Raw genomic sequence first — 109,136 nt, forward strand, 5'->3', positions numbered from 1 at the left:
TCCTCCCAGACAGGATGAATCACAAATCAGCTCCAACAGGAATCCCCGCGATTCAGGTTTTCAGTCGGATGCTTTAAGGCGCAGCCTTCCACGCTTTTCAGCGCCCCGTCGCGAAAGCGGCGGGGTGCTTTCGTTTCCGGGAACTGCCAGCGTACAAAAAGCAAAGGCCCCGGCGGATCACTCCGCCGGGGCCCTCATGTCTTTCAGGCCAGCCTTACGAGGACTGCCAGGTGAAGTACTTGAACTTCGGCTGGTCCTCAGGGTCGACTTCGATCCCGACACCGCTCTTCATCCCCCAGTTCAGCACCTGGTGGTGGATCGGGATGTAAAGCACCTCGTCCTGCACAACGTCCCAGATTTCCTGGATCGTCGCGTTGCGTGCGGCGAGGTCAGTGTTCGAGGCCAGGCTCACGATCTTCTCGTCAAGCTCGGGGTTGGAATAGCGGGTGCCGTTCCACGAGCCATACTGATCGCCCTTGGTGTGGACAAGGAAGTTGAAAATGTATTCCGAGTCGTAGGTCGGTACGCCCCAGCCCAGCATGTAGAAGTCGGTTTCGAGGTTGTTGATCAGCGGGAAGTGCTGAGCCTTCGGTTTGGCGTCGAGGTTCACCGTGATGCCGATCTGGGCCAGCATGCCGACAGCCGCCTGGCAGATCGCCTCGTCGTTGATGTAGCGATCGTTCGGGCAGTCGAGCTGGATCGAGAAGCCGTCGCCATAGCCCGCTTCCTGCATCAGGCCCTTCGCGGTCTCCAGGTCGGTTGCGGCCATGCCGTCCATCTCGGCCGTCCAGCCGTTGACGAAAGGCGGTGCGATCATGCCGGCGGGCTGCGATTGACCACGCATCACGACCTGGCGGATCGCGTCGCGATTGATCGCCATGTTCACCGCCCGGCGCACGCGCACATCGGCAAACGGGTTCTTGCCGTCGACATTGTCGTTCGCGATATCGGCGTCGCCCGAATTCATGCCGAAGAAGATCACCCGGTTCTGCGGGGCGGTCTTGACGACAAGGCCATCGGCGTCGGCCACCCGGCCGAGATCCTGCACCGGCACATCCTGGATGAAGTCGACTTCACCCGACAGAAGCGCGGCAACGCGGGTCGCGGCGTTCTGGATCGGGGTGTAAACGATTTCGGTCACTTCGAGCGGGAACTGGCCCTGGCCCCAGTAGCCGTCGAACTGGGCGAGGACGGTCTTGACGTCAGGCTCGCGGCTCACCAGGCGGAACGGGCCGGTGCCGTTGGCATTGGTGGTGGCGAAGGTCGTTTCCCCGCCTTCGAAATCCTGCACCTTCACCGTGTTGTTCGCCTCGGTCCAGCCCTTGTCCATGATGAACAGGTTGGTGAGGTTGTTGGGCAGGATCGGGTTCGGGCCGTCCGTGACGAATTCGATGGTGTAGTCATCGACCGCACGGATCTCGACGATGGAGTTCAGAAGCTCCTTCATATCCGAATCGTCGGTCTTGGCGCGCTCGAACGAGAACACGACGTCTTCCGCCGTCATGTCCGCACCGTCGTGGAACTTCACACCCTGTCGCAGATTGAAGACCCAGACATTCGGATCGTCGGCCTTGGGGGCCCAATCCGTCGCGAGAGCAGCCTCGAAGGCGCCAGACGTGTCGCGAATGATCAGGGGTTCATAGATCTGGTGCGCAACCGTGTGGGTCGGGCCTTCGTTCTGCGCATGAGGGTCAAGCGTCAGAGAGTCGCCTGCACGTGCCCAGCGAATGGTTTCAGCCGATGCGGCTGCAGCGGTCATTGCAAGCACCGAGGCCGCCAGCAAAAGGTGGCGTGGTTTCATGTATAGTCTCCCTTGATACGTTTTTGTTCTGGCGCGCGATTATCGTGAGGCGCGCCGGATTGGCAAGCCACCCGCCTTCACGATTGCGGTGACGTAGGGTCGGGCAGTGGTCAGACCGGCGTCATGCGCCGCCTGGAAAGCCCTCCGGGGATCAGACTGACCCCTGGAATCGCGGGATGCGGCTCATGTGCCGTTCCACGAAACGAAGGAACATGAAGTAAACGCAGACCTCGAAACACCCGAAGGCAATGAATTCGATCAGCATGCGCCCGAATTGCAGCCAGAGATGATCGAGAATTTCCATTGCCTACTCGCCAGATACGGGGTGTCGCGGCCTCGGAATACCGCCGGCCGGTGTCCGCCGCAGGGCACAAGAGAGGCACCCCCGGTCAGAATTCAGGGCGATATCGGGGAATGGCGGCCAATCGGAAACAGGCGTTTCCGGTCCGCGCACATGCAAATCTCGGGATTCAAGCCACCAGACACAGGGCGTTCGCATTGTCGGGGTGATGATCCTGCCCTTTTGCCCCGGGACGACACTTGCCGCCCCGGGCTACATTTCGCAAATGGGCACTCACCACAGTCACTCGTTACACCGGCCATACGCATAGCGCCGGCTTCACTCGTTACACCGGACTCCCAACAAGGGATGACACTCGCCCGGCTGCACACACTTTACTCACTACACGTATAATTAAATAATCTAATTCGTCATTAGTTGGACAGAACTAACCGCAAATGGGGGTGTTTTCGGGTCTCATTGCGCTCAGTGATGGAACAATCGGCAGGAATCGAACGAATTGCCCCGGCAACCCGCGCAATGCGTAGCAAAGCGCCCATCAATCCGGTCGATTTGAGGGTGCGAATCCGTATTCCCGGCACCCAGGATCAGTTCAGCTGAAAGCCCGCCCAGGAAAGAACGCCAGAAGCTGATCGTCCTCGTCGTCTATGGCGTGAACCATAGGCATCGGCATGAACGGCGGGCGGCGCATGTTCATCGCGGTAAACGGCGTCGCGCGCGGGCAATCTGTGGCGATCGCATAGCGCATGCCGTCCGGCGGGTTCGCGCGCACGGTCGGATCGTGGGTCAGCGCCACGAGATGCGCCTTGCGCCCGATGTTCTTCTTTATCGCCGCGGCGTCGCCGGACCAGAGGTGATTCATTGTCCGCCGGCAGACGATAAGATCGGCTTCCGGGAAGTTGTGAAAGCGCGCATCGCCCATCTCGAAAGACCAGTCCTCGCGGTCGGCGAACCGAATGCGGTTCGCCCGCACGATGTTGGGTGAAATGTCGTAACCGCGAAACAGAAGCGACCCGGCCGGTGCATCGCCAAGAACCAGCGGCCACCAGTCCATGTCACCGCAGGAGACATCGATGATCTTGCGTATACCCCTGTCGCGGATGAACGATCTCAGGCCCCGGATCATCGGCGACCGCACGTCGAGCGGTTCGGGCCCATGCCCCTTTTCCGCGAGCCGCAGGTTGCGGACGCGCACCCTGTCCCATGTCGCGGCAAGATCGGAGCGGGGCTCGATCGACCCCGTCGTTCGGCCGATCCGGCGACGGCGCCGCGTCAGGCGAGGGTTCGGGTTACGCTCGATCGCCATGTCATTGCCCCATCGCCGCGGCGCGGATCGCCGCGATGTTCCGGCCATAGGCGCCCGGATCATCGACACTGCCACCGTTGAAGACAGCGGAGCCCGCGACAAGCACGTCCGCACCAGCCTCGGCTACGGAAAAGGCCGTAGCGGGGCTGATCCCGCCATCGACCTCTATGTGGATCGGCCGCTCGCCCACAAGCGCGCGGGCCTGACGCACCTTGTCGGTGATAGCAGGCTGAAACTTCTGGCCCCCGAAGCCCGGGTTGATCGTCATCACGAGGATCAGGTCGACTGTGTCCAGTATGTATTCGAGGACCGAGACCGGTGTGGTCATGTTCAGCGCAACGCCCGCTTTTTTGCCCGCATCGCGCACCGACTGAAGCGAGCGGTGAAGGTGCGACCCGGCTTCGGCATGTATGGTGATCAGATCGGCCCCCGCCCGTGCGAAATCGCCTATATAGGGATCGGCGGGCGAGATCATCAGATGCACATCCATGAACGTCGATACGTGGGGCCGGATCGCGGCGACGACGTTTGGCCCGATCGTCAGGTTCGGCACGAAGTGTCCGTCCATTGGATCGACATGGATCCAGTCCGCCCCTTCTGCCTCCACCGCCCGGATTTCTGCCCCGAGATTGGCGAAGTCCGCCGAGAGAATGGACGGCGCGATCTTGACGTTGCGATCGAAACCCATGTCAGCTCCTTGCCCCTTTCCCTGCCTCTAACGCCAGTGCGCGCGCTTGTCACCTCTCTGAAGACGCCCGGGCGGCTTCCAAGCGGCGGGCCGCACAGGAAATGGGCACCTGGGCAGGACTCGCTGGCGAAGGCGCTCTGCCCAGACGGACAGCGCGACTCACTTGGTCTCCTTGCACGCCACCTGCGCGGCCGTTTTCGGGCTAACCTCCTCACGATACTGAGAGAATCCTGACGAAACGCACACGGCGCCTCGCGGCGCCGTGTGCTCTGTTTCAGGATCCGGCACCTGCACAGCGCACTGTGCGCACACGCACCCATCTCGCGCAAATCTCACGTGTCCGTGCGTTGAAGAGAGGCCGCAACTCCCCCAGCTTTATCCCATCGGAGGCGCAATCCTCCCACCCAAATCCACTCCGGCGGGGCCGCCTCAGGCCCCCGAGACCAGAAAGGAACCAGACCCATGAAGACCCTCGTTCTTGCCACCGCAACCGCCATGGCCCTCTCCGCCCCCGCGTTCGCCGACACCTATGACGGCGCAGGCTCGCTCAACGAATTCGTCGCGCGCCACTTCGCCCAGGATCACGAGCCCGGAGACGGCCCCCGCTTCTTCCGCCAGAAGGTCGGCCAGACGACCGTGACGATGTCGACCTCGAACCGCGATCTCAACCACGTCGTCCGGTCGCATTTCGCCCAGAATCACGAACACGGCGACGGCGCCCGCTACAAGCCGGGATCCGACCAGTCGAGCACAGTTCTGTCGACCAAGAACAACGACCTCGCGCGCTTCGTCTTCAACCACCTGAAAAACGAAGGCGAGCGCGGCGACAACTAAGCTGCCCCGCTGTCCGGTCAAAGTCCCCCCTCGCCGGACAGCACAGCCCAGAAACCGGTGCCACCTGGCCCCTCGGGGCACCGGTTTCACCCCACCCCTCAGGCATCGGCCCGGATCCCGGGGACACGCCATTCTTCCAGAAGAAAGGACACCTGAGATGAAACGCCTATTCGCAATACACCTTCTCGCCTTTGCCCTCACCGGGCCCACCGCCGCCCTCGCAACCTCCGGCAACGCCCCGGATCCATCTCCGGCGGCGCGGGAGGCGGGCACCAACAACCGCATCGTCATTTCCGTCTCCGGCCGCCAAGGCGGCAGTGTGGCAGCCTATGCCCGCTGGCATTTCGCTCAAGACGGTAAAGGCGAAGGCAAACGCCGGTTTGCCAGGGACTGACGCGACGGTTCCCGCAGGACGTTCCGGCCGGTCAGGGCTCTCTGCCATTCGCAGGGGGCCCTGTCTGTTTCGCCTCAGGCAAAAGAAAATTTGACCAAATGGTCAATCTTGTATTTAGCGGCCGCCCATGCGATCCTCCGGCCTTGAGTCCTGCTCACCAAAGGCGCCCCGACTTCCCGTGTCCCAGACAACTCCAGATACCGTGGCGCATGACGCCGCCCTCGCCCCCGGTCCCGGATTGCCGCAGCTTCACGAACCGCGCAACGCCGGCCTTCCGCTCGATCTCGACTGGGTGCGCGCGGTCCAGGCCAACACCTCCGCGATCGAGCGCCGCGCGGCCACGATCGGCACCCGGCGTTCGGTCAAGAAAGACTGGCAGGCGGCATGGCTTCTGCGCGCGATCACCCTGATCGACCTCACCACCCTTGCGGGTGACGACACCGAGGGCCGCGTGCGGCGGCTTTGCGCGAAGGCGGTGCAGCCGGTGCGGCCCGATCTGCTCGAGGCGCTCGGCATGGGGCCGATCACCACGGGCGCAGTCTGCGTTTACCATGACATGGTGCCGACGGCGGTCGACGCGCTGAAAGGAACCGGCGTTCCGGTCGCAGCAGTCTCGACGGGCTTTCCCGCCGGGCTTTCCCCTTTCCCCCTCCGCGTGCAGGAAATCCGCGAAAGCGTTGCCGCAGGCGCGTCCGAGATCGACATCGTGATTTCCCGGCGCCACGTCCTGACCGGGAACTGGCAGGCGCTTTATGACGAGATGGTGGAGTTTCGCGCGGCCTGCGGCCCCGCACACGTGAAGGCGATCCTAGCCACCGGCGAACTTGGCACGCTCCGGAACGTCGCGCGCGCCTCTCTCGTTGCCATGATGGCCGGGGCCGATTTCATCAAGACTTCAACCGGCAAGGAAGGCGTGAACGCCACATTGCCAGTCAGCCTCGTGATGATCCGCGCGATCCGGGACTATGCCGAACGCACCGGGTTCAAGGTGGGCTACAAGCCCGCAGGCGGGATCTCCAAGGCGAAGGATGCGCTCGTCTACATGGCGCTGATGAAGGATGAACTGGGCGACCGCTGGGTCAGACCCGCTCTCTTCCGCTTCGGCGCATCCAGCCTTCTGGGCGACATCGAACGCCAGCTCGAACACCATGTGACCGGGCGGTATTCGGCCAGCTACCGGCATGCGATGGGATGAGCGGGTTTGAAGAAAAATGGCGCAGCGCCGCGCCGGACTATTTCGAAAACTTCGCCGACGGTCGCTATGACGAACGCGCCTATCTCTGGTTCATCTATCCGAAGGCCGAAATCCACGAATTCGACGATGGCGCCGCCCTTGTCTTCGGACGCGCGGGCGGGGATGGCATCGAATTCGCGTTCCGCCACGATCACCCGGGGATCTGGGCCTATTACCCGATCGAAGCGGAATGGCGCGCCGTCGCGCCTGACATCGGAACTTTTGAACAGGAATGGCTTTCGGGCCGGCTGACAGTGTGAGGCTGCACGCATGAACGTCCCAGAGATCTTCGAAACCCTCGACTACGGCCCGGCGCCGGAGGGCGATACCGAAGTGCAGGCCTGGCTCGAAAGCCACGGGCGGCGGTTCGGCCACTACATCGGCGGCGGCTGGACGGCGCCGGGCGACACCTTCGAAAGTCGCAACCCCGCCACCGGCGCGGTTCTGGCCGAGGTCAGCCAGGGCACGGAAGCGGATGTGGATGCGGCGGTGGCCGCCGCCCGCAAGGCCTTCCCCGCCTGGTCGCGCCGCCCGGGGCCCGAGCGGGCGCGCGTTCTCTACGCTCTGGCTCGTCTCGTGCAGAAGCAATCGCGCCTCTTCGCCGTGCTCGAAACCCTCGACAACGGCAAGCCGATCCGCGAATCCCGCGACATCGATATCCCGCTGGTCGCGCGCCACTTCTACTATCACTCGGGCATGGCGCAGCTTCAGGACACGGAACTGCCCGACCGCCGACCGCTTGGCGTCTGCGGCCAGGTGATCCCCTGGAACTTCCCGCTTCTGATGCTCGCCTGGAAAATCGCGCCCGCGATCGCCATGGGCAACACGGTGGTGCTGAAGCCCGCCGAATACACCTCTCTCACTGCCCTCCTTTTCGCTGATCTTTGCCGCGAGGCGGACGTGCCGAAAGGCGTAATCAACATCGTCACCGGCGACGGGCGCACAGGGGCCGCGATCGTCGAGCATCCGGAGATCGACAAGGTCGCCTTCACCGGCTCCACCCCCGTGGGCCGCCGCATCCGCGAGGCGACCGCAGGCACCGGCAAGGCGCTGACGCTCGAGCTTGGCGGCAAATCCCCCTACATCGTCTTCGACGACGCGGACATGGATTCGGCCATCGAGGGCCTCGTGGACGCGATCTGGTTCAACCAGGGGCAGGTTTGCTGTGCAGGCTCGCGCCTTCTCGTTCAGGAAGGGGTGGCGGAGCGGTTCTACACCCGCCTGCGCGCGCGGATGGACAAGCTTCGCATCGGCGATCCGCTCGACAAGGCGATCGATATCGGCGCACTCGTCGATCCGGTGCAGCTTCAGACGATCGCCGACATGGTCACCGGCACGCCCGGCGAGGTCTATCACGCGCAGATCCCGATGCCCGAACAGGGATGCTACTACCCGCCGACGCTCATCACCGGCCTGTCCACCTCCGACAGGCTGATGCAGGAAGAGATCTTCGGCCCTGTCCTCGTCGGCATGACGTTCCGCACGCCGGAAGAGGCGGTGGCACTGGCCAACAACACCCGCTACGGTCTCGCCGCCTCGGTCTGGACGGAAAACGTGAACCTCGCACTCGACATCGCGCCGAAGCTCGCCGCCGGTGTTGTGTGGGTGAATGCCACGAACCTCTTCGATGCGGCTGCCGGCTTCGGTGGCGTGCGCGAAAGCGGCTTCGGGCGCGAAGGTGGCTGGGAGGGGCTTCTGGCCTATACCCGGCCCAAGGGAAAGACGACGGCGCTGAAGCCCCTTGCGGCCAACCCCGCCCCGAAGGAGGCCTCGGTCGACAGCCTGGACCGAACGGCAAAGCTTTACATCGGCGGCAAGCAGGCGCGCCCCGATGGCGGTTACTCCCAGGCGGTGTGGAGCGCGAAGGGCAAGCTTCTGGGCCACGCGGGCCTCGCGAACCGGAAGGATCTCCGCAACGCGGTGGAGGCGGCCCACGGCGCGAAAGGCTGGTCGAAGACGACCGGGCACCTGCGTGCGCAGATCCTCTACTACATTGGCGAGAATCTCGAAGCCCGCGGGGTGGAGTTCGCGGGGCGCCTCCGCGATCTCACCGGCGCCAGTGCGGCGGCGGCGAGGGCCGAGGTCGCGGCCTCGGTCGACCGGCTGTTCACCTGGGCGGCCTGGGCTGACAAGCATGACGGGCGCGCCAAGGGCGTGCCGATCCGGGGCATCGCGCTCGCCATGAACGAACCGGTGGGCGTGATCGGGGCCTTCGCGCCGGACGAAAGCCCGCTTCTCGGGCTCGTTTCCCTCATCGGGCCGGCGATGGCGATGGGCAACAGGCTCGTCGCGGTGGCGTCCGAACCCTATCCCCTCGCCGCGACCGACCTCTATCAGGTGCTCGACACGTCGGATGTTCCCGGGGGCGTCGTGAACATTCTCACCGGCTCGCACACCGAACTCGCGCTGCAAATGGCGGGGCACATGGATATCGACGCGGTCTGGTCGTTCTCGTCTTCGGACCTTTCCGGCGTCGTCGAGCGCGAGGCGGCGGGCAACCTCAAACGCACCTGGGTCAATTACGGCCGCGCACGTGACTGGACGCTGGCATCAAGCGCCGAGTTCCTGGCCCATGCCACCGAGGTGAAGACGATCTGGGTTCCGTATGGCGAATAGGGCCGCGGCCCTTGTGATCGCTCTTGGTCTGCCGGTGGCGGCGCTGGCCGAAGCACCCCAGCCGGGCGAGGACGCCGCACGCCTCGTCGGACAGGTTTCCGAAGCCCTGTTCGATCTGCTCCCGACCGAGGATCACGCGAACGCGCGGGCCTTCTTCACGCCGGAGTTTGCGGAACTGCTGTCCGAAGAAGAGTGGAACGGCCTTCGCAAAAGCCTTCTGGCAGAGGCTGGCGCTATTCCACGCTACCGCGCCCACGCGCTCAGCTTCTATCCCCAGGCCGATCAGCTGATCGCCGCCGTCGATTTCTCGGGGCCGGGGGAGAACGGAACGGCGATCTGCGGCTATCTCGTCTGGTCGATGCCCACGGACGATCGGATCGGCCTGTTGCGGATCGAGGAATCCGTGGCAAACCCCGCCCTCATGCGGCAGATGCAGCCGGAAGAGGCCACCCAGGCACTTCTGTCATGGCGCTGTCCGCCCGACGTAATCGCAAGCGTTTTAGGTCTTCCCAAAGCCGAGTGAGGCCACTATAGACGCGGCTTCCGGGCGGGTCGTACACCCTTGGAGGACGCCGCCCCTACATTGATGGAGTAAGACCAATGGCTGGTGAGATCCCTGATCTCCACGCCCAGGTCCGGACGGGGACAGGCAAGGGGGCCGCCCGTCAGGCTCGCCGCAACGGCGACGTACCTGGGATCGTATATGGTGGCGGCACCGATCCGCTTCCGATCAACATCCCCTTCAACGAACTTCTGAAGAAGCTGAAGCAGGGCCGGTTCCTTGCCACGCTCTACAACATGAAGGTCGAGGGTCACGACGACGTTCGCGTCATCTGCCGGAACGTACAGCGCGATGTCGTGAAGGACCTGCCCACGCATGTCGATTTCATGCGGCTGAAGCGGACGACGAAGATTAACCTCTTCATTCCCGTCGTGATCACCGGCGAAGACAGCGCCCCCGGCCTGCGTCGCGGCGGTGTTCTGAACCTCGTGCGCCCGGAAGTCGAACTTGTGGTGACCGCGGGCGATATCCCCGAAAGCATCGAGCTGGACATCACCGGCCTCGACATCGGCGATTCGGCCACGATCTCCGGCGCCCAGCTGCCGGCCGGCACGAAGCCGACGATCGACCGTGATTTCGTGATCGCGACGATTTCCGCACCCTCGGGCCTGGCCAGCCAGGACGACGAGGACGAGGCGGAGGCGCCCGCCGCCGACGAAGTCCCCACGACGGACGCCGCGGACGAGGACGCGACCGAAGAATAAGCCGCTCTGCGGTCTGTTCTGTGAAGCAGGGGCCCCGGGGCCCCTGTTTTCGTTTCCGCACCCGCGACTCTGGGCCGGGGGGCTTCGCTCTCCCCCGAGGATGCACTAGCTAAGGGTCAAAGGAGTGCCCTCGATGACCAACCCCCTCTTGCGCGACTGGAACGGCCCGTTTGGCCTGCCGCCCTTCCTCGAGATTTCCGACGATGATTTCGCGCCAGCGGTCGACGCGGCCCTGGGCGAGGCCCGCGCCCGGATCTCCGCCATCGCCGATGCCCCCGAACCGCCCACCTTCGCGAACACCATCGAAGCGCTGGAACTGGCTGACGACACGCTCTCCCGCATCCTCGGCGTATTCTACACCCTCGCCGGAACCGACACCAACGAGGCGCGCAACGCCCTTATGCGGGCTTTCTCACCAAAGCTTTCCGCCTACGGCTCGGAAATCACCATGAACCGCGCGCTGTTCGAGCGGATCGAAACGCTTTGGCAATCCCGCGACAGCCTCGGGCTGACACCCGAACAGCACCGCGTCCTGTTTCTCACGCGGCGGAGCTTCATCCGCGCGGGTGCCAAGCTCGAGGGTGAGGATCGCGAACGCCTGACTGTCGTCAAGGAACGCCTCGCCGTGCTAGGCACCGAATTCGCACAGAACCTTCTGACCGACGAAGCCGATTGGTCGATGGAACTGGCGGAGGAAGATCTCGAAGGGCTGCCCGCATTCGTCACCGCTGCCGCACGCGCGGCGGGGGCCGAAAAGGGCGCCGACGGCCCGGTGGTGACACTCTCGCGGTCCCTCGTCGTGCCCTTCCTGCAATTCTCGCCGCGCCGCGACCTGCGCGAACGGGCCTACGAAGCCTGGGTATCGCGCGGTGCCAACGGGGGCGACACCGACAACCGCGACATCGCCGCGGAAATCCTGAAGCTGCGGGAAGAGCGCGCGCGGCTTCTGGGCTACGACAGCTTCGCCGCCTACAAGCTCGAAACCGAGATGGCGGGCACACCGGGCGCGGTGCGCGATCTGCTGATGCAGGTCTGGCAACCCGCCCGCACCCAAGCGCTCCGCGATGCCGACGCGCTTGAAGAGATGATGCATTCCCACGGCGTCAACGGCCGCCTCGAAGCCTGGGACTGGCGGTTTTATTCCGAGAAGCGGCGCAAGGCGCTCCACGATCTCGATGAGGCAGAGTTGAAACCTTACCTGCAGCTCGACAGGATGATCGAGGCCGCTTTCACTTGCGCGACCCGGCTGTTCGAGCTTGAATTCGCGGCGGTCGAAGTGCCCCTTCACCACCCGGATGCCCGCGCTTGGGAGGTGACGCGGAACGGCCGACACCTGGCCATCTTCGTTGGCGATTACTTCGCGCGCAGTTCGAAACGCTCGGGCGCCTGGTGCTCTGCCATGCGATCGCAAAAGAAGCTCGGCGGCGACGTCCGGCCAATTGTCCTCAACGTCTGTAACTTCGCCAAACCCTCCGCCGGTGAACCCGCGCTATTGAGCTACGACGACGCCCGCACCCTCTTCCACGAATTCGGCCACGCGCTGCACCAGATGCTGTCCGACGTAACCTACGAATCGATCTCGGGCACATCGGTCGCCCGCGATTTCGTCGAACTGCCCTCCCAGCTTTACGAACACTGGCTTGAAGTGCCCGAGGTGCTTGCAGAATTCGCCACCCATGCCGAAACCGGCGCGGCCATGCCGGCCGATCTTCTCGACAGGCTTCTGAAAGCCGCGACATACGACATGGGCTTCCAGACCGTCGAGTATGTGGCCTCGGCACTGGTTGATCTGGCGTTTCACGATGGTCCCGCCCCCGCCGATCCGATGGCGAAGCAAGCAGAGGTTCTGGGTGAGATCGGGATGCCGCACGCGATCCGGATGCGCCACGCCACCCCGCATTTCGCCCATGTCTTCGCAGGCGACGGATATTCCTCGGGTTATTACAGCTACATGTGGTCGGAGGTTATGGATGCCGACGCCTTCGCCGCCTTCGAGGAGGCCGGGGATCCTTTCGATCCGGCGATGGCCGAACGGCTTGAGGCGCATATCCTCTCGGTTGGCGGGTCGGAAGAGGCGGACGCGCTCTACACCGCCTTCCGCGGCCGGATGCCCGGACCCGAGGCGCTTCTGCGCGGCCGGGGGCTCATGCCATGAGCCGGTTCGGTTCCAAAGAGGAAGAGGCGCTCATCGAAGCGGTGCGCGCCGTTTCCCGCGCCGAAATCCTGCCCCGCTTCCGCGCTCTGGGCAGGGCCGAGGTCGACAGCAAGAGCGCCCCGGACGATCTGGTGACGATCGCCGACAAGGCGGCAGAACACGCGATCGGGGCCAGAGTCGCCGAGATCCTGCCTTCGGCCAGGATCATCGGGGAAGAGGCCGTGGCGACGGATGCAAGCCTTCTCGACGGGATCGCCCACCCCGGCCTCACCGTGATCATCGACCCGATCGACGGGACATGGAACTACGCCAACGGCCTTTCAACCTTCGGTGTAATCCTCGCGGTGGTCGAGGATGGCGAAACGATCCTCGGGCTTCTTTACGATCCCTCGGGCGACGACTGGATCGTCGCCCGGAAGGGCGATGGGGCGTGGTACGACGGGGCCAACCGGAGGGCCGAGAAGCTAACGGCCTCCGCCGCGCCGCCCAGGCTTGACGAAACGATGGGCTTCGTCGGCCTCTACCTTTACGGGAAGGCCGATCAGGCACGGATCGCGGCCACTCTGCCGGAATTCCGGCGCACCTATTCGCTTCGCTGTTCCTGCCACGAATACCGGATGATGGCCCAGGGACGCGCGGATTTCGTGCTGAACGGGATGCTGAACCCGTGGGATCATGCCGCGGGCGTGCTGGCGCTTGAAGAGGCGGGCGGGGTGGCGCGTCTCTTAGACGGCACGCCGTACCGCCCCACGATGACCGATGGGCTTCTTCTCACTGCCGGGAACGCCGCGCTCTGGGACAGGCTGGCGGATCTCTGGTCCCCGCTCAATCGTAGCTGACAACCTCCACTTCGATGCCGTCGCGATCATTGAAGTAGAATCGCCGCCCCGGCTCGTAATCGGCATGGCTTCTGGGGGCGAAGCCTTCCGCCTCGACCAGCCGCTCCGTCGCATCGAGATCGTCGACCACAATGGCCAGATGATTGAACCCGCCGACATGGGCATAGCTCGACCCGACCGCCGCCTTCGGAGCACCCGGAGAATACAGCGCGACATAGCGATCCGCATCCCCCACATGCACGGTGTAGCCGTCGGAGATCGCCGGGCCTTCCCAGCGGACATGCCAGCCGAACACCCGCTCCATCCACCTCGCGGTGGCGGCAGGATCGCTGACGGTGATGTTCACGTGTTCGAGGGTCGCGTTGGGCATGATGATATCCTTTCTTCAAGATCGGAGAGCAGGATGCGTCCTCAAGTAAACTTGAGGTCAAGGTTTAAGTCGCGATATATTCCAGTGCGTTACGCGCCTCGATACCTGAAGGTGTGCACAGGCGAACGGGTGCTCCGCAGCCTGGCGCAGTTGACCGCGCGCCCCGCCCTGCCACATTGCCTCGGCGTGACCAGACAGGAGCCGCCCCATGGGTCTGATGATCGAAGGACGTTACCTGACCGAGGATCCAGGGCCCGACACCCAGGCCGATGGCGAGTTCAAACGCCAGCGCGCCAACATACGGCACCAGATCACAAAGGACGGTCCCTTCACGCCTCAGATCGGCCGTTATCACCTCTATGCCGCGTGGAACTGCCCATGGGCGCACAGGGTTCTTCTGGTGCGCGCCCTCAAGGGCCTCGATCTCTCGGTGTCCTACGCCCGGCCACGCCGTACCGATCAGGGCTGGGTCTATGACGCAGAGGGGCCCTATTGCGATCCGCTCATGGGCGTCGCCGCCCTCCACGAGGCCTATGCCCGCGCCACTCCGCCCTATACCGGCCGCATCACCGTTCCTCTTCTCTGGGACAGGGAATCCGACAGCGCCGTCTCGAATGAAAGTGCCGAGATCGTCCGCATGCTTGCCCGCGAATTCGACGGCGGCCCCGATCTTTCACCTCCCGGGCTGGAGCCCGAAATCGACCGCTGGAACGCCCTGATCTACGAAACCGTCAACAACGGTGTCTACCGCACGGGGTTCGCCCGGACGCAGGAGGCTTATGACCGCGCGGTGACGGAAGTCTTCGACACGCTCGACCGGATCGAGGCGCATCTCGACACCCACCGCTGGCTTCTGGGGGAACATTTCACCGAGGCGGATCTGCGCCTCTTTCCCACCCTCGCCCGCTTCGACGTGGCCTACCACTACGCATTCAAGTGCAACATCCGGCGGCTCACCGACTACCCGAACCTCTGGGCCTATGCGCGCGAGATCTACCAGATGCCGGGCGTCGCCGGGACTGTGCGCTTCGACATCTACAAGCAGGGCTATTTCTCGCAATCGGAACTGCGCAATCCCCTCGGCATCGTCCCGGCGGGCCCCGAGATCGACTGGACGATCCCCCACGGACGTTGACGCTGAAGCGCGCGGGAGGGCATCCTGCGCGAAAACAAGGGGGACAGCATGACGATTTATGACGGCTTCGCCGAACTCGAACGCACGGGCTGGACCAACCCGGAAATCGCCACGGGCTACATCGACATGTTTTCGTCCGCAAGCGACATGGCGGTGCCCGCGGTGGTCTCGCGGATCCCCGGAACGGCGCGCGTGCTCGATCTGTGCTGTGGCCAGGGCAACACCACGCTGGCGCTTATCGACGCGGGGCACGATGTGGTCGGCGCCGATTTCTCGACCGTCATGCTGGAGGAGGCCCGGAAACGGCGGCCCGATGCCACGTTCATCGAGGCCGATGCACAGGATCTGCCTTTCGCGGCGGAATGCTTCGATGCCGTCACAAGCACCTTCGGCCTGATGCATGTGCCCGATCAGCCGCGCGCCCTGCGGGAGATTGCCCGCGTGCTGCGCCCGGGCGGGCGGCTCGTGATGTCGGCATGGGCCGGGCCAGCGCATTCTGCCGCATTCGGCATCCTCTACCCCGCCGTCATGCAGAATGCGGATCCCTCCGTCACCATGCCGGAACAGCCCGATTTCCACCGGTTCGCGGATGAGGATACCGCCAGCGGCCTTTTCTCCGAGGCCGGGCTTGGCCTGTCGTCGATCGAACTGGTGCCCTGCCACTGGGATATGGACGATCCCGCCCGCTTGTTCGAGATTTTCCTGAGGGGCGCCCCCCGTGGTGGCAGCCTTCTGTCGCGGCAACCCGAAGAGAACCGCAACGCAATTCGCAACGCGATGACCGAAGCGGTGCGAAGCCGCTGCGCCCATGACGGTGGTTACCGGGTGGAAATTCCGGCAGCCGTGATCGTCGCCACGCGAGACGAGGTGCACCCGCCCCTCCCTTGACGTCCGACGCGGGGCGGACCACAAGTTTGGGATGCTCGCCTATGTCATCCGCCGCGTGCTTCAGTCGCTCCTCGTCCTTCTGGTCGTGGGCCTTGTCGCCTTCTCGATGTTCCGTTTCGTCGGCGATCCGATCGACAACATGCTTGGGCAGGAACGCACCCAGGAAGACATCGAACGCCTGCGCGCCCAACTCGGCCTCGATCAGCCGTTCCCGGTGCAATACCTGCGCTTCCTCGAAGGCGCGGTGCAGGGCAATTTCGGCGTAAGTTACCGCCAGGGTCGCCCGGTCGCGGAAATCATCGCCGAACGCGCGCCCGCCACCCTCGAACTCGCCGCCGTCTCTGGGTTTCTCGCAATTTCCATCGGCATCGCGCTGGGCGTCTTCACCGCCATCCGACGCGATGGGATCGCGTCGAACGTTATCATGACCGTGTCACTCATAGGGGTCAGTCTGCCCACGTTCCTCATAGGCATATTACTGATCTACATATTCTCTGTTGAGCTCGACCTGCTGCCATCGTTCGGGCGCGGAGATACGGTCGATCTGGGATGGTGGACGACGGGGTTCCTGACCGAAAGCGGGCTCAGGGCACTGATACTGCCCGCGATCACGCTGGGCCTCTACCAGATGACGCTGATCATGCGCCTCGTCCGATCCGAGATGCTGGAGGTGCTTCGGCAGGATTACATCCGCTTCGCCCGCGCCCGTGGCCTGAAGGAACGCGCAGTCAATTTCCGCCACGCCCTCAAGAACACGCTGGTTCCGGTGATCACGGTCACCGGCCTGCAACTCGGCTCGATCATCGCCTTCGCGATCATCACCGAAACCGTGTTTCAGTGGCCCGGTGTCGGCCTTCTCTTCATCAACGCGATCCAGTTTGTCGATATCCCCGTCATGGCGGCCTACCTGATGCTGATTTCGGTGATGTTCGTGGCGATCAACCTGATCGTCGATCTTCTCTATTTCGCGATCGACCCGCGGCTTCGGGCCGACCGGGCGGGGGCGCACTGACATGACCGACGCCCCAATCGACAGCGCCCGCCGCGCCACCGCCGCCGCCGCGGAGCCCTCGGCCTGGGCCCGCTTCCGGGCTTCCGATTTCTTCTGGAAGTTCAAGCGCTCCCCCGTCGCCGTCGTCAGCTTTTCGGTAACGGTGATCCTTGTTCTTGCGGCGGTACTTGCCCCGCTCATCGCGCCTCACAACCCGTTCGACCCGGCCAGCCTGAACCTGATGAACGGGTTCTCGGCCCCGATGCAGCCCAACGCCTTCACAGGGGATGTGTTCTGGCTGGGTACCGACGATCAAGGGCGCGACGTGTTTTCGACGATCCTCTACGGTATGCGGATCTCGCTTTTCGTGGGCTTCTCCGCGGTCCTTTTTGCGATGGTCCTCGGCGTCCTTCTCGGCCTTCTCGCGGGCTATGCGGGCGGCTGGACCGAGACGATCATCATGCGGATCGCCGACGTCCAGCTTACCTTCCCGGCAATCCTCGTCGCCATGCTGATCTTCGGCATCGCGAAGGGATTCACCCCTGTGGAATACCGCGATCAGATGGCAATCTGGGTGCTGATTATCGCCATCGGCTTGTCGGACTGGGTGCAATTCGCCCGGGTCGTGCGCGGCGCGACGCTGGTCGAGAAGAACAAGGAATACGTGCAGGCGGCCAAGCTCATCGGCCGGTCGAGCCCGGCGATTATGCTCAAGCACATCCTTCCGAACGTGCTGTCCCCGGTCCTCGTCATCGCCACGATATCGCTCGCGCTTGCGATCATCGCAGAGGCCACGCTGTCCTTCCTCGGCGTCGGCGCACCGCCCACCCAGCCCTCGCTCGGTACGCTCATTCGCATCGGGCAGGGATTCCTCTTCTCGGGGGAGTGGTGGATCCTGTTCTTCCCCGCCGCGACGCTTCTGGCACTGGCCCTTTCGGTGAACCTTCTCGGCGACTGGCTCCGCGACGCACTGAACCCGCGCCTGAAATAGGCCACTTCGTGAATTGACCGCGGTCAATGACCGCTGCGGCGGGCCCCGGCAAGACTGGCTTTCCGACACTGATACGGAGGACCCTTGCCATGGAAACGTCCCAAGTCATGGAATACGCCCGCTCGCTCTATGCCGCCCATGGCGACAAGGCCGAGGCGGAGGCCGCGCAGAAAGCACAGGCAGCGGGCACACCCGAAGAAGCCGACACCTGGAAAGCGGTGCGCGCCGCGATCCGGCAACTGCGCGGGCCGAACGCCAGCTGACGCGACGCGCGGAGGTTACTCGCCCCGCGCCACTTCGCTTCGGAGGATCGCGTCCGCCTCACACTCCGCGAAGGCATATGCGGCCTCGGCATGGTCCCGTGCGTCGCGCGCCGCCGCAATCGCCGCATTGGCGCGCCGGTTCGCCGTATTGGCATGGCGGTCGGCGGCCAGAACGTAGGCCTGAAGCGCATCGGAATAGGCCGCGACGTCCCGCGCATACGCAGCGATGACATCGCGCGGACAGTTCTCCTGTTCGGGCGATGACAGTCCCGCAAGACAATCGGGCAGAACGGGCCGCAGCGCAGGGTCAGGCGGTGCGGGCGCGGTCAGAGGTTCGGGCCCGACAATATCCAGAGGAACAGGCGCCACGCAGTCCTGCGCAAGCGCGCTCTGCGGCAGAAGCACCGCCAATGTCATGAGCAAGGCCCGCCTCACGTCCCATTGCCCCCATACCCAAGCGTAGGGAGCGTACTGCAAGACCCGGTGGCCTTGCAATTGCTGGAAAATTCGCCGATCCGGGCGGAAGGCCTAAACCTATGACGTGCCCTGCGTCTCGATATGCAGGCGGTCGAGCTCATGCCAACGCGCCACCGTCTCAGGCGCGAAATTCGCCGTGGCCGGCACATCCCGCATGAAATGCCCGTAGCGATCCTCGCCCCGGACAAGCATCACGGAATCGCGGTCATGTTTCGTCTGTCGCACATGGGGCGCGATGTACTGAACGTTAAGCCCGATCCGCCTGTCATCTGACCGGTTCGGCATCGACGCGTGCAACACCCATCCATGGTGAAACGACGCCTCTCCGGGTGCGAGCGGGCAGATCACCGAGTGGCCCTCGTCCACCCCGTGCACCGTCTGGCTTTGAAACAGCACGTTGTCGGCATCCTCTCCCGTTTCATGCTCCAATCGGCCGGCCAGATGACTGCCGGGCACCATCCGCATGCAGCCCGACACCTCCGTCGCCGGCGACAGGGCAAGCCACATCGACACCTGTGCGTCATCCGATAGGCCCCAATAGGTCAGATCTTGATGCCAGCTGACATGGCTCGCCGTGTGCGGTTCCTTGATGATGTAGGTGACATCGTAAAGCAGGATGTCCGGGCCGATCAGCGCCTCCACGACATCTAGGACGCGGGGATGCGTTGCAAGCGCCAGCGGAGAGGTCATCACCGTGTGAAGCTTCGCCTTGTAATGAAGTGGTCCCTGTTCGGCCTCCGCCTTTTCCAATGCCCTGCGATGGGTTGCCGCCTCGGCCCCGGTCAAGACCGGAATGCCCGATATGTAGCCGTCCAGCCGGTATCGCGCGGCCAGCCCGTCCAGATCCATGATGCGCCTTCCTTCGCCCGAACTCCGCTTGCAAGTTTCGCGCCGTCCGGGATTGTCCGTCTAGGGCCTACCGCGACAATGTCATGGCGCAATCGGCCTCCGGCGGCCTGCAATGCTCCCTCCAAGGGTGACCCACGGATGGTCAGAACCGCTTGCCCTCGCCCTCCCGACTATCCAATAACGGGAAAACGCCTGAAACGAGGGGTCCCTTGAGCGATACCGTCCTGTCCGTCCGCGATCTCGTCGTCGAGATCCCCACGCGCCACGCCGTCCTGCGTCCCGTCGATAAGGTGTCATATGACATCCGCAAGGGAGAGATCCTGGGTGTCGTGGGTGAATCCGGCGCGGGCAAGTCGATGACCGGAAACGCAGTCATCGGCCTTCTCGACCGGCCGGCCCGGATCACCGGCGGCGAGATACACCTCAATGGCCAGCGGATCGACAACCTGTCGACCAGCCAGATGCGCCGCGTACGCGGCAAAGAGATCGGGATGGTCTTTCAGGATCCGCTCACCTCGCTCAACCCCCTCATTCCGATCGGCGATCAGCTATCGGAAACGATGCTCGAACACCTCGACATCACCCGCACCGAGGCCCGGGAACGCGCAGTCGCCGCGTTGGAAGAGGTTGGCATCCCCGCCGCGCGCGAACGGATCGACAGCTACCCGCACGAGTTTTCCGGTGGGATGCGGCAGCGCGTGGTCATCGCGCTCGCGCTTTGCGCCGAACCTTCGCTCGTGATCGCCGACGAACCCACGACCGCCCTCGACGTCTCGGTGCAGGCGCAGATCATCGCACTTCTGAAAAGGCTTTGCCGCGAACGCGGCACGGCGGTGATGCTGGTGACGCACGACATGGGTGTGATCGCCGAAGCTGCCGACCGCGTGGCGGTGATGTATGCCGGCCGCCTGGCAGAGCTTGGCCCTGTGCGGCAGGTTCTGACCGCGCCGCGCCATCCCTATACCGACGGTCTGATGGGCTCGACGCCGCTCGCCTCGAAGGGCCAGGCCCGGCTGCGCCAGATCCCCGGCGCCATGCCCCGGCTCGGAAGCCTGCCGCCCGGCTGCGCTTTCCACCCGCGCTGCCCCAAGGTGCAGGACAAATGCCGGGAAGATCCCGGCCCGACGCTCGACACCTGCGACGGCCGCGCCGCCTGCTGGTTCCCGATCCTGACGGAGGCCACGGCATGAACGCCCTCGTCCGTGTCACCGGCCTCACCCGCATCTTCGACGTCTCGAAGCCGTTCCTGAACCGCGTGATCGAACGGCTGCCCAAGGCGCTTCTCACCGCCGTCTCCGATGTCTCCTTCGAGATCCCGGAACGCCAGGTCTATGCCCTCGTCGGCGAAAGTGGTTCCGGCAAGTCCACCATAGGAAAGATGGTCGTGGGTCTTCTTCGGCCATCGGACGGCGTCGTCGAGATCGAGGGTGTCGACCTCGCCTCCGAAACCGATCCGGCGAAGATCGAAAAGGTGCGCTCCGACATCCAGATGATCTTTCAGGATCCCTTCGCATCGCTGAACCCGCGCTGGAAGGTGCGCGATATCATCGCCGAACCGGTCGCGGCACGCGGCGGCGACACCAAGGGGCTGGCCGAGAAACTTCTCGAACAGGTGGGGCTTTCGGCGGAGGATGCGGGCAAGTTCCCGCACGAATTCTCCGGCGGGCAGAGACAGCGGATCTGTATCGCCCGCGCACTCGCCTCCGAACCCCGGCTTATCGTCTGCGATGAACCCACCTCGGCGCTCGATGTCTCGGTTCAGGCACAGGTACTGAATCTGATGTCGGATCTGAAAGACGAATTCGGTCTCACATATCTCTTCATCAGTCACGACCTCACCGTGGTACAGCACATGGCCGACACGATCGGCGTGCTCTATCTCGGGCGCCTGGTGGAAGAGGCCGCACCAGATGATCTTTTCGACGACCCCAAGCACCCTTACAGCCAGATGCTCCTGGCCGCGGCCCCGAAGATGGATGGGTTCGGGCGCGAGGTCGATCCGCCCAAGGGCGAGATTCCCGATCCGATCAACCCGCCACCGGGCTGCGCCTTCCACCCGCGTTGCCCGATCGCCGTGGATCGCTGCAAGCGCGAACGCCCTGAACTGCGTAAGCTGCGCGGGGCGCGGGTGGCCTGCCATCGCGCCGAATAGCTCGCCCCACCGTCATAAATCGGAATCCTTCCCAGGCTAACCTGCGTATCAGGGCCGCTCACCTGTCCCGCAGCGGCCCCGACAGATGCGACCGGGCTTTACCATTGTCCCCGTATGGTGGGGCGTCGTGCATCCGACGTGCCCCGTCCGCGCACCTGTCTGGTGGTACATGTGCCAAGATCAGTACCCCGAATCCCCCGGCGGCCCGCCGGGGGACTTTCGATCCGGCAAGGCGCATGTGCGCCGGCAGGCCTTTCACGTGGTGTTCCGACCGCCCATAGTCTTCCGATGACCTACAGAACCGATCCCCGTACCGCCGTCGGGCACATCCACCTTCGCGTCTCGGATATCGACCGGGCCATCACCTTCTATTCCGAGGTCATGGGATTCGAGCTTCAGCAGCGCTACGGCGCAGGGGCCGCCTTCCTCTCGGCGGGCGGCTATCACCACCACATCGGCCTGAACACCTGGGACAGCAAGGGCGGCAGCGCCCCGCCCCCGGGCCATACCGGCCTCTATCACGCGGCCTTCCTCTACCCCGACCGCGCCGCCCTGGCGCGAGCCCTCAAAGCGGTGATCGAAGCGGGCGTCCCAATCGATGGTGCCGCCGATCACGGGGTCAGCGAAGCGGTCTATTCTCGTGATCCCGACGGAAACGGAATCGAAATCTACCGCGACCGGCCCGAAGCCGAATGGCCCCGCGACGCGACCGGGGCGCTTCGCATGGTCAACGATCCGCTCGATTTGAAGGCCCTGCTCGAAGAGGCCTGACACCCGGTCTGGACAGCCCGCTCCCCGCCCCCTACGGTCCGCCCGTCAGGGAGCGAGGCAGACAGAATGGCCGTCGGCACAGGCATCCGCACATATTTCGAAGGCCGCTGGCATGACGGCGACGTGCCGATCATGCGGGCGGCCGATCACGGCTCTTGGCTCGGCACCACCGTCTTCGACGGCGCGCGCTATTTCGACGGCGTAGCCCCGGATCTTCGCGCCCATTGTGCACGGGTCAATGCCTCGGCCACGGCCCTCATGATCACGCCGACGGTGACGGTGGACGAGATGGTTGCCATCGCCCGGGAGGGGCTCAAGCTCTACCCGAAAGACGCCGCCGTCTACATCCGGCCCATGTACTGGGCGATCGACGGCGATCTGACGGCCATCGTGCCCGACGATGGCAAGACCGGCTTCGCGCTTTGCCTCGAAGAGATCCCGCTTGCCGATCCGGGCGCGACGGTGCGCCTCGGCACCACCCGCTTCCGCCGCCCGATCCTTGAAAGCGCCGTGGTCAACGCGAAGGCGGGCTGCCTCTATCCCAACAACGCACGAATGCTCATCGAAGTGCGCGCCAAGGGGTTCCAGAACGCCCTGGTCGCCGACGCCATGGGCAACGTCGCCGAAAGCGCCACGGCGAATGTCTTCATGGTCCGCGACGGCGAAATCCTGACGCCCATTGCCAACGGCACCTTCCTTGCCGGAATCACCCGCGCCCGTCACATGACGAACTTCGCGGCAGTCGGCACTCCCGTGCGCGAAGCGATCCTGACCTTCGACGATTTCCGCGAAGCCGACGAAGTCTTCCTTTCGGGCAACATGAACAAGGTGACGCCGGTGACCGAGTTCGATGGCACGCAGTACCAGGCCGGGCCCGTCGCACGCAGAGCGCGCGAAATGTACTGGGACTGGGCGCTGTCGGAAAAGGGCCTGTCTTGATGGATCGCGAAAACTTCCTGTACCTCTCGGACGCAGCCCTCGAAGGGCTCGAGATTTCACCAGTCACCGTCGCCGACACGATTGAAACCGCCCTTCGCGAAAAGGCAGCGGGGCGCCTGAGAACCGCGCCCAAATCCGTCATTCTGCCCGGCGACGGTCGCTACATGATGTCGACCCTCGCAGTCGGAGAAGCCCCGGCCTTCACGATCCTGAAGGCCGTCTCCGTCTGCCCCGACAATCCCGGCCTCGATCTGCCGGCGATCAACGGATCTATCCTCGTCTTCGATGCGGCGACCGGGCTTCTCGCGGCGCTTCTCGATGCGAACTGGGTGACGGCGGTGCGCACCGCCGCCCTTTCCGCCGTCGCCGCCCGCCGCCTGGCCGATCCGAACGCGCGCTCCATCGCCTTCATCGGCACCGGTGTTCAGGCCCGCAGCCACCTTGCCGCCTTCATGGCGGAATACCCGATCGCCGAGATCCGCGCTGTCGGCCGAGGGCAGAAAAACCTCGATGCTCTCTGCGATCTCGCCCGCTCGAAAGGCCTCGAGGCCACTGCTTCGGCAAGACCGGAAGAGGCGATGCGCGACGCCGACATCATCGTTACCTCCGTCACGCTCGACTATACGATCGAACCGTTTCTCGACGCCCGCTGGCTGAAACCCGGCGCCTTTGCCGCCATTACGGATCTCGGCATCCCGTGGCTTAAAGAGGGTCTTTCCGCCTTCAACCGGATCGCCATCGACGACAGTGAACAGGAGGCGGCAAGCCAGATCCCCCTTGTTCCGGCAGAGCTTGTCTCGGGTGATCTCACCGACCTCGTCACCGGCAAGGTCCCGGACCGCGACCCGTCGCGCCCCGCGGCTTTCGCCTTCCGCGGCATCGCGCTCGGCGATTTCGCGGCGGCGGCGCTTGCCGTCGAAACCGCGACCGAGCGCGGCGCGGGCCTCAGGATAGCCCGCTGATCGCGGCCATGGACAGGGCCCGGCGCTAAGGGCATGATCCGCCTCAGACCACCCGGGAGGGTAAGATGCGCAAGTTTCTCGTTGTCCTCGATGACAGCCGCGAATGCCTGAATGCCATGCGCTTCGCCGCCATGCGCGCCGCGAAGACGGGCGGCGGCGTTCAGGTTCTCTCGATCATTCCGCCCGACGAATTCAATCACTGGATCGGGGTGGGCGACATCATGCGCGAAGAGGCGCGTGAAAGGATCCACGCCCATTTCGACGTCTTCGCCAAGTGGATGCGCGACCGCCAGAACGTCGACCCCGAGCTTGTGATACGGGAAGGCGAGGCGGTGCCCGAAATCCTCGCCCAGATCCGGGAAGATCAGGAAATCGGCGTGCTCGTGCTTGGCGCAGGCATCGACAAGAAGGGGCCGGGCCCCCTCGTCTCTGCCCTTGCCCGCAGCTCGGGCACGCTTCCGGTGCCGATCACAATCGTGCCGGGTGAGCTTTCGAAGGAACGGCTCGAAGCGGTGACCTGAGGCCAGCCGGAGGGCTTTAGAATCATTCCAACTTCTTGACACCCCGGGCCCCGGACCGCATATTCCTGACTTATCCACTCAGGAGACGCGCGCCATGTTCATTCAGACCGAATCCACGCCAAATCCGGCAACCCTGAAGTTTCTGCCGGGCCAAGCCGTGCTCGATGCGGGCACCGCCGATTTCCCGAGTGCCGACACCGCCGGAACCTCCCCGCTCGCGACCCGCGTCTTCGGCGTTGATGGGGTGACGGCAGTCTTTCTTGGCAACGATTTCGTCACCGTGACGAAATCCGATACGGCCGACTGGGATCACATCAAACCCGCCGTCCTCGGCGCGATCATGGAACATTTCCAATCCGGCCAGCCGGTGCTGGAAGGCGATGGGCCGAAAGCCTCTGGTCACGCCGATCACGACGGGCCGGATGCCGGAATCGTGAACCAGATCAAGGAATTGCTCGACACCCGCGTGCGCCCCGCCGTGGCGCAGGATGGCGGCGACATCACCTTCCACGGCTTCGATCGCGGCATTGTCTACCTGCACATGCAGGGCGCCTGCGCGGGCTGCCCGTCCTCGACGCTCACCCTCAAGATGGGGATCGAGAACCTCCTGCGGCACTACATCCCCGAAGTCGTCGAGGTCCGCCCTGTCGCGGCCTGACCGCGTCTCTGGGCGGTGCTATTGCGGGTCGGTTTCCGTCAGCGCTGATACCGCGCCACGGACCGTTGCCTACTGCCACTGCGCCGATTGCCGACGTCTCACCGGGGCACCGGTCGCCGCCTTTGCGGCATTCCTCAAGGGCGCGCTGCGTCTGGCTCCAGAACCCGCTCCGGCGCAGCAGGTCACCAAGGGTGTAAAACGCTGCTTCTGCCCCGACTACGGCTCCCCACTCGCAGCAACGTTCGACTATCTGCCGGGACAGGTCTACGTACCCCTCGGGCTCCTCGACCAGGCGGACGACCTTCAGCCCGACGAGCATTGCCACGACGCCGCCCGCCTCTCGTGGCTCCACATCGCCGACGACCGTCCCAGATCACAAGGAAGTGCGCGCGGCCGTCTCGGCACGACGAAACGAACACCCGAGACCTGCGGGTAATTACCGTGCCGAGATCCATTCCCAAGTTTCCCAAGGTCCTTGCCCTCGATACATCGGGGCCGTTCTGCGCCATCGGCACGGCAACCGAGAGCTATTCCGCTGGCGTCGTGCACGAAATGGCCCGCGGCCAGGCGGAAGCGCTCTTTCCCCTGGCAGAAGCCCGGCTGAAAGAGATCGGCTGGTCCATGCAGGATCTCGACGCGCTGGGTGTCTCGGTCGGCCCCGGCAACTTCACCGGCATCCGCATCGGTGTGTCCGCTGCAAAGGGCCTCGCCCTGTCACTCGGCATCCCGGTCTACGGGGTGTCGAACTTCGAACTTGCTGCTCTGTCGCAGCATCTTGGGCTGGATCGCATCACGATCTCGCTGCCCGCCCCTCGCGATCAGGCCTATGTGCAAAGCTTCATTGCTGGCGCGCCTGCAGGCCCTCCCGCCCTGATCGATCCGGACACGCCGCCTGCCGATCTGCTGCCCTCGGGCGTGCACAGCATCTTTGGTCACCGCGCCTCCACCATTGCAAAACGTTTCAGCCTTTCGGGCGAAGACGAAGGCTTTTCCCCCGCCCCCGCCCAGCTCGCCGAGCGCACGGAAGAGCTCTTCCTCGCCGCCAGCGGTGCACCGGACGACAGCGCAAGCCCGCTCTATATCCGCCCCGCCGACGCCGCCCCGCCGAAGGACGCAGGCCCGGTGATCGTCTCGTGACACCCGAGGATATCGCCGCCCTCTACGCCCGCGCGGTGCCCTATCCCGTTGGGTGGGGCCCCGATGACCTGCGCAAGATCCTCGCCCATCCGGGCGCCTTCATCACATCACTCGCTCACGCCTTCGCCCTCGGTCGCGTCGCTGCCGACGAGGCCGAACTCCTCCTCATCGCCACCGATCCCGATCACCGTCGAACCGGCGCCGCCACCCACTGCCTCGCTGCGTTCGAGGACGAGGCCCGCGCCCGGGGCGCAGTCACCGCCTTCCTCGAAGTCGCCGAATCGAACGCACCCGCTCGGGCCCTCTACGCCGCGCGAGGTTATGAAAAGGTGGGCCAGCGCCCCGGTTACTACGCCTCTGCCGACGGCACGAAGGAAACCGCCCTCATACTCCGCCGCGATCTGACCTGACGTCACATGCCCGTTCCGGGGGCAGTCGGCGCGAAACCCCTGACCCTTTGGTCAAAAAGGCATTGACCCTCCCCCAAACCCTCGCCCCTATTGTCCGGGTATCGTGATCGGGACTAGAGTGCCCGGATATGCCCCCGGGGGGGACGGCCCCCGGTAACCAAAAAAACATCAGGGAGTATTCCATGACAAAGTTTCAGTCCCTTCTGGGCGCAGCCGCCACGCTGGCGCTGACCGCCGGTGCGGCACTGGCGGAACCGGCGCTGATCTTCGATCTCGGCGGCAAGTTCGACAAATCCTTCAACGAAGCTGCCTATAACGGGGCCGAGCGCTTCGCGCAGGAAACCGGCGGCACCTACCGCGACATCGAACTGACGTCCGAGGCCCAGCGCGAGCAGGCGCTTCGTCGCTTCGCGGAACAGGGTTTTAACCCGATCATCACCACGGGCTTCGCCTTCGCCACACCGGTCGAGTCTGTCGCCCCGGACTATCCCGACATCAAGTTCGTCAATATCGACGGCTTCATCCCCGAGATTCCGGAAAATGTTCTGATGATCTCCTTCCAGGAACATCAGGGCTCCTACCTCGTCGGGATGCTGGCAGCGCAGGCCTCCAAATCCGGCACAATCGGCTTCATCGGCGGAATGGATATCCCGCTCATCCGCCACTTCGGCTGTGGCTACGCCCAAGGCGCGAAGGCGGTGAATCCCGATATCGAGATCATCTCGAACATGACCGGCACCACACCGGCGGCCTGGAACGATCCCGTGAAGGGCGGCGAACTGACGAAGGCGCAGATTTCGCAAGGCGCAGACGTGATCTACGCCGCCGCAGGCGGCACCGGTGTCGGTGTGCTTCAGACCGCTGCGGATGAAGGCGTCTACTCGATCGGCGTCGACTCGAACCAGAACTATCTGCACCCGGGTTCTGTCCTCACCTCGATGCTGAAGCGCGTCGATGTGGCCGTTTACGAGGCCATGAAAGCCGGGGAAAATCTTGAGACGGGTTCCATGGTTCTCGGCCTCGAGGAAGAGGGCGTCGGCTACTCGGTCGACGAGAACAACGAGGCGCTCCTGACCGAAGACATGATCGCGGCCGTGGAAGACGCGAAGGCCAAGATCATCTCGGGCGAACTCGAAGTCGCCAGCTACTACGCGACCGACAGCTGCCCCGCGCACGAGTTCTGATCGGCGACTGACCGGATCCGGGGCCGCACCAAAAGGGGCGGCCCCTTTCCGAAGCGAGGGGGCTTGAGACGGTGAGCGGCGCGCCAGCGATCGAACTCAAAGGCATATCCAAGGCCTTCGGCCCCGTGCAGGCCAATAAAGACATATCGCTCCGGGTCATGCCCGGCACGATCCACGGCATCATCGGCGAAAACGGCGCCGGGAAATCCACGATGATGTCGATCCTCTACGGCTTCTACAAGGCCGACGCGGGCGAGATCTTCGTCAAGGGCCGGAAGACCGAGATCCCAAACAGCCAGGCCGCCATCGCCGCCGGCATCGGGATGGTGTTCCAGCACTTCAAGCTGGTCGAGAATTTCACCGTTCTCGAAAACGTCGTCCTCGGTGCCGAAGACGGCGCGCTTCTGCGGCCCTCGCTCGCAAAGGCACGCGCCGAACTCGAACGCCTCAGCCGCGAATACGAACTCAAGATCGATCCAGACGCGGTGATCGAAGACATCGGCGTCGGCATGCAGCAGCGCGTCGAAATCCTCAAAGCGCTTTACCGCCAGGCCGATATCCTCATTCTCGACGAGCCCACCGGCGTCCTGACGCCAGCCGAGGCCGACCACCTGTTCCGGATTCTCAAGGGGCTGAAGGAACAGGGCAAGACAATCATCCTCATCACGCACAAGCTGCGCGAGATCATGGACGTGACCGATACGGTCAGCGTGATGCGCCGGGGCGAGATGACGGCGACGGTGAAAACCTCGGAAACGAGCCCCGAGGAACTCGCCGAACTGATGGTGGGCCGCAAGGTTCTCCTCCGCGTCGACAAGAAACCGGCCGCTCCGGGCGAGACGATCCTGGAGGTCGAGAACCTCCGCGTCATCGACGAGGCCGGGGTTGAGCGGCTCAAGGGCGTGTCCCTCAACATCCGCGCCGGCGAGATCCTGGGCATCGCCGGCGTCGCCGGAAACGGGCAGTCAGAGCTTCTCAATGTTCTGGGCGGCATGGCGCGCGCCACCGGCACGATCCGCCTCAACGGGGCGGAAATCGACCTGACCGGCGAAAACTCCGACGCCCAGACCCGCCGCGCCCGCGGCATTTCCCACGTTCCCGAAGACCGCCAGGCCGAAGGCCTGATCATGAACTTCTATGCCTGGGAGAACGTCGTCTTCGGCTATCACAACGACCCGGCCTATAGTCGCGGCCGCTTTGCAATGAACAACGGCGCGATCCGGGAAGATTGCGCCCGGAAGATGGAGAAGTTCGACGTCCGCCCGCCGAACCCCTGGCTCACGGCAAAGAACTTCTCGGGCGGCAACCAGCAGAAAATCGTCGTGGCGCGCGAGATCGAACGCAATCCAGATCTCCTGCTTGTCGGCCAGCCCACGCGCGGCGTCGATATCGGCGCGATCGAATTCATTCACCAACAGATCGTGGCGCTTCGTGACGCCGGAAAAGCGGTGCTTCTGGTCAGCGTCGAACTCGACGAGATCATGTCGCTGTCGGACAGGATCGCGGTGATGTTCGATGGCCGCATCATGGGCGAGCGTCTGCCCTCGGAAACCAACGAACGCGAACTCGGCCTCCTGATGGCAGGGATGGACAGCGTGCCGGAGGGCAAACCGCTTCATGAAGCGGTGGAAGAACAACTCGACCACGTCGGCGGGAGGGCCTGACATGGATACCATGCCGAAATGGGTCGATGTCCTCCTGATCCCACTGATCAACCTCGTCATCGCCTTCGTGCTGTCGGGTCTCGTGATCCTCGCCATCGGCGAAAGCCCGGTCCAAGCGGTGCGCACCATGGTGACCGGCGCCCTTGGGTCGACCTATGGCTGGGGCTACACGCTTTATTACGCCACGAATTTCATGTTCACGGGCCTTGCGGTCGCCGTCGCCTTCCATGCGCGACTATTCAACATCGGCGGCGAAGGCCAGGCGATGCTGGGCGGTCTGGGCGTCGCCCTCGTCTGCCTCTCGATACCCTGGCCCCACTGGACGCTGGCGCTGCCCGTCGCGATCCTCGGCGGCGCGCTTTTCGGCGCGGCCTGGGCCTTCCTGCCGGGCTACCTGCAGGCGAAACGCGGCAGTCACATCGTTATCACGACGATCATGTTCAACTTCATCGGCGCGGCCCTGCTGAACTACATGCTGGTCAACGTGCTGAAGCCCGCGGGCTCGATGGATCCGGCCTCGGGCAACTTCCCCGAAGGCGCCCACCTTCCGACATTCCAGGATATCTTCGCCTTCACCGGCATGACGCTCTTCCGCGGCGCCCCCGTGAATGTCACCTTTTTCGTCGCCATCGCCGCCTGTTTCCTGGTCTGGTGGCTCATCTGGCGCACACGACTGGGTTACGCGATCCGCGCCTTCGGCCAATCCGAACCGGCGGCGGTATATGCCGGGATAAAGCCCGTCCGCATCACCGTGATCGCGATGCTGATCTCAGGCGCACTTGCAGGCTGCATGGCGATCAACAACGTCATGGGCGAGGCTGAACGCCTCGTCCTCAACGCCGTCGAGGGTGCGGGCTTTATCGGTATCGCCGTGGCGCTTATGGGCCGCTCGCATCCCTTCGGCGTGTTCCTGGCTGCGCTTCTCTTCGGGTTCCTCTACCAGGGCGGGGCAGAGCTTGGCCTCTGGACGAACATTCCCCGCGATCTCGTCGTGGTGATCCAGGCGCTCGTGATCCTCTTTACCGGTGCGCTCGACAACATGGTGCGGATGCCGCTTGAGCGGATCTTCCTCGCTGCTCGCCGGTCTCGCGCGCCGAAGCCCGATACGAAATCGGTCCAGACGGAGCCCGCCGAATGACCGAGTTCGCACCCTACCTGCCGGGCTTTCTCGCGGCCTACGCGATCCTCTTCATTGCGGCCTCTTCACCAGGTCCGGCGGTTGCCATGCTTTTGGGGATCTCGACCACGCAGGGCCGCGGGGCCGCACTCACGGCCTCTGCCGGAATCGCCATGGGCAGTATCACGATCAACCTGCTTACCCTCATTGGCGTGGGCCTGCTGCTGCACCAGGCCGCCTGGGCGATGACCGTGCTCAGGCTCGCGGGTTCCGCCTACCTCCTTTACCTTGCCTGGGGCTCGTTCGGCAAAGCGATCCGCCCACCGCGCGTCGCCGTGGCAGAGGTCGCCCCAGCCCCGCCGCTCAAGTGGTTCACTGCTGGCTATCTTCTTCAGGTCACAAATCCGAAGGCGATCGCCTTCTGGCTTGCCATCGCCGCTGTCGGCGCGACGCAAGGCGGCGGCCCGACGATCATCGCGGCCTTCGTTGCGGGGGCTTTCGTGATCTCGCTCTTCTGCCATGGCGCCTGGGCGGTGATCCTTTCCTCGCGTCCCGTCAGACGCGCCTATGAAACGTCCCGCCGCTGGATAGACGCCTCCCTCGGGGCCTTCTTCGTCTTCGCCGCGTGGAAGATGGCGACACAGAGGAACTGAGGCCCATGGATTTCCTGACCCTCCTCCAGATCCTCGACTCCACCGTTCGCCTCGCGACACCCCTTCTTCTCGCCTGCCTCGCCGGGCTCTTCTCGGAACGCGCGGGCATTTTCGACATCGGGCTCGAAGGCAAGATGCTGGCCTCCGCCTTCTTCTCGGCGGCGGTTGCCTATACCTCCGGCTCGGTCTGGATCGGGCTTTTCGCGGGCATCGCAGCGTCGCTTGTCCTGTCGCTCATCCACGGCGCGGCCTCGATCACCTTCCGCGGCAATCAGCTGATCTCGGGCGTCGCGATCAACTTTCTCGCCTCGGGCCTCACCGTGCTCATCGCACAGGATTGGTTTCGCCAGGGCGGGCGCACACCGTCGCTTGAAGGCGATGCGCGGTTCCAGACGCTCGACTGGCCGCTTGCGGACGTGCTTGGAAACATCCCCGTCGCAGGGCCGGTCTATGCCGAACTGATCTCCGGCCACACGGCGCTCGTCTATGTCGCGCTCCTGGCCGTGCCGCTATCATGGTGGGTGCTCTTCCGAACCCGATTCGGGCTCAGGCTGCGGGCGGTGGGCGAAAACCCCGGCGCCGTCGATACCGCCGGGATCTCGGTCACCCGGCTGCGCTACATCGCCGTACTGATCTGCGGCGTCCTCTGCGGCATCGCGGGGGCCTACCTCGCCACGGGCCTCGCAGCAGGATTCGTGAAGGAGATGAGCGCAGGCCGCGGCTTCATCGCCCTCGCCGCCCTCATCTTTGCCAAATGGCGGCCCTGGCACGCGCTTTATGCCTGCCTCCTCTTCGGCTTCCTCGAGGCGATCGGCAACCGCTACCAGAATATCGAGCTTGCGGGATTTGTCCTGCCCGTCCAGTTCATGCAGGCACTTCCCTATATCCTGACCGTGGTCATTCTCGCCGGTTTCGTGGGCAAAGCGATCCCGCCGCGCGCCGGTGGCGAGCCCTACGTGAAGGAACGCTGACAGCCGTTCCGATTTGTCGCAGGGTTTCGGGGCTTTGCCTCCCCCGTTGACTTCGCTAAAGGGCTTCCATCACGTAAGGTTGCCCCATGCAGATCTACCTGCCGATCGCCGAAGTTTCGGTCAATGCCTTCCTGCTTCTGGGGCTTGGCGGGATCGTCGGCGTGCTTTCGGGCATGTTCGGCGTAGGCGGCGGGTTCCTGATGACGCCGCTGCTGTTCTTCATCGGCATCCCGCCCGCCGTCGCCGTGGCGACCGAGGCGAATCAGATCGTCGCCTCTTCCTTCTCAGGCGTCCTCGCGCATGTCCGCAAGCGAACGGTCGATTTCCGGATGGGCACCGTTCTTCTGATTGGCGGTCTCGTCGGCGCGGCCCTCGGCGTTCAGCTCTTTAACGCACTCAAAGCGATCGGGCAGGTCGATCTCCTCGTCAGGCTTTCCTATGTCGTGTTCCTCGGGATCATCGGCAGCCTGATGTTCGTCGAAAGCCTGAACGCGCTTCGCAAGACCCGCTCGGGCCGCCCCACCCAGCGGAAAAAACACACCTGGATCCACGCGCTTCCCTTCAAGATGAAGTTCCGAACCTCGGGGCTCTACATCTCCGTGATTCCCCCGGTTCTCGTCGGCGTTGCCGTCGGCGTCCTCGCGGCGATCATGGGGGTGGGCGGCGGCTTCATCATGGTGCCCGCGATGATCTACCTTCTGGGCATGCCCACCAAGGTCGTGGTCGGCACATCGCTCTTCCAGATCATCTTCGTCACGGCCTTCACGACGCTCCTTCATGCCACGACGAACTTCACGGTCGACATGGTGCTTGCCGTGCTCCTGCTCGTCGGCGGGGTGGTGGGTGCCCAGATCGGCACTCAGATCGGGACTCGGCTCAAGGCCGAACAGCTCCGCATCCTGCTCGCGATCATGGTGCTCGTGGTCTGCGGCAAGCTGGCACTCGATCTTCTCCTGCAACCTGGAGAGCTCTTTTCCATCGGCGCGGCGGAGGGCCACTGATGCTCCGCGCGCTTCTCCTGCTCCTTGCGCTGTCGCTCCCGGCCCAGGCCGAAGAAGTGGTCGCGGGGCTCAGCCAGAACCGGATCTCGATCACCACGAATTTCGATGGCTCCGAAATCCTGATCTTCGGCGCGGTGAAGCGCGAAAGCCCGATCCCCGACGATGCGCCGCTCGAAGTCATCATCACCGTTGCCGGTCCATCGGCACCGGTCGTCGTCCGGCGCAAGGATCGCCGCTTCGGCATCTGGATCAACGTTGAAAGCGCAGAGGTCGATCACGCGCCGTCCTTCTACGCCGTGGCCACCACCGCACCCTGGGCCGACGTACTCCGCGACACCGACGATCTGCGGCACAAGATCTCGGTCCGCCGCGCGATCCGGGCGGTGGGCGTCGCCTCCATGGTCGAGGATGTCGATGCCTTCACCGACGCGCTGGTCCGTATTCGTGAATCGCGCGATCTCTTCCAGACGAATATTGGCACGGTGGAATTCAACGAAGCCACGCTCTTCAATACGGCGATCCGCCTTCCGGCCAATCTAACCGAGGGCGCTTATGCCACCCGCTTCTTCCTCACCCGGAACGGCGAGGTCATCGACGTCCACGAAACCGTGATCGACGTCCAGAAAGTCGGGCTCGAGCGTTTTCTCTTCAACCTCTCGCGCGAACAGCCGCTGATCTACGGCCTCCTGTCGCTTGCCATCGCGATCGCGGCCGGGTGGAGCGCCTCGGCCTTCTTCCGCTACATCCGCGGCTGACCCGCTTCTTCATTTTGGCGAAAATACTCCGGGGGGCCGCCCGGTACGGGCGGTGGGGGCAGCGCCCCCTCCTCCCATTCTGTCCTGCGACGACGCGAACACCGGCGCGCTAGCCGCGCCCGACATAGGGCATCTTGGTCGCAATGATCGTCATGTTCTGCACATTCGCCGACAAGGGAAGATCCGCCATGTGCAGCACGGCCCGCGCCGCATCCGCCACATCCATCGTCTCGACCGCGGGCTTGCCCGCCGCGCGGGTGCGCTCATCCAATGCCGCCACCATCGGCGTTCGCGCATTTCCGATGTCGATCTGCCCTGCCGCGATGTCGAAAGGCCGCCCGTCGAGCGACAGGGTCTTTGTCAGCCCCGTAACGGCGTGCTTGGTCGCGGTATAGCAGACCGATCCCTCCCGCGGGGTGTGTGCCGAGATCGAGCCGTTGTTGATGATCCGCCCGCCCTGCGGCGCCTGCCGCCGCATCTGCGCGAAGGCCGCCCGCGCCCCGTGGAACATGCCTGTCAGGTTCACCGCAACAGATTGGGTCCAGTACTCCACGTCGATCTCGTCGATCGTGCCTGGCGGGGTGAAGATCCCGGCATTGTTGAACAGAACATCAAGCCGCCCCCAGCGATCGGCGAGCGTCGCCACGGCCGCCTCCACATCCTCAAGCCGCGTTACGTCGCCCGGCAGCACCATCGCTTCATCGCGTTCCCCCGCCACCTCCCGAAGCGCCGCCTCGCGGCGTGCGAACAGCCCTACGGCCCAGCCCTCGTTCAGCGCTGCTTCGGCAACCGCCTTCCCGATACCCGAGCTTGCCCCGGTGATCAGCATCGTCTTCATGTTTCGTCCCCCTCGGTTCCGCCCTCCAGGCTCAAGGGCGCCGGTGTCATTTCAAGATCGTTGGTGGTCAGCGGCCCCTCGGGCCGTGCCAGCCGATAACGCGTTACCCAGATCAGCCGCTCCGCCGCGCGCGTGATCGCCACATAGGCCAGCCGCTTCCACAAGGGTATCCCCGCCTCCACCCGGCCCGACCGCGCGGCGGCATAAAGATCGGGTGCGAAGACCTGCACATCCTCCCATTGCGAACCCTGCGCCTTGTGGATCGTCACCGCTGCCCCGTGCAGAAACGCCGCGCCCATCGTGGCGGCAAAGGGGATGAACGGCTCTTCCTCGTCCGGCATCTCGATCTTCACGATCGAGGCGACGGATATCTGCGGCTCCTGCGCGCCGACAAGATACAGTTTCGAGAACCCGGGCCGCCGGCCTGCGCCAAGGTAGATCGCCTGCGCTCCCTTGATCAGCCCGCGTGCCTCCAGGTCGATGCGCCGCTTGCGATGTTTGAGCGGCAGTTCGATCCCATCGCAAATCAGAGGTTCGCCCGGCAAAAGCGCATCTGACGGCGCGCCGAAGGCGGCGCGAAAGGCATGGATCAGCCGGATCCGCGTCGCGTTCCGCCACACCAGTACCGGCGAGCGCGCCATCATATCGGCCGATACGCGCGGGGCCACGACAATGCGCGGGTCTTCCGCCGCCGCGGCCTCCACCTTCCGCTCGAACGCCTCGAAGGTCAGGTCGGGATCGCTCAGCGCATGGGCGAGATCGAGAATGGGGTTTCCCGCCTCCTGCCGGTGTACACGGCTCAGCGTCAACTTCCGGCCTTCGGGCAACCCGTCGAACACCATCGCGCCCGACTGGTTCACCGGCGCAAGCTGCGCCGGGTCGCCGAAGAGAAGGAGCGTCGGAAAGATCTCCTTGAGATCCTCGAACTGCTGCTGATCGAGCATCGAACTTTCATCGACGAACCCGATATCCAGCGGGTCCTCCCGCCGCTTCCACCCGGTGATGAAATCCGATCCGCGAAGCCCCGCCGCCGCCAGCGCTCCAGGCACGGATCCATGGGCATCGAAAAACGCCTTCGCCCGGTCAAGCGCGGCGTCGGTCAGCCCCTCGATTTCCGGCCGGTCGCCCTCGCCCGCCAGCCATTCGGCGACCTTCTCGTACTCGGGATCGTAGACGGGGGTATAGATAATCCGGTGAATCGTCGTCGCCGGCACGCCCCTGTGCCGCAGAACGCTCGCCGCCTTGTTCGTCGGCGCAAGGATCGCCAGCGTCCGCCACTCCCGCGCCCGCCGGCTTTCATAGTCGCCCGAAACCGTCTCGACGCCCGCCTCGGCCAGCGCCTTCGTCAGCTCCGCCAGAAGCAGGGTCTTCCCCGTCCCGGCCTTGCCCAGCACCGCCAGAACGCTTTCACGCGCCTCGGCCTGCGGCGTCGTATGGCCGTCCACAAGGTCGATCCCGGCCCCGCGCAGCACCTCGCTGACCGTATCGAAGGCTTCCGCCTGATCATCGGAAAGGGCAAGGGCAGTCGCTGACATGGGGCGGACCATACGCGGCCCGGGAAGGCGGGGCCAGCGCGATCAGCCCGCGAGGCGCAGGGGTTCCGGCCGTTCCATCGCGCGGCGGTGCCAGTGCCGCGAAATCTCCGCCGAAAGCCCCGCGCGGGGCAGAAGCACCGCCCGCCGCTCCGGCGCGAAGGCCCAGAGCCCGGCGGAAATGCCCTCCCGCCCCCGGCCACGCGTGCCCAGAAGCTCGGGCGCCCAGCCAAGTCGGCGATATACCCGGATCATCGGCGCGTCGAACACGCCCAGCGCATGGCTCAGCCCCTGTCCAAGCCCCAGTTCCAGTCCCCCCAGCATCAACGCCGCCGCCACCCTCGGCCCCGCCCCGGGTGACAGGCAGAACCGCGTGCATTCCCAGATCCCGGGGCTACGCAGATCCCTGCCTGCCGCCAGATCGGGAAAATGCTCGTACAGCATCGTACGCCCCGTCATGGGCAGAAACCGCATCGATCCGCCATGGGATCCGTCGCGTTCCTCCCAGATGACGTAAAGCGGGTTCAGCACATCGTACTGATCCCGCTCCTCCCCCGCATCGGTCACCCCCACATCCCAGCCCAGGCGCCCGACGAACTGTGCCGCGCGGTCGCGGAACATCGTCGATCTGAGCTTTGGGTAAAAGGGCAGCTCCGCCCCCGAGAGAAACCGCAGCATACCACCTCCGCCGAACCATGGGTCGGCGAAGGGTTTGCCGTATTAAGGTTAACACTCGGAAAGCGGGGCGCGCGATCCAGTCAGATAACGATAAGCCCCCCGGCGATGGCGCGCGCCACGGCCTGCGTGGTGTTCAGCGCGCCAAGCTTCAGGCGTGCGCTCTCGATATAGGCCCGAAGCGTGTGTTCCGAGATCGACATCGCGTCCGCCGCCTGCGCCCGGCTGTTGCCCAGGGCCAGCATGCGCAGCGTATCGGTCTCTCTCGGGCTCAGGCTGACCATTTCGATCACGTCCGATCCCCGCTCGATTTCCAGCGCCTTGTGATTGACGAAATGGGCTGCCAGGATCAGGTCTGGCATGAATTCCTTGGTATAGCTTTGCCAGCTGTCGTCGGCCGCCGTATCGCTGATCGTGAAAAGTGCGAACTGGCCCGAGGGCCCCCGGATCGGCACCGAAAATCCCTGGTTTCCGATCCCGGCAGCGATCGCCTCGCCCATGAAATCGCGCCGAACCTTGCCCGACCAGTCAAAGGCCTTCCAGTCGACCGGTACGAAGCGGCGATAACAGGCCTGCACCACCGGGTCGATCCGCGCGTAATCCTGTTCGAGGTACTGGTCCACCCATTCCGGCGAATAGGTCAGCGCCGCATATTGCTCGCCCGTGCTGTTGACCGAATGATAGACGATATGCTCGACGTCCAGCGTGTCACGCATTGCGCCGATTCCCAGGTTCAGATCCTCAAGCGTCCTCACCTGCGATAATTTCTCTACGAGCGCTTCGACCCGAAAGGTCATGGAGCAGCGTCTCCGTCCCTCGTGCAGGCTTCAGCCCCGCGATTTCGCTGCGCACCCGCACCGCAACTTTTCCAGATCTCCGGAAAATCGCGGCAAATCATTCAGATCTGCGAACTGGCCAAGATCGGCCAGCACGTCGAGAACCCAGGCCTTATTGTTGATCATGTTGAGACGCCTTGGTTAATAAAAGATTAACAAACATAATACCGTGCGCACGGCCGCCGCGAAATCCGCGAATTTCAACCCCCCGAAAATGGGGGGATGTCGCATCTTCAGACCATTGAAATCATTAAGGCGCCGCCCGTTTCCGCACGGACGGCGCCTTGAATAAGCCTTGAATCACCGCGCCGCAGCGCTGTGAATAACTTAACGGGTCGGGCCCGCTTCCAGCACGTCTTCCACCGTTCTCAGCCCCGTCACAGGTGCCTGCACCAGCACGCTCATGTTCCCCGGTTTGTGCTCGTTTCGCATCATCTTCATATGCGCCTGCGGCAGCTGATCCCATGCGAATACTTCCGACATGCAGGGATCAAGACGGCGCTCCAGCATCAGCTTGTTCGCCGCACTCGCCTGTTTCAGATGCGCGAAATGGCTGCCCTGAAGCCGCTTTTGGTGCATCCACATGTAACGCACGTCGAATGTCAGGTTGAAACCGGTCGTACCTGCGCAGATCACGACCATCCCGCCTTTCTTCACCACGAAGGTCGAGACGGGGAAGGTCGCCTCGCCGGGATGCTCGAACACCATGTCAACGTTCACGCCCTTTCCGGTGATGTCCCAGATCGCCTTCCCGAACTTGCGCGCCTCGGCGAACCACTCCTTGTAAGCGTCGGTCCCCACTGTCGGAAGCTGGCCCCAGCAGTTGAAATCCTTTCGGTTGATCACGCCTTTTGCGCCAAGCCCCATGACAAAGTCGCGCTTGTCTTCGTCCGAGATCACGCCGATCGCATTGGCCCCCGCCGTGTTGATCAACTGGATCGCGTAGGAGCCGAGGCCACCCGACGCCCCCCAGACCAGCACGTTCTGTCCGGGCTTCAGGTCATGCGGTTCATGGCCGAAAAGCATCCGATATGCTGTGGCGAGCGTCAGCGTGTAGCACGCGCTTTCCTCCCAGGTCAGGTGCTTCGGGCGCGGCATCAGCTGCTGCGACTGCACGCGCGTGAACTGCGCGAAGGATCCGTCGGGCGTCTCGTACCCCCAGATCCGCTGGCTCGGCGAATACATCGGGTCGCCGCCGTTGCATTCCTCGTCGTCGCCGTCGTCCTGGTTGCAGTGGATGACAACCTCGTCGCCAACCTTCCAGCGTGTCACTTTCTCGCCAACGGCCCAGACGATGCCCGAGGCGTCGGAACCGGCGATGTGATAGGGCTGGCCATGGCCGTCGAACGGGCTGATCGGCTGGCCAAGCGCGGCCCAGACGCCGTTGTAGTTCACGCCGGCGGCCATCACGAGAACCAGAACCTCGTGGCTGTCGATCGCAGGCGTATCGACCACTTCCTTCACCATCGCCGTGTCCGGCTCTCCATGGCGCTCCCGCCGGATTGCCCAGGCGTGCATCTGCGCCGGCACGTGGCCCAGGGGCGGCATTTCACCCAGCTCGTAGAGATCCTTCACGGGGGCATCGTAGGTCATCATCTCAGGGGCCTTCGTATCCAGGGCCATACACCGTCTCCCTCACAATCTTGACGCCGCGCTGCGGAATCGCAAGCGGATTACAAGCCGATCTAGAGGTCTCAAAGTAATTTTGCAAACGATTTTTCAGATATCACGCAATTTTATGTCTCAATCGTTTTCCGCACCGCAGCGGAGCCGGGCAAGAGCTGCGCCGCCGTCTCCTCCAGTGATGCAGCGTAGAAGGACAGAAGCGCCTGCTTCTCGGGCGCGACGCGCAGCGTACCGCCCTCCTCCAAAACGATCTTCCTCACAGTCAGCGATTGCAGCGCGGCCTCCAGCGTCTCCTCCGCCCCGCCCTCGGGCAGAAGAAGCGCGGCACCCGCTGTCTCGAAGGCCGCCATCCGCGCGCCTACCTTCTCCAGAAGATCGGCGCGCGTGGCCTGCCCTCCCGCCTCGTGCAGAAGCATCGCCACAAGCGGCACCGGCACAACCGGCATCACTTTCGCAATCCGCGTCATCATCTCGGCGGCCAGCGCATCGGGCCCCCTGCCCTCGAATTCCCGCATCGACAGGGGCGTGCCGAAACTCACACCGGCCCGCCCGAACCGCTGCGCCCGCCGCCTCAGCCGCCGCCAGATATAGCGGGCCGAAAACGCGGTGGCCGAGGGGATCGTGCCGCGAAACCTCTGCTGTCCCTTCTCATGGGCCTCGATCAGGATGTTGTCCTCGATAACCCGGTCATAGTTGAGGCCGATCGGCACGAAGACGAGGTCCCGTGCCTTCAGGTCGAACTCCTCGGTGATATAGCTCAGGATGCCCACCTTCGGTGATTTGAGCCGACCGGTCTGGCTCAATCCCCCCTCGGGAAACACCGCCTGCGCCACCCCGCCTTTCGAGGCCATCTGCACATAGCGCGCCAATACCCGACGATACAGCGCGGTGCGATATCGCCGCCTGATGAAGTACCCGCCCAACGCGCGAATAAGCGGCCCGAGCGGCCAGATCCGCGCCCACTCCCCCACCGCATAGGCCAGCGCCGATTGCCGCGCCACGAGGTAGGTGACCAGCACGTAATCCATGTTGGACCGGTGGTTGATGATATAGACGACGGTCGCATTGGGATCGAAGGCCTTCAGCGCGTCAGGGTCCTCGTGCCAGACTTCCACATGGTAAAGCCGCGTCGAAAGCCACCGCGCCGCCCGGGTGGCGAAACCGAAATAGGCGCTCGCGCTGAACCCCGGCACGATCTCGCGCGCATAGCGCTGCGCCTGTTCGAAAGCCACGTCCTCACGCACGCCGGTCTCGCGCGCGTGCTCGGCCACCGCCTCCATCACGCTCGGGTCATAGGACAGACGCTGGATCATATCGGTGCGCCTTGCGAGCTTGAAGGGCTGGATCGGCCGTTCAAGCCGCTTGTTCAGTTCTTCCACCAAACGCTCGGCCCGCCGTCTGAGAAACCAGCGGACGGACGGAAAAAGGAAGTGCGACGCGAAGGTGACCGTCGCGAAGAGGACGATCAGAACAAGCAGCCAGAGCGGAACCTCGACCGTGCGCAGCATGCGGCGGGGCCTAGACCTGTACGCGCGCGGGGCGGTGAACCGCCGACCACGCGTCCCTCATATGAGTCACTGTCACTGCGCGTTCCCTGTCTGTCATCGGCCAACCCTAGCAGATCGGCGGCCTGTGACCATGCATCCGATATGCCGCGACGCAGCGAATTGACACTGCCATATTATTTCGAATAACTACGCCTCAGTGTAATTTTATTTCAATCTGTCCTCACGAGGCCTGACGCATGTCGCACCCGCAGAAAGATCGCCCCTGGCTGTTTCGCACCTATGCCGGGCATTCGACCGCGAAAGCGTCGAACGAACTCTACCGCACGAACCTCGCGAAAGGGCAGACGGGGCTTTCCGTGGCCTTCGATCTGCCGACCCAGACGGGCTATGACAGCGACCATACGCTCGCACGCGGCGAGGTTGGCAAGGTCGGCGTTCCGATCGCTCACTTGGGCGACATGCGCACGCTTTTCGATCAGATCCCGCTCGAGGAAATGAACACCTCGATGACGATCAACGCCACCGCGCCGTGGCTCCTCGCCCTCTACATAGCGGCCGCCGAGGAACAGGGCGCCGATATCTCCAAGCTTCAGGGCACGGTCCAGAACGACATCATCAAGGAATACCTTTCGCGCGGCACCTACGTCTGTCCGCCTGAACCCTCGCTTCGGATGATCACCGATGTCGCCGCCTACACGCGCGCGCATCTTCCGCGCTGGAACCCGATGAACGTCTGCTCCTACCACTTGCAGGAAGCCGGCGCGACGCCGGAACAGGAACTCGCCTTCGCCCTCGCAACCGCCACCGCCGTTCTCGACGACCTGAAAGAGAAAGTCGCGCCAGAGCATTTCCCGGCCATGGTCGGCCGCATTTCGTTCTTCGTGAATGCCGGTATCCGGTTCGTCACGGAACTCTGCAAGATGCGGGCCTTTGTCGAGCTCTGGGATGAAATCTGCGAAATCCGCTACGGCGTCGAAGATCCGAAATTCCGCCGTTTCCGCTATGGCGTTCAGGTCAATTCCCTCGGCCTCACCGAACAGCAGCCCGAAAACAACGTCTATCGAATCCTCCTCGAAATGCTGGCGGTGACGCTTTCGAAGAACGCCCGCGCCCGCGCCGTGCAATTGCCGGCCTGGAACGAGGCGCTCGGATTGCCCCGGCCATGGGATCAGCAATGGTCGCTTAGGATGCAGCAGATCCTGGCTTTCGAAACCGACCTTCTGGAATACGACGATCTCTTCGACGGAAACCCGACCATCACCCGCAAGGTCGACAAGCTGAAGGACGGCGCGCGCACCGAACTCGCACAGATCGACGCGATGGGCGGCGCAATCCGCGCCATCGAGTACATGAAATCGCGGCTGGTGGAAGCGAATGCGGCGCGCATCTCCAGTATCGAGGCGGGCGATACCGTCGTGGTTGGCGTCAACAGTTTCACAGGTGCCGAACCAAGTCCGCTCACTTCCGGCCCCGATGCCATCATGGTGGCCGATCCCGAGGCAGAGGCCGATCAGATCGCCCGGCTCGACGCCTGGCGCGCGGCCCGTGACGACGCGGCAGTGCGCACGGCCCTCGCCGATCTTAGGACGGCGGCGCAGGACGGAACCAACATCATGCCCGCCTCCATCGCCGCCGCCCGTGCCGGCGCCACGACGGGCGAATGGGGCGACGTGGTACGTGGCGTCTTCGGCCAGTACCGCGCGCCCACAGGTGTCTCCTCTTCGCCATCGAACCAGACAGAGGATCTCGACGACCTGCGCGCGCTGGTCGACGCGGTTTCCGATCGCCTCGGGCGCCGCCTGAAATTCCTCATCGGCAAACCAGGCCTCGACGGCCATTCCAACGGCGCCGAACAGATCGCCACCCGTGCCCGCGATTGCGGAATGGATATCACCTATGACGGAATACGCCTGACACCTTCGGAAATTGCCGATGCCGCAGAATCGGAAAATGCCCATGTAATCGGCCTTTCAATTCTATCGGGAAGCCATGTTCCACTGGTGAATGAGCTAATTAACGAATTGAACAACCGGGGGTTGGGCCACACCCCGGTTATTGTCGGTGGGATCATTCCGGATTCAGATCTGGAAAAACTCCGCACCATGGGCGTCGCAAAAATATATACACCGAAAGACTTTCGATTGAACGAGATCATGCGCGATATTGTGATGCTCGCGGAACCCAATCCAGTCGCAGCGGAATAGTTTGGAAACGAAATATTTGCCATTTTGAATTTATCCGCTTATTCCGTCCCAAATGGAAATGGAGGATTCGGCGTGGCAGTAGACCTTAAGAAAATGAGCGACAAGGAGTTGGACAAACTCAGTGCAAATGTCGCGAAAGAGCAGGCATCTCGGAAAAAGAGCAAACTGAAAGAAGCACGTGCTGCAGCGGAAGCGGCGGCCAAGAAACTGGGCTTTTCGCTGACCGAGCTTGTCTCGCAGCAGAAAGCCAAACCGGCGGCGAAGCGCGCCCCGGCCAAGGCGAAGTACGCCAATCCTGCTGATCCCAAGCAGACCTGGACGGGCCGCGGGCGTCAGCCGGTCTGGTTCAAGGATGCGGTCGCGAAAGGCGCCGATCCGAAATCCATGGAAATCTGACACCTCTGTCCCGCAGGGATGAAGGCGATCGCGAAGGGCCGGCACCGCCGGCCCTTTCCATTCGGGCCTGCATGCCTATGATCCTCCCGAATTTCGCAGGAGGATCATACGCCCAATGACCATCCACATCGGTGCAGCGCCCGGCGACATCGCCGAAACCGTGCTTATGCCCGGCGATCCCTACCGCGCCCGCTGGGCGGCGGATACGTTTCTCGACGCACCAAGGCTCGTGAACGAGGTACGCGGCATGCTGGGCTTCACCGGAACGTGGCGCGGCAACCCTGTAACGATCCATGGCTCCGGCATGGGCATGCCCAGCCTCTCGATCTACGCCAACGAACTCATCCGCGATTACGGCGCAAAGACGCTGATCCGCATCGGCTCCTGCGGCGGGATGCAGGAAAGCGTGGGCATCCGCGACGTGATCCTCGCTATGACGTCATCGTCCCTCTCCACCCCCTCGCGCGGCATCTTCCGCGAACTGAACTTCGCGCCTTCGGCCGACTGGGGCCTTCTGAAGGCCGCCCACGATGCCGCCGTAGCGAAGGGCACGACCGTGCATGTCGGCGGCATCTATTCGTCGGATGTCTTCTATGACGAACGCCCCGACCTCAACGAACAGATGACGCGCCACGGCATCCTCGGGGTCGAGATGGAGGCAGCCGAACTCTATACCCTCGCCGCCCGCCACGGCCGCCGCGCGCTCGCCGTGCTCACGGTCTCCGATCACCTGATCACCGGAGAAGCGCTTCCCTCCGAGGACCGCGAGAAATCCTTCGGCGACATGGTCGAAATCGCCCTCGAGGCGGCATTCACGTAAGACTTGAGGTGTACCCCATGAAAACCCGCTCCCTCTCCGGCCATCAGGTCGGCGCTGTCGGCCTCGGCTGCATGAGCTTCGGCGGCATCTACGGTGGCACGACCGAGGAAGAAAGCCAGGATTGCCTCGCCGCCGCTGTCGAGCTTGGTGTCGATCACTGGGACGTGGCCGAGATCTACGGCATGGGCCATTGCGAAACCATGATCGGCCGCTTCCTCGCCAGCCATCCCGCCGATGTGAAGATCGCCACCAAGGCCGGCATCTACATGGAGCCGGAGCGCCATTATTCGAACGCCCCCGACACGCTCCGTGCCTCTCTCGAAGGCTCGCTGAAGCGCCTCGGCCGCGACAAGGTCGAACTCTTCTACATCCACCGCCGCGAAGCCGAGCGCGCGGTGGAAGAGGTGGTCGAAACCCTCGTCGGCTTCATCGAAGAAGGTCTCATCGACACGATCGGCTTCTCCGAAATCGCCCCCTCCACGCTCCGCCGCGCCGCCGCCGTCCACCCGGTCGCGGCAGTGCAAAGTGAATACTCACTCTGGACCCGTGACCCCGAGCTTGGGATGATTCAGGCCTGCCGCGAGCTTGGCACCGCCTTCGTCGCTTTTTCGCCGGTCGCCCGCGGCATGCTGGCCGATCGCTTCCCCGATCCCACAACCTTTCCCGAAGGCGATTTTCGCAGCCCGAACCCCCGCTTCATCGAGCCGAACTATTCCTACAACTGCGAAGTGCTGCGCCCCTTCCAGGCCTTCTGCGCCTCCCGCGGCTGGTCCACGTCGGCCGCCGCCATCGCCTGGACACTCGACCAGGGCGATCACGTCATCCCGATCCCCGGCACCCGAACAGCTGCGCATCTTCGCGATCTGGCTGCTGGCGCTGCGATCGCCTTTACCGAGGACGACCGGGCCGAAATCGCGCGCCTTCTGCCGGTCGGCTTCGCCCATGGGTCCCGCTATTCCGATGCCCAGTGGTACGGGGTCGAACGCTACGGCTGAAGGTCTTTCAAACACACACGCGGCGGCCCCTCCGCGACCTCGGCCCCGCAAAAGGCGCAGCGCCAGATGCCGCGCCTGCGATCCTCACGCCAGCGGCACGCCCGCGTCAGCGTCGTGCGCCGCCACCGCCACCAGAGGTAGGCAAGAACGCCGACGAGGAGGAGAAGCAGGATCGGCACAGGCGCCTCACGCCGTCGCCAGGTGGCCCGCAAGGCCCAATGCGAACCCGGCCACGGCCCCAAGGGGCGGGCGCCAGTCGCCCGGAAGCGGGGTCTGCGGTGCGATGTCCTGGAATATGAGGTAAAGGATCCCGCCCGACGAAAAGACCATGATGCCCCCCAGGATGCCGGGACGCTCCAGCAAGAAGATCTGCCCCGTCGCGGCACAGACCGGCCCGAGAAGCGCCAGCGCCCCGAACAGAAGAATGATCTTCCGCGCCGGCACCCGCGCGCCCTCCTCAATCTCGCGGAACGACGAAAACCCCTCGGGCAGATTCTGCAAGAAAATCAGGCCCGCCAGAAGAACGGATGTCCCCGGATCAACCACGAAAAGCGCGCCCAGCGCCGCGGCCTCCGGCACATAGTCAAGAAGCATCGCCAGAAGCTGCGATCCAGCCCCGCCCCGCGCCGCCAGTGCCTGATCGATCGCGAAGAAAGCCAGCCCCCCAGCCACGAACAGAAGCACTGTCCAGGGGCCGCCAAGGCTTTCGGCCCCTTCCGGCACGAGGACAAGCGCCACCGCCGACAAAAGCGCGCCGCCACCCAGCGCGGTTATGAAATGAAAGGTCGGCGGATGAAGCCGCCGCTCCATCACATGGGCAAGCCCGGCCCCCAGTGGCATCGCAAGCCCCGCCACACCGGCAAGGATCATCGCTGTCGCAAGCGGATCCACCGCTTCGGCGCCGCATCACACCTGCCGTTCGACCATCATCTTCTTGATCTCCGCGATCGCCTTCGCCGGGTTCAATCCCTTGGGGCAGGTCTTCGCGCAGTTCATGATCGTGTGGCAGCGGTAAAGCTTGAAGGGATCTTCTAGGTCATCCAGCCGCTCGCCCGTCGCCTCGTCCCGGCTGTCGATGATCCACCGATAGGCGTGCAGAAGCGCCGCGGGGCCGAGGTAACGGTCCCCGTTCCACCAGTAGCTCGGGCAGGCGGTGGAACACGACGCGCACATCACGCATTCATAAAGACCATCGAGCTTCCTGCGATCCTCGATCGACTGCTTCCACTCGTGCTCGGGCCGCCGCGTCTTCGTCTCCAGCCACGGCATGATCGAGGCATGCTGCGCATAGAAATGCGTAAGGTCCGGGATCAGGTCCTTCACCACCGGCATGTGCGGCAGAGGATAGATCTTCACGTCCCCCTTTATCTCGTCCATGCCATAGATGCAGGCCAGCGTGTTGATCCCGTCGATATTCATCGCGCACGACCCGCAGATGCCTTCGCGGCACGACCGCCGGAATGTCAGCGTCGGGTCGATCTCGTTCTTGATCTTGATCAGCGCGTCCAGAACCATCGGCCCGCAAGTGTCCATGTCGACAAAATAGGTGTCGACACGCGGGTTTTCTCCGCTGTCGGGATCCCAGCGGTAGATCTGGAAAGTTCTTACGTTTTTTGCCCCTTCGGGCTTGGGCCAGGTCTTGCCGGTTGTGATCCGGCTGTTCTTGGGAAGCGCTAGCTCAACCATGTCTTTTCCTCTCGCTCCGGATCACATCATGCCCAACGGCACGCCGGCATCCGAAATGCAGGCCTGCGTTCCGGGCCGGTTCACGATCCGCACGATCATGATGTTGTCCCGCCCGGTCACGCCTTCGATGGCGGCCTGCAGGATCCGGGTGGATTCTTCTTCATTCGCATTGTCGATCACGCATTGGACGACGGGCGGCGCTGGGACCAGCGGGTATTCCTTCGACACGACCTCCTGGATCGCGGGCCTCATCGCATCGCCCACCATCTGCTCTCCCACCTCGGGGTCGGTGCAGGCCGCAAGCACGGCGAGACAGGCGAAACCGGCAAGATACCGCATCAGTACACCCGCGCCTTGGGGGCGATCTTTTTCAAATCGATCCCGCCTTCATTATGGCCGAGAAGCGGGTTCAGATGCACCGGACGGTAATCCAGTTCCACCTTGCCGTTCACCCAGGCGAGCGTGTGCTTGCGCCATTCCGTGTCGTCCCTGTCGGGATAGTCTTCATGCGCGTGCGCACCGCGGCTTTCCTTCCGCGCCTCCGCCGAAACGATGGTGGCCAGCGCGTTCGGCATCAGGTTCGTCAGTTCCAGCGTCTCCATCAGGTCGCTGTTCCAGATCATGCTCCGGTCGGTGACGCTGATATCGTCCATCTTGCCCGCTACCGCGTACATCTTCTCGACACCTTCCGAGAGCGTCTTGTCGGTGCGGAAGACGGCGGCGTCGGCTTGCATCGTCTTCTGCATCTCAAGCCGCAACTCCGCCGTCGAAATCGTGCCCTTCGCGTGCCTGAGATCGTCGAACCGGCCCAGCGCCTTGTCGATCGACTCCGTGTTGAGCGTCGGGTTCGGGCCATCGGCGTCGACGATCTCGCCCGCCTTGATCGCGGCGGCGCGGCCAAAAACCACGAGGTCGATAAGGCTGTTCGATCCAAGACGGTTCGCCCCATGCACGCTGGCACAGCCCGCCTCGCCCACGGCCATCAGGCCGGGCGCGATCGCATCGGGATCGTCCTTCGTCGGGTTCAGCACCTCGCCCCAGTAATTCGTCGGGATCCCGCCCATGTTGTAATGCACGGTCGGCAAAACCGGGATCGGCTCCTTCGTCAGGTCGACGCCAGCGAAGATCCGCGCGCTTTCCGAGATGCCCGGCAGGCGCTCGGCCAGCGTCTCGGGCGGCAGGTGGTTGAGGTGGAGGTGAATGTGATCACCGTCCTCGCCCACACCCCGGCCTTCCCGGATCTCCAGCGTCATGCAGCGCGACACCACATCGCGCGAGGCGAGATCCTTGTAGGTCGGCGCATAGCGCTCCATGAACCGCTCGCCCTCGGAATTGGTGAGGTATCCGCCCTCGCCGCGCGCGCCTTCCGTGATGAGGCAGCCGGATCCGTAGATCCCCGTGGGATGGAACTGCACGAATTCCATGTCCTGCAACGGCAGGCCCGCGCGCGCCACCATGCCACCTCCGTCACCGGTGCAGGTATGCGCGCTTGTCGCACTGAAATAGGCGCGCCCATAGCCGCCGGTGGCCAAGACCGTCATCTTCGCGTTGAAGACATGGATCGTGCCGTCGTCCAGCTTCCATGCGACGACCCCCTGGCACACGCCGTCCTCCGACATGATCAGATCGATCGCGAAATATTCGATGAAGAACTCCGCGTCGTTCTTCAGGCTCTGCCCATACAACGTGTGCAGGATCGCGTGCCCCGTCCGGTCGGCGGCGGCACAGGTCCGCTGCACCGGCGGGCCCTCCCCGAATTCGGTCGTATGGCCGCCGAAGGGGCGCTGATAGATCTTGCCTTCTTCGGTCCGCGAAAACGGCACGCCGTAATGCTCAAGCTCGTAAACCGCCTTCGGCGCCTCCCGGGCGAGGTATTCCATCGCGTCGGTATCGCCCAGCCAGTCCGAACCCTTGACGGTATCGTACATGTGCCACTGCCAGCTGTCGGGGCCCATGTTGCCCAGGGACGCGGCGATGCCTCCCTGCGCCGCCACTGTATGCGAGCGCGTCGGGAACACTTTGGTAATGCAGGCGGTCTTCAGCCCCTGCTCCGCCATCCCCAGCGTCGCGCGAAGCCCCGATCCCCCGGCCCCCACCACGACGACGTCATAGGTGTGGGTGTGATAGTCGTACTCGGCCATTCCGGCCCTCCCCTTAGAGCGCCAGCCGGACCAGGGCGAAAAGCCCGGTCGCCATGGCGGCGTAACTCAGACAGATCATCGCGACGATCAGAACCTTGCGGGTCAGACCGTGCGTGTAATCCTCGATCAGAACCTGCACGCCCCCCTTGAAGTGCAGGAAACCCACGACGATCGTCAGCGCCGCGACGATCGCGGGGAAGGGCCGCGCGAAATAGGCCACCACATCGGCATGCGGCTGGCCCAGCATCGGCCCGAACGTGAACACGAAGAGCGGAACCAGGATCAAAAGCCCCACCGAGGATTTCGACATCGCAATGTGATGCTCCGTCCCCGCCCGGGCCGACCCCATTCCCACGGCGCGCTTGCGATCGGTCAGAAATGCCATGTGCCTGCCTCCTCAGACCGCGATCACGGTGATGAACGTCAGGATCACGGAACCCGCGATGCAGGCGATCCCCATCTTCTCGGCGGTCTCGACATCAAGGCCATACCCCTGGTCCCAGATCAGGTGCCTGAGCCCCGCCAGCGCATGGTACCAGAGGCCCAGCACCGACAGCGTCATCACCAGGTCCCCGAACCACGACGTCACGATCCCGTCCACCGTCGCGAAATACTCCGCCGAAGTCGCAGCAGCCAGAAGCCACCACACCACCAGAAGCGCCCCGACCAGAAGCGCGTTCCCGGTGATCCGCGTCAGGATCGAGGTCATCGAGGTCAGCTGCGGGCGATACACCGTCAGGTGCGGCGACAACGGGCGGTCGCCCCGGTTCACGTCAGCCATTTTGGTCCCTTCCTGTCTCGCCGCGTCACGACGGCGGTTTCCCATAGTCATAAAGGAAAATCGGGCGCTGTCACGCCTGCGACACGCCATTTGGCGCGGTCTTTTGGCGCAATCGGAAGGAAAATCGAAGTGTTGTGATCACAGTTCGCAGACGTGTGATCACAACTTCACCAGATCGCCGGAACATCCCGCGCCGGCGGGGTGACGGCAGCGTCAGCCCAGCTGCATCAGCAGCACCGGCACACCCAGCATGCCCGCCGCGATCAGCGTGATGGAAAGACCAAGTCCTTTGAACATCGGGAAATCCTCTTCGCCCGTGGTTTGCCCTCCGCGGCGAGCTAGCGTTGCGCCCGCGAAGAGGCATGCGGCACCTCGTCGCGCAGGCTCCGGGCCAGAGCTCCGCGCCGCTCCGCGGTTCAGCCCGGACGCCTCCGGCCGTCCAGCGCGCGCCGCGCCATCGCGATATGCGCATTGCGCAACGGGCTTTCGGAAAGCCCCGTATCAAGCTTCAGGTGCGATCCGTTCGGCGCCGCGACAAGAATGGGCGCGGGCTCCTCGCCCTCCAGCAGCGCCAGAATATCGCTGATCGACCAGTCGGTTTCCAGCCAGTCAAGCCCGTAGGCCTCGAACTGCCCGGCCAGGTCGCACGCCGCGGTCTCCGCCGCATCGGCAGTGGCGATCGGCCACACCCAGTCGAATTCCCACCCCCAGCGCCCCTTGGTCAGCGGCGGGCCGTTCCCGGGGCTCAGCACCCCGCGGATCGGCATCTGCGCCTCGCCGGGGCGCAGCCCCTTCGGCCCTGCCTTCAGATGGTCTTTCTGAAACGGATCGTCGGCCGCGCCATAGCCCGGCAGCGACAATCCGATCCGTACTGCCAGCGATGCGGTGGGGCAGTCGAGTGTCGCTGCCTGATAGGTCGAGAAGCTCGACAATTCGATATGGTCGATCCGCGCCCCCCGATGCCGCCAGAGCTTCCGGGGCGTCCCGTCATCGAACCCGGCCACCCTCAGAAGGGGCAGAACATGCCGCTTCAGCGCCGCGGTGGTGTCCTTCGCTGTCGCTGCCACGTCCACGCCTCCGGCCGTCATCGTACAATCCCGACGCTAGGACCCGGCCCGGGCGCAGACAAGATCTGCGCCTGCCGCGGATGGGCAAACAAGACGCAGGCGCTCCCCCACGGCCTGCGGCCCGCCCGGGTCTTCATGTGGCCGGAAATATCCTCGGGGGGCCGCGCGGCACGCGCGGCGGGGGCAGACAGCCCCCTCCGTCCTCTCAGACCGGCACTGCCGCCCAGTAATCGATATCTAGAAGCACCTCGGGCAGATACCTTCCATCCGCACCGCGCAACACGAACGCATCGCCGGTCGTCGCCACCAGCCGAAGCCTCAGCGCCCCCACCCCGGGCGCTCCCGTCTCTGCCTTGTCAAGCACTTCCGACCAGGCCCGCAGGGTCGTCCCCGCGTAACAGGGGTTCGCATGTGCGCCCCCGTTCAGCGCCAGAATGGCCTGGGCATTCGCAAGCCCGTTGAACGACAGGGCGCGGGCCATCGAGATCACGTGCCCGCCATAGATCAGCCGCCGCCCGTCCTCGCGGGCACCTGCATCGAAATGCACCTTGGCGGTGTTCTGCCAGAGCCTCGTGGCCATCATGTGCTCGGCCTCCTCGACCGTCACACCATCCACATGGTCGATCGTCTCGCCGATCTCGTAATCGCCCCAGCGATGCGGTTCCCCCGCCAGGGCAAAATCGTAAGACGAGAAATCGAGGCCATCGGGCACCACCAGCCGCTCCGGCGCCACCGCATCGGCAAGCTCGGGGATCACCGTTTCCGGTGCCGGCGCGTCCGTATCCCGCTTCCGAACCATCACCCATCGCACATAGTCCAGCACGGCGCGTCCGGTCTCATCGGTGCCGGTGGTCCGCACCCAGACCACACCCGACTTGCCGTTCGAGTTCTGCTTGACGCCGATCACCTCGGAAGCGGCCGTCAGGCTCGCGCCCGGATAGACCGGCGCCAGCCACCGCCCCTCGGCATAACCGAGGTTGGCCACGGCATTGAGCGAGATGTCCGGCACCGTCTTGCCGAACACCGTGTGAAACACGATCAGGTCATCGAGCGGCGAGGCCGGAAGCCCCACCGACCGTGCGAACGCATCCGACGAATAAAGCGCCCCCCGCGCGGGGTAGAGCGCGTGATATAGCGCCCGCTCGCCCCCCGACAGTGTCCGCGGCACGGCATGGCGAATGGTCTCGCCCAGCCGGTAATCCTCGAAAAACCGCCCGGCATTCGTCTTCGATGTCATAGGCTTCCCAGTTTAACATCGGGGTCATAGGGCCCCGCGACCTCTTTCGTCACCGCCTGCGCGCAGCGCATCACCCCGTTCGCGGCATCGAAGGCATAGGCCGGATCGCCGTGAAGCGACCAGCCGTCGGCAAGAGCCTTCGTCACCTTGTGACAGAACGCCGACGTATCGTCGCCCGTCAGAAGCCGGTACGCGATCATCCCGGGAACGGCCTGTAGCCAAGCCAGGTGTGGATCCCTCCGATCACGGCGAAAACCACCACCGTGATCACCAGAAGCCGCACCGTGCCGCCAAGCGAACCGCCCTCGAACCGGTGATAGACGGGCTCGCTCGCGTTGATGATCCGCATCTCCGCCAGCGCCCAGATGGCCAGCCCGCCGAACAGCACAAGCGATGCGAGATCGCCGTTGACCAGAAGATGCGCGACCGCCCAGACGACCATGCCGGTCAGCATCGGGTGCCGCATCTTCGCGCGGAGCGGGCTTTTCGAACTGCCCAGTCCGAACAGGAACACCGCCCCAAGCATCAGAAGGTTGTTGATATGCACCATGAAGGCCGGCGGCTGCCAGACCGGCACGAACTCCGCCGCCTTGTAGCCAAAGATCATCGCCAGAACGCCGGCGAGGATCAGCACCGCCGCCACCCCCTTGCCGGCGTTGCCCATGGTCTCCCGCACCCCCGGCAGAACCCGTTTGAAGACATGGCCCGCCGTCCAGAGGGCGAGGCCCAGAATAAGAAGTGTCATGCGCCCTCCAAGGCCCGTATCGCATCGCGCCGGGCCAGGAGCGCCCGCGCGGTGGCGACATGCAGGTTCTCTACGATCCGGCCGTCCACCACGGCCACACCTTCGCCCTTCGCGGCGGCTTCGTCAAAGGCCGCGATATGGCGCTCGGCCAACGCGATATCGGCCTCCGAGGGGCCGAACACCTCATTCGCAATCGCAACCTGCGCGGGGTGGATCAGCGTCTTGCCATCCATTCCCAGATCGCGGCCCTGCTCGCATTCGGCCCGAAGCCCCGCGTCGTCCTTGAATGCGTTGTAGACACCGTCGACGCACGGGATCCCCGCCGCCCGCGCCGCCAGAAGACAGGTCTGCAAGGCCTGCATCAGGGGCAGCCGGTCGGGCCGGAACCGCGCCTGAAGCTCTTTCGCGAGATCGTTCGTCCCCAGAACGAACCCCGTCATCGCGCCGTGCCCCGCGATTTCCTGCGCGTTCAGGATGCCCTCGGGCGTCTCCATCATCGCCCAGAGCGCGGCGCCCGGCACCCGCGCCGCCACCCGGTCGAGATCCGCCGCTCCCCCAACCTTCGGCAGAAGGATCGCGTCGCAATCCATCGCCGCGGCGGCGTCCAGATCGGCCTGCCCCCACTCGGTGTCGAGCCCGTTCACCCGCACCAGCCGTGCCCGCGCACCGTATCCGCCCTCGGACAGCGCGGCCGCAAGCGTCTCGCGCGCCGCCGCCTTCTCTTCCGGCGCAACCGCATCCTCCAGGTCGAAGATGATCGCATCCACGGGCAGGCCCCGCGCCTTTTCCAGCGCCCGCGCCTTCGAGGCGGGAATGTACAGCACCGATCTCCACGGCCGCTCCGACCAGTTCATTCGCCTAACTCCGCAATAATCTTGCGCGTGAAAGCACGTCCGAGCAGGAAATGGCAAGCACATTCTCGCCGCAGCGCAGCGGAGCGCCCCGTTAACCATATCTTCGCGGCTCTTGCCCGATAGTGGCCCCACAGATCCCACGACCGGCCCTCCGGTCCCCAGCGGCCAGAACGGCCTTGAAAGGGAACGCCCTCATGACCCGTCACCTCTTCACCGTGTCGCTCGGCTTCGGCCTCTTGATCCTCTGCGCAAGCTTCGCCTTCGCACAACAGGCCCGCAACTGCGCGCCCCGCGACGTCGTCCTCACCATCCTCGCCGAACGCTATGGCGAAACGCGCCAGTCGATCGGCATCGGCACCGACAATCAGGTGATGGAAGTGTTCGCCTCCGAAGAATCCGGCAGCTGGACGATCACGGTCACCCTGCCCAATGGCATGACCTGCCTAATGGCCTCGGGCCAGTCGTTCGAGGAATTGACCGAAGGGCCGCTCGTGCCTGAAGGCTCGGCCCTCTGACCGGGCCTCAGGTGGCCGCGTCGTAGATCAGCTTCACGCCGGCCCCCACCAGCATCACATATGTCAGGGCAAAGAACAGGCGTTCCGGCACCAGCCGGTGCGCCTTCACGCCGATCCATGCGCCCAGAAGCGCGAAGGGCGCAAGCCAGAGCGTTGCGGTGATCGTTTCCGCCGTGAAGATGCCGATCGCGGCATAGGGCACGGCCTTCACGAGGTTCACGGCCCAGAACACCAGGACAGTCGTCGCCTGGTAGGTGGTCTTCGACAGGCCCCGGCCCAGCAGATAGACGGCGACCGGCGGCCCGCCCGCATGGCTCACGAAGCTCGTGAACCCCGAAATCACGCCGGTCGCCAGCCCGACAGAGGCGGGCATTTCCCGCGCCGCACTCGCCACCAGCATCCGCCGCCCGAAAAGCTGCCAGGCCACGAACCCCAGCGCGATCACCCCGATCAGCACCCGGAACACATCCGCCGGCGCCACCTGCCAAAGCACGATTCCCAGAACCACGCCCGGCACCCCGCCGACGATCAGAAGTTTCGCGTCGGGCCAGCTCCATTGCCGCCAATACGGCCTCAGCGTCACCGCATCGACCAGCATCAACAAGGGCAGCATCACTCCCAGCGCCATCCCCGGCTCCACCACCAGCGCCAGCAACGGCGTCGCGGCGAATGCCGCGCCCGAACCGAAGCCGCCTTTCGAGACCCCGGCAAAGATCACCGCCGGAATCGCGAGCGCAACAAAGAGAGGATCCGTGAACATCGGCGCAGTCTTAACCGATGCCCCCGGATCGTCAGCCCCAAAATCATCCAGACCGGACGTGGCGGGGCGCATCGTATCCGCCTGGGCAGCCTCCAAGCCGCACCCCCGGCCCCTTGCACGCCCCGCCCCCTGCCGCTACGCAACCGGGCGAGACCACAGCAACTCCGGAGACACTCCCATGGCCAGACCCAAGATCGCTCTGATCGGCGCAGGCCAGATCGGCGGCACCCTCGCCCATCTCGCAGCGCTTAAGGAACTGGGCGATGTCGTCCTCTTCGACATCGCCGAAGGCATCCCCCAGGGCAAGGCGCTCGATATCGCCGAATCGGGCCCGGCCGAGAAGTTTGACGCCGCGCTCACCGGCACGAACGACTACGAAGATATCGCGGGCGCCAATGTCTGCATCGTCACCGCCGGCGTGGCGCGCAAGCCGGGGATGAGCCGCGACGATCTTCTGGGCATCAACCTCAAGGTCATGAAATCCGTCGGCGAGGGCATCGCAAAGCACGCCCCCGACGCCTTCGTCATCTGCATCACCAACCCGCTCGACGCGATGGTCTGGGCGCTGCGCGAATTCTCGGGCCTGCCGCATGAGAAGGTCTGCGGCATGGCAGGCGTCCTCGACTCTGCCCGCTTCCGCCACTTCCTGTCGGTCGAATTCGACGTCTCGATGAAGGATGTCACCGCCTTCGTCCTCGGCGGCCACGGCGACACGATGGTGCCGCTCACCCGCTACTCCACCGTTGCCGGCATCCCGCTCCCCGACCTCGTCGAAATGGGCTGGACGACGCAGGAAAAACTCGACGGCATCGTACAGCGCACCCGTGACGGCGGGGCCGAGATCGTGGGCCTCCTGAAGACCGGATCGGCCTATTACGCCCCCGCCACATCGGCGATCGAGATGGCCGAAAGCTACTTGAAGGATCAGAAGCGCCTCCTGCCCTGCGCCGCGTATTGCGACGGCCAGTTCGGGCTTTCCGGCCTCTATGTCGGCGTACCCACGGTGATCGGCGCCGGCGGCATCGAGCGCATCGTCGACATCAAGCTTCAGGGCGAGGAACAGGCCATGTTCGACAAGTCCGTCGAGGCCGTGAAGGGCCTCGTCGAGGCCTGCAAGGGGATCGACGCAAGCCTCGCATAGGCGCTATGCTCCCCCGGGCGCGAACCTGCATCCCCGGGGGAAGCCTGCGATGAAGAAACTTCTCATCCTGCTCCTGCTCGTGCCGCTTTCGGCCTACGGGCAGGATGCCGACATCTCGCGACAACTTGCCGATAACGGCCTCGCGGCCACCGAAGACGCGCTGAGCACGATTGCGGAACCCTCCGCCTCGGATCGCTTCGCGCTCGGCGGCGTGCGGTTCCTGCGCGCGATCGAGCAAAGCCTTCAGACGCGCTGGCATCACGGGCTCGACACCGCCACCCTGCCGATCCCTGTCCTGCGCCTGCCCCTGCCGCCCAACCCCGATGCCGTCGCGGCGCCGGCAGACATCATCGAAACGCTCTTCGCCGATCTCGCGGCGGGCATGGACAGCGCGCGCACCGCTCTCGCGCCGATCTCGGATGGCGACGATGTGGCCCTGCGGATCGATCTCAACGCGCTCTGGTTCGACATCAACGCAAACGGCACGCGCGATCCTGGTGAGGATCTGGCACAGGCGTTCTTCGCCAGCATGGGCGCCCCGACTGGCGCGGTTGGGCGGATGACCCTGCCCACCGTCCGCTTCGACACCGCCGATACGGCCTGGCTCGCGGCCTATACCCACCTTCTCTCCGGCGTTGCGAACCTCGTTCAGGCCTTCGACACGGCCGATGCCATCAGCCGGGTGCGTGACGGTGCGGCAACGCTGGCCACGCTTCGCGACGAAACGGGCCAGCCGCACATGGATATCGGCTCCATCATGATCGGCGCGCCCGAAGGCACGCTCGATCTCGTCCTCACCGTCTATCTCGCGCTCCGCACCGATCCCGATCCGGCGCACACCCGCGCCGCCCGCACGCACCTCCTCGCCATGGTGGCCGAGAACCGCCGCTTCTGGGCGCGTGTCGCTACGGAAACCGACAATGACGCCGAATGGATCCCGAACGCGGCGCAAACCGCCGCCCTCGGCTTCGATCTGCCGCCCGAAACCTCCGAACGCTGGCAGGCCGTCCTGTCCGATGCCGAGGGCCTCCTGACCGGCCGCCTCCTCATCCCGCACTGGCGCTTCGGTCCGGGGATCGGCGTCAACCTCCGGCGCCTCCTCAACGATCCGATCCCGGTGCACCTCGTCGAATGGATCCACGGGCTAGATCTTCTGCCCTACACCGAAACGGGCGAACCGGTATCCGACACCAACTGGCGCGCCTTCGCCGCCATGGCCTCGGGCAATGCCGGACTCTACGTTCTGATCCTGAACTGAAGCCCGCGAATCATGTGATCACACCCCGCCACACCCATCGGCGGGCTCATCCTCCGCGGGTTGTGATCACACTTTTTAATCGTGTGATCACAAATGTCGGATTTTCCCCCAAATCCGCCCCTGCAAGGCAGATAACCGTTTATTCTCAGGCAAAACCCGTGCCATCCCTAGGGAAACGAGCCCAAGGGGAACATCTCAATGAACATCCACGAATACCAGGCCAAGGCCCTCCTCCGCGAATACGGTGCACCGGTCTCCGATGGTCGCGTCGTCCTCCGGGCCGAAGACGCCAAGACGGCGGCGGGCGAACTCGACGGGCCCATGTGGGTCGTGAAGGCCCAGATCCACGCCGGCGGCCGCGGCAAGGGCACGTTCAAGGAGGCCGACGCGGGCGACAAGGGCGGCGTCCGCATCGCCAGGTCCGTGGAAGAGGCCGCGTCCGAGGCCAAGAAGATGCTCGGTCGCACGCTCGTCACCAAGCAAACCGGCCCCTCGGGCAAGCAGGTCGGCCGCGTCTATATCGAGGACGGCTCGGGCATCGACCGCGAGCTTTACCTCGCCCTTCTCGTCGATCGTCAGAACAGCCGCGTTTCCTACGTCGCCTCCACCGAAGGCGGCATGGATATCGAGGAGGTGGCCGAAAAGACCCCCGACAAGATCCTGTCCTTCTCCGTCGATCCCGCCACGGGTTACCAGCCGTTCCACGGCCGCCGCATCGCCTTCTCGCTCGGCCTCGAAGGCCCGCAGGTCAAGCAATGCGTGGCGCTGATGGGCACGCTCTACAAGCTCTTCACCGAAAAAGACATGGAGATGCTGGAGATCAACCCCCTCATCGTCACGGACAAGGGCGATCTGAAATGCCTTGACGCCAAGATGGGCTTCGACGGCAACGCGGTCTACCGCCACCAGGAGATCGCGGCGCTCCGCGACGAAACCGAGGAAGACCCCAAGGAACTCGCCGCCTCGAAATACGATCTCAACTACATCGCGCTCGATGGCGAAATCGGCTGCATGGTGAACGGCGCGGGCCTCGCCATGGCCACGATGGACATCATCAAGCTCTACGGCTCTGAACCCGCGAACTTCCTCGACGTGGGCGGCGGCGCAACGAAGGAAAAGGTGACCGAGGCCTTCAAGATCATCACCTCCGACCCGAACGTCAAAGGCATCCTCGTCAACATCTTCGGCGGCATCATGCGCTGCGACATCATCGCCGAAGGCGTGGTGGCGGCGGTGAAGGAAGTGGGCCTCGAAGTGCCCCTCGTCGTCCGCCTCGAAGGCACGAATGTCGAAGAGGGCAAGGAAATCATCCGCAATTCCGGCCTCAACGTCATCGCCGCCGACGACCTGAAGGACGGCGCGGAAAAGATCGTGGCGGCGGTCAAAGGCTGATCCATGCGCCGGGCCTTCCTCCTCGCAGGCACATCGGCTGCTCTGACGCTGCTCGCTCTGGGTCCCGCAGCGGCGAGCGGCCTCACCACAGAGGTAAGCACCCTCTGGGGGCGGTTCCTCGGGTTCTGCGGCCCGGTGATCAATTCCCCCACCCCGGAAACAGTGCGCGCCCGCACCGACATGTCCACGCTGCCGGTCTGGGCGCACATGTACACTGAACACGGCGCCGCACAGGTGATCATCCGACGGTGATGAAGGACGTGGCAAACATATCGCAATCCGGGTCCACGGCGGCTGGCCTCGCCCTTATGGCGCTCGTCGCGGCCACGCCCGCCACCGCCCAACCCGCCCCCACGGCCCTCGACACGTTCCAATCGGTCTGCGCCCGCAATCTTTCCCAGAACGCGGCCGCCACCGCTCTGGCTGCCGCGGGCTGGAAGACGGCTTCGCCCGACCTCCGCAACCTGTTCGAGACCGATCTCATCAACGCCGCACGCGCGCAGAATTTCTTCATGGAGATCGGCGGCGGAGCGATCCTTGCCTCCACGGCGACCGAACGGCGCGGCCTGATGAGAAAGCGCCAGAAGTCTCTCTGCTTCGTGCGCCTCTTCGCCGAGGCGCCGGACCGGATGCGCGCCGATTTCCGCGCCCGCATGGGCTCCGCCCCCCATGACAGCACGCAAAACGAGGCAGTGCGCGCCGATATCTGGGCCGCCGCCAGCCATGTCACGGGCTTCCGCGCGGTCCGCCTGCCCGAAGGGCACTGGATGATCACCGTATCCCGAACCCATGCCGATGGCTGACCGCGCCCGCCATATCCTCGCCCTCGCGGCCCTTGCCCTGGCCACCCCGGCCCTGGCCGACCCCGGCCCCTCCATCCGCGCGGCCTTCGACCGCTTCGCCTCCGTCTGCCCCGCCGCCCTCATCGATCCCGAAACCTACATCGCCTCCCTCACCCTGCCGGGCCCGGCGGGCGAGGATGTGCTCTACCGCTCGCCGGACGGGAAATACCTTCTCGTCCACACCGCCCAGTCCGAAGGCGTCACCGATTACGTCGAACTCACCACGCTCAGCGACCGCACCCGCCGCACCTGCGCGATCCATGCCACCCTGCCGGACTTTCCCGAAGCGCCGGAAGTGGCCGATATCCTCTATCCGATCCTGCAACGTACGGCGGCGGAAGTGATCGGCGGACGCATCCCCATCGTCACACCGATGTGGGATCCGGGCGAAAGCCCCGAGGCGTTCCATTCCGGCGACTGGTACGTCTTTCACATGACCGGGCTCTGGCCCGATCTCGATGCCATCGCCACGGCCCAGGCCGAATACGGCGCGGTCAGCTTCTACGTCTCGTCCGAGGGGGGGCAGCCATGAGGCGTGCCGCGCTCGCCCTCCTTCTCCCCGGCCTCGGCCTGCCCGCCGCCGCCCAGACGCCCGATCTGCCAACGGCGGTGGCCGCCCACTGGCGCACCTTCAGCACCTATTGCGGTACCGCGCTCAGCGATCCGCAGGGCTATCTCAACACCCATCCCGCCACCGGGCCGATGGGCGAACAGCTCGTCTCCACCAGCCCCGACGGCCAGGTGGTCGTCGCCTTCCGGGTGGAAAACGGCGTGTCCTTCCGGGTCGAGCTTCTGGGGCTTCCGGGGCGGCTCGCCGTCCTCTGCGAGGCAAGCGGCCTCTGGGGCTTTCCCCGAAGCTTCGGCCAGCATGCCGAGGCGGCGGAAATGCACAGCATGCACGAGTCGAACGAGGGCCCCGGCATCCCGGCCAATCTCGTCTCCGCCGAGGCGCGCAAGGTGTTCGAGGCGCTGCCCGACACTTTCGTCGCTGGCGGGCTGATGCCCGACGGCGTGCCGGCCAGCCAGCTCCACCTGATCGACCCGGCCTTCGCGACACACATCCTCGGGGTTCAGACACCGCTTGCGGGACGCCAGGTCTTCGTCTGGGCCGGGTCCCAGGGCGACGGGCTCGAACTCGTCTCCCTCAACTACATCGAAGCGGGGAACTGACATGCGCCAGACACTCCTCCTCCTCGCCACCTTTCTCGCCGCCCCTGCCACGGCGCAAACGCCGCAAGACGCGGCCACCGCCAACATGATGCTCGCGACCGAGATCTGCCTTCGCCATCAGCACCAGGACGCGGCCCTGCCCGGCGCACTCCAGGCGGCGGGCTTCACCGTGACACCGGGCCTCGATCAGGGCAGCTACGACATCCAGGCCCCCGAACTCTTCGGCGTCATCGCGCCGGGCTACTGCACCTTCCAGTCGCAACGGCTTCCCATCGCCACGGCCGAGGCGATCGGCCTCGCGGTCGGCGAGTACCTCTTTCCGAACGGCGTCCAGCCCGGCCAGCCCTCTTCGCAGGCGAACGCCCCGCGCCTGCCCTGCGAAGGCTTCACCGTCTGGTCCACCCGCCCCGTCATCACCGTCAGTTACGCCCAGGCCGGCAATTCCGGCGAATGCGTGAACGACGGCACCTCCGCCATCATCATCAGGCTGAACTGATCCCCCATGCTCCGCGCCGCGCTTCTGATCCTCCTCGCCGCCCTGCCCGCCCACGGGCAGAGCTTCGACGACGCCGTGCGCGCCAACGTGTCCCTCGCCACGCGAACCTGCATCACCGCGATGCTCTCCGGCATCCCGCCCGAAGCGCTGTTCCAGCAAGCCGGCTTCGTCTATCGCGGCATGGACCGGGGCGTGAACGACTTCGGCGTCAGGCTGGGCACCAGCCACTACTTCGACGCGCCCGCCGACACCGCCAAGGCCGAGGTGCCGAATATCGGCGCCCCTGCAGGCCTCTGCACCGTCACCACCACCCATATGCGGGAAGTGCCGTTCGCGGCGCTCGTCGCCCAGACCATATTCGCGCAGTTCCCCTATGCGCAGACAACGGGCCTGCATCGATGGACCCTGCGGCAGGGAAACGGCCTGCCGCTGATCGTAAGCGTCTCAACCATAACCCGCCACAGATACGAAGCCCCGGGCACCGTAGAGGTGTCCATGAGCTTCCCCGGATAGGAAAGTAAGGACCATATCATGGCTGTACTCGTCGACGAAAACACCAAGGTGATCTGCCAGGGCTTCACCGGCTCGCAAGGCACCTTCCACTCCGAACAGGCCATCGCTTACGGCACCAAGATGGTGGGCGGCGTGACGCCCGGCAAAGGCGGGCAGACCCATCTCGACCTGCCGGTCTTCAACTCCTGCCACGAGGCGGTGGCCGCGACCGGCGCCAACGCCTCCGTCATCTACGTCCCGCCCCCCTTCGCGGCGGATTCGATCCTCGAGGCGATCGACGCCGAGATCCCGCTCATCTGCTGCATCACCGAAGGCATCCCGGTCCTCGACATGATGAAGGTCAAGCGCGCGCTCGAAGGGTCTTCGTCGATCCTGATCGGCCCGAACTGCCCCGGCATCATCACCCCCGACGCCTGCAAGATCGGCATCATGCCGGGCCACATCCACAAGCGCGGCTCCGTGGGCGTCGTCTCCCGCTCGGGCACGCTCACCTACGAGGCGGTGAAGCAGACGACCGACGTGGGCCTCGGCCAGTCGACCTGCGTCGGCATCGGCGGCGACCCGATCAAGGGAACGGAGCATATCGACGTCCTCGAATGGTTCCTCGCCGACGATGAAACGCAGTCGATCATCATGATCGGCGAAATCGGCGGTCAGGCGGAGGAAGACGCCGCCCAGTTCCTCGCCGACGAAAAGAAGAAGGGCCGCTGGAAGCCCACGGCGGGCTTCATCGCCGGCCGCACCGCGCCCCCGGGCCGCCGCATGGGCCACGCGGGTGCGATCGTCGCGGGCGGCAAGGGCGACGCGGAATCGAAAATCGAAGCGATGAAATCCGCCGGCATCGTCGTCGCCGACAGCCCCGCGGGGCTCGGCGAGGCCGTGCTTGAGGCAATCGGATGAGGAAACCCACCCCCGTAGGCCGGGCTTCAAACCGGCACGATCAGAAATGCCGGGCAAATGCCCGGCCTACGGGCGCTTGCCTGAACCGACAGCCCCCGCCGCCCCGGCCCTGAGCCGGGGCCTCGGCGAAACGATTTTCCGGGAGGTAACCCAATGACCGATCAAACCCCCAACGACCAGTTCCACGCCTCGTCCTTCCTGCAAGGGCATAACGCGGAATACATCGAACAGCTTTACGCCCGCTTCGCGACCGACCCCAATGCGGTCGACGAGGCGTGGCAGCAGTTCTTCCGCCAGCTGGGCGACTCGGAAGTCGACGCCAAGCGCGAGGCCGCGGGGCCCAGCTGGGCACGCCGCGACTGGCCGCCTCAGCCCGATGACGAACTCACCGCCGCGCTCGACGGCCAGTGGGGCGATCTCGGCCCGGCGGCGGAAGAAACCGCGATCGCCAAGCTGAAGGACAAGGCCGCCGAAAAAGGCGTCACCGTTACCGACGACCAGATCAAGCGCGCCGTGCTCGACAGTATCCGCGCCCTCATGATCATCCGCGCCTACCGGATCCGGGGCCACCTCGTTGCCGATCTCGACCCGCTCGGCATGCGCGAGACAACCCCCCACCCAGAACTCGACCCCAAATCCTACGGCTTCACCGAGGCCGACATGGACCGGCCCATTTTCATCGACAACGTGCTCGGTCTCGAAATGGCCTCGATGCGCGAGATCCTCGCCATCGTGAAGCGCACCTATTGCGGCACCTTCGCGCTGCAATACATGCACATCTCGAACCCGCAGGAGGCCGCCTGGCTCAAGGAACGGATCGAGGGCTACGGCAAGGAAGTCACCTTCACCCGCGAAGGCCGGCGCGCGATCCTGAACAAGCTGGTCGAGGCGGAAGGCTTCGAAAAATTCCTCCATGTCAAATACATGGGCACGAAACGCTTCGGCCTCGATGGCGGCGAGGCGCTGGTGCCCGCGATGGAACAGATCATCAAGCGGGGCGGCGCCCTGGGCGTCAGGGATATCGTGATCGGCATGCCTCACCGGGGCCGGCTGTCGGTCCTCGCCAATGTCATGGGCAAGCCCTACAAGGCGATTTTCAACGAATTCCAGGGCGGCAGCTTCAAGCCCGAGGATGTCGATGGTTCAGGTGACGTGAAATACCACCTCGGCGCCTCGGCCGACCGGGAATTCGACGGCAATTCCGTGCACCTCTCGCTCACCGCCAACCCCTCGCATCTCGAGGCGGTGAACCCGGTGGTGATCGGCAAGGCGCGCGCCAAGCAGGATCAGAACAACGATCCCGAACGCACCACCGTGATCCCGATCCTGCTGCACGGCGACGCGGCCTTCGCGGGCCAGGGCGTCGTGGCGGAATGTTTCCAGATGTCGGGCATCCGCGGCCACAAGACGGGCGGCACGATCCACCTCGTCGTCAACAACCAGATCGGCTTCACCACCGCACCCCACTTCTCGCGCTCCTCGCCCTACCCCACCGATATCGCGCTGATCGTGGAAGCTCCGATCTTCCACGTGAACGGCGACGATCCCGAGGCCGTGGTGCATGCCGCCAAGGTCGCCACCGAATTCCGCCAGAAGTTCCAGAAAGACGTGGTGATCGACATCATCTGCTACCGCCGGTTCGGCCATAACGAGGGCGACGAGCCCATGTTCACGAACCCGCTGATGTACAAGAAGATCAAGAGGCACAAAACGACGCTCTCGCTCTATACCGAACGGCTCGTGCGCGAAGGCCTGATCCCCGAAGGCGAAATCGAGGATATGAAGGCCGCCTTCCAGGTCCGGCTCAACGAAGAGTTCGAGGCCGGCAAATCCTACATGCCGAACAAGGCCGACTGGCTCGACGGCCGCTGGTCGCATCTCGACCGGGAGGGCGAGAAGTACCAGCGCGGCAAGACGGCAATCTCGAAAAAGACGATGGCCGAGATCGGCAAGGCGCTCACCCGCGTGCCGGGCGGCTTCCCGCTCCACAAGACGGTCGAACGGCTTCTCGAAACGAAGAAGGCCATGTTCGATACGGGCGAGGGCTTCGACTGGGCCACGGCCGAGGCGCTCGCCTTCGGTTCTCTCCTGACCGAGGGCTATCCCGTCCGCCTCGCAGGCCAGGATTCCACCCGCGGCACCTTCTCGCAGCGCCATTCGGGCCTCGTGAACCAGGAAACCGAGGAACGCTACTACCCCCTCAACAACGTCAGGCAGGGCCAGGCGCGCTACGAAGTCATCGACTCGATGCTTTCGGAATACGCCGTCCTCGGCTTCGAATACGGCTACTCGCTCGCCGAACCCAACGCGCTGGTGCTGTGGGAGGCCCAGTTCGGCGATTTCGCCAACGGCGCCCAGATCATGTTCGATCAGTTCATCTCTTCGGGCGAACGCAAGTGGCTCCGCATGTCGGGCCTCGTGATGCTTCTGCCCCACGGCTTCGAAGGCCAGGGGCCGGAACACTCCTCCGCCCGCCTCGAACGCTTCCTGCAGATGTGCGCGGAAGACAACTGGATCGTCGCCAACTGCACGACACCGGCGAACTACTTCCACATCCTGCGGCGCCAGCTGCACCGCGACTACCGCAAACCGCTCGTCCTGATGACGCCGAAGTCCCTGCTCCGCCACAAGCTCGCGGTCTCGAAAGCCGAAGAGTTCACCAGCGGCTCAAGCTTCCACCGCGTCCTCTGGGACGATGCCCAGCAGGGCAATTCCGACACCAAGCTTGTCGCAGACGACAAGATCCGCCGCGTCGTGATGTGCTCCGGCAAGGTCTACTTCGACCTGCTCGAGGAACGCGACGAACGCGGGACCGACGACATCTACCTCCTGCGCGTCGAACAGTTCTACCCGTTCCCGGCCCTCTCTATGGTGAAGGAGCTTGAACGCTTCAAGAACGCCGATTTCATCTGGTGCCAGGAAGAGCCGAAGAACCAGGGCGGCTGGACATTCATGGAACCCAACATCGAATGGGTTCTCACCCGCATCGGCGCCCGGGTCACCCGGCCTGTCTATATCGGCCGGGCCGCGGCGGCATCGCCCGCCACCGGCCTCGCCTCCGCTCACAAGAAACAGCAAGCCCAGCTCGTCGACGACGCGCTGACCATCGAAGGGAAATAGAAAATGAGCACCGAAGTCCGCGTGCCGACGCTGGGGGAAAGCGTCACCGAGGCCACCGTCGCCACCTGGTTCAAGAAGCCGGGCGACACCGTGGCCGTCGACGAAATGCTCTGCGAGCTGGAAACCGACAAGGTGACGGTCGAAGTGCCCTCGCCCGCCGCCGGAACCCTGTCGGAAATCGTCGCCGAAGAAGGCGCGACCGTCGGCGTCGACGCGCTTCTGGCGAATATCTCCGAAGGCGGCGCAAAACCCGCGGATGACGGGCCGAAAGAACACCACGAAGAACAAAAACCCTCTGCGAAAAGCGATGCGGGCGGCGGCGGCGACACCATCGACGTTCCCGTCCCCACGCTGGGCGAAAGCGTCACCGAGGCCACCGTCGCCACCTGGTTCAAGAAGGAAGGCGACAGCGTCGCCGCCGACGAAATGCTCTGCGAGCTCGAAACCGATAAGGTCTCGGTCGAGGTTCCCGCACCTGCCGCCGGCACCCTGACGAAAATCCTGAAGGGCGAGGGCGAAACCGTCGAAGCGGGCGGCACGCTCGCCCAGATGACGACTGGCGCGGGCGCAGCTGCCGCGGCCCCGGCCGCCGCACCCTCCTCCGACGGCCCCGTCGAACATCACGAGGCGCAGCGCGATGGAAAAGACACCGAAGACGCCCCTTCGGCCAAGAAGATGATGGCCGAAAAGGGCCTCTCCCCCGATCAGGTGACGGGCACCGGCAAGGACGGCCGGATCATGAAAGAGGATGTGCAGAAGGCGATCGCCGCCGGCGCCGCCGCGGCCAGGGCCCCGGCGCCCGAACCCGTCTCCGTGCCCCGCTCCCCGGTCGCGGCAGAGGACGAGGCCCGCGAGGAGCGGGTCAAGATGACCCGCCTCCGCCAGACAATCGCGCGCCGCCTGAAGGACGCGCAGAACACGGCGGCCATGCTCACGACCTATAACGAGGTCGACATGTCCGCCGTCATGGCGCTCCGCAACGAATACAAGGATCTCTTCGAGAAAAAGCACGGCGTGCGCCTCGGCTTCATGTCCTTCTTCACCAAGGCCTGCTGCCACGCGCTGAAGGAGGTGCCCGAGGTCAACGCCGAAATCGACGGCACCGATATCGTCTACAAGAACTTCGTCCACATGGGCATCGCCGCCGGCACGCCCACCGGCCTCGTCGTCCCGGTGATCCGCGACGCCGACCAGATGTCCTTCGCCGCGATCGAGAAGGCCATCGCCGAAAAGGGTCGCCGCGCCCGCGACGGCAAGCTGTCCATGGCCGAAATGCAGGGCGGCACCTTCACCATCTCGAACGGCGGCGTCTATGGCTCGCTCATGTCCTCGCCGATCCTGAACCCGCCGCAATCGGGCATCCTCGGTATGCACAAGATCCAGGAGCGGCCGATGGTCGTGAACGGCGAAATCGTGATCCGCCCGATGATGTACCTGGCGCTGAGCTACGACCACCGGATCGTGGATGGTAAGGGGGCGGTGACCTTCCTCGTCCGGGTGAAGGAGGCGCTGGAGGATCCTCGGCGGCTGTTGATGGATTTGTAGGGTGAGACCACTGACGAAAGCCGGGCGGGCGCCTGCCCGTGGGATGGCGCTCCAGGGCTCGAGCGAAGGCGATTTATCTCACAAGCCCGCCGACCGGCCGTTCCGAGCGGAACAGCACCAAAGCGCCAGCCCGCCGGGACGGGCAGGCGCTCGCCCGGCGGCTGCGCCGCTATTCGGGCCGGGGCACTGCATGGCCGTTGCGGCAACACTCTCGATAGTGTCCGCCTGCGCCCCCATGCCCGGCGATGTCGCCGTCCGCCACTTCGGCTCCACCCAGTTCCACGAGGGCGCGCGCTTCCACCTCTTCACCTTCGACCCGCGCGAACCCCGCACGCTCGATCAGCGCATCCGCCTCGCCAAGGCGGAAATCGCCCGCGATCCCGATTGCCGCTGGGCGAACGCCCCCCGCGCCGTGATCGAAGAGGCAACCCGCAAACAGGGCGCGCAATATGCCGACACCCTCCTGGCCGCCCCCGTGATCTGCGAGGCCTGACCGATGCACCCGCCTGCCGTGACGAAAACATATAAGACGACATGGACATCCACCGGACGGGCATGTTTCTGTCCGGCAGAACCATGAAGGAGCCCACGTGATGCTTGGATCGGAACTGACGATTCTTCTCGTCTACGGCCTTTACACCGCGCTCGTTCTCGGCGCGAAGGTGACTGGGATGATGGCCACGGTCGATATGGGTTATCTCCTCTCGTCACGTGACGAGGGCCGCACGCTCGAGGGTATGCTTGGCCGTCTCGACCGGGCGATCAACAACTCGGTCACCGCCATGGCGCTCTTCGCCCCGCCGGTGATCGTGATCGCGCTGCGCGATCAAAGTTCCGGGGCAAGCCTTCTGGCCGCGCAGGTCTTTCTCATCTGCCGCCTGATCTATGTGCCGGCCTACATGTTCGGCATCCGCGGGGTTCGCACCCTCGTCTGGTTCGTCGCATTCCTTGCGACCCTCATCCTCTACTTCCTGGCGCTCTAAGAATGTCCGAACGCGCCGCACGGTTCGTAAGGGGGCACCGTACGCCGGCATCTGTGTACGGGTTGTGTACGCGCTGTGTACGCCCTGTGCGCCCCGAAAATGGCAGGTAATCAATCTTAAGGAGGTCTTAATGGCCAGCTATGACGTCATCGTAATCGGTTCGGGGCCGGGGGGTTATGTCTGCGCGATCCGCTGCGCGCAGCTGGGCCTGAAGACCGCCTGCGTCGAAGGCCGCGAGACCCTGGGCGGCACCTGCCTGAACGTGGGCTGCATCCCGTCGAAGGCCCTCTTGCACGCCACCCATCAGCTGCACGAAACCCATGAAAACTTTGAGAAAATGGGGCTCATGGGCGCCAAACCGAAGGTCGATTGGGAGAAGATGCTGGCCTATAAGTCCGACGTGATCGGCCAGAACACGAAGGGCATCGAATTCCTGTTCAAGAAGAACAAGATCGACTGGCTGAAGGGCTGGGGATCGATCCCCGAAGCAGGCAAGGTGAAGGTCGGCGACGAGGTCCATGACACGAAGAACATCGTGATCGCAACGGGTTCGGAATCCTCCACCCTCCCCGGCGTCGACATCGACGAAAAAACCGTCGTCACCTCCACCGGCGCCCTCGAACTCGGCAAGATCCCAAAGAAACTCGTGGTGATCGGCGCGGGCGTCATCGGGCTCGAGATGGGCTCGGTCTACAGCCGCCTCGGCGCAGAGGTGACGGTGGTTGAATTCCTCGATCACATCACGCCGGGCATGGACGCCGAGGTGCAGAAAACCTTCCAGCGGATCCTGAAAAAACAGGGTATGACCTTCATCCTCGGCGCGGCCGTGCAAGGGGTTGAAGCCCTGAAAACCAAGGCGAAAGTCACCTACAAGCTTCGGAAGGACGACAGCGAGCACATGCTTGACGCCGATACCGTCCTCGTTGCGACGGGGCGGCGGCCCTATACGCACGGGCTGGGGCTCGAAGCGCTCGGCGTCGAGGTGACGGAGCGCGGAATGGTGAAGACCGACGCGCATTGGAAGACTTCCGTCGACGGGATCTACGCCATCGGCGACTGCATCGCGGGGCCGATGCTCGCCCACAAGGCCGAAGACGAAGGGATGGGGGTCGCCGAGACCCTCGCGGGGCAGCAAGGACATGTTAACTATGACGTGATACCCGGTGTGATCTACACGCACCCCGAGGTGGCGAGCGTCGGAAAGACCGAGGAACAGCTGAAAGACGACGGCCGCGCCTACAAGGCGGGCAAGTTCATGTTCATGGGGAACGGGCGCGCGAAAGCGAATTTCGCGGGCGATGGCTTTGTGAAGATCCTGGCGGATGCGGAAACCGACCGCATTCTCGGCGCCCACATGATCGGGCCGATGGTGGGCGATCTGATCCACGAGGTCTGCGTCGCGATGGAATTCGGCGCGGCGGCCGAGGATCTGGCCCGCACCTGCCACGCGCACCCGACCTATTCGGAAGCGGTACGCGAGGCCGCCCTGGCCTGCGGCGACGGCCCGATCCACAGCTGACAGGGCTTTCGCCGCCTGACGGCGGCGACCGATGTGGGGCTCTGCCCCACACCCCGGAGTATTTCGGCCAAAATGAAGCATCGGATCTTCATTTTGGCCGAAATACTCCGGGGGTGAATGGCGGGCGCGAGCCCGTCAGAGGGGGCTGGCCCCCTCCTCCGCAACCAGCATTCTGAGCCCCTGGGTCACATCGGAGCGTACCGCGAGCCGCAATCCCGGTTCGTCGCCGGCGCGGAGGGCCGCGACGATAAGCTTATGGTTCGGTGGCACTTCCGTCCGCCTCAGCCGCCCATAGAGCTTGCGCATCGTCGGCCCGAGCTGAAGCCAGACCGTCTCTGCCATGGCGAGCATCGCGGGCGCCTGGGCGCGCAGGTAAAGGGCGCGGTGGAATTCCAGGTTCCGGCGGATGTAGCCCACCGCATCGCCCCGCACGACCGAATCGGCGATCGTTGCATTGATCGCCTCGAGCCGCTCGATCAGCGCCATATGTGCCCGCGGCAAGGCCCGGCTGGCGAGTTCGGTTTCGATCAGCGCACGCAGCGCGGCAAGTTCCTCGATCCGGTCATTCTGCAACTCCGGCGTCGCCACCCTGCCCGAGCTCGAGAGCGTCAGCGCCCCTTCCGCCACGAGCCGCCGCACAGCCTCGCGCGCAGGCGTCATCGACACCTCGAATTCCGCCCCGATGCCCCGGAGCGTCAGCGCCGCGCCGGGGGCGATTTCGCCATGCATGATGCGTGCGCGCAATGACCGGTACACCCGCTCATGGGCGGCGGTCTGTCCATCGATGGGGCGGCCGGACTGGATAAGCATGGGTCGCAGAGTGTCCCCTCTGCCCGCTGCCCGTCAATCCTCGAAGCGGTAGCGGTGAAGCCCGGACCCATGGTGCCGCAGCCAGCTACGATGAGCCTTCCAGTCCGGACAGAGCCCGGCCACGACCGACCAGAAGGCGGGCGAATGATCCATATGCCGCAGATGCGCGACCTCGTGCGCGGCCACGTAATCGAGCACCTCGGGCGGCGCCATCACGAGACGCCAAGAATACATGAGCCGCCCTTCGGCCGTGCAGGACCCCCAGCGAGATCTGGTGTCGCGGAGCGCCAGCGCGCTGTATTCAAGCCCGAGCGCACCTGCATACCGGTCGGATGCCCGGGCGAGCCTGTCCCTGGCTTCGGCCTTCAGAACGCCGAGGGCGGAGCTGGCCGGCGCGCGCGCCGGCACGACAAGCCGCGCGCCGTCCAGCGTCGCCCGCCGGCCGGGCCCTGCGACCACCGTGACGGGCTCGCCAAGCACCGGAAGCACCACCCCGTCGGCGACCGTGACAAGGCCGGGAGAGCGGCCCCGAGCCCCTTCGATCCAGGGCCGCCGGCTTTCCACGAAGGCGCGCGCCTCGCTCATCCGCGCGCGGCGCGGCACCGTCAGCGTAACCCGGCCATCGAGGCTCGACACGCGCAGTGAAAGACGCCGCGCCTGCGCCGACCGGCGCACGAGAACCTCGATCGGCTCCGCCCCTTCGAGTGTCAGAATTTCATGCGACATGCCCCGTCCGGCCCCTGCTTCCTGCCTCGTCCGACCATAACCCGTCACGCCCTCCCACGGAAAGGTTTTGACACCCCGCCCGGCTTGTGGCAGGGGACACGACCAATTCGCCAGACATCAGAAAAGAAGGACGGCACATGCCCAAGGAAGAGTGGGGCACGAAGCGGGTTTGCCCGACCACCGGCAAGCGCTTCTACGACCTCAACAAAGACCCGATCGTCAGCCCCTATACGGGCGAGGTGGTCACGCTCGATACCGGCAAGACGACCCGCGTGATGGTCGCCGACAAGGCTGACGCCGATTCCAAGGAAGACGAGCTGATCGACGACGATGATGTCGTTCTCGACGACGACGACGATGACGGCAATGATGTCGATCTCGGCGATGACGTTCTCGATGACGATGACGATGACGACGATGTCTCGCTCGACGATATCGCGGATGTCGCGTCGGACGACGACGACTGAGGCCGGGGCCGGTCAGGCGGATTTCGCTTGAAACGGCGCGGCCACTGCCATAGAGACCTGCGGGCGGAGGCGGTTGCCTCCGCCCGGTAAGGGGCCATAGCTCAGTTGGGAGAGCGCTTGCATGGCATGCAAGAGGTCAGGGGTTCGACTCCCCTTGGCTCCACCATCACCTTACAGGTCAGTAGGTTAGCTAAACATTAGAGCGGTGTGACACACAGGTGTGACACACGATGCAACTTCCTAGCTACCTGAGTACCTCACGGCACGGCGTATTTTACTTCCGTTGGCCGATACCGAACACAGACCCGAAAAAGCCCCGCAGAAGCATTCGCATCTCACTTCATACGCGATGCCCCAGAGAGGCTGGCATGCTCGCGCGACATCTTGCAGTTTGCGGCGTTGAGGCAGAGAAAATCGTATCGCGAGCAGGAATGGATCACGCGGAACTAAGATCGAAAGTCCGGGATTACTTCCGGGCGCAATTGGAGGACGGCAAGCGGCGGATCGACGCCGGAGGCCCTCTGATCGAAAGCCAGCGGCAAAGCTACTCCACGTCACTTGCGATGCTGGAAGACGGGAACTCTGAGTTCTGGCATCTGGTCGGGTCGGATCATGCCAGGTCGGAACTGGATGCCTTCTTCGCGGCGACAGGTCTGCCCCGGGAGCAGTACCGCGACCACATTCCGAGGGTTCTGGACGAGATCAGGAAGGCCCGGATCGGCGCATACAAGGCGATCTTGCAGCATTCCGAGGGTCTGGAGACGTACGACTTCACAGGAGCCGTTAGGGCGCTCTCAGCCGCCCTAACGGCCGATGAAGCAGGGTCAGGGTATCCAAGTATAGGCGAGGCCGTGGAGACGTTCTTCCGCGTTCATGAGAAGTCTGCGAACTGGACGCCGGGTACGGTCGAGAAGCGCCGGGCGATGCTTGCGATTGCGGTGGAGTGGTTTGGGCCGGATAACCGCTATCCCGCCGAACTGTCAGGCGGCATGCAGCAGCGGGTCGGGATCGCGCGGGCGCTAGCGAATTACCCGTCTGTTCTTCTGATGAACGAGCCTTTCGGCGCGCTTGACGCGCAGACCCGGTTGATGATGCAGGAAAGCCTTCTCGACATATGGCGACAGTTCGGCACGACGGTGGTTTTCGTGACCCACGACGTGGACGAGGCGGTGTTTCTGGCCGACCGCGTGCTGATCATGAGCGCGGCACCGGGGCGCATCATCGAGGATGTGACGATTACTTTGCCGCGCCCGCGGACGACCGACATGGCCTCCACCCCCGAGTACATCAAGGCACGGCAGTTCTGCCTCGACACGATCAAGGCGGAAAGCCGCAAGGCGTTCGAGGATCAGAACGCATGAAACGGCTTGCGATCCTTCTCTTCACTCTTCTTGCCACACCCGCCCCGGCTCAGGTGCAGGGGGTCATGCTGGATGCGCCAGTGGAAATCCCGCCGTTCGCTTTCACGAACGAACTGGGCGAAACCTTCTCCGAAGCCGACCTGATCGGGAACTGGACGATCGTGATGTTCGGCTTTCTGTCCTGCCCCGATGTCTGCCCCTTCACGCTCGGCAACCTCGAGGCCGCGATTTCGGAGACAGGGATGCGGGTGCGCCCCGACAGCGTGCCGAAGGTGGCGTTCATCTCGGTCGACCCGGACAGGGATGCCGAGGTGATCAGCGAGTATGCGAAATTCTTTCACCCCGAGTTCGAAAGCTTCACCGGCGAGCGCGAGCAGATAAACACGCTGGTGGAGGCCACCGACAGCTTCTATCGGCTGATGAAGCCCGACCATACAGGGTATTACGAGGTTCAGCACAGCTCTGCCGTTTCGGTGATTGCACCGGACGGAACGCTGCGGGCGAAGCTGTAGCCCCCGTTCGATCCGGGCATCACAGCGGAGTTCCTGGCGCGCCTTCAGATCACATATCGCCGGGAGATGACGCAGTGATCCGCTCTGTGCTTGCGGCGCTGATGCTGCCTTCGGTGGCATGTGCGGGCGGGCTGACGGTGGCGGATGCGACGATCCCCCTCGCACCGCCCGGCGCCATGGCGCATGCTGCCTATTTCACCCTGACGAACGAGGGCGGGACGGACCGGGAACTGATCGGGGTGGCAGCCGACGGCTATGCCGTCGTGCATCTTCACCGGAGCGAAGAGAAAGACGGGACCGCGACGATGAGTGCCGTGGATCTGATCCGTCTCGCACCGGGGCAAAGCGTGACATTCGCGCCCGGCGGCCTTCACGTCATGCTGATGCGCCCCGAAGCGGCGCTGCATGCGGGCGACATCGTGACACTCACGCTGGAATTCGCCAATGGCGAGCGGCTTTCGGTGTCTGCAACCGTTATGGCACGGGACAATGGAAGCTAGAGGGCTTGCCTTTGCCCTTATTCTCGCAGCCTCGGCCGCGCAGGCGGACTATGATCCGTCGCAATACCCAGCCTACGAGACCTGCGCGCTGTGCCACGGCCTTTTCGGTGTCTCGCATACGGGCAAGTTTCCCAATCTCGGCGGGCAGAAACAGGCTTATATCGAGGCGCAGGTTCGGGCCTTCCGGGATGGGCATCGCACGAATGACGGGGGCCAGATGGTTGCGATCGTGACAGAGCTTCAGCCGGAGGACATCCCTTTCGTTGCAGAGTGGTTCGCACGTCAGGAGGCACCGGCCTCCTACCCCTCTGAGCACACGGGCCCCGGCGCGGCGCGGTTCACCGATCTGGGCTGCGTCACCTGCCACGACAACAGCGTTGAGGGTGACCCCACGGTGCCGTTCCTGACCGCGCAGAAGCCTGATTACCTGATCAAGCAGATGCAGGATTTTCGCGACGGGCGGCGCGATGCGGCTGAAATGCCGGGGATGCACGGGACCGCACTGTCGATCCCGGATGAAGAGATCGCAGAGATCGCCGCTTATCTCGCGGCGGAGGCGCGCCCATGATCCACCCCCGCGACGAGGCATTGCAGGATGACGCGCAGGGCGCGATCTACCTGTCGGAATACCTGCTTGAGATCAACGAGGGTTCGGGTTTTCTGACCGGCCTTTCGCGGGAGGATCAGAAGGCGGTGCGCACGATGGGCACGCGATGTACCTTCGCGAAGGGGCAGAGCATCTTTCATCAGGGCGACAGCCACACGGGCGTCTGGATCATCGAGGCGGGGCGGGCGCGAACCTATTACGTTGGCCCGAGCGGGCGGGAGATTACACTGGCGTACTGGACGCCCGGGCATTTCATCGGAGGCCCCGAAGTGTTCGGGCGCGGGCGGCATGTCTGGTCGGCGGATGCCGTCGAGGATTGCGAGATGGTGTTTCTGTCGGGGATGAGCCTTCAGAAGCTCGTGCGCGAGATCCCGGATGTGGCGATTGCGGTGATCCACGGGCTGATTGCCAAGGGCAAATGCTATTCGGCGCTGATCCAGATGCTCGGCACACGATCGGTGGCGGAACGGCTGCGGCAATTCCTTGTGATCTTCGCCGATGCGCAAGGGCGGCATGAAGGTGAGGCGATCATCATCGACCGGACGATCACCTATGAGCAGATCGCCTTTGTCGTGGGCGCGACGCGGCAATGGGTGACGCAGACACTCGACAAGCTGAGGGCGGAGGGCGTGCTGGAGATCACGCGGTCGGAAATCATCATCCACGATTTTGACGCATTGCAGATGGAATAACGCTAGAAGGTCTCGACCCAAGGCCGCACCGCTATTTCATGGGTCCAGGCCGAACGGTCCTGTTCGATGAGGTGGCGGTAGGAGCGGGCAATCGCCTCCGGCCGGAGCATGGAGCCCGGCTTGCCGTCCGGCTCGCTGCGGCCCGGGTTCAGGATCGCGCCGTCGATGTTGATCCAGGCGACGTGAATGCCGTTCGGGTGAAGTTCGCGCGCCATGCTTTGGGCGAGGCCCCGCTGGGCGAATTTGCCCATCGCGAAAGGCGCGGATTGCGGGAAGCCCTTCACCCCGGCGGAGGCGCCGGTAAAAAGGATCGTTCCGCGTGTGCCGTCGTCGGCGGGATCTGCCTTCAGCATCCTGCGTGCGGCGTGTTTTCCGGTAAGGAACGCCCCGAAGGCAGTAACCTCAACGGCCTTGCGCACCTCCTCGGCGTCGAGTTCGGTGATCGGGCCGCGGATGCGGGCGGACGGGTTGTAGACGACGACGCGGGGCGCCTCTGGCAGATCATCGAACAATGCCGCGACCGCCGCCTCGTCGGTCGCGTCGAGGCGAACGGTCGCGGCGTTTGTTTCTTCGGCCACGGCGCGCATCTTGTCTCCCGACCGTGCCGCCAAAGTCAGCGCATGATCGGACGCGAGATTACGGGCGAGTGCCGCCGACAATCCGTCGCCGGCACCGATAATGACTGCGTGTTGCTTGCCCATGGCGCGGCCTCCCTGATAGGGGCCGAAGCTTACCCCCGATAGGCTTCTTTTGCAGCCGTCTTGCCTTCGTCGATCGCGGTTTTTGCGGCAGCCTTCATGCGATCGGCCTCTTCGCGGAACACGCGGTCGGCCTCGTCGAAGAGGCGATCGCGGTGCGTTCCGAGCGCCCGGTCTTCCGTCGAAGTGCGGGGCAGGCTGGCCGCCAGCAGGGCGCCGGCCGCGAAAGTCAGCGCGCCGAAAAGAAGCGGGTTGTCCTGGCTTGAGCGCCGGACTGTGCGGGCGGCCCCCCGGGCATGACGTTCGACAGCTTCCTGGGCGGTGATCGCCGCCTCGCGGGCCTGTCTGACACGTTCTCGTGCTGCATCGGTCATGTCCGTCGTGCCCTCGTCGATGCGACGGCGCAGGTCGGCCGCCTTGGCATAGGCGCGGGTTCTGAAATCCTGGTCGCCGGTTTCAACCGACGCGCGGCTTCCGTAATATGTGTCAGTCATCGACTGTGTCTCCTTCAGATGATGCGCGGTCCCGCCGGCAATGGCCGGGTCAGGTCTCGCGTCGCTTTTCATGGTTGCCTCGGCGGCGACGATCCGTTCTTCGAATTCAGAGGGCGGGATTGGTTCGGCCCGAAAGCCGGTTGCCGTTGGCCGGCTTCTTGTATCGTAGGCGGCGACACTGCCGTTGCGTTCGGGCTTGTCCTCGGACTTTCCGGCGAGAAGCCAGACAAGGCCGATGCCGGTCAGGGCAAGTGCTGCCGGGTTTTCCCGCGCCGTCCGTGCGACCGACTGGGCGATTTCCGACCCGTGGGTCTTGATCATCCCGCTCGCCTGTTCGACGAGCGCCTCGGTGGAGAATTGCGCCTGTAGCGCTTCGATCGACGTTTCGAGAGCGGAGCGTTCGGCGGCAATTTCACGTTCGATTTCCTGCGGCGACTGATCAGTCATGGAGCGACCCCCGGATCACGTCGGCATCGCGGCGCACGTTCTCGGCAGTGCGCGAGGGTGCGAGGCTTGAAATTTTCAGGTCATGGCGGGCCTTCGCGAGCATCAGAAAGGCAATCAGGGCGAGGACGCCCCCCACGATAAGCGATGCCCAGCCGGCTTCGATGCCGAAACTTGCGAGCCCCGCGATCGCGGCGCCCGCGAGCGCGTTCAGCGCGGTCAGAGCCATGACAACGGCTGCAACCAAAAGACCGAGCGCCATGGCGGCACGTTCGATGTTCTGGCTGATCTCGCTTCGCGCCAGCGCCACTTCCTTGCGCATCAAATTCGACAGATGCGTCAGGATATCGCTGACCGGAGAGGACCCCCGGTTTACATCCGCCTGGTCACTCATCACGACTGGCCCCAGCCGTTGCTGCGGCGCGGCATGTCGGCAACATCCCCCTCGCCACGGTCGGACGCTTTGAGGAAGCGCCCCGCCATGAAGCCGAGCACCGCGGCGCCGCCGAAAAAGACGAGCGGATTGCGGCGCGCGAAATCAGTGAGATCGTCCTGAACGGAGCCGAGATCCGCACGTCTCACGGCACTGGCCGCCTCGGCCAGATTGTCGGCCAGGCGACCTGCGACCTCGTCGGCGAAAGAGCCCGGGTCGAACGACCGGCCTGCGTCCCGCAGGTTGTCGGCTGTTTGTTCGACACTGCTAGCAACGTTGCTCTGCGCACGCCCCATGTGCTCTTCGATGTTGCTTCGGGCAGCGCCAACGGCGTCCTTGGCCTCGTCGATTGCAGCGCGCTGCGCTTCGGCAACCTGATCGGAGACTTCCTTGTTGAAGTTCGGCTTGGCCGCGTCCACGGGGGTCTTGTTCGGACCCGGCGTGGTCTGCGCGCCCGGAAGCGCGGATGTCTTGCCTTCGGTGTTGCCAGTCGTCGTTGTTTTCTTCGGCGTCGCGGTCATGGGGACCTCCTTGACTGTCTGATGTCGGCCTGGCGGCCGCTGCGGAAAGGGCAGAAGCCTGGACCGTTGCGGAGCAGCCGATGCCAGCCGGAACCCCGCCCTTGTTTTCTCATTTCTCAAACGCGGAGACCCGGGTGGAAGTTCCGTCGTCAGGTCCGCAGTGTCGTGATCTCTGCCCGCAGCTCATCGCGCTGGTCCGAAAGGATGTTGCGGTATTCGGGCTGCGACCCTGAGTTGGAAATGGCGTTCGAGTAAGAATTCACGAGCCGCTCCTCTCCATCGACAATCTGGCGGACAGCGCTGCTGTCGAGAGCTCCGAACAGGTTTCGCGTTTTCGCCACTGCGCGGTGGACCATTGCGAAGGCGGATCCCACCTCGTCCGGACTGCCGCCCAGTTCATCGAGCATGGTAAGAAGCGGTCCCGCATGGGTATTGTGAAGGGCGTGCAGCCTTTCCACGACCGGGCGCAGATCCTCATCCGCCAGGTCGATCATCGTTTCATAGCCCCGGATCGCATCCACGACGTCTGTTGCGAGTTGCGAAATGGCCGAGATCGGTTGCTCGGATGTGTTTACTTTGTGGGTGTCCATCGTCGATCTCCTTTGCTGGGCGATCAACAAACGGATGGCACGGTTTGTTCCGGATCCCGCGGCGCTCCCGGAGGTTGTTCGGATGTCAGCCCTTGCGCAGCGGGCGGATCGCCGAGCGGAGTGTGTCGCCCCCGCTTGCCGCCATTTCATCAAGCAGTTTCTGCCAGTGGCTGAGCGTCATCTCGTCCCGATCCACATAGGGACGCGCGGCACCGAAAGTCTGATCTAGAAGAACGGCCAGATCAATCGGCGGCACAGAAACACGCTCGGTCGGGCGAATTCCGAAACATGCGCCCTCGCGTGCACCCGCGACGATCCCCGCCGCGAGCCAATTAAGGCAATCGATCGCCGTATGCGGATCGTTGACCCCAGGAGAAAGGGCGCGCGCCAGCATTTCGACTTGCTGCTCGGCGATGAAGAGAAGGTTCTGATCTTCGGTCTTCGCCTTGCCGAGTGCGATCGCGCTTTTCAGGGCGGTTTCGGCGTCGTCAGAAAGATCGCCGGCGACGCGCGCCACGTGAAAGGCCGCGTTTACGAACATCCCCGGTCGGATGAGGAGATCGATCCGGAGATCGTTTTCCTCTGCGATTTCCTGCATCTGTTCGGTGTCGACACGCTGTACATAGCCGGGACTGGACAGCGTGACCGCATGGGTTTCCTTGACCGGCAGGGGATCGTGCGGTGCACAGTCGTGAGCCGTCGATGTGAGCGCCGCGCAGAGGCGTTCCCCAAGCCCAGCGACAATGTTTGAGACATTGATCGTCTCGGGCACGTGGTGGACGAAGAAGATCATCACGAAAACCGAGACGAGAGCGAGGCCCATCGCAACGATGATCGAAGCCTGGGGTACGAAAACTTCTGGCCCCCCTTCAGCCGGACTTTGGACACTGCGGAGGATGATCAGGGCGTAGACGAAAGTGGAGATCAGGATCCCGAGACTCCACTGATTGCCACGATCGCGCATGAAGTTTCCAATGAGGCGCGGACCGAAATTGCCCGAGGCAAAGGACACGGCAACCATGGTGACCGAAAACATCACGCCCGTCACGCCGATCACCGACTGCGCAATGACGGACAGGATTGTACGGGCCCCATCGATCTGCGTGTTTTCGATTTCAGCAAGAAGCGGATCGATCCAGGAGACGTTGCCCCGATCGACATAGAGCAGGAGTTCGGCCAGGATCCATGACGCGAAGACAAGGCACGTCGGGATGAACCAGTAGCTTGCCCTGAGATCTGAGAGGATTTTCAGAATGAAGGCGCGATAGGGCATTCCGTCAGCCAGCCTTGTCCGACCCGCCGCCTGTCAGGATAGGCAGCGGTTCCTTGAACGTCAGCGTCTGATAGGGGAACGGAATTTCGATCCCGGCGTCGTCGAGCGCCCGTTTGACGGCCGCCACGACCTGATCGCGCGAGGCGCGGATGTCGGAGGGACGGGAGCCCGTCCACCACGTGATCTCGAAATCTATCGACGACGCGCCGAAGGCAAGGGCGTAAACCTCGACATCTCTGACGTCGTCTCGCACGCTGTCGACGGCAACGACGGCGTCGCGGATCACGCCGCGTGCCGCATCGACGTCTTCGTCATAGGCGACCCCGCAGATGACCGTCGTACGCCGGATGTCACGGTCGGTGCGCACGACCACCGGATTCTGGAACAATTCGTGATTGGGCATGACGACAAGCTGTCCGTCCGTTCGGCGGATACGGGTATCGCGGATGGTGATTTCCTCGATCTGTCCTTCGATCCCTTCACATTCGACGAAGTCGCTTATTCGGAAGGGCTCTCTCAGCAGGATGAGGATGCCGGCGAGGAAATTCTCGAACGTGTCCTTGAAAGCGAAACCAATGGCGACGGAGCCCAGACCAAGGGTGGTCAGCGCGTGTCCCGGTGTGATCGTCGGAAACAGAATGGTCATGGCGATCAGCAGCCCCGCAAGCCACGTACCGGTTTTCGCGATCAGGGTAAGAACGTCAACGAGATTCCGCCGGAACCGCAAGCGCGAGCCAAAGCGCCGGATGACGAACTGCACGCCTTTCGAGCCCGCGTAAGTGGCCATGATGATCAGCGCGGCGAGAACGAGCTGCGGGAGCGACGCGACCATCGTCGTCGCGATGCCGTCAAGGCGCGTGAAAAGCGTGTCGGTCAACCGATCGATATTCATGCCCCGGCAACGTCTGACACGAAGATGAGGTTCCCACTGCATGGTGTGGTCTGGAGCGGGGGCTGAAAATGCCAGGGAACCTTTTCAATCTGAGGAGCGTTCAGTGAGTGTCAGAGCCGGTTGTTCCCGCCGGCTCAAACGACACCCTGTCCTGCCTTGCAGGTGTTGCCGAGGGGCCTCCCCGCCTCTCGGCAACTTTTTGTTTTCATTAAATATTTTTTCTAGAGTCGTGGAACCGCGCTCGCGTTTGCACGTTGCCGAGCAGACGACGTGCCGCTGGCACAACACCGTCACATAACCCCTTGGAGGTACGATATGACGAAGTTTCTTACGACCACCGCGCTCAGCGCAGCGCTGTTCGCAACCACCCCTGCCATCGCGTCCAGCGATCTGACCCAGATGTTCCTGACCGAAATGACCGGTGAGAACTTGCAGGCATCCGAACTGATCGGCATGCGCGTCTACGCCGCGGAAAGCGGCGTGGAAGGCGACGGCATCATGGGCCTTCAGGACGGATGGGAAGATATCGGCGAAATCAACGACATCGTGCTCAGCCGCGGTGGGAACGTCGAGGCGGTTATCGTCGACATGGGCGGGTTCCTTGGCCTCGGCGAGCGGCAGGTGGCCATGAAGATGGATGCCCTGCAGCTTGTGTCGGACGAGGAAACCGAGGACACCACCGACTTCTTCATCGTCGTCCCGGCCGCCGCCGAAGCGCTGGCTGAGGCGCCGGAGTTCGAGTTCCCGACGGTTGAGGCCGAACTGCAAGAGGCCGAGACTGCGGTTGAGTCAGCCGCAGCGAATGTCGAGGCGGAGGCCAAGGAGACCACGGCCGAGGTGGCCGAGGCTGCCGAGAACGCGGGCGAGACCGTCGAGGAGACTGCGGAGACGGCTGCGGCGGAACTCAAGACCGAAGCCGAGGAGGCGAAGGCCGCGGCTGAATCTGTGGCCGCCGATGCGGAAGCTGCAGCAGAGAATGCCGCGACCGAAGCGGCCGAAGCTGCCGAAGCCGCCGGCACAGCGATCGAAAACACGACGGAGGCCGCCGCCAACGAAGTTGCGCAGGAAACCAGCGAACTTGCCCGGGTCGTCGAACGCGAGGGCTATGAAATGGCCAAGATCGAAGAACTGACGACGGACGATCTGACCGGCGCGCGTGTTTACGATGCGAATGGCGAATGGATCGGCGAGATCGATCAGCTGAACGTCAACGATAGTGGTCAGATCGAACGTGCCGTGATCGATGTAGGTGGCTTCCTCGGCCTTGGCGAAAAGCCGGTTCTGCTCGAACTCGCGGAGATGGATATCATGCGCGAAGCGGACGACGGTGATTTCCGTGTGGAAGTGACGAAGACGAAAGCAGAGCTAGAGGCGATGCCTAGATACGAGGACTGATTGCGTCTTTCACGCGGGGCCAGCCAAACGGTTGGCCCCGTTTTCCTTTGGAGGTCCTGTCATGGATACGTCTACGCTGATCGTCGTTCTGATGCTGATGCCCCTCCTGGCCGTGCTGATATTCGCGGTGGTGTCGAAGGAGCGTGTCGAAAGAAAGCAGCGGGCCGAGGACAGCCGCAAATCGACGCTTGCGAGCGACGGCCCCGACAGCCCCAACAGCCAGGCATGAAAAAGGCGCCCGCGATTGCGGGCGCCTGATATCTTTTATCTTGAAATAGGTTACTGGCGTGCAAGCCAGGCATCAACCTCGCGTTCCGCGTCCTCGCGGGCCTTGCCGTACTTCTCCTGCACCAGGCCGACGAGTTGTTCACGCTCCCCCTGGGCCTGGTCCAGTTCATCGTCGGTGAGTTTGCCCCACTGTTCGATCGCCGCGCCTTTGAGTTGTTTCCAGTTGCCTTTGATTTCGTCCATATTCATGAGATTTCTCCTTCACCAAGTACTGAGGGGGCAACGCGCGGCACTCGTCCGCGTTCCATCGTTTCAGGGGATCACACCAGTTCGTCGGGGACGATAGGGACACCTTCGCCAAACTCGCGTGCCACCTCGTCGTCATAGGGCACGAGGAACGAAGAGCGGCGGTCGGGGGCCGCTTTGGCGTTGCGTTGGATGGCCGCGCGCCAGGCAGAGACCAGTTTATCGGCATCGAGTGTTCCGCCGTCACCGACCTCAGGCATCCAGTGGCGGAAGAGCCTCTCGCGCAGATGGCTGATATGGGCCTGGTCTGTAAGATGCACGCCGGCTTCGGTATCCCAGCACATGCTGCGGCCGTTCAGGTTGGCCGATGAAACCGTCGCCTCCACCTCGTCGAATATCGAGACCTTGGAGTGCACGTAGACGATCGGCGCCCCATTGAATGCCGAGCGATCCCTGGTTTGACGGGTCCTGCGCCGCTGGACCGGGGCGCAGATCAGCGCGCGATCCCCGAATGCTTCACAGATCGTGGCAACCGACTTGGCCTGCAAATGCTCGCCCATGCGAACGTCTTTCCCCGTCTCGCCATCGAAAGCGATGGCTTCGGGCGCAGCAGGGAGCACGGCAATAAGATGCAAACCGGGAACTTCATCGGCCCGTGCGGCTAGGCATTCGGCAATAGGCAGATGACGCAAGAACTGCGTTTCGAGGTAGATCAGCTTGCTTGACCGTCCGATCGCCTCGAGGTGCAGCGCCTCGATCTCGCGCACCACGGTCTTGGGGGAGATATGGAAAGGTGCAACCCGGCGCTTTTGCGAGAGTGTCCTGATGAAGCCGTCGTGCCGCGGCTCGGGCGCCGCCTTAGCCTCGGTTACCACCTCGAAGGTTTCCAGATGCGTCTGGGCGGCTTCCACGACTGGGCCGGTCACGATAGCCTGGACATCCTGCCAGGTTTCAGCGGCCGGCCGTTCGTGGCCTGGCGTGTCGTAGCGCCGCTCATCGAGATCGAGACCACCGATGTAGAGCGTTGTTCTGTCGAAAACCGCGAGTTTCTGGTGATGGGTGGCCGGTATCAGATCGAAAATATCGCCGCCTGAGACGCCGTCGAGGCCAGGGGTCATCGGCCCGGCATCGGCTTCTTTCAGTTTCTCGCGCACCTTGCCGCGAAGCACGAGCCTCGGTAGGATCCCGACCCGCGCAGGATGCGCCGCCACTCGGAAAGTCAGGGTGCCGCGCCCGGCGATTTCGCCTGCAGAGGCCAGTTTGCGCGCGCTTTCCCAGCTGTTGCGGTGCTGTTCGGTCGCCACAACCGGATCGAAATCGCTTAGAACAAGAGTGATCGACACGCCACGCTCAAGCGTGTGGACAAAGAGATCAAGCCATGTTTTTCCGATCTGCTGAGCCTCTTCGCTGCGCAACCGTGTCGATAGATCAAAGATGCGGAAGCCAGCCCAGATTTCGACCTCAGCGTTCAAGAACAAGCGTTCGAACGCGGGGAAGGCCTCGGATGCCGTGATCAGAAGCTTGAAGGATTCAATGGCTCGCCGGTTCGTGGAATGTCCAGAGGCATCGTGGTCCACTATAGCCCCCTACTCCGCCGCTTCTTCGAGCAGGGGCGTGTGAATCAGCTTCCTGAAAGAGACGTGAAGCGCGTAGGCGTCTGGCGTGTCTTCGACGCGAAGCTCGCCATCCAGCTGCGACACGAAGGCCTCGATCAGTCGCGATCCGAGGCCAGTGGCGTCATTAATCTCCCTCGACTGCACGCGGATCTCTCCGCGCGTGTTCCGCACGGTTAAGTTCACGATCTCTTCGGACGGTTCGGTCAGAACCACGCTGACCTCGGGCGTTTGCCCCTCTGACGCACCGGCATATTTGATCGCGTTGGTCACCGCCTCTGTCACCAGAAGGGAAAGTGGCACGGCCTGGTCGGGGTTGAGTTCCACTGGCTGAAGATCGGTGTGACTCTCCAGATGGCTTTCAGTCGGGAGCCCCACGTTCAGGACACTGTTAATGATTTCGGAGAGAATGCGGTCGGCCCGGACCCATTCGACATTTGCATCTACATAAAGGGACTTGTGAATCGTCGCGAGGCTCATCACCCTATCCTGTACCCTGCGAAGAACACGCTGTGCCTCGGGTGCCTCGAGATGCCGAAGCTGCATGTTCAGGATCGAAGCGATCAGCTGCAGATTGTTCTTTACGCGATGATGCACTTCCTTCAGAAGAAGCGTCTTTTCACGAGACGCCTTCTCTACCTCCGCATGTTCGGCAGCGATCCGGTCGATCATCGCGTTGTAGCTGTTGGCGATCTGGACGATCTCGATCGGGGCACCCTTGAGCAAGGCATAGCTTTGATACTGATCCTCCATCGAAAGGCGGGACAACTGCCGACGAAACGTACGGAGATGGCGCAGGACGAGGCGCTCGATGGCCAGGAACGCGACAACGAGCCCCATCAGCCACATGAGTACCGGAAAGATCGGGATTGCCGTGCCGACGATGCCCGTCACCCCGTTTGGTTTTTCGTTCGTCCACTTTCCGATCAGGTAGAGGCTGTCGGGAATGAGGGGTACGATCGCTGCGGTGACCGGCCTACCATCCTCGTTGCCTATGCTGAGGATCTGCCCCCTGCGGTCGAGGGTAAGTTCAGACGGGACGATCCGCATTCTGTCGAAGATCGAGGTCTGATCGCTTCCGCTGCTGGCAGACAGGACAGTGCCATCGCGATCCGTCAGGGCCAGATCGACACCCTCGATCTTTAGAGAAAGGAGTGTGTCGGCTAAGGTGAGGGGAATTGAAACGGACGTGAAGCCCACGAATCGGCCGGCGGTGTCGGAGACGGGCATTGATGTCACCAGAACGGCTTGACCCGTTCCCAGGCCCCGCCGGTTCACCGTGACCATGGGGCCAGGATCGCTCACGAAATCGGCCCAGTCGTCGAGGCCCGAAACGTCTATCGGGTTCCCCGTGCTGAGGCATTCCATCGCGCCATCCATGCCGCCGAAGCCAGCGAAAACGTAGGCGTCGCTTTCCTCGACGAAAGCGCGCATGAGTTCGGTGCACTTGGCCGTATCAGTGCCGATCACCAGCGCTGCCGTACCCAGGGCACGCGCAGCGCCCTGCGCATCGCGGATGATGGCCTGTTCTGCACCCGCTGCGGCGGATGTTCTGGCCAATATATCGCGTTCAACGAGAGATTGCGCCTCGCGTACCACGGATGTGGTTTGCTGCACGGCAATCAAGCCGATCGGCAGAAGCGCAATCGTAAGCAGGAAAAGTATTCGTGCCGAAAGCGATCTGCGCATTTTCCCAACGGCGAAGCTTCTTTTCACGCCGCTGTGCGGCCCGCCACGATCGACATCGTGGCGGCGTCCGAAAGATCCGGCGCCTCGCCCTCGTTCAGGTTCATGAGTTCCGCCAATCGTTTGCGCCCGCGGTTCGCGCGGCTTTTGATCGTACCCACCGCGCAACCACACATATCGGCGGCTTCTTCGTAGGAAAAGCCCGATGCGCCGACCAGAAGCAACGCCTCGCGCTGTTCATCCGGCAACTGGGAGAATGCCACGCGGAAATCATTCATGGCGAGGCGGCCATCGTGAAGCGGTTTCTCCGCGAGTTTGGCCGCATATTCCCCATCGACATCCGCGACCTCACGGCTGCGCTTGCGATGAAGCGAGTAGAAAGTATTCCTGAGGATCGTGAACAGCCACGCACGCATGTTGGTGCCGGCCTCGAACTTGTCGATATTCGACCAGGCCTTGACGATCGTATCCTGAACGAGATCGTCCGCTGTCGCGGAGTTGCGTGTCAGGGACAGGGCAAAGGCGCGAAGCGAAGACAGATGTTCCACGATTTCTTCGCGTGGATCAGTCGTCATCAGGTTTCGCCTCCCCTTCCTTCAACTTGGCTATGAGCGCCAAGAACTTGTCCGGCACTTTTTCGTTCAGAGCTTCGTCGTAGACACGCTTGAGATTCTCGTCGATCTGACGTCGGACGTTGGACTTCTGGCGTTTCGAAACCATGTTTGGATGTAGGCTTTGGTAACTCATGTCGAAGATGGAACTTTATCTAGCCCGAAAAGTTCCAAAGAAAATGATGGGAGTGATTTAATGACATCCGCCACGGACCTGAGTTCCGAGATCAGCTCGGAACTTCCCTTTCTGCGACGTTATGCGCGGGCCCTGACGGGATCGCAGCAATCGGGCGATAATTATGCCGTTGCCACGCTTGAGGCGCTGATCGCCGATCCGAAGCTTGCGCGGGCTGCGTCGAGCGTGCGTGTGGGCCTTTACCGCACGTTTCACGGGATCTGGACGACAACCGGTGAACCGGTGGCAGATGGCAAAAGCGGGGGTGGAGGGCTTGAGAGCCGTGCGCATGAGCGCCTGAGCCGTCTGGCCTCAAACACCCGCGAGGCGCTTTTGCTGAAATCTGTCGAGACCTTCTCCGTCGCCGAGATCGCGGAGATCATAGGCACCGACACGGAGGAAGCCCGGCATCTCGTGGACCGGGCCTTCAGCGACTTGGGCGATATGGTTACCGGGAATGTGATGATCATCGAGGACGAGGCAATCATTGCGATGGATCTGGAATCCATCGTCTCGGGCATGGGGCACCTCGTCACTGGTGTTGCGCGTACCTATGACGGTGCGGTTGCCCTTGCGGACAAGGAGGTGCCGGATCTTATCCTCGCCGACATCCAACTTGCCGACAAATCGTCGGGGATCGATGCGGTGAACACATTGCTCGAGAAACTCGGCGAACGTCCCGTGATCTTCATCACGGCGTTCCCCGAGCGCCTTCTGACAGGGGAACGGCCAGAGCCTGCCTTCCTGATCACGAAGCCCTATTCGGAAGAGCAGGTGCGCGCTGCAGTCAGCCAGGCGATGTTCTTCGCGACGACAGAAGGGCTCGAGGCGCACGCTTAAGCGCACCGCCGAAAACATCAAAAAAAAGCCCCGGCGCAGCGCCGGGGCTTTTTCGTGAGAAACTTTTTTCGAGATGGTATAGCGGGACAATCAGCCCGGCGTGTCTCAGAGTTCCCGTTCAACCTCGTTTGACGCGTCTTGAATGGCTTCGCCGCCGCTTTCGACGTCTTTTCCGATGCCTTCGACCGTCGCGCAGGCGGACAAACCAAGTGCCGCCACAAGGGCCAGTATGCGTATCGTCATTTTCTTTCTCCGGTTGTTGAGTTTGGGGGGGGTGGGTTAGCGAAGCCGGGTGACCACGCCTTCGGCGAATGTCTCGACCAGCAGTTCGTAAACCTGTCTGGTCGGGACGGTCAGAACCTCGATGCCAGCGCCGCCGTGCACGAAGCGTCCCGCGTCCTCGACGGTCACGGTAAGTTCGTAAAAGCTGTTCTTGGTGGGCTCGGCGCGGTTGCGCACATTCACCTCAGCCTTGAGGAGCGAATCTGCCCCCAGAGCAGCCTGAAAGCTTTCGGACATATCGAATTCGTCGATGTCGATCTCGATCTCTGCACCGGTGTCGGCGATCCGATCAGCAACCTTTTCGATGATCGCGTTTTCCAAATCATCCTCGAGATCCGACCAGAAAGCTGCCGCAGATCGGCTTTCGATCGCTTCGACGTCGAATTCCACGTCCACGGTTTCGATTTTCGTGTCGCTCGCAGCAGCAGGCATTGCAATCGCGCAAGCCAAAACGACGTAAGCGAACGGTTTCATCGGTCGTCTCCTTTCTGACGTTCCGCAAAACAGTGCGATGGGTCGCCGCCTCAACGCCCATCGCTTCCTGAAGTTCCACCGATCCAGGGAAAAATCGGTCGCTGCGAAACCGGCTTTTGCAGGAACCAACCCCGCGGCGCCGCGTTGAATGGGCGAAAGGAGGCACCAAATGTCCGCTCCCAATACGAACATTGAACGGCAGAAACGCTCTCACAGACCCGCCCTGACGGGGATTGCGCTGGCTGCCCTCGCCGTGACGTTGATCACGATTGGCGTCGTGTTCTGGTCCGCTCCCGATCGCGAAGACCAGGCCGCACCGGCAGCCACCACATCGGGTAGCTAGGGGGTAAATGCCTTCAAAGACCGCGGGCGCATCATTCCAGACGCCAGCCCGCAATTTCTCGCAGCTTTAGGAGATTAACATGATTGAAGTTGGCGGCCTCTTCGGCCTTATCATCCTCGTTCTCGACATCTGGGCTATCGTCTCGATCATCGGATCGGCTGCATCGACGGGACGCAAGGTTCTTTGGACGCTCCTCGTTCTGATCCTGCCGGTGCTTGGGTTCATCATTTGGCTCGTAGCCGGGCCGCGCTCGTCCACCCGGACGGTCTAACGACGAAAGGGGCCTGCCCGACCGTGGGCAGGCCCTTCCTTCGACGAGATTCCGCGCGCCCCGGGCCCGCGGGATTTTCATATGTCAGGTTGCATATGCGCGATAGCCGAGGATCGCGCTAGATCAGCGGCCGGGCGGCGGGCTTCGCATCATCGATCATCGCAATTTCCTTGGCTTTCTCGGTATCGAGAATGCGCAAGGTGCCATCCCGCCAGGACAGGATTTGGCGATCCCTGAGCTTGGTGAGGGTCTTGTTCGTGTGAACGAGAGAAAGGCCGAGCGCATCCGCGAGATCCTGCTGTCGGTAGGGGAACGGACAGGAACCACCAGAGGTCAGCCCAACGGCGGAGCAACGGGCGAAAAAGCGCAGAAGGCCCCAAGTGATCCGTTCGCTTGCGGACATCTGCCCAACGCTCGTCAGCACTTCGCCAAGAAAATGCTCTTCGACGGAAGCAAGCCAGGTCAGGTCATAGGCACGCTCCGGCTGCTGGCGGAACAATGTCCAGAGTTCCGAGCGATCAAAAACACAAAGCGTCATCGACGTCGTCGCCTCTACCGAATGCCGCACTTCGCCCATCACACCGGCCTGCAATCCTATGAAATCTCCGGGAAGGACGAAATTGATCACCTGACGTCGGCCATTTGGCAGCAGCTTGTAGCGAAGGCCCATACCGCGCAGCGCGGTATAGAGCTGGGGACTGTTCGAGCCCTCCATCAGGATTGGGGTGCCCTTTTCAAGCGTTGTTTCACCAACCTTGAACTTCTGCATGAACCGCAGCTCTTCAGCGCTCATATCATCGAAGATCTTCGAGATCCGGAGCGGGCATTTCGCACAGTCGGTAACCATCGGTGCCGTCTCCCTATGTCACAGTTAAATGCGGAAAGCGGAGAAAAGTTTCAAAACGCCCGTTCTACAAACTCTAAAGCTGTCATCAGGAGCATATCATGCACGACACACCGACAGGTTTGTTGCGCAACTTTCTCATCGTTACCCCGAATGTCGTTGTTGCAGAAGACCTCAAGGAAATCCTAGCTGAATTCGGTGGTGGCGTTGTCGAAGTCTTTGCTTCGATGGCGTCAACCTGGAAGGGCACTTACGATGCGGCTTTCTTCGCTATTCCGGTCGGCGATCTTCTTCACGAACGGCGCATAAGGGACATGCATGATGCAGGAACGCGCGTCGTTGTCCTGGACGGCGGACTGCCTGAGAGCGCGTATTACGGCACGGGGCTGTTCACCCTGCCCCATCCGTTTCGGACGGAGGATGTCATCGCCGTTCTCGAAAAGATCGGCATCACCAAACCGGACGGCTGAAGTCTGCCGTCGCCAAGGATGCATCATGCATTTCGCAGGGAACTTTATCCGAGACAGCGTGTTTTATCCTTATAACAGAAGGAGATAAATCATGCTTGGTTGGGCACTTACGTTCCTGGCGATTGCATTGATCGCTGCCCTGTTCGGTTTTGGCGGCATCGCAAGCGCCTCGGCCGGGATCGCACAGATCCTGTTCTTTGTATTCATCGTGCTGTTCGTCGTGGCCATGGTTGCCCGAGCGGTACGCGGTAAAACTCCGTAACCAGTTCGAACGGTCATGATGGCGGGCGGCTCTCGAAAGAGGGCCGCCTGTTTTGTGTTTCTGGGGCAGGCTTGCTCGAATGCAGGAGGACAGGGCGCACCCTTTCCCGGATGGTTTCATCAGACAGTCCGATAGAACCGGTACGGCCTCGCGGATCGGCACGGGCCGTCACACGGCAAGCTGCCTGCGGGCCTGCTCGCCATCGTCAAGTTCGATGCCCGTAGGTGGCGGATCCGCCAACTGCTCGAATACCACAAGACACCAGACCAGAACGGGAATCGCGACGACGCCGCCAAGCGGGCCCCACAGCCAAAGCCAGAAAATCAGCGATATGAACACCATGAGCGGATTCACGCGCATGTGCTGACCGACCAGCGAGGGGGTTACGAACTGCCCCTCTATCATGTTCATCGCAACGTAGACGGCGGCCGGAACAAAGCTCATTGCCCCATCAAATTGTACGATCCCCGCAAGCAGAAGCGACGCAGCAAAGCCCGCGGGGCCGAGATAGAGGACAAAATTCACCAAAAATGCGGCGAGCCCCCAGAGCATCGGGTTCGACATGCCGATCACCGTCATGACAGCCCCCACAAGGCAGCCGAAGGCCGCGTTGATCCCGGTGATCGTCACGAAATACCGGGAGACGCGTGACTCCGCACGGCAGAGGACTTCGCGCGTCAGCCGGCCGTTGGCCCGGTGCGCGCGATCGTAGACATCCGTGCGTGCGACGAGAAAGAAGTAAAGCGTGCCAACGAAAACCATGATCCCGGCAGCCAGCGAGGGCGCATAGGCCAGGGCATCCATGATGCCGGGAAATGCAACAGGCTCTTCCGTGACCGTCTCTTCGCCTTCCGCGACTTCGGGGGTCAGGGCTTCGCTGACGGTTTCCTGGATTTCCCGCATTCCTGATGCCGCGCCACTGACGGCTTCCAGGATCTCGGTAAGCTCATACCAGATGAGCGGCGCGTTTCGTATCGCCTTTGATATGATCGGTTCGACGAGGAAGAAGAGCGCCAGGAACGAGACGATAAAGAGGGCCAGAACCATAAGCGCCGCCACCACGCGGGGCAGGCCCATCCGTTCGACGCGATCAGTCACCGGTGCACAGACGATCCCAAGGACGATGGCCGCTAGCATCGGGGCGAACAGGCCCTCTGCAAAGTTCATCGTCGCGAAAACGGCGATCAAGGTTAGAAGCGTGAGACAACTCGTCTGGACCGACTTTTGCGTCATCGAAATCTCCTTCCGCGGAGAACCCGCAAGGGCGAAGAAAGTTCCGTCAGATCATTTGCTCCACGTCCGTGAAACGACACGCGCGGCGATCCTGGTCAGGAACACCGCGCGGCTAAGTTTGACTGCCCCAAAATGGCCCGGGGCCAAGAATTCGTCAGTTCGTGCTCGTGCGAGCGTCTTCTTCAGGGCTTTCGATATCGACGGTCGGCACGGCCACCGTCACTTCTTCAGTACCGACTTCGACATCACCGCTTTCGACCTCGAATTCCGGCATGTTGCCGCCTTCGACGGTTACGTCGACATCAGGCAGGCTTGCCTCCTCGGTCTGTTCGACGTCGAAGAAGTAGATCCCGAAAGCAACCACGGCCACGGCAGCGATAATTCCAATAATACTTCCTGTTTTCATAGTGATAACTCTCCTTTCTTGGAGGACAAACGCCAAGCTGGGAGGGAAGTTCCAAGCTTGTTGCAACAGAATTGTTCACCGTGCACAGGGCAGTGCGGACCCGTGCCGAATGCGTTGCAGACAGATGGCCGACACGAAAAGGGGCGGCACGAAGCCGCCCCTATCGAATGGTGTCAGTAATCGCGGTTACTGAAGGATCTTCTCGATCGCGCCGCGCGACGGCTCTTCCTCGCTGCTTTGAACGATGGCGAAGAGTTGCATCACTTCGTCGTCCGTCAGCTCGACACCTTCCAAGTCATAGCCGTACTCCGTGAGCTTCAGGTCCACGTGCTCGCGCAGGCTGTTCGGCTCTGCGTCGATTTCGATCGCGTAGGCATACCAGATGTTCTGGTCTTCGGCCATTTCCATCTCGGTCCAGCCCGCTTCGCGCAGAAGCTGTTCGATCTTCAAGCGCGTGCCGTCGGCATCGCCGCCCTGCTCGATGAGCACGATCTGGCTTTTGACGTCGGTCGGAAGCGCGGTGACATCGGCATAGATACCGTTCTCTTCAAGCGCGCGCTCGACGGCGCCATCAAGCTGCGTATCGGCCGAAGCAGCAGTCGCAAGGGCCAGAGTGGCGACGGTGGTATAGATGAGGTTTTTCATATCAGAATTCCTCCGGTTTTACTCGTTTATTGTCACATCCACGATGTGTGACACGGCGTTTCCGCATCGGGGACATAACGGCGCGGTCCAGCGAATGTTCCGACAAACATCGGGAATTCCGGTCACAGGGCCGTGAGGCGCAGAGCAGCGCATTTCTTACCGGGGTCAGACGGATTGCGCACCGGATCAGACCGGCGCAATCCGGTCAGCTTGAAAAGGCAGTTCCGGCGTTCGCCTTCCGGATGCGCGCGTAGGCGAGGGTTGCGATGGCGGTATCCTGAACACCTGTCCCGGTCAGGTCGGCGATGGTGATCTGGTGATCCGATGTCCTGCCTTCGGCGGTTTGCGCGATGATCTGACCAAGTTCGGGATAGGCGCGATCCTCGACTGCGGCTACGGCCAGTGCCGCACGCAACTCTCCCTGCAGGCGCGTCTGCGAAAGACGATCCGCGACATAGAGATCGGCACGGGCCAGACAGGCCGGCTCAAGTTCGCATTTGTTCGGCTGGTCGGAACCCATGGCGGTGACATGTTGACCTGGGCGCAGCCATGCTTCCAGAAGGATGGGCTTGGTGGCAGGCGTCGTCGTCACGATGATATCAGCCGACCCAACGGCGCTTTCAGCATCGTCACTCGCCGTCACCGTGATACCGAGGCGCTCTCGAAGATCACCGGCAAGGCGCGTCGCCGCCTCGATGTTCCGCCCCCAGATCACCGCCTCCCGAACATCGCGCACCTGCGTAAGAGCCTCTAGCTGAAGCCCCGCCTGCATCCCTGCGCCGAGGATCGCCGCGCGGTGCGCATCTGGCCGCGAGAGGTGCCGCGCCGCCACCGCGCCAGCCGCCGCGGTGCGGACATCCGTCAGATATCCGTTGTCGAGCAGTACGGCCTCAACCAACCCTGTCCGGGCCGAAAAGAGCACCATCAGACCCGAGGTCGAGGGAAGACCAAGGCCTGGGTTGTCGAAGAACCCTGGCGACACCTTGATCGCAAAGCTCTCGACCCCCGGAACATAGGCCGTCTTCACATCGACCTCGCCGTTGAAGTCGTGGATCGGCATTGACAGGATCGGAGGCATTTCGACACCTCCACCCGCAAGCGTACGAAACGCATCCTCGATACAGTCTATGGCAGCCCGATCGAGAGGGACGTGCGCCCTGAGGTCGGCTTCTCCGACGATACGGATATCGGGCATCAGGCAGCCTCCCCAGCAATATCCACGGTCTCGCCCGAGACGATGCGGTGATGCAGTTTCATGTCGATGTTCGCACCACTCAGAACCGCGACGACCGGCCCCTCGCTTCGGACTTTTCCAGACAGCAAGGCGGCGACGCAAACGGCGCCCGCGCCTTCAACGATCTGACGTTCTTCCCAATAGCAATGTCGTATGCCAGCGGCGATCTCGCTCTCGTCGAGCAGGACCACATCCTTCACCAGATCGCGCACCATCGCGAAGGTGTGGGCGTTGTGAAGCCCGATTCCGCCGCCAAGGCTATCGGCAAGCGTCGGGAGTTCTTCAACCTCGACAGGGTGCCCCGCAGCAAGGCTCGCCTGCATGGCCGCGCCCCGCTCCATCGAAACACCGATGATCCGCACCTCCGGCCTTTGTGACCGGATCGCCGCCGCGACGCCCGAAATCAACCCGCCGCCCGACAACGGCACGAGGACGGTTGCGACATCCGGCAGGTCTTCAAGGATCTCGAGCCCGATCGTTCCCTGCCCGGCGATGATGTCGCGATGATCGAAGGGCGGCAGCATCGTCATCCCGCCAGCCACAAGGCGGTCGACCTCAAGCTGCGCCTCGTCCTGGCTTGCACCGGAAATCAGGACCTCGGCCCCTTCATTTCGGATCCCCTCCACCTTGTTTTCCGGAACGAGGCGGGACATGGCGATGACACATCGAACGCCTGCTTCCGACGCCGCCCGGGCGAGACCGCGGCCATGATTGCCCGTGGAAACGGCCACCACGCCCGCGGCGCGTTCCGCGTCTGCCAGGCTTAGAACGGCGTTCGTCGCACCACGAAACTTGAAGCTGCCGGTTATCTGCCGGGTTTCGAGTTTCAGGTACACTGGAACGCCGGCCCCGCGCGAAAGTGCCCGCGACATCTCGAGCGGCGTTCTGCTTGCCCGACCCGTCAACCGGCCTGCCGCGGCCCGGATTTCAGAGAGGGAAACATGCGAGGCGTCGATCATGCAGAGGTGTCCGTCTGTCATTAACAACAACGATCTACCGGGCAGGGCGTATGCCCGTCCTGCCAGGCAGGCGCGAGCATAGGTCATTCCCGGGGCCTGTTCGAGGTCACAGGCGCCAGTGGACGCGCTATTTCCTTCGGTAGATCACAAGCGTCAGAGGCATCAGGATCGCGGCAAGCAATGCAGGGGCAGCAACCGCCCCGGTCAGTCCGGGAAGGTTCGCGCGGCCCGCCATCAGATCCCTCATTGCCGTCGTCATCCAGGACACCGGGTTCGCCTCCACGATCGTGCGAAGCCAGTCGGGCATCGTCGCTGGCTCCACCATGATGTTCGAGGCGAAGACGACGGGAAACAGCACGGTGAAGCCCAACGTCATTACCGTCATCGGCGTCCTGAGCAGAAGGCCCAGAACAATAAAGCACCACCCGACCCCGAAGCCGATGGTAAGAAGAAGAAGGAACGCGGCCAGAACCCCCGGCACGCCGGCTTCCGGCCTGTAGCCGAGAAGAAGCCCGATCCCAAAAATCAGCGCCCCAGCAATCAAATGGCGCAGGACATCCCCCGCGATCAGCCCCGCAAAGGGGGCAAGAGGCCAGATGGGCAAGCTTCTAAACCTGTCGAAAAGGCCTTTTGACAGATCCGTCGACAGGCCCATACCCGAATAGACCGCGTTGAACATGACCGTCTGCACAAGAATGCCGGGCAAGAGATATTGAAGGTAATCCCCGGTCGATCCCGCCAGCGCCCCGCCGAAGACAAAGGTGAAAAGAAGTGTGAACATCACCGGGGTCATGACCAGATCGAAAAGCTGTTCGGGCACATGCTTGAACTTCAGCACCGCCCGCCACCCGAAGGTCAGGGCGTTGGCGATGGCGCCCGGCGGGCGCGGGCGATCTACCCTGCGATATCCCGTCATTCTGCATCCTCCGGTGCGCGGCCGGTCAGGGCAAAGAACACCTCTTCAAGGCTCGGTGCGCCCAGCGCGAAGTCCGCCGGTTCCAGCCCGGCCTCGATCAGCGCGGAAACGGCCGCCGTCGCTTCGGCTGGCGAACCAGCCATCACCGAAAGACGGCTGTCTTCGGCATTGCGGTGCACCTCATGGCCCAGAGTAGAGGCGAGAATGTCCTTCGCATTCGCGAGCCCTGCAGGATCGCTCAACGTCACCGTCAGAAAGCCTGCGCCGACCTGGGCCTTCAGTTCGCGGCTGGTGCCCTCGGCGATCTTCCGGCCATGATCGATGACGGCAATACGCCCCGCCAACTGGTCGGCTTCCTCGAGGTATTGCGTGGTAAGCACAACGGTTACACCCGCCCCGGCAAGCGATCGTATCAGCCGCCAAACCTTCTGACGTGCTGCTGGGTCGAGCCCCGTTGTAGGTTCGTCAAGGAAAAGCACCGCCGGTGTGACGACAAGCGAGGCGGCGATATCAAGCCGCCGGCGCATGCCCCCTGAATAGGATTGCACCTGCCGCTGCCCCGCATCGGCCAGATCAAACGCCGTCAGCAAATCGCCGGCCCGCGCCCGAGACTCCCTGTGCGAAAAGCCCCACAGCCGGGCGAGCAGTATGAGGTTCTCGCGCCCCGTCAGATCCTCATCAAGGGATGCGTATTGACCGGTCAGCGCGATGACGCTTCGCACACGCTCCGGCTCTGACATTAGGTTGTGGCCTGCGATCCGCGCTGTGCCACCATCGGGCGCTATCAACGTCGCCAGCATGCGGATCAGAGTCGTTTTGCCCGCTCCGTTCGGCCCAAGGATCGCGAATATCTGGCCCTTCGGAATATCGAGATCGACCCCGTCCACTGCAACGAGATCGCCAAAGCGTTTCGTCAGACCTCGCAAGCGGATCGCGAGGCCAGGATCGTCGCCAGTATCGCGCATGCCAGCCGAAGCCCGTTCCTGACAGTGGTGTTGACTGCGACGCCGCAAGGGAAAATCCACCCCGGCAGGGCGCTCAAGCGGAGCTTAGCGGCATAAGTCTGGCTGTCCAAGCAGGTAATCGCTGAGATCGCCCAGGCCGATGGAGGATATCAAGGCATTGAAATATATAACTTTTAAAACCGCCGCAATGAACGGCTTCGAGATGCCGATACGGAAGATCTTCCACGGAGTCCCCCGATGCCGAAGCTGACGTATCACGCACCTCATGCAGCCTGACGACGGTGTTGCGCGCTGGCCGGAGGCAGAAGTCGGGACGCGTTTCGTCAGGCCTGAACGCGCGCGCCCCGCGCTTCACACGTCACAAACCGGGTTGTCCCGGCGGGACGTTACAGATCCAGAAACACCGTCTCGCCTTCCCCGCGAAGCCTGATATCGAACCGGTACTCCCCCGGCGCCGTGCGCGCGGCGATTAGCGTTTTGACCCGCGGTCGCTGCTCGATGCGCGACAGCAAGGGATCGTTGTCGTTCTCCTCATCCTCGAAATAGATGCGGGTGTTGAGCCCGATGTTGATCCCACGCGCGACCAGCCACAGCGAGATGTGAGGGGCCTGAAACCGACCGTCACGAAGCTGTGTCCGGCCCGGCTTCACCGTCTCGATCAGGAATTCGCCGGTTTTGCCGTCCGCCGCATAGCGGCCGAAGCCTATTACGTTCGGGTCCGCGTCCGGTTGTCCGGGAAAGATACCCGACGCATCCGGTTGCCACGTCTCAAGCATGATATCCGACAGAGGCCATCCGGTGCCGTCGAAGACCTGGCCGGTGATCCTGATCGCCTCGCCCTTTGCGCCCTCACGGACAGGGCTGCCGCCCAGATCCTCAGGATAGACACCCTCGACGCCCGCAAAGGTCGGGACACAGCCGATATGCACATAGGGGCCCGCCGTCTGGCTGGGGGTTTCGTTCAGAAGATCGAGTTTCTGGACCATGTCACATTCCCTCCGGCCGGTTTTCGAACATCGTTTGCCGCCGTCCACGCAGCACAATGTCGAAGCGATAGGCAAGGTAATCCATCGCCCGCGAATTCTGCATGTCGAGCGGCGCCACGAGGCTTTCGATCTGGCCGCGATCTCGGATCGTGTGGACGATTGGGCATCGTGCGATCAGGGGATCACCCTCGAAATACATCTGAGTGATCAGCCGCTGGCCGAAGGCATGGCCGAAGACCGAGAAGTGGATGTGCATCGGACGCCAGTCGTTCGCCCGGTTCGGCCAGGGATAGGCGCCGGGGCGCACCGTCATGAATTCGTAATAGCCGTTCTCGTCCGTCAACGTGCGCCCGCAGCCGCCGAAATTCGGATCGAGCGGGGCGAAGTAGGTGTCCTTCACGTGCCGATACCGCCCGCCGGCATTGGCCTGCCAGACTTCGATCAGCGTTTCGGGCACGGGCCGTCCGGCTTCGTCCAGCACGCGGCCATGCACGCGAATGCGCTCGCCCACGGCGGGAGCGGCGCCCTGCGTGTAGTTCAGGATCATGTTGTTATCGAGGGGCCCGATCAGGGAGTGCCCGAACCGTGGCCCGGTCTCTTCGGACGGCGTTGATTCCAGAGACAGAAGCGCGAGTGAAGGCGAGCGCGTGACCGACGTCTTGTAATCGGGATCATGGGCTGCGGGATGCAAATCCCGCCGCCGCGGCATTAGGGGGCTTGGGTCGGTCATCGGTGCGTTCCTCCGTTCCAGTCAGGGGCGTTTATTGGCGCAGACGCGCCTTCCCCTCATCGTTTCTCTTTTCTTGGTCTGCATTGATACACATCAGGCAGGGCGACGGCACCGCTCTTTGCGGCGACGCAAGGCATGGCTTCGGGGCGCTGGTCATCCCGATTGCTCCTCAACGCTTCCCAGGACCCGCACGATTGCGCGTTCGTCCTCGTCCACAACTGAAAGCCCGAACTCCCGGCCAAGGCAGGCCGATACTTCCTGCGCCGAGCGAAGCCATCGTTCCTCAGCCTTTCCGGTGTCGCGGACACGGGCAAATCTTCCACCTTCGAGCGTGCGCCGATCGGCATGGTCACCCAGCGACGCGACGATCCTGCTGCGAAAGATCGATGAGGGCAAAGTCGCCGCCAGCCAGTTCGCTGCGTCGATATCCCCCGGCCCGACCAGTTCATCCTGAAAGCAATAAAGCGCCGCCATGCGCCCGTCTGCCATGCGGCGCGAAAGAACGGTGCCCAGCCCCGGCTCTTCCGTCAGGGCGTAAGGATCCGGTGCCACCGCCCCGAGTGCTATCGGCACATCCGGACTGGGGCCGCCGAACCCGACATCGGCCAGCCACGCCATGCCTTCGGCTTCCACCCGCAGAAACAGATGGTTGCGAGGGCCCGGCACATCCTTTTGCCAGAGCACGCGCGCCAGCATCGGCCGGAGGGCATATCCCAAAGCTTCAAGCCCGAACGCCAGGAGACCATTGAGCTCGAAGCAATAGCCACCCCGCCGGTCCGAAACCATCTTGTCGATCAGCGTATCACGATCGACTGGCGGAACGTTCCCGCGGAGCACCGTCAGGTTTTCGAACGGGATCGACCTGAGATGCTGTCGGACGATCAGACGCAGCGTATCGACGGAATGTTCCGGCCGGCCGTCCACGCCGATTCTCCGAAGCCACGCCGAGACCCAGTCGTTCATCCCCTTCCCGGCGCTCCCGTTACTGCGTCGACGGCCCCGATGATCGTTTCGGTTTCGAGCTGGGCGGTCAGCCCGCCATCAGCCTCTATATTACAGCCGCGGACCCAGGCCGAGGCCGGATCGGCGAGGAAGGCGACGACAGCGGCCACTTCCTCTGCCCGACCCGAGCGGCGTGTAAGCTCGATGCCACGGGTCGCGCGCGCCCCGAAGGCGGCAGTGAAATCCTCGAGAATCGGGGTATCTATTGCAGCCGGACTGATGCAGTTCATGCGCAGATCACGATCCAGCAGGGACGCGGTCATCGCCTTTGTCCACGCCACAACGGCCTCTTTCGACAGGTCGTAGGACCGGACCGTATCGACACTCTCTTCGGTCACAAACCGGTCCAGCCGCGCGCTGTCAGGTTGCGCCATCAGCCGCCGCACCTGTTCGATGTTCTCACGCCAGCGCGCCCCTGCCTTCGAGGCGAGGTTAACGATGCTGCCGCCTTCGGGCATTCGCGGCAGAAGCTGAAGGGTCAGCCGCCGCAGCGCAAGGAAGTTGACCCTAAGCACTTGGGCCTCGGTACCGGGCCGCGGGGGCAGCCCTGCGGCGTTGACAAGGACGTGGACGGGCATCTCCGGCATGGCGATCATTGGACCGGGATCGTCGAGATCGGCCTTGATCCAACGGTCCGCGGCATCACCAGGGTCGTTACGATCGATACCGATGACCGTGAGGCCCCCGTCGCGCAGAGCGCGCGCAGAGGCCTGCCCAATCCCCGAAGCCGCACCGGTCACGACGGCGCAGCGACGATCGCCCACCCCCTCGGTCATACCCCGCCCACGCTGTGAGCGAGGATCTCACCTGGCGTCCCCACAGACTCTCCGGCCCAAGCCACGAAGCGGTCCGGCCGCAGGAGGATACGGTCTGTGCCATAAGCACCCTGCCACGCTTGCGGCAGGTCGGCATCCGTCAGAGGGATGCCAAGCTTTCCTGCGGCGGCCGCAAACTCGCCCCGGCAGGCGGCATCGCCCGCCAGCAGCGTGAACCCGGGGCCAAGACCATCGATCACGGCACGATCCCCGCCCGATCCGGGCGGCGGAAGAAGATGGCCTGTCCGCGCCAGAAAGCTGTGCGATCCCCGCGCGCTCGGGCTGCCATCGCCAGCATTCGCGACGATCGGGGAACCCTGATAATTCGGCTCGAAATTATCGACGTCCCAGGTGTCGGACTGGCTTTCAATCCAGGCCCGTTCGAACGCCGATTTGTCCTGATCGGGGCTGTGCTCTCTCAAGAAGCGGCGATCCCGCTCGATATAGCGTTCGATGAAATCCCGGGCTGTCGATGCGAAGACGGGCCGCCGTTCGGCATCGTAACTGTCGAGAAGCGTGGGCCCGCCCCAGCCCTGAATGGTGGCCGACAGCTTCCAGCCCAGGTTCCGCGCATCTTCGAGCCCGGTATTGATCCCGTAACCGCCATAGGGCGGGTGGGAATGTGCCGCGTCCCCTGCGATGAAGACCCGGCCCTGGCGGTATCGGTCGGCAAGGGCGATCCGCAGATCCCAGAGGCCAACATACGTCAGATCGAGATCGAATTCCTGACCGACCGCACGATAGAGCAGTGCCCGGAAATCGTAGTTCTCGGTCGTCGTCCCCGCCGGGACGGGTGCGTGGAAGAACCAGCTTCTGCCGTGATCGACACGACCGAAGAACATCCAGTACCCGTCCTGATCAGGATTGAGCACCTTGTAGATTGCCTTCCCGGGATGCCGGTTCAGCAGTTCGTGCAACTCCTGGCTGTCGAACACCAGAAGCGCCATCAGACGGTCGTGATCGGCCCGTGTCTCGGGGATGCCCGCCGCTTCGCGTACCATCGAGCGGCTGCCATCGGTGCCGATGAGGTAGGACGCTCGAACCGTATCGGTCTTCCCGGTCGCCATATCGGCAACCTCCAGTTCCACCCCGGTGTCATCCTGCGAAAGCGCCGCGCCCCGCCAGCCATAGCGCACCCTCACCGTATCGAGCGCCGCCACCCGCGCTCGCAGAACAGCCTCGGTCTTGTACTGTGGCACGCGCGCATTCCGGCCGAAGTAGTAATCCCCCACAGAAGCGCGGTTGAACCAGTCGAGCGCATAGTCCGACATCAGCGTTCCATAGATCGTCATGCCGCCAATGCCGGCGTCCTTCGGAAGGGGATGCGCCGCCCGCAGCTCTGCTTCGCACCCCCAGGACTGGAAGTGCTCGGCTGTGCGCTGGGTCAGGTTCTGGCCCTTCGGGATCGGCTGCGGTTCGGGGTAGCGTTCTATGACACACACGGATATCCCGCGCTGTCCCAGTTCGATTGCAAGCCCCATGCCAACCGGGCCGCCGCCGTTGATGACGACATCGAAATCGTTCGTATTGCCCATCAGCCCGATTGCGGGGTCCATCCCGCCTCCATGTAGATATGCTTGGTTTCGAGGAAATCGTGCAACCCCTCGGGACCGTGCAGCCGCCCGAGGCCAGACTTGCCGTAGCCGCCCGTTTCGCCTTCGGCAAAGAGCCGCAGGTGCGAGTTGATCCACACCGTTCCAGCCCGGATCGCACGTGACGCCCGCATTGCCCGGGCCCCGTTCTGCGAGAATACCGACGCGGCCAGCCCATAGGCGGTGGCATTGGCCTTGTGCACCGCTTCGGCCTCGTCCGCGAAACGCTCGACCGAGACGATCGGGCCGAAGAGTTCTTCCTGCACGAGCGGCGAGGCGACATCGTCGATCCGGAAAAGCGTGGGGGTCAGGAACGCCCCCTTGCCCAGCCGCTCGCCCTTCAGAAGCATCTCGCCCTCGTCACCCGCCTGTTCGATCAGCGCCTCGACGCGGGCGCGGTTCGGCTCGTCGATCAGGCTGCCCATATCGCTTGCCGGGTCGTCGCCCGGCCCCGTGCGAACCGCGCGGAAGGCCGTCGTCAAACGTGCCTCGAACTCGTCCGCGATGCTTTCGTGCACCAGAAACCGCGCGGCGGCGACGCAGATCTGCCCGGCCATCGCGAGCGCGCCGTGCGTCAGTTCGCGCACCGCAAGGTCCAGATCGGCATCTTCGAAAATCACAGCGGGTGCTTTGCCGCCAAGCTCCAGCCCCACCCGTTTCAGCGTCGGGGCAGCAGCGGCCATGATCGCCTGGCCCGTACGGCTCGACCCGGTAAAGCTGATCACATCGATATCGGGCGACGCCGTCATCGCCTGCCCCACCGCGATCCCGTTCTCGTTGACCGAATTCACTATTCCCGGTGGCAACGAGGGGGCCGACACGATCGCCTCCATGATCCGTGCGTGGACGAGTGGCGTCTGGTGCGCAGGCTTGATCACGGTGGTGCAGCCCGCCGCAAGCGCCGGGGCCAGCGACCGCATCAAAAGCGTGACCGGGGCGTTCCAGGGCACGATGATGCCCGCCACGCCGGCCGGCTCGCGATTGAAGAGCGACATGTTGCCGGGCGCGGTTTCCTGCATCGTGCCTCGGATGTTTCGGGCGAGACCCGCGTAATAGCGGGTTTCCGAAATCGCACCCATGGTTTCGCCGATTGCCTCGGCCCGGATCTTGCCGTTCTCGGCCACGACGAGATCGGCGATCTCGTCTTTCGCTGCCGCCAGACGGTCGGCGATCTCGAACAGCGCCTGCGCGCGCAACCGCGGCGAAGCGGACCACTCGCTTTTGAAGAAGGCGTCGCGCGCAGTGCGGGCCGCCTCGTCCGCGAGCGCGCCGCTGCCGGGGCAGAACTGGCCGACCGGCGCGAGGGTCGCGGGATTGACACTGTCTTGGGGCGCGGCATCTCCCGCCACCCACTCGCCTCCGATGTAATGCCGTGCTGGCGTCACTGTCATCTTGTTCCTCCATGTTCGGGCATGCGGGGCGCCGTCACTCGGTCCGCATGAATGTCGTTTGCCGTCCGGGGCGACAGCGCCGTTTCATCCCAACCGCCCAACGCGGCGCTGACCCGGCGCGACGCGTCGCGCACGGCGGCCCCGATCTCGGCAAGCCGGGCGTCATTCGTCACGTCGGCGGCGTCGCTTGTCAGGCAAAGCGCGCCGTGCGGGCTTTGCTCACCAGCAAGGACCGGGCCCGCAACGGCAACCACCCCCGGCGTGACCTCGCCCCGGGCCGCCGCGATCCCGTTGCGTCGTACGGCGCGCAAAGCATCCATCACATCCACCACCGTTGTCCCCACACCGGCACCGGCGAATTGCGCAAGATATTCGCTTACCAGCTTCCGTCGCTCCCGCGCAGGCAGAAAAGCAACAATCGCCCGGCTGGCCGCACCCCGTCCCAGCGGCATCGGACGGCCACGGGGATAGCTGGATTTCGGCGTGTCCGACGATACGACAGATGCCACACACAAGAGCTTGCGACCGTACCAGCGGACGAGAAAGGCGGATCCCGGGAAGCGAGCCGCCAGCGCCTCTAGCTCGGGCTGACCCGCACGGATCATCGGGTCGGCCCGGGTCATAAGGAAATCCAGCTCGGTCACGCGTGGTCCAAGCGTGAAGCCCGCCTGTGGGAGCGAGGCGAGATAACCCGAATCCTTGAGCGTCTTGAGATAGCGGTAGAGTGTGGGCCGGGAATAGCCGAGCTCCGCCATCATATCTTCCGGTGTCCATTCCGGGCGCGCCTCGGTGAAGAGATCGAGGATTGCGAGAATGCGCTCGCCGGAGCCGGACACGCTCGTCATTCCGCGGCCTCCCCGGCGACGTGTCTGCGTGCAGCCAGCGCATCGGCCAGCATCAGCCCCGCGCCAAGCGCGACGCCCAGCGCATCGGTCAGGACTGCGCCGGGGAAGGCCGAAGCTGGAACGAGCGCCATGAGCCCGGCACAGGCGAATAACACCCGCTGCAACAGGCCGAGGGGCCGCGCGAAATAGCCCGCGAGTGCGGATGAGACGAGCCAGACCCCTATCCCCGCTGTCACGACGGCAAAGGCGATCTCCGTCGGTCCGCCGATCAGGATCAGCGTGGGAGAGAAGGCGAAGAGCACCGGGATCACATAGGCCGACCAGCCGAACCGCATCGCCGACCAGCCCGTGGCCATCGCGGGCGCCTTGGCGATCGACGCCGCGGCAAAGGCCGCCAGCGCGATCGGCGGCGTGATCATCGACATCATCCCGAAATAGAGAACGTAAAGGTGCGCCGCGATCGGCTCGATCCCCACTTCGATCAGCGCGGGCGCGACCAGGGCGGCCAGAAGGACATAGACGCCCAAAGTTGGCAGCCCCATACCGAGTATGATGCAAACGATCGCCGACAGCGCGAGCAGCATCACGGCACTGCCCCCGCCGACCTGAACCAGGGCGTATGTGAGATTGAAACTTAGCCCCGTGATGTTGAGAACCCCGATCACGATGCCCGAGGCAGCGGAGATCAGAAGGATCTCGAGCACCGAATGCCCGGTCTTCGCAATGCTTCCGAACAGAGCGGCGATGGTCGGCCGTTGCCCCTTGTAGCCAAGCAGAAGCGCCGTCCCGCACAAAGCAAGGACGGCCCAGAGCGCGGCGCGCTCGGGCTGATAGCGTTGCCAGAAGAGGAGGTAGATCAGAACCGCGAAGGCGAGGACGAAATGCAAACCCAGCGCCACGTCGCGGCCTCGCGGGATCTCTGACGCGGGCACCCGGCGGATCCCGAGCTTGGCGGCTTCGAGATCGGCCTGAATGAACAGGGCCACGTAGTACAGGATCGCCGGAACCAGGGCGGCCAGGACGATCTCGGAATAGGGAACGGCCAGGAACTCCGCCATAAGGAACGCCGCCGCCCCCATCACCGGCGGCATCAGTTGCCCGCCCGTCGAAGCCACGGCCTCGATCGCGCCCGCCTTGTGGGCGGGATAGCCATCGCGCTTGATCATCGGGATGGTGACGACGCCGGTACCCACGACATTGGCCACGGCCGATCCGGAGATCGACCCGAAGAGGCCGGATGCCAGCACCGCGATCTTCATCGATCCGCCGCGGAACCGGCCCATTGCAAGCATGGCGGCGTCGGTGAAGAATTGCGAGCCGCCGGTGATCCCCAGCAGCACGCCGAACAGGATGAATGCCACCACTACGGTAGAGGCTACGGAAATCGGCAGGCCCAGAATGCCATTCGAGTCGACGGCCATGTACCCGGACAGCAACTGCCAGCTTTGGGGGCGCCCCTGCAGCCGGCCTGGAAACAGATCACCGAAAAGTGCGTAAAGCAGAAAGACAGCGATGATCAGTACGAGCGCCCAGCCCGTCGCCCTGCGCAACGCCTCGAGCAGGAGGGCAATGATAATCAGCCCTGGAACCCAGATCTCAGGCGGGCGGGCGAAGATCATCAGGACGAGCCTGGGGTATTCCACCGCGACGAAACCAACCGCTGCCATCGCCACAAGCGCGAGCGCCACGTCGATCCACGGAACCCGCGAACGTACGGTCCCGCGCCGGGCAGGAAGGCTCAGATAGGCAAGCGGCAGCGTGAAGAACAGCATCGCCGCGAAGAATTGCTGCGGGTAGAGGTCGAGCCCGATCTTTCGCTGAAGCGACAGCGCCCAGCCGACTGCAATGAGAACGAGCCCCGCGGCGAGCAGGTCGCCGAGGGGGCGCGTCACCGCGGCGGAAAGACCGCCGCGGCTTGCCAGTCTGACGTCGTCGGGCGCCGTCACGGTGTCAGTTCAGCCCGACTTCCTCGAAGAACTTGAGTGCGCCGGGATGGAACTCCGCGATCCCCGGATCGCCTTTCATGTTCTCGGGCCGGAAGGCGCGGAACGGCGGGAAGGTATCGGCCATGACCTGCGCGTTCTCGTACATCGCCTTTGCCATCGCGTAGACCACATCATCCGGGGCGTTGGCATGAGTGAAGATCACCTGCGGAAAGGCGATATAGGTATCGTCCTCGATCACGCCCGGCATCGCCCCAGCCTTCAGATCCAGAAAGAACGCGGTCGGCCAGTGCTCGCGCGCCGCTGCGAGGGCGGCATCGCTGGCATCCTCTACGCCGAGCGCCCTGAGGCCACCAACGGCGGCATCCGCCTCGCGCACCTTGCCCGCGCCATGGGCGAAGATGAAGCCCACCGTATCGCCGGCCATGAAGGCATCGGCACCGGCGACGACTGAGGCGACCGAAACCTTCTCTACGTCATCCCGCGTCATGCCCGCCGTGGCGTAGAAAGCCGAAAGCTGCGGCAAGATCGTGTTCTGCGCCGTATAGCCATCGGTCATCGGCAGGCCCTTCAGATCCGACACCTTCATGATGTCGCTGTCGGCACGCACGAAGATCGCCTCCACAAGCGGCATCAGATGCGCAACCACGCGCAGGTTGGGGTTTTGCTGGCCATTCCACCACGCTTCGCCGGTGATCGCGTAGTTCACTTCCTGAAGGTTGGCGACCCCGAACTCGATCCCGCCCTGATCGACGAAGGGAATAAACTGGTTGGGGCTGGTCGCCGGCTGAATCGTCGTGTTGAGGCCGCCGGCATTCGCGGCATTGGCCACGGCCGTTCCGATATTATGGAAAAGCGATCCCGGGTTCGATGTCGCGATCCCCGCATTCTGGGCCAGCGCGGGCCCAGCGACGGCAAGACCAACAGCAGTGAAAGCTGCGGCAAGAAGCTTGTTCATGTTTTTTCCTCCCATGGATCTCAATTGGGCAAAAATCCCAACTATTGAGATTGTTTTTGACAATATAAGGCGCATCCCGAATATCAAGCACACAAAGGGAGGCGGGATGGCAGAGACAGACGCAACAGCGGAGACCGGGGCCGAGGCCCTGCTGACAGCGCTGCGGGCCTGCGGTGTCCGATATCTCTTCGCGAATGCAGGAACGGATTTTCCGCCGCTGATCGAGGGGCTGGCCCGGTTGCCTGCAGCATCGGTTCCAACCCCGGTTACCATCCCGCACGAAACAGCCGCCGTTGGAATGGCCCATGGGTTCTGGTTGGCGACGGGAGAACCGCAGGCGATCATGGTGCACGTCAACGTGGGCCTCGCGAACGCCGTTATGGGGGTAATCAATGCGCGTGCCGACAACGTGCCCTTGGTGGTGTTGTCGGGCCGTACGCCCCTGACGGAAACTGGCCGCCCGGGGGGGCGTGTCACGCCGATCCAGTATGGTCAGGAGATGTTTGACCAGACGTCTCTCGTGCGCGAAGCGGTGAAGTTCGACTATGAAGTGCGCTATCCCGAACAATGCGACAGCCTCCTGCGGCGCGCCGCATCGGTTGCCTGCTCGGCCCCAGAGGGACCGGTCTATCTGAGCCTTCCGCGTGAACCGCTCACCGAACGGTTGCCTGACGGCCACCGCCCTTCGCCCGATATGGCACCGGCTCGTCCGGCAGCACCGGACCCTGACGCGATCGACCGGCTGGCAGGCTGGTTGGCAGAGGCCGAGACCGCCGTCATTCTATGCCAGCGCGGCGATCCGGCGGCGGAGCTTGGACGCACGCTTTCGGACGTTTCCGGAAGGCTTGGCATCGGCGTATGCGAGCCTTTCCCGGTGCGAAACCTTCTGGCAAGCGACGATCCCGCGCTTCTGGGTTACGATCCGGCCGACGCTTTGAGCGGCGCCGATCTGGTGATTGCGCTCGACAGCGGCGTGCCGTGGATCGCCCGCACCTCGCCCCCAAGCGATCGCGCACGCATCGTGCATATCGGCCCCGATCCCCTTTTCGGGCATATGCCTGTACGCGGTTATCGCAGTGATCTCAGCATCACCGCCGATCCGCGCCTCGCCCTTCTCGCGCTTGAGGAACGCAGCACTCCGAACCCCGGCCGTGCCTCCCGGGTGGCGGAGCGGGCCGCGAAGCGCCGCGCGTCAAGCGTGACGGAGGCCCCGGCGGAGGACGCGCCGGCCACGCCCGCCTGGTTCAGCCACTGTATATCGGAGATCATGGACGATGACGCGATCGCCTTCAGCGAACTGGGCCTTTTGCCCGGCGTCATGTCCCTGAAAGGGCCGAACCGCTTCTTCGGAAACCCGCACTCGGGAGG

124 protein-coding genes, 1 tRNA gene and 1 pseudogene (1 of these 126 running past the window's edge) are annotated in these 109,136 nt (G+C 63.7%); 67 read left to right on the forward strand and 59 right to left on the reverse strand.

Features of this window, described 5'->3' with window-relative positions; translation table 11 throughout:
• Nucleotides 1–214: 214 nt before the first annotated feature.
• The 4 genes from RXV90_RS14225 to rpe form a co-directional block, all read right to left on the reverse strand.
• A complete protein-coding gene (locus RXV90_RS14225; protein ID WP_316649468.1) occupies nt 215–1,801 on the reverse strand; it encodes an ABC transporter substrate-binding protein in 1,587 nt (528 codons plus the stop codon).
• 151 nt (nt 1,802–1,952) lie between these two features.
• Nucleotides 1,953–2,105: a hypothetical protein gene (locus tag RXV90_RS14230; RefSeq protein ID WP_316649469.1), complete on the reverse strand. Its 153-nt coding sequence runs from the start codon at nt 2,103–2,105 to the stop codon at nt 1,953–1,955.
• A 589-nt stretch (nt 2,106–2,694) separates the two neighbouring features.
• Nucleotides 2,695–3,408 carry a class I SAM-dependent methyltransferase gene (locus tag RXV90_RS14235; RefSeq protein WP_316649470.1) on the reverse strand — a complete coding sequence of 238 codons (714 nt, stop codon included), beginning with the start codon at nt 3,406–3,408 and terminating at the stop codon, nt 2,695–2,697.
• Nucleotide 3,409: 1 nt separating this feature from the next.
• On the reverse strand, nt 3,410–4,096 hold the full coding sequence (gene rpe / locus RXV90_RS14240; protein WP_316649471.1) for a ribulose-phosphate 3-epimerase: 687 nt from the start codon (nt 4,094–4,096) through the stop codon (nt 3,410–3,412).
• Between the two features lie 462 nt (nt 4,097–4,558).
• Between rpe and RXV90_RS14245 the strand changes: the two genes are divergently transcribed.
• The 9 genes from RXV90_RS14245 to RXV90_RS14285 all read left to right on the forward strand — a co-directional run bounded on the left by RXV90_RS14245 (nt 4,559) and on the right by RXV90_RS14285 (nt 13,434).
• Nucleotides 4,559–4,930: a hypothetical protein gene (locus RXV90_RS14245; RefSeq protein ID WP_316649473.1), complete on the forward strand. Its 372-nt coding sequence runs from the start codon at nt 4,559–4,561 to the stop codon at nt 4,928–4,930.
• A gap of 157 nt (nt 4,931–5,087) precedes the next feature.
• On the forward strand, nt 5,088–5,324 hold the full coding sequence (locus tag RXV90_RS14250; RefSeq protein WP_316649474.1) for a hypothetical protein: 237 nt from the start codon (nt 5,088–5,090) through the stop codon (nt 5,322–5,324).
• Between the two features lie 127 nt (nt 5,325–5,451).
• Nucleotides 5,452–6,519 carry a deoxyribose-phosphate aldolase gene (gene deoC, locus RXV90_RS14255; RefSeq protein ID WP_410482371.1) on the forward strand — a complete coding sequence of 356 codons (1,068 nt, stop codon included), beginning with the start codon at nt 5,452–5,454 and terminating at the stop codon, nt 6,517–6,519.
• A complete protein-coding gene (locus RXV90_RS14260) occupies nt 6,516–6,818 on the forward strand; it encodes a hypothetical protein (RefSeq protein ID WP_316649476.1) in 303 nt (100 codons plus the stop codon). The genes deoC and RXV90_RS14260 overlap by 4 nt, the downstream gene beginning before the upstream one ends.
• 10 nt (nt 6,819–6,828) lie before the next feature.
• Complete coding sequence (locus tag RXV90_RS14265; protein WP_316649478.1) at nt 6,829–9,174, forward strand: aldehyde dehydrogenase family protein; 2,346 nt, start codon at nt 6,829–6,831, stop codon at nt 9,172–9,174.
• Nucleotides 9,164–9,697: a hypothetical protein gene (locus RXV90_RS14270; protein WP_316649480.1), complete on the forward strand. Its 534-nt coding sequence runs from the start codon at nt 9,164–9,166 to the stop codon at nt 9,695–9,697. The genes RXV90_RS14265 and RXV90_RS14270 overlap by 11 nt, the downstream gene beginning before the upstream one ends.
• A 77-nt stretch (nt 9,698–9,774) precedes the next feature.
• Entirely contained in the window at nt 9,775–10,440 is a 666-nt protein-coding gene (locus RXV90_RS14275; protein WP_316649481.1) for a 50S ribosomal protein L25/general stress protein Ctc, read from the forward strand.
• A gap of 133 nt (nt 10,441–10,573) precedes the next feature.
• On the forward strand, nt 10,574–12,595 hold the full coding sequence (locus RXV90_RS14280) for a M3 family metallopeptidase (protein WP_316649483.1): 2,022 nt from the start codon (nt 10,574–10,576) through the stop codon (nt 12,593–12,595).
• On the forward strand, nt 12,592–13,434 hold the full coding sequence (locus tag RXV90_RS14285) for an inositol monophosphatase family protein (protein WP_316649485.1): 843 nt from the start codon (nt 12,592–12,594) through the stop codon (nt 13,432–13,434). Before RXV90_RS14280 ends, RXV90_RS14285 begins: the two co-directional genes overlap by 4 nt.
• On the opposite strand, the gene RXV90_RS14290 is transcribed toward RXV90_RS14285, so the two are convergent.
• On the reverse strand, nt 13,421–13,804 hold the full coding sequence (locus RXV90_RS14290; protein ID WP_316649486.1) for a VOC family protein: 384 nt from the start codon (nt 13,802–13,804) through the stop codon (nt 13,421–13,423). The genes RXV90_RS14285 and RXV90_RS14290 overlap by 14 nt on opposite strands.
• A gap of 208 nt (nt 13,805–14,012) precedes the next feature.
• On the opposite strand from RXV90_RS14290, the gene RXV90_RS14295 reads away from it, so the two are divergent.
• The 5 genes from RXV90_RS14295 to RXV90_RS14315 all read left to right on the forward strand — a co-directional run bounded on the left by RXV90_RS14295 (nt 14,013) and on the right by RXV90_RS14315 (nt 18,072).
• Nucleotides 14,013–14,939, forward strand: a complete 927-nt coding sequence (locus RXV90_RS14295) for a glutathione S-transferase family protein (protein WP_316649487.1) — start codon at nt 14,013–14,015, stop codon at nt 14,937–14,939.
• A 48-nt stretch (nt 14,940–14,987) separates the two neighbouring features.
• Nucleotides 14,988–15,827 (forward strand): class I SAM-dependent methyltransferase, encoded by an 840-nt coding sequence (locus RXV90_RS14300; protein WP_316649488.1) that lies wholly within the window; start codon nt 14,988–14,990, stop codon nt 15,825–15,827.
• Between the two features lie 31 nt (nt 15,828–15,858).
• Nucleotides 15,859–16,839, forward strand: a complete 981-nt coding sequence (locus RXV90_RS14305) for an ABC transporter permease (RefSeq protein ID WP_316649489.1) — start codon at nt 15,859–15,861, stop codon at nt 16,837–16,839.
• A 1-nt stretch (nt 16,840) separates the two neighbouring features.
• Entirely contained in the window at nt 16,841–17,809 is a 969-nt protein-coding gene (locus tag RXV90_RS14310; protein WP_316649490.1) for an ABC transporter permease, read from the forward strand.
• A gap of 89 nt (nt 17,810–17,898) precedes the next feature.
• On the forward strand, nt 17,899–18,072 hold the full coding sequence (locus RXV90_RS14315) for a hypothetical protein (protein WP_316649491.1): 174 nt from the start codon (nt 17,899–17,901) through the stop codon (nt 18,070–18,072).
• A gap of 15 nt (nt 18,073–18,087) precedes the next feature.
• Here the strand turns inward: RXV90_RS14315 and RXV90_RS14320 are convergent, their stop codons facing one another.
• Nucleotides 18,088–18,489, reverse strand: coding sequence for a hypothetical protein (locus RXV90_RS14320; RefSeq protein WP_316649492.1), 402 nt, complete (start codon nt 18,487–18,489; stop codon nt 18,088–18,090).
• Between the two features lie 117 nt (nt 18,490–18,606).
• Nucleotides 18,607–19,398, reverse strand: coding sequence for a phytanoyl-CoA dioxygenase family protein (locus tag RXV90_RS14325; protein ID WP_316649493.1), 792 nt, complete (start codon nt 19,396–19,398; stop codon nt 18,607–18,609).
• A gap of 209 nt (nt 19,399–19,607) precedes the next feature.
• On the opposite strand from RXV90_RS14325, the gene RXV90_RS14330 reads away from it, so the two are divergent.
• From RXV90_RS14330 to RXV90_RS14410, 17 genes are all read left to right on the forward strand, one after another.
• A complete protein-coding gene (locus tag RXV90_RS14330) occupies nt 19,608–20,588 on the forward strand; it encodes an ABC transporter ATP-binding protein (RefSeq protein WP_316649494.1) in 981 nt (326 codons plus the stop codon).
• Complete coding sequence (locus tag RXV90_RS14335; RefSeq protein WP_316649495.1) at nt 20,585–21,550, forward strand: ABC transporter ATP-binding protein; 966 nt, start codon at nt 20,585–20,587, stop codon at nt 21,548–21,550. Before RXV90_RS14330 ends, RXV90_RS14335 begins: the two co-directional genes overlap by 4 nt.
• Before the next feature lie 288 nt (nt 21,551–21,838).
• A complete protein-coding gene (locus RXV90_RS14340; RefSeq protein ID WP_316649496.1) occupies nt 21,839–22,321 on the forward strand; it encodes a VOC family protein in 483 nt (160 codons plus the stop codon).
• A 66-nt stretch (nt 22,322–22,387) separates the two neighbouring features.
• Nucleotides 22,388–23,260: a branched-chain amino acid aminotransferase gene (locus RXV90_RS14345; protein ID WP_316649497.1), complete on the forward strand. Its 873-nt coding sequence runs from the start codon at nt 22,388–22,390 to the stop codon at nt 23,258–23,260.
• Nucleotides 23,260–24,222, forward strand: a complete 963-nt coding sequence (locus RXV90_RS14350) for an NAD(P)-binding domain-containing protein (RefSeq protein WP_316649498.1) — start codon at nt 23,260–23,262, stop codon at nt 24,220–24,222. Before RXV90_RS14345 ends, RXV90_RS14350 begins: the two co-directional genes overlap by 1 nt.
• Nucleotides 24,223–24,287: 65 nt before the next feature.
• Complete coding sequence (locus tag RXV90_RS14355) at nt 24,288–24,743, forward strand: universal stress protein (protein WP_316649499.1); 456 nt, start codon at nt 24,288–24,290, stop codon at nt 24,741–24,743.
• 94 nt (nt 24,744–24,837) lie between these two features.
• Nucleotides 24,838–25,401 (forward strand): NifU family protein, encoded by a 564-nt coding sequence (locus RXV90_RS14360; protein WP_316649500.1) that lies wholly within the window; start codon nt 24,838–24,840, stop codon nt 25,399–25,401.
• The gene (locus RXV90_RS14365; protein ID WP_316649641.1) at nt 25,388–25,837 is read left to right on the forward strand and encodes a GFA family protein; all 450 of its coding nucleotides are present in this window, start codon (nt 25,388–25,390) and stop codon (nt 25,835–25,837) included. Before RXV90_RS14360 ends, RXV90_RS14365 begins: the two co-directional genes overlap by 14 nt.
• A 5-nt stretch (nt 25,838–25,842) precedes the next feature.
• The gene (tsaB, locus tag RXV90_RS14370) at nt 25,843–26,538 is read left to right on the forward strand and encodes a tRNA (adenosine(37)-N6)-threonylcarbamoyltransferase complex dimerization subunit type 1 TsaB (RefSeq protein WP_316649501.1); all 696 of its coding nucleotides are present in this window, start codon (nt 25,843–25,845) and stop codon (nt 26,536–26,538) included.
• A complete protein-coding gene (locus tag RXV90_RS14375; RefSeq protein ID WP_316649502.1) occupies nt 26,535–26,948 on the forward strand; it encodes a GNAT family N-acetyltransferase in 414 nt (137 codons plus the stop codon). Before tsaB ends, RXV90_RS14375 begins: the two co-directional genes overlap by 4 nt.
• 182 nt (nt 26,949–27,130) lie before the next feature.
• Complete coding sequence (locus tag RXV90_RS14380) at nt 27,131–28,132, forward strand: BMP family lipoprotein (RefSeq protein ID WP_316649503.1); 1,002 nt, start codon at nt 27,131–27,133, stop codon at nt 28,130–28,132.
• A 71-nt stretch (nt 28,133–28,203) separates the two neighbouring features.
• Complete coding sequence (locus tag RXV90_RS14385; protein ID WP_316649504.1) at nt 28,204–29,796, forward strand: ABC transporter ATP-binding protein; 1,593 nt, start codon at nt 28,204–28,206, stop codon at nt 29,794–29,796.
• Nucleotide 29,797: 1 nt separating this feature from the next.
• A complete protein-coding gene (locus RXV90_RS14390) occupies nt 29,798–30,934 on the forward strand; it encodes an ABC transporter permease (protein ID WP_316649505.1) in 1,137 nt (378 codons plus the stop codon).
• Entirely contained in the window at nt 30,931–31,566 is a 636-nt protein-coding gene (locus RXV90_RS14395) for a LysE family translocator (protein WP_316649506.1), read from the forward strand. Before RXV90_RS14390 ends, RXV90_RS14395 begins: the two co-directional genes overlap by 4 nt.
• A 5-nt stretch (nt 31,567–31,571) precedes the next feature.
• The gene (locus RXV90_RS14400) at nt 31,572–32,537 is read left to right on the forward strand and encodes an ABC transporter permease (protein ID WP_316649507.1); all 966 of its coding nucleotides are present in this window, start codon (nt 31,572–31,574) and stop codon (nt 32,535–32,537) included.
• An 86-nt stretch (nt 32,538–32,623) separates the two neighbouring features.
• The gene (locus RXV90_RS14405; RefSeq protein WP_316649508.1) at nt 32,624–33,538 is read left to right on the forward strand and encodes a sulfite exporter TauE/SafE family protein; all 915 of its coding nucleotides are present in this window, start codon (nt 32,624–32,626) and stop codon (nt 33,536–33,538) included.
• Nucleotides 33,538–34,293, forward strand: coding sequence for a TIGR02186 family protein (locus RXV90_RS14410; RefSeq protein WP_316649510.1), 756 nt, complete (start codon nt 33,538–33,540; stop codon nt 34,291–34,293). Before RXV90_RS14405 ends, RXV90_RS14410 begins: the two co-directional genes overlap by 1 nt.
• A gap of 109 nt (nt 34,294–34,402) precedes the next feature.
• Here the strand turns inward: RXV90_RS14410 and RXV90_RS14415 are convergent, their stop codons facing one another.
• The 6 genes from RXV90_RS14415 to RXV90_RS14440 form a co-directional block, all read right to left on the reverse strand.
• Complete coding sequence (locus RXV90_RS14415) at nt 34,403–35,131, reverse strand: SDR family oxidoreductase (protein ID WP_316649511.1); 729 nt, start codon at nt 35,129–35,131, stop codon at nt 34,403–34,405.
• Complete coding sequence (locus RXV90_RS14420) at nt 35,128–36,666, reverse strand: ATP-dependent DNA helicase (RefSeq protein WP_316649512.1); 1,539 nt, start codon at nt 36,664–36,666, stop codon at nt 35,128–35,130. Before RXV90_RS14420 ends, RXV90_RS14415 begins: the two co-directional genes overlap by 4 nt.
• A 42-nt stretch (nt 36,667–36,708) precedes the next feature.
• Nucleotides 36,709–37,341, reverse strand: a complete 633-nt coding sequence (locus RXV90_RS14425) for an acyl-homoserine-lactone synthase (protein ID WP_316649513.1) — start codon at nt 37,339–37,341, stop codon at nt 36,709–36,711.
• An 80-nt stretch (nt 37,342–37,421) separates the two neighbouring features.
• Nucleotides 37,422–38,135, reverse strand: a complete 714-nt coding sequence (locus RXV90_RS14430) for a helix-turn-helix transcriptional regulator (RefSeq protein ID WP_316649514.1) — start codon at nt 38,133–38,135, stop codon at nt 37,422–37,424.
• Between the two features lie 366 nt (nt 38,136–38,501).
• Entirely contained in the window at nt 38,502–39,797 is a 1,296-nt protein-coding gene (ccrA, locus tag RXV90_RS14435; RefSeq protein ID WP_316649515.1) for a crotonyl-CoA carboxylase/reductase, read from the reverse strand.
• Between the two features lie 113 nt (nt 39,798–39,910).
• Entirely contained in the window at nt 39,911–41,308 is a 1,398-nt protein-coding gene (locus RXV90_RS14440) for a 1-acyl-sn-glycerol-3-phosphate acyltransferase (protein ID WP_316649517.1), read from the reverse strand.
• A 236-nt stretch (nt 41,309–41,544) separates the two neighbouring features.
• Between RXV90_RS14440 and RXV90_RS14445 the strand changes: the two genes are divergently transcribed.
• From RXV90_RS14445 to RXV90_RS14460, 4 genes are all read left to right on the forward strand, one after another.
• Nucleotides 41,545–43,512 carry a protein meaA gene (locus RXV90_RS14445; protein WP_316649518.1) on the forward strand — a complete coding sequence of 656 codons (1,968 nt, stop codon included), beginning with the start codon at nt 41,545–41,547 and terminating at the stop codon, nt 43,510–43,512.
• A 93-nt stretch (nt 43,513–43,605) separates the two neighbouring features.
• Nucleotides 43,606–43,908, forward strand: a complete 303-nt coding sequence (locus RXV90_RS14450; RefSeq protein WP_316649519.1) for an H-NS histone family protein — start codon at nt 43,606–43,608, stop codon at nt 43,906–43,908.
• Nucleotides 43,909–44,023: 115 nt separating this feature from the next.
• On the forward strand, nt 44,024–44,728 hold the full coding sequence (gene deoD / locus RXV90_RS14455) for a purine-nucleoside phosphorylase (protein WP_316649520.1): 705 nt from the start codon (nt 44,024–44,026) through the stop codon (nt 44,726–44,728).
• 17 nt (nt 44,729–44,745) lie between these two features.
• Entirely contained in the window at nt 44,746–45,723 is a 978-nt protein-coding gene (locus tag RXV90_RS14460; protein WP_316649521.1) for an aldo/keto reductase, read from the forward strand.
• On the opposite strand, the gene RXV90_RS14465 is transcribed toward RXV90_RS14460, so the two are convergent.
• The 12 genes from RXV90_RS14465 to RXV90_RS14520 form a co-directional block, all read right to left on the reverse strand.
• The gene (locus RXV90_RS14465) at nt 45,714–45,902 is read right to left on the reverse strand and encodes a hypothetical protein (RefSeq protein ID WP_316649522.1); all 189 of its coding nucleotides are present in this window, start codon (nt 45,900–45,902) and stop codon (nt 45,714–45,716) included. The two genes, RXV90_RS14460 and RXV90_RS14465, sit on opposite strands and share 10 nt — an antisense overlap.
• A gap of 7 nt (nt 45,903–45,909) precedes the next feature.
• Nucleotides 45,910–46,614, reverse strand: coding sequence for a ZIP family metal transporter (locus RXV90_RS14470; protein WP_316649523.1), 705 nt, complete (start codon nt 46,612–46,614; stop codon nt 45,910–45,912).
• A gap of 15 nt (nt 46,615–46,629) precedes the next feature.
• The gene (locus RXV90_RS14475; protein WP_316649524.1) at nt 46,630–47,409 is read right to left on the reverse strand and encodes a succinate dehydrogenase iron-sulfur subunit; all 780 of its coding nucleotides are present in this window, start codon (nt 47,407–47,409) and stop codon (nt 46,630–46,632) included.
• Nucleotides 47,410–47,430: 21 nt separating this feature from the next.
• Complete coding sequence (locus tag RXV90_RS14480; RefSeq protein ID WP_316649526.1) at nt 47,431–47,748, reverse strand: hypothetical protein; 318 nt, start codon at nt 47,746–47,748, stop codon at nt 47,431–47,433.
• Nucleotides 47,748–49,550: a succinate dehydrogenase flavoprotein subunit gene (sdhA, locus tag RXV90_RS14485; protein WP_316649527.1), complete on the reverse strand. Its 1,803-nt coding sequence runs from the start codon at nt 49,548–49,550 to the stop codon at nt 47,748–47,750. The genes RXV90_RS14480 and sdhA overlap by 1 nt, the downstream gene beginning before the upstream one ends.
• A gap of 13 nt (nt 49,551–49,563) precedes the next feature.
• Nucleotides 49,564–49,935: a succinate dehydrogenase, hydrophobic membrane anchor protein gene (sdhD, locus tag RXV90_RS14490; RefSeq protein ID WP_316649528.1), complete on the reverse strand. Its 372-nt coding sequence runs from the start codon at nt 49,933–49,935 to the stop codon at nt 49,564–49,566.
• A gap of 12 nt (nt 49,936–49,947) precedes the next feature.
• Nucleotides 49,948–50,331 carry a succinate dehydrogenase, cytochrome b556 subunit gene (gene sdhC, locus RXV90_RS14495; RefSeq protein ID WP_316649529.1) on the reverse strand — a complete coding sequence of 128 codons (384 nt, stop codon included), beginning with the start codon at nt 50,329–50,331 and terminating at the stop codon, nt 49,948–49,950.
• A gap of 416 nt (nt 50,332–50,747) precedes the next feature.
• Nucleotides 50,748–51,419 (reverse strand): hypothetical protein, encoded by a 672-nt coding sequence (locus RXV90_RS14500; RefSeq protein ID WP_316649531.1) that lies wholly within the window; start codon nt 51,417–51,419, stop codon nt 50,748–50,750.
• A gap of 184 nt (nt 51,420–51,603) precedes the next feature.
• Entirely contained in the window at nt 51,604–52,635 is a 1,032-nt protein-coding gene (locus tag RXV90_RS14505; protein ID WP_316649532.1) for a MaoC family dehydratase, read from the reverse strand.
• Nucleotides 52,632–52,835 carry a DUF1737 domain-containing protein gene (locus RXV90_RS14510; protein WP_316649533.1) on the reverse strand — a complete coding sequence of 68 codons (204 nt, stop codon included), beginning with the start codon at nt 52,833–52,835 and terminating at the stop codon, nt 52,632–52,634. Before RXV90_RS14510 ends, RXV90_RS14505 begins: the two co-directional genes overlap by 4 nt.
• Nucleotides 52,832–53,380: an NnrU family protein gene (locus RXV90_RS14515; RefSeq protein WP_316649534.1), complete on the reverse strand. Its 549-nt coding sequence runs from the start codon at nt 53,378–53,380 to the stop codon at nt 52,832–52,834. Before RXV90_RS14515 ends, RXV90_RS14510 begins: the two co-directional genes overlap by 4 nt.
• Nucleotides 53,377–54,234: an HpcH/HpaI aldolase/citrate lyase family protein gene (locus tag RXV90_RS14520; protein WP_316649535.1), complete on the reverse strand. Its 858-nt coding sequence runs from the start codon at nt 54,232–54,234 to the stop codon at nt 53,377–53,379. Before RXV90_RS14520 ends, RXV90_RS14515 begins: the two co-directional genes overlap by 4 nt.
• Nucleotides 54,235–54,428: 194 nt before the next feature.
• On the opposite strand from RXV90_RS14520, the gene RXV90_RS14525 reads away from it, so the two are divergent.
• Nucleotides 54,429–54,749, forward strand: coding sequence for a hypothetical protein (locus RXV90_RS14525; protein ID WP_316649536.1), 321 nt, complete (start codon nt 54,429–54,431; stop codon nt 54,747–54,749).
• Between the two features lie 7 nt (nt 54,750–54,756).
• Here RXV90_RS14525 and RXV90_RS14530 read toward each other — a convergent pair whose 3' ends face one another.
• A complete protein-coding gene (locus tag RXV90_RS14530; RefSeq protein ID WP_316649538.1) occupies nt 54,757–55,509 on the reverse strand; it encodes a sulfite exporter TauE/SafE family protein in 753 nt (250 codons plus the stop codon).
• 178 nt (nt 55,510–55,687) lie between these two features.
• Here RXV90_RS14530 and mdh point away from each other — a divergent pair, with 178 nt between their 5' ends.
• From mdh to lpdA, 15 genes are all read left to right on the forward strand, one after another.
• Nucleotides 55,688–56,650, forward strand: coding sequence for a malate dehydrogenase (gene mdh, locus RXV90_RS14535; protein ID WP_316649539.1), 963 nt, complete (start codon nt 55,688–55,690; stop codon nt 56,648–56,650).
• 49 nt (nt 56,651–56,699) lie between these two features.
• Nucleotides 56,700–57,908: a hypothetical protein gene (locus RXV90_RS14540; protein WP_316649540.1), complete on the forward strand. Its 1,209-nt coding sequence runs from the start codon at nt 56,700–56,702 to the stop codon at nt 57,906–57,908.
• A 198-nt stretch (nt 57,909–58,106) separates the two neighbouring features.
• Nucleotides 58,107–59,300 (forward strand): ADP-forming succinate--CoA ligase subunit beta, encoded by a 1,194-nt coding sequence (sucC, locus tag RXV90_RS14545; RefSeq protein WP_316649541.1) that lies wholly within the window; start codon nt 58,107–58,109, stop codon nt 59,298–59,300.
• A gap of 3 nt (nt 59,301–59,303) precedes the next feature.
• The gene (locus RXV90_RS14550; protein WP_316649542.1) at nt 59,304–59,552 is read left to right on the forward strand and encodes a hypothetical protein; all 249 of its coding nucleotides are present in this window, start codon (nt 59,304–59,306) and stop codon (nt 59,550–59,552) included.
• Nucleotides 59,552–60,103 (forward strand): hypothetical protein, encoded by a 552-nt coding sequence (locus RXV90_RS14555; RefSeq protein ID WP_316649543.1) that lies wholly within the window; start codon nt 59,552–59,554, stop codon nt 60,101–60,103. Before RXV90_RS14550 ends, RXV90_RS14555 begins: the two co-directional genes overlap by 1 nt.
• Nucleotides 60,090–60,674, forward strand: a complete 585-nt coding sequence (locus RXV90_RS14560; protein WP_316649544.1) for a hypothetical protein — start codon at nt 60,090–60,092, stop codon at nt 60,672–60,674. Before RXV90_RS14555 ends, RXV90_RS14560 begins: the two co-directional genes overlap by 14 nt.
• Complete coding sequence (locus tag RXV90_RS14565; protein WP_316649545.1) at nt 60,671–61,312, forward strand: hypothetical protein; 642 nt, start codon at nt 60,671–60,673, stop codon at nt 61,310–61,312. Before RXV90_RS14560 ends, RXV90_RS14565 begins: the two co-directional genes overlap by 4 nt.
• A 1-nt stretch (nt 61,313) precedes the next feature.
• Nucleotides 61,314–61,808 (forward strand): hypothetical protein, encoded by a 495-nt coding sequence (locus tag RXV90_RS14570; protein ID WP_316649546.1) that lies wholly within the window; start codon nt 61,314–61,316, stop codon nt 61,806–61,808.
• A gap of 6 nt (nt 61,809–61,814) precedes the next feature.
• The gene (locus RXV90_RS14575; RefSeq protein WP_316649547.1) at nt 61,815–62,321 is read left to right on the forward strand and encodes a hypothetical protein; all 507 of its coding nucleotides are present in this window, start codon (nt 61,815–61,817) and stop codon (nt 62,319–62,321) included.
• An 18-nt stretch (nt 62,322–62,339) separates the two neighbouring features.
• Entirely contained in the window at nt 62,340–63,221 is an 882-nt protein-coding gene (gene sucD, locus RXV90_RS14580) for a succinate--CoA ligase subunit alpha (protein ID WP_316649548.1), read from the forward strand.
• A gap of 153 nt (nt 63,222–63,374) precedes the next feature.
• The gene (locus RXV90_RS14585; RefSeq protein WP_316649549.1) at nt 63,375–66,341 is read left to right on the forward strand and encodes a 2-oxoglutarate dehydrogenase E1 component; all 2,967 of its coding nucleotides are present in this window, start codon (nt 63,375–63,377) and stop codon (nt 66,339–66,341) included.
• Between the two features lie 3 nt (nt 66,342–66,344).
• Entirely contained in the window at nt 66,345–67,886 is a 1,542-nt protein-coding gene (gene odhB / locus RXV90_RS14590) for a 2-oxoglutarate dehydrogenase complex dihydrolipoyllysine-residue succinyltransferase (RefSeq protein WP_316649550.1), read from the forward strand.
• Between the two features lie 190 nt (nt 67,887–68,076).
• The gene (locus RXV90_RS14595) at nt 68,077–68,379 is read left to right on the forward strand and encodes a hypothetical protein (protein ID WP_316649551.1); all 303 of its coding nucleotides are present in this window, start codon (nt 68,077–68,079) and stop codon (nt 68,377–68,379) included.
• A gap of 100 nt (nt 68,380–68,479) precedes the next feature.
• On the forward strand, nt 68,480–68,869 hold the full coding sequence (locus tag RXV90_RS14600; protein ID WP_316649553.1) for an MAPEG family protein: 390 nt from the start codon (nt 68,480–68,482) through the stop codon (nt 68,867–68,869).
• Nucleotides 68,870–68,999: 130 nt separating this feature from the next.
• Complete coding sequence (gene lpdA, locus RXV90_RS14605) at nt 69,000–70,388, forward strand: dihydrolipoyl dehydrogenase (protein WP_316649554.1); 1,389 nt, start codon at nt 69,000–69,002, stop codon at nt 70,386–70,388.
• Nucleotides 70,389–70,523: 135 nt separating this feature from the next.
• Here lpdA and RXV90_RS14610 read toward each other — a convergent pair whose 3' ends face one another.
• Both RXV90_RS14610 and RXV90_RS14615 read right to left on the reverse strand, forming a co-directional pair.
• On the reverse strand, nt 70,524–71,198 hold the full coding sequence (locus tag RXV90_RS14610) for a GntR family transcriptional regulator (protein WP_316649555.1): 675 nt from the start codon (nt 71,196–71,198) through the stop codon (nt 70,524–70,526).
• Nucleotides 71,199–71,231: 33 nt separating this feature from the next.
• Complete coding sequence (locus tag RXV90_RS14615; protein WP_316649556.1) at nt 71,232–71,924, reverse strand: M48 family metallopeptidase; 693 nt, start codon at nt 71,922–71,924, stop codon at nt 71,232–71,234.
• A 137-nt stretch (nt 71,925–72,061) separates the two neighbouring features.
• Between RXV90_RS14615 and RXV90_RS14620 the strand changes: the two genes are divergently transcribed.
• The 8 genes and pseudogenes from RXV90_RS14620 to RXV90_RS14650 all read left to right on the forward strand — a co-directional run bounded on the left by RXV90_RS14620 (nt 72,062) and on the right by RXV90_RS14650 (nt 76,063).
• On the forward strand, nt 72,062–72,391 hold the full coding sequence (locus RXV90_RS14620; RefSeq protein ID WP_316649557.1) for a TIGR02300 family protein: 330 nt from the start codon (nt 72,062–72,064) through the stop codon (nt 72,389–72,391).
• Between the two features lie 90 nt (nt 72,392–72,481).
• Nucleotides 72,482–72,557, forward strand: a tRNA-Ala gene (locus RXV90_RS14625).
• Nucleotides 72,558–72,621: 64 nt separating this feature from the next.
• Nucleotides 72,622–72,771: pseudogene (locus RXV90_RS25855) on the forward strand (DUF6538 domain-containing protein); the annotation flags it as partial.
• 51 nt (nt 72,772–72,822) lie between these two features.
• On the forward strand, nt 72,823–73,752 hold the full coding sequence (locus tag RXV90_RS14630; protein WP_316649558.1) for an ABC transporter ATP-binding protein: 930 nt from the start codon (nt 72,823–72,825) through the stop codon (nt 73,750–73,752).
• Complete coding sequence (locus tag RXV90_RS14635; protein ID WP_316649559.1) at nt 73,749–74,264, forward strand: SCO family protein; 516 nt, start codon at nt 73,749–73,751, stop codon at nt 74,262–74,264. The genes RXV90_RS14630 and RXV90_RS14635 overlap by 4 nt, the downstream gene beginning before the upstream one ends.
• 74 nt (nt 74,265–74,338) lie before the next feature.
• Nucleotides 74,339–74,764, forward strand: coding sequence for a copper chaperone PCu(A)C (locus RXV90_RS14640; RefSeq protein ID WP_316649561.1), 426 nt, complete (start codon nt 74,339–74,341; stop codon nt 74,762–74,764).
• Nucleotides 74,754–75,332, forward strand: coding sequence for a c-type cytochrome (locus RXV90_RS14645; protein WP_316649562.1), 579 nt, complete (start codon nt 74,754–74,756; stop codon nt 75,330–75,332). Before RXV90_RS14640 ends, RXV90_RS14645 begins: the two co-directional genes overlap by 11 nt.
• Nucleotides 75,329–76,063, forward strand: coding sequence for a Crp/Fnr family transcriptional regulator (locus RXV90_RS14650; RefSeq protein WP_316649563.1), 735 nt, complete (start codon nt 75,329–75,331; stop codon nt 76,061–76,063). Before RXV90_RS14645 ends, RXV90_RS14650 begins: the two co-directional genes overlap by 4 nt.
• A 2-nt stretch (nt 76,064–76,065) precedes the next feature.
• Here the strand turns inward: RXV90_RS14650 and RXV90_RS14655 are convergent, their stop codons facing one another.
• The 7 genes from RXV90_RS14655 to RXV90_RS14685 all read right to left on the reverse strand — a co-directional run bounded on the left by RXV90_RS14655 (nt 76,066) and on the right by RXV90_RS14685 (nt 81,348).
• Nucleotides 76,066–76,764 (reverse strand): SDR family NAD(P)-dependent oxidoreductase, encoded by a 699-nt coding sequence (locus RXV90_RS14655; RefSeq protein WP_316649564.1) that lies wholly within the window; start codon nt 76,762–76,764, stop codon nt 76,066–76,068.
• 29 nt (nt 76,765–76,793) lie between these two features.
• Nucleotides 76,794–77,702, reverse strand: coding sequence for a DUF3618 domain-containing protein (locus tag RXV90_RS14660; RefSeq protein ID WP_316649565.1), 909 nt, complete (start codon nt 77,700–77,702; stop codon nt 76,794–76,796).
• Nucleotides 77,695–78,093: a phage holin family protein gene (locus tag RXV90_RS14665; RefSeq protein ID WP_316649566.1), complete on the reverse strand. Its 399-nt coding sequence runs from the start codon at nt 78,091–78,093 to the stop codon at nt 77,695–77,697. The genes RXV90_RS14660 and RXV90_RS14665 overlap by 8 nt, the downstream gene beginning before the upstream one ends.
• Entirely contained in the window at nt 78,093–78,653 is a 561-nt protein-coding gene (locus tag RXV90_RS14670) for a hypothetical protein (RefSeq protein ID WP_316649567.1), read from the reverse strand. Before RXV90_RS14670 ends, RXV90_RS14665 begins: the two co-directional genes overlap by 1 nt.
• A gap of 149 nt (nt 78,654–78,802) precedes the next feature.
• The gene (locus tag RXV90_RS14675; RefSeq protein WP_316649568.1) at nt 78,803–79,243 is read right to left on the reverse strand and encodes a DUF2383 domain-containing protein; all 441 of its coding nucleotides are present in this window, start codon (nt 79,241–79,243) and stop codon (nt 78,803–78,805) included.
• 85 nt (nt 79,244–79,328) lie between these two features.
• On the reverse strand, nt 79,329–80,516 hold the full coding sequence (locus RXV90_RS14680) for a DUF2254 domain-containing protein (protein WP_316649569.1): 1,188 nt from the start codon (nt 80,514–80,516) through the stop codon (nt 79,329–79,331).
• A gap of 4 nt (nt 80,517–80,520) precedes the next feature.
• Entirely contained in the window at nt 80,521–81,348 is an 828-nt protein-coding gene (locus tag RXV90_RS14685) for a mechanosensitive ion channel family protein (protein WP_410482373.1), read from the reverse strand.
• A 375-nt stretch (nt 81,349–81,723) separates the two neighbouring features.
• On the opposite strand from RXV90_RS14685, the gene RXV90_RS14690 reads away from it, so the two are divergent.
• Together RXV90_RS14690 and RXV90_RS14695 are read left to right on the forward strand one after the other, a co-directional pair.
• Nucleotides 81,724–82,803, forward strand: coding sequence for a PRC-barrel domain-containing protein (locus tag RXV90_RS14690; RefSeq protein WP_316649571.1), 1,080 nt, complete (start codon nt 81,724–81,726; stop codon nt 82,801–82,803).
• A 61-nt stretch (nt 82,804–82,864) separates the two neighbouring features.
• On the forward strand, nt 82,865–83,032 hold the full coding sequence (locus RXV90_RS14695; RefSeq protein ID WP_316649572.1) for a hypothetical protein: 168 nt from the start codon (nt 82,865–82,867) through the stop codon (nt 83,030–83,032).
• 50 nt (nt 83,033–83,082) lie between these two features.
• On the opposite strand, the gene RXV90_RS14700 is transcribed toward RXV90_RS14695, so the two are convergent.
• The 5 genes from RXV90_RS14700 to RXV90_RS14720 form a co-directional block, all read right to left on the reverse strand.
• Nucleotides 83,083–83,280 carry a CsbD family protein gene (locus RXV90_RS14700; protein WP_316649573.1) on the reverse strand — a complete coding sequence of 66 codons (198 nt, stop codon included), beginning with the start codon at nt 83,278–83,280 and terminating at the stop codon, nt 83,083–83,085.
• A 71-nt stretch (nt 83,281–83,351) separates the two neighbouring features.
• Nucleotides 83,352–84,854, reverse strand: coding sequence for a phospholipase D family protein (locus tag RXV90_RS14705; RefSeq protein ID WP_316649574.1), 1,503 nt, complete (start codon nt 84,852–84,854; stop codon nt 83,352–83,354).
• Between the two features lie 9 nt (nt 84,855–84,863).
• A complete protein-coding gene (locus RXV90_RS14710) occupies nt 84,864–86,579 on the reverse strand; it encodes a sensor histidine kinase (protein ID WP_316649575.1) in 1,716 nt (571 codons plus the stop codon).
• Nucleotides 86,580–86,602: 23 nt separating this feature from the next.
• Nucleotides 86,603–87,151 (reverse strand): RNA polymerase sigma factor, encoded by a 549-nt coding sequence (locus RXV90_RS14715; RefSeq protein WP_316649576.1) that lies wholly within the window; start codon nt 87,149–87,151, stop codon nt 86,603–86,605.
• A complete protein-coding gene (locus RXV90_RS14720; RefSeq protein ID WP_316649577.1) occupies nt 87,141–87,296 on the reverse strand; it encodes a NepR family anti-sigma factor in 156 nt (51 codons plus the stop codon). Before RXV90_RS14720 ends, RXV90_RS14715 begins: the two co-directional genes overlap by 11 nt.
• A gap of 87 nt (nt 87,297–87,383) precedes the next feature.
• Between RXV90_RS14720 and RXV90_RS14725 the strand changes: the two genes are divergently transcribed.
• Nucleotides 87,384–88,202 carry a response regulator gene (locus RXV90_RS14725; RefSeq protein ID WP_316649578.1) on the forward strand — a complete coding sequence of 273 codons (819 nt, stop codon included), beginning with the start codon at nt 87,384–87,386 and terminating at the stop codon, nt 88,200–88,202.
• Nucleotides 88,203–88,307: 105 nt separating this feature from the next.
• Here RXV90_RS14725 and RXV90_RS14730 read toward each other — a convergent pair whose 3' ends face one another.
• Both RXV90_RS14730 and RXV90_RS14735 read right to left on the reverse strand, forming a co-directional pair.
• A complete protein-coding gene (locus tag RXV90_RS14730) occupies nt 88,308–88,445 on the reverse strand; it encodes an entericidin A/B family lipoprotein (protein WP_316649579.1) in 138 nt (45 codons plus the stop codon).
• 36 nt (nt 88,446–88,481) lie between these two features.
• Nucleotides 88,482–88,958 carry a hypothetical protein gene (locus RXV90_RS14735; RefSeq protein WP_316649580.1) on the reverse strand — a complete coding sequence of 159 codons (477 nt, stop codon included), beginning with the start codon at nt 88,956–88,958 and terminating at the stop codon, nt 88,482–88,484.
• Between the two features lie 169 nt (nt 88,959–89,127).
• Here RXV90_RS14735 and RXV90_RS14740 point away from each other — a divergent pair, with 169 nt between their 5' ends.
• Entirely contained in the window at nt 89,128–89,301 is a 174-nt protein-coding gene (locus RXV90_RS14740; RefSeq protein WP_316649581.1) for a hypothetical protein, read from the forward strand.
• 79 nt (nt 89,302–89,380) lie between these two features.
• On the forward strand, nt 89,381–89,572 hold the full coding sequence (locus RXV90_RS14745; protein ID WP_316649582.1) for a PLD nuclease N-terminal domain-containing protein: 192 nt from the start codon (nt 89,381–89,383) through the stop codon (nt 89,570–89,572).
• A 118-nt stretch (nt 89,573–89,690) separates the two neighbouring features.
• Here RXV90_RS14745 and RXV90_RS14750 read toward each other — a convergent pair whose 3' ends face one another.
• A complete protein-coding gene (locus RXV90_RS14750; RefSeq protein WP_316649583.1) occupies nt 89,691–90,419 on the reverse strand; it encodes a Crp/Fnr family transcriptional regulator in 729 nt (242 codons plus the stop codon).
• A gap of 98 nt (nt 90,420–90,517) precedes the next feature.
• On the opposite strand from RXV90_RS14750, the gene RXV90_RS14755 reads away from it, so the two are divergent.
• Entirely contained in the window at nt 90,518–90,886 is a 369-nt protein-coding gene (locus tag RXV90_RS14755; RefSeq protein ID WP_316649584.1) for a hypothetical protein, read from the forward strand.
• Between the two features lie 91 nt (nt 90,887–90,977).
• Complete coding sequence (locus tag RXV90_RS14760; RefSeq protein ID WP_316649585.1) at nt 90,978–91,148, forward strand: DUF1328 domain-containing protein; 171 nt, start codon at nt 90,978–90,980, stop codon at nt 91,146–91,148.
• A gap of 168 nt (nt 91,149–91,316) precedes the next feature.
• Here the strand turns inward: RXV90_RS14760 and RXV90_RS14765 are convergent, their stop codons facing one another.
• From RXV90_RS14765 to RXV90_RS14840, 16 genes are all read right to left on the reverse strand, one after another.
• Nucleotides 91,317–92,381 (reverse strand): AI-2E family transporter, encoded by a 1,065-nt coding sequence (locus RXV90_RS14765; RefSeq protein ID WP_316649586.1) that lies wholly within the window; start codon nt 92,379–92,381, stop codon nt 91,317–91,319.
• A gap of 154 nt (nt 92,382–92,535) precedes the next feature.
• A complete protein-coding gene (locus RXV90_RS14770) occupies nt 92,536–92,787 on the reverse strand; it encodes a hypothetical protein (RefSeq protein WP_316649587.1) in 252 nt (83 codons plus the stop codon).
• Nucleotides 92,788–92,973: 186 nt separating this feature from the next.
• Complete coding sequence (locus RXV90_RS14775; protein ID WP_316649588.1) at nt 92,974–93,432, reverse strand: hypothetical protein; 459 nt, start codon at nt 93,430–93,432, stop codon at nt 92,974–92,976.
• 205 nt (nt 93,433–93,637) lie between these two features.
• Complete coding sequence (locus RXV90_RS14780; RefSeq protein ID WP_316649589.1) at nt 93,638–94,627, reverse strand: cyclodeaminase; 990 nt, start codon at nt 94,625–94,627, stop codon at nt 93,638–93,640.
• Nucleotides 94,627–95,646 carry a hydroxyectoine utilization dehydratase EutB gene (gene eutB / locus RXV90_RS14785; protein WP_316649590.1) on the reverse strand — a complete coding sequence of 340 codons (1,020 nt, stop codon included), beginning with the start codon at nt 95,644–95,646 and terminating at the stop codon, nt 94,627–94,629. Before eutB ends, RXV90_RS14780 begins: the two co-directional genes overlap by 1 nt.
• A gap of 106 nt (nt 95,647–95,752) precedes the next feature.
• Complete coding sequence (locus RXV90_RS14790; RefSeq protein WP_316649591.1) at nt 95,753–96,541, reverse strand: ABC transporter permease; 789 nt, start codon at nt 96,539–96,541, stop codon at nt 95,753–95,755.
• Complete coding sequence (locus tag RXV90_RS14795) at nt 96,538–97,506, reverse strand: ATP-binding cassette domain-containing protein (protein WP_316649592.1); 969 nt, start codon at nt 97,504–97,506, stop codon at nt 96,538–96,540. The genes RXV90_RS14790 and RXV90_RS14795 overlap by 4 nt, the downstream gene beginning before the upstream one ends.
• Before the next feature lie 386 nt (nt 97,507–97,892).
• On the reverse strand, nt 97,893–98,492 hold the full coding sequence (gene pcaG, locus RXV90_RS14800; RefSeq protein ID WP_316649593.1) for a protocatechuate 3,4-dioxygenase subunit alpha: 600 nt from the start codon (nt 98,490–98,492) through the stop codon (nt 97,893–97,895).
• 1 nt (nt 98,493) lies between these two features.
• A complete protein-coding gene (pcaH, locus tag RXV90_RS14805) occupies nt 98,494–99,222 on the reverse strand; it encodes a protocatechuate 3,4-dioxygenase subunit beta (protein ID WP_316649594.1) in 729 nt (242 codons plus the stop codon).
• A gap of 153 nt (nt 99,223–99,375) precedes the next feature.
• Entirely contained in the window at nt 99,376–100,146 is a 771-nt protein-coding gene (locus RXV90_RS14810; protein ID WP_316649595.1) for an arylamine N-acetyltransferase family protein, read from the reverse strand.
• A 35-nt stretch (nt 100,147–100,181) separates the two neighbouring features.
• Nucleotides 100,182–101,000, reverse strand: a complete 819-nt coding sequence (locus RXV90_RS14815; RefSeq protein ID WP_316649596.1) for an SDR family oxidoreductase — start codon at nt 100,998–101,000, stop codon at nt 100,182–100,184.
• Entirely contained in the window at nt 100,997–102,595 is a 1,599-nt protein-coding gene (locus RXV90_RS14820; protein ID WP_316649598.1) for an FAD-dependent monooxygenase, read from the reverse strand. The genes RXV90_RS14815 and RXV90_RS14820 overlap by 4 nt, the downstream gene beginning before the upstream one ends.
• On the reverse strand, nt 102,574–104,022 hold the full coding sequence (locus RXV90_RS14825) for an aldehyde dehydrogenase family protein (protein ID WP_316649599.1): 1,449 nt from the start codon (nt 104,020–104,022) through the stop codon (nt 102,574–102,576). Before RXV90_RS14825 ends, RXV90_RS14820 begins: the two co-directional genes overlap by 22 nt.
• Complete coding sequence (locus tag RXV90_RS14830; RefSeq protein WP_316649601.1) at nt 104,019–104,867, reverse strand: IclR family transcriptional regulator; 849 nt, start codon at nt 104,865–104,867, stop codon at nt 104,019–104,021. The genes RXV90_RS14825 and RXV90_RS14830 overlap by 4 nt, the downstream gene beginning before the upstream one ends.
• On the reverse strand, nt 104,864–106,813 hold the full coding sequence (locus tag RXV90_RS14835) for a TRAP transporter permease (protein WP_316649602.1): 1,950 nt from the start codon (nt 106,811–106,813) through the stop codon (nt 104,864–104,866). Before RXV90_RS14835 ends, RXV90_RS14830 begins: the two co-directional genes overlap by 4 nt.
• Nucleotides 106,814–106,817: 4 nt before the next feature.
• A complete protein-coding gene (locus RXV90_RS14840) occupies nt 106,818–107,768 on the reverse strand; it encodes a TAXI family TRAP transporter solute-binding subunit (protein WP_316649603.1) in 951 nt (316 codons plus the stop codon).
• Between the two features lie 106 nt (nt 107,769–107,874).
• On the opposite strand from RXV90_RS14840, the gene RXV90_RS14845 reads away from it, so the two are divergent.
• Nucleotides 107,875–109,136, forward strand: partial view of a thiamine pyrophosphate-requiring protein gene (locus RXV90_RS14845; RefSeq protein WP_316649604.1) — the 5' portion only. The gene runs 427 nt beyond the window's last position; 1,262 of the gene's 1,689 nt are visible here — the first part of the coding sequence; its start codon is at nt 107,875–107,877; its stop codon lies beyond the right edge, outside the window.

Origin of the sequence: Ovoidimarina sediminis (assembly GCF_032586175.1) — a bacterium.
Lineage (GTDB): Bacteria > Pseudomonadota > Alphaproteobacteria > Rhodobacterales > Rhodobacteraceae > Ovoidimarina > Ovoidimarina sediminis.

Coding starts and splice junctions, on each gene's coding strand:
- RXV90_RS14260 (WP_316649476.1), top strand. CDS start 6,516: ATGAGCGGGTTTGAAGAAAAATGGCGCAGCGCCGCGCCGGACTATTTC.
- RXV90_RS14665 (WP_316649566.1), bottom strand. CDS start 78,093: ATGAGTGACCAGGCGGATGTAAACCGGGGGTCCTCTCCGGTCAGCGAT.
- RXV90_RS14670 (WP_316649567.1), bottom strand. CDS start 78,653: ATGACCGCGACGCCGAAGAAAACAACGACGACTGGCAACACCGAAGGC.
- RXV90_RS14780 (WP_316649589.1), bottom strand. CDS start 94,627: ATGCCCGATATCCGTATCGTCGGAGAAGCCGACCTCAGGGCGCACGTC.
- pcaH (WP_316649594.1), bottom strand. CDS start 99,222: ATGACCGACCCAAGCCCCCTAATGCCGCGGCGGCGGGATTTGCATCCC.
- RXV90_RS14300 (WP_316649488.1), top strand. CDS start 14,988: ATGACGATTTATGACGGCTTCGCCGAACTCGAACGCACGGGCTGGACC.
- pcaG (WP_316649593.1), bottom strand. CDS start 98,492: ATGGTCCAGAAACTCGATCTTCTGAACGAAACCCCCAGCCAGACGGCG.
- RXV90_RS14555 (WP_316649543.1), top strand. CDS start 59,552: ATGAAGGACGTGGCAAACATATCGCAATCCGGGTCCACGGCGGCTGGC.
- RXV90_RS14680 (WP_316649569.1), bottom strand. CDS start 80,516: ATGCCCTATCGCGCCTTCATTCTGAAAATCCTCTCAGATCTCAGGGCA.
- RXV90_RS14335 (WP_316649495.1), top strand. CDS start 20,585: ATGAACGCCCTCGTCCGTGTCACCGGCCTCACCCGCATCTTCGACGTC.
- RXV90_RS14405 (WP_316649508.1), top strand. CDS start 32,624: ATGCAGATCTACCTGCCGATCGCCGAAGTTTCGGTCAATGCCTTCCTG.
- RXV90_RS14710 (WP_316649575.1), bottom strand. CDS start 86,579: ATGCGCAGATCGCTTTCGGCACGAATACTTTTCCTGCTTACGATTGCG.
- RXV90_RS14280 (WP_316649483.1), top strand. CDS start 10,574: ATGACCAACCCCCTCTTGCGCGACTGGAACGGCCCGTTTGGCCTGCCG.
- RXV90_RS14270 (WP_316649480.1), top strand. CDS start 9,164: ATGGCGAATAGGGCCGCGGCCCTTGTGATCGCTCTTGGTCTGCCGGTG.
- RXV90_RS14700 (WP_316649573.1), bottom strand. CDS start 83,280: ATGAATATGGACGAAATCAAAGGCAACTGGAAACAACTCAAAGGCGCG.
- RXV90_RS14475 (WP_316649524.1), bottom strand. CDS start 47,409: ATGGTTGAGCTAGCGCTTCCCAAGAACAGCCGGATCACAACCGGCAAG.
- RXV90_RS14725 (WP_316649578.1), top strand. CDS start 87,384: ATGACATCCGCCACGGACCTGAGTTCCGAGATCAGCTCGGAACTTCCC.
- RXV90_RS14450 (WP_316649519.1), top strand. CDS start 43,606: ATGAGCGACAAGGAGTTGGACAAACTCAGTGCAAATGTCGCGAAAGAG.
- RXV90_RS14635 (WP_316649559.1), top strand. CDS start 73,749: ATGAAACGGCTTGCGATCCTTCTCTTCACTCTTCTTGCCACACCCGCC.
- RXV90_RS14290 (WP_316649486.1), bottom strand. CDS start 13,804: ATGCCCAACGCGACCCTCGAACACGTGAACATCACCGTCAGCGATCCT.
- RXV90_RS14660 (WP_316649565.1), bottom strand. CDS start 77,702: ATGACTGATCAGTCGCCGCAGGAAATCGAACGTGAAATTGCCGCCGAA.
- RXV90_RS14585 (WP_316649549.1), top strand. CDS start 63,375: ATGACCGATCAAACCCCCAACGACCAGTTCCACGCCTCGTCCTTCCTG.
- RXV90_RS14360 (WP_316649500.1), top strand. CDS start 24,838: ATGTTCATTCAGACCGAATCCACGCCAAATCCGGCAACCCTGAAGTTT.
- RXV90_RS14790 (WP_316649591.1), bottom strand. CDS start 96,541: ATGACGGGATATCGCAGGGTAGATCGCCCGCGCCCGCCGGGCGCCATC.
- mdh (WP_316649539.1), top strand. CDS start 55,688: ATGGCCAGACCCAAGATCGCTCTGATCGGCGCAGGCCAGATCGGCGGC.
- RXV90_RS14815 (WP_316649596.1), bottom strand. CDS start 101,000: ATGACCGAGGGGGTGGGCGATCGTCGCTGCGCCGTCGTGACCGGTGCG.
- RXV90_RS14350 (WP_316649498.1), top strand. CDS start 23,260: ATGGATCGCGAAAACTTCCTGTACCTCTCGGACGCAGCCCTCGAAGGG.
- RXV90_RS14685 (WP_410482373.1), bottom strand. CDS start 81,348: ATGGTCGCGTCGCTCCCGCAGCTCGTTCTCGCCGCGCTGATCATCATG.
- RXV90_RS14840 (WP_316649603.1), bottom strand. CDS start 107,768: ATGAACAAGCTTCTTGCCGCAGCTTTCACTGCTGTTGGTCTTGCCGTC.
- RXV90_RS14690 (WP_316649571.1), top strand. CDS start 81,724: ATGACGAAGTTTCTTACGACCACCGCGCTCAGCGCAGCGCTGTTCGCA.
- sucD (WP_316649548.1), top strand. CDS start 62,340: ATGGCTGTACTCGTCGACGAAAACACCAAGGTGATCTGCCAGGGCTTC.
- RXV90_RS14430 (WP_316649514.1), bottom strand. CDS start 38,135: ATGACCTTTCGGGTCGAAGCGCTCGTAGAGAAATTATCGCAGGTGAGG.
- RXV90_RS14565 (WP_316649545.1), top strand. CDS start 60,671: ATGAGGCGTGCCGCGCTCGCCCTCCTTCTCCCCGGCCTCGGCCTGCCC.
- sdhC (WP_316649529.1), bottom strand. CDS start 50,331: ATGGCTGACGTGAACCGGGGCGACCGCCCGTTGTCGCCGCACCTGACG.
- RXV90_RS14630 (WP_316649558.1), top strand. CDS start 72,823: ATGGATCACGCGGAACTAAGATCGAAAGTCCGGGATTACTTCCGGGCG.
- RXV90_RS14760 (WP_316649585.1), top strand. CDS start 90,978: ATGCTTGGTTGGGCACTTACGTTCCTGGCGATTGCATTGATCGCTGCC.
- RXV90_RS14620 (WP_316649557.1), top strand. CDS start 72,062: ATGCCCAAGGAAGAGTGGGGCACGAAGCGGGTTTGCCCGACCACCGGC.
- RXV90_RS14650 (WP_316649563.1), top strand. CDS start 75,329: ATGATCCACCCCCGCGACGAGGCATTGCAGGATGACGCGCAGGGCGCG.
- RXV90_RS14225 (WP_316649468.1), bottom strand. CDS start 1,801: ATGAAACCACGCCACCTTTTGCTGGCGGCCTCGGTGCTTGCAATGACC.
- RXV90_RS14575 (WP_316649547.1), top strand. CDS start 61,815: ATGCTCCGCGCCGCGCTTCTGATCCTCCTCGCCGCCCTGCCCGCCCAC.
- RXV90_RS14505 (WP_316649532.1), bottom strand. CDS start 52,635: ATGACATCGAAGACGAATGCCGGGCGGTTTTTCGAGGATTACCGGCTG.
- RXV90_RS14480 (WP_316649526.1), bottom strand. CDS start 47,748: ATGCGGTATCTTGCCGGTTTCGCCTGTCTCGCCGTGCTTGCGGCCTGC.
- RXV90_RS14400 (WP_316649507.1), top strand. CDS start 31,572: ATGGATTTCCTGACCCTCCTCCAGATCCTCGACTCCACCGTTCGCCTC.
- RXV90_RS14230 (WP_316649469.1), bottom strand. CDS start 2,105: ATGGAAATTCTCGATCATCTCTGGCTGCAATTCGGGCGCATGCTGATC.
- RXV90_RS14615 (WP_316649556.1), bottom strand. CDS start 71,924: ATGTCGCATGAAATTCTGACACTCGAAGGGGCGGAGCCGATCGAGGTT.
- RXV90_RS14285 (WP_316649485.1), top strand. CDS start 12,592: ATGAGCCGGTTCGGTTCCAAAGAGGAAGAGGCGCTCATCGAAGCGGTG.
- RXV90_RS14655 (WP_316649564.1), bottom strand. CDS start 76,764: ATGGGCAAGCAACACGCAGTCATTATCGGTGCCGGCGACGGATTGTCG.
- RXV90_RS14460 (WP_316649521.1), top strand. CDS start 44,746: ATGAAAACCCGCTCCCTCTCCGGCCATCAGGTCGGCGCTGTCGGCCTC.
- RXV90_RS14560 (WP_316649544.1), top strand. CDS start 60,090: ATGCCGATGGCTGACCGCGCCCGCCATATCCTCGCCCTCGCGGCCCTT.
- RXV90_RS14550 (WP_316649542.1), top strand. CDS start 59,304: ATGCGCCGGGCCTTCCTCCTCGCAGGCACATCGGCTGCTCTGACGCTG.
- RXV90_RS14825 (WP_316649599.1), bottom strand. CDS start 104,022: ATGACAGTGACGCCAGCACGGCATTACATCGGAGGCGAGTGGGTGGCG.
- RXV90_RS14600 (WP_316649553.1), top strand. CDS start 68,480: ATGCTTGGATCGGAACTGACGATTCTTCTCGTCTACGGCCTTTACACC.
- RXV90_RS14765 (WP_316649586.1), bottom strand. CDS start 92,381: ATGACGCAAAAGTCGGTCCAGACGAGTTGTCTCACGCTTCTAACCTTG.
- RXV90_RS14530 (WP_316649538.1), bottom strand. CDS start 55,509: ATGTTCACGGATCCTCTCTTTGTTGCGCTCGCGATTCCGGCGGTGATC.
- RXV90_RS14445 (WP_316649518.1), top strand. CDS start 41,545: ATGTCGCACCCGCAGAAAGATCGCCCCTGGCTGTTTCGCACCTATGCC.
- RXV90_RS14610 (WP_316649555.1), bottom strand. CDS start 71,198: ATGCTTATCCAGTCCGGCCGCCCCATCGATGGACAGACCGCCGCCCAT.
- RXV90_RS14770 (WP_316649587.1), bottom strand. CDS start 92,787: ATGAAAACAGGAAGTATTATTGGAATTATCGCTGCCGTGGCCGTGGTT.
- RXV90_RS14740 (WP_316649581.1), top strand. CDS start 89,128: ATGTCCGCTCCCAATACGAACATTGAACGGCAGAAACGCTCTCACAGA.
- RXV90_RS14515 (WP_316649534.1), bottom strand. CDS start 53,380: ATGACACTTCTTATTCTGGGCCTCGCCCTCTGGACGGCGGGCCATGTC.
- RXV90_RS14340 (WP_316649496.1), top strand. CDS start 21,839: ATGACCTACAGAACCGATCCCCGTACCGCCGTCGGGCACATCCACCTT.
- RXV90_RS14675 (WP_316649568.1), bottom strand. CDS start 79,243: ATGGACACCCACAAAGTAAACACATCCGAGCAACCGATCTCGGCCATT.
- RXV90_RS14830 (WP_316649601.1), bottom strand. CDS start 104,867: ATGACGAGCGTGTCCGGCTCCGGCGAGCGCATTCTCGCAATCCTCGAT.
- RXV90_RS14595 (WP_316649551.1), top strand. CDS start 68,077: ATGGCCGTTGCGGCAACACTCTCGATAGTGTCCGCCTGCGCCCCCATG.
- RXV90_RS14525 (WP_316649536.1), top strand. CDS start 54,429: ATGACCCGTCACCTCTTCACCGTGTCGCTCGGCTTCGGCCTCTTGATC.
- RXV90_RS14395 (WP_316649506.1), top strand. CDS start 30,931: ATGACCGAGTTCGCACCCTACCTGCCGGGCTTTCTCGCGGCCTACGCG.
- RXV90_RS14390 (WP_316649505.1), top strand. CDS start 29,798: ATGGATACCATGCCGAAATGGGTCGATGTCCTCCTGATCCCACTGATC.
- RXV90_RS14310 (WP_316649490.1), top strand. CDS start 16,841: ATGACCGACGCCCCAATCGACAGCGCCCGCCGCGCCACCGCCGCCGCC.
- RXV90_RS14305 (WP_316649489.1), top strand. CDS start 15,859: ATGCTCGCCTATGTCATCCGCCGCGTGCTTCAGTCGCTCCTCGTCCTT.
- RXV90_RS14775 (WP_316649588.1), bottom strand. CDS start 93,432: ATGAAAAACCTCATCTATACCACCGTCGCCACTCTGGCCCTTGCGACT.
- RXV90_RS14345 (WP_316649497.1), top strand. CDS start 22,388: ATGGCCGTCGGCACAGGCATCCGCACATATTTCGAAGGCCGCTGGCAT.
- RXV90_RS14420 (WP_316649512.1), bottom strand. CDS start 36,666: ATGTCAGCGACTGCCCTTGCCCTTTCCGATGATCAGGCGGAAGCCTTC.
- RXV90_RS14275 (WP_316649481.1), top strand. CDS start 9,775: ATGGCTGGTGAGATCCCTGATCTCCACGCCCAGGTCCGGACGGGGACA.
- RXV90_RS14440 (WP_316649517.1), bottom strand. CDS start 41,308: ATGCTGCGCACGGTCGAGGTTCCGCTCTGGCTGCTTGTTCTGATCGTC.
- sucC (WP_316649541.1), top strand. CDS start 58,107: ATGAACATCCACGAATACCAGGCCAAGGCCCTCCTCCGCGAATACGGT.
- rpe (WP_316649471.1), bottom strand. CDS start 4,096: ATGGGTTTCGATCGCAACGTCAAGATCGCGCCGTCCATTCTCTCGGCG.
- sdhA (WP_316649527.1), bottom strand. CDS start 49,550: ATGGCCGAGTACGACTATCACACCCACACCTATGACGTCGTCGTGGTG.
- RXV90_RS14265 (WP_316649478.1), top strand. CDS start 6,829: ATGAACGTCCCAGAGATCTTCGAAACCCTCGACTACGGCCCGGCGCCG.
- RXV90_RS14235 (WP_316649470.1), bottom strand. CDS start 3,408: ATGGCGATCGAGCGTAACCCGAACCCTCGCCTGACGCGGCGCCGTCGC.
- RXV90_RS14795 (WP_316649592.1), bottom strand. CDS start 97,506: ATGCGCGATACTGGCGACGATCCTGGCCTCGCGATCCGCTTGCGAGGT.
- RXV90_RS14695 (WP_316649572.1), top strand. CDS start 82,865: ATGGATACGTCTACGCTGATCGTCGTTCTGATGCTGATGCCCCTCCTG.
- RXV90_RS14415 (WP_316649511.1), bottom strand. CDS start 35,131: ATGAAGACGATGCTGATCACCGGGGCAAGCTCGGGTATCGGGAAGGCG.
- lpdA (WP_316649554.1), top strand. CDS start 69,000: ATGGCCAGCTATGACGTCATCGTAATCGGTTCGGGGCCGGGGGGTTAT.
- RXV90_RS14730 (WP_316649579.1), bottom strand. CDS start 88,445: ATGACGATACGCATACTGGCCCTTGTGGCGGCACTTGGTTTGTCCGCC.
- RXV90_RS14645 (WP_316649562.1), top strand. CDS start 74,754: ATGGAAGCTAGAGGGCTTGCCTTTGCCCTTATTCTCGCAGCCTCGGCC.
- eutB (WP_316649590.1), bottom strand. CDS start 95,646: ATGACAGACGGACACCTCTGCATGATCGACGCCTCGCATGTTTCCCTC.
- RXV90_RS14750 (WP_316649583.1), bottom strand. CDS start 90,419: ATGGTTACCGACTGTGCGAAATGCCCGCTCCGGATCTCGAAGATCTTC.
- RXV90_RS14325 (WP_316649493.1), bottom strand. CDS start 19,398: ATGGATCTGGACGGGCTGGCCGCGCGATACCGGCTGGACGGCTACATA.
- RXV90_RS14295 (WP_316649487.1), top strand. CDS start 14,013: ATGGGTCTGATGATCGAAGGACGTTACCTGACCGAGGATCCAGGGCCC.
- RXV90_RS14540 (WP_316649540.1), top strand. CDS start 56,700: ATGAAGAAACTTCTCATCCTGCTCCTGCTCGTGCCGCTTTCGGCCTAC.
- RXV90_RS14715 (WP_316649576.1), bottom strand. CDS start 87,151: ATGACGACTGATCCACGCGAAGAAATCGTGGAACATCTGTCTTCGCTT.
- RXV90_RS14820 (WP_316649598.1), bottom strand. CDS start 102,595: ATGGACCCCGCAATCGGGCTGATGGGCAATACGAACGATTTCGATGTC.
- RXV90_RS14250 (WP_316649474.1), top strand. CDS start 5,088: ATGAAACGCCTATTCGCAATACACCTTCTCGCCTTTGCCCTCACCGGG.
- RXV90_RS14425 (WP_316649513.1), bottom strand. CDS start 37,341: ATGCTGCGGTTTCTCTCGGGGGCGGAGCTGCCCTTTTACCCAAAGCTC.
- ccrA (WP_316649515.1), bottom strand. CDS start 39,797: ATGGCCCTGGATACGAAGGCCCCTGAGATGATGACCTACGATGCCCCC.
- RXV90_RS14745 (WP_316649582.1), top strand. CDS start 89,381: ATGATTGAAGTTGGCGGCCTCTTCGGCCTTATCATCCTCGTTCTCGAC.
- deoD (WP_316649520.1), top strand. CDS start 44,024: ATGACCATCCACATCGGTGCAGCGCCCGGCGACATCGCCGAAACCGTG.
- RXV90_RS14500 (WP_316649531.1), bottom strand. CDS start 51,419: ATGACGGCCGGAGGCGTGGACGTGGCAGCGACAGCGAAGGACACCACC.
- RXV90_RS14410 (WP_316649510.1), top strand. CDS start 33,538: ATGCTCCGCGCGCTTCTCCTGCTCCTTGCGCTGTCGCTCCCGGCCCAG.
- RXV90_RS14570 (WP_316649546.1), top strand. CDS start 61,314: ATGCGCCAGACACTCCTCCTCCTCGCCACCTTTCTCGCCGCCCCTGCC.
- RXV90_RS14735 (WP_316649580.1), bottom strand. CDS start 88,958: ATGAAACCGTTCGCTTACGTCGTTTTGGCTTGCGCGATTGCAATGCCT.
- RXV90_RS14510 (WP_316649533.1), bottom strand. CDS start 52,835: ATGATCGCGTACCGGCTTCTGACGGGCGACGATACGTCGGCGTTCTGT.
- RXV90_RS14720 (WP_316649577.1), bottom strand. CDS start 87,296: ATGGTTTCGAAACGCCAGAAGTCCAACGTCCGACGTCAGATCGACGAG.
- RXV90_RS14320 (WP_316649492.1), bottom strand. CDS start 18,489: ATGACATTGGCGGTGCTTCTGCCGCAGAGCGCGCTTGCGCAGGACTGC.
- RXV90_RS14315 (WP_316649491.1), top strand. CDS start 17,899: ATGGAAACGTCCCAAGTCATGGAATACGCCCGCTCGCTCTATGCCGCC.
- RXV90_RS14245 (WP_316649473.1), top strand. CDS start 4,559: ATGAAGACCCTCGTTCTTGCCACCGCAACCGCCATGGCCCTCTCCGCC.
- RXV90_RS14355 (WP_316649499.1), top strand. CDS start 24,288: ATGCGCAAGTTTCTCGTTGTCCTCGATGACAGCCGCGAATGCCTGAAT.
- deoC (WP_410482371.1), top strand. CDS start 5,452: ATGCGATCCTCCGGCCTTGAGTCCTGCTCACCAAAGGCGCCCCGACTT.
- sdhD (WP_316649528.1), bottom strand. CDS start 49,935: ATGGCATTTCTGACCGATCGCAAGCGCGCCGTGGGAATGGGGTCGGCC.
- RXV90_RS14755 (WP_316649584.1), top strand. CDS start 90,518: ATGCACGACACACCGACAGGTTTGTTGCGCAACTTTCTCATCGTTACC.
- RXV90_RS14520 (WP_316649535.1), bottom strand. CDS start 54,234: ATGAACTGGTCGGAGCGGCCGTGGAGATCGGTGCTGTACATTCCCGCC.
- odhB (WP_316649550.1), top strand. CDS start 66,345: ATGAGCACCGAAGTCCGCGTGCCGACGCTGGGGGAAAGCGTCACCGAG.
- RXV90_RS14380 (WP_316649503.1), top strand. CDS start 27,131: ATGACAAAGTTTCAGTCCCTTCTGGGCGCAGCCGCCACGCTGGCGCTG.